The sequence below is a fragment of the Parabacteroides chinchillae genome, assembly GCF_900108035.1.
GTDB classification, from domain to species: domain Bacteria; phylum Bacteroidota; class Bacteroidia; order Bacteroidales; family Tannerellaceae; genus Parabacteroides; species Parabacteroides chinchillae.
In genome coordinates this window covers 1-115,343 of sequence record NZ_FNVS01000010.1, presented here as the reverse complement: position 1 = coordinate 115,343, position 115,343 = coordinate 1, and the positions used below count along the sequence as shown (strand labels likewise).

Below are 115,343 nucleotides of genomic sequence, written 5' to 3'. Positions count from 1 at the left end.
ACCTGACTGTTCGTGCATTGTGAGCAGTTTTGCCCATTCATCATCGTCAAAACGCAGCATGACGAGATGCGTCTTTGGTTTCAACTTGGGGGTTCGTCCCCCTTTTTTCTGTCCTTTACTCATATTACTTTGGATTTAGTGGTATCACGACATAAGCCACCGCTTTTGATATTTCCAACCGCAGGTTTCAGACAGGCTTCCCGACTTCGGAGAGGAAGCCAGCCCCCTGCAAGGGCAAGGCTTTCGGGAGTTACCCGAAAGGTTTTGAGTTACTCAAAACATACCTTGCTGTGTTCTGGTGAACACAAAAATCCGCCTTCGGACGGATTGGGAGCAAACTGTCTGTAACAGCCGATGAAACATCGGCGGCGTTCCTTGTCGCTTGGGCGCAAAATTACTGCTATTATACGCACGTAATCAAGAAATTACCTATTCCACTCGCTGCCACCTGTGCCACTTGCTTCCACTTGGTTCCGACATGGTGTCGGTATGCAAAAATGCTTGTTTATTTGCAGACGAAATGGCTGACAAACCTGTATTACGGTTATTCGGACAGCCGGCAGACAGATGTTCGTATCATACGGCTGACACACCGACAGACCTGCAAGTAAGATTGCCGGTGTGTCATACGGCAGACCGATATACATACAAATCATAATGCCTGCTGCCAGACACACGGATATATGTATTTGCCCACAGGTACACAAGCCATAACATATACAGGTCGTACAGCCGGAGGTCAGATAATCAGACCAATGGTTTGACAGGACGACAAAGAAACAGACAAACAGGCTGTATGCCTGAAATAATAACATAAGTATCAACCATTAAAAAAGAAAAGCGTATGAAGAAAGATCCGATTTTTATTGCCTTCTCTACCCAGAAAGGCGGTGCAGGAAAAACGACACTTACCGTACTGACGGCAAGTTTTCTCCACTATGTAAAAGGCTACAATGTAGCCGTGGTGGATTGTGATTATCCGCAGTTCAGCGTTACGGACATGAGGGAACGGGACCTGAGGAATGTTGAACGCAACCCCTACCTGAAAAAGCTCGCTTTCGAGCAGTTCAAGAAAATCTCCAAACGGGCGTACCCGATATTGGAGAGCCGTCCCGAAGATGCCATCGAAACCGTCAAGTGCCTCCTTGACACTGACACCCCGCCCGATGTCATCTTCTTTGACTTTCCCGGCACAGTGAATAATCACGGGGTCATCAACACCATCGCCACGATGGACTATATCTTTTGTCCGATAGCGGCTGACCGTGTGGTTATGGAAAGTTCCCTGACCTTCGCCGGGCTTGTGAATGACACGCTCGTCAGTACGGGACAATCCAACATCAAAGGTCTGTATCTGCTATGGAACATGGTGGACAAAAGGGAAAAGACCGACCTCTACGATATTTACGAGAAAATTGCAGGGGAAATGGGGCTTACCATACTGAAGAACTTTATCCCGGACAGCAAGCGTTTCCGTAAAGAGGGTCCGGAAGACGGGGACAAAGCCTTGTTCCGCTCGACACTCTTCCCTCCCGACAAACTGTTGTGCCGTGGCAGCAACATCGATGCCCTTGTGGAAGAAATCCTCTCGTTGGTAAAAGCAAAACCGTAAGCTATGGCAAAGAAACTTGATGTGAACATAGATGCAGGCAATTTCTTGGAAGCCTTCCGCCCGGAACTGCCCCCGTCCGCCACCCGCAGGGACAGTGGCAAGGAAACCGGCAACGGTGCAGCGGCAGAACCCACACGGGAATCCGGCGGAGAAAAACGGGCACGTCCCGTAAAGCAGACAGCCGTACCCATAGAGGAAGAATATCTGGAGCGTTTCATCAGGACATCCCGCACTCCCGCCCGTTCCGGCAAGATGGCTTATGTATGCAAGGAATACCACGACCGTATCATGCGTATCGTACAGGTTATCGGGAAAGGAGAACTGTCCTTGTCTGGCTACATCGACCACGTGCTGACACAGCACTTCATCGAATATGAGGAGGCTATCAAGAAACTGTACAAAAAGAATTATGAAGATGTTTATTAACAACCATTAAAACAGCAATAAAATGAAAGGTTTAAGAAAATTATTCAGAAATACGGGCAAGACAACCTCATCCCGTACAGAAAATGGCTATTCACGTTATCTGGAGGCAAAAGAAATCGAAGTACGCCAATGTGTATATATCAGCAAAGAGACACACGGCAAAATCAAACGGATTGTCCGCACACTCTCGGATGGCATGACAATAGGCTGTTACATTGACAATGTGCTTAAAGAGCATATCGAACTCCACCGTGATGAAATCAATGCAAGACTGCGCAACAGCAGTCCCGATTTGTTCTGATGCCCATGACGAATGTACTGATAGCCATCCTGCTCCTCTATAATATGTGGCTGGTCTTTTACCTGCTGCATGAAAAGAGACAGGAGCGACAAGATGAGAAACCGGAAAAGGCTTCAAGGCAGTCAGAGGCGGAAAGCGACACGAATATCGTGGGTAAAAGCCTGTTCAAGATGTCCAAAGGTAGGACGACCGGAGACACGGCAGTTCCACAAGCTACCGTTCCCGTTGAAGGTGAAGCGATTGAGAAAGACGATATTACCTTTGCAGACGAATCGGAGAAACAGCCGTCCATGCGCTTGCCTGATGAAGATCTGGACACTGCTTTCAGCGATACACGCCTTTCCGATGTACCTGTGGAATATGCGGGCGGAGAAGAGGACGAAGCCGGGGAATATGCCAGTGGAGCGACCATCGAAGACATGAACGAGGCAATCCGAACGGCTGGCAATACCGAAGCGACAGACTCCGAAAAGCGTAAAGCCGGAGAAGTGTTCCACGAAATGAAGAGCAATGAACTGTATGAGACAGTGACAGCAAAAAGACCTGCCATTGTCGGAAAGATAAGGGAACTGATCGACCTTTATGAGAATAAGCCTACTATCTCAAAAGGGGGGAATAAGAAGGTCAGGTCGGTCGGGTCCCAAACAATACCCGTCTTGTCGGATAACATTGACGACTTCGACATCCGGGATTTTGTCTGACAATTAAAAACGAAAAACGATGAAAGAAAGAGATTACGGGTAGTTGTACCCTTAAAACAGTACCACTAAATCCAAAAATAAAACAGTATCAACCCGTCGGAGGGACTATCCACCCCTCCGGCACAAAAAAACAGTTTATTATGACAAAAAAGATTTTCTTGTTCGCAGCCCTTATTCTGGCTGCAAGTTCAGCCTTTGCACAAGGTAACGGCATGGCAGGTATCACGGAGGCAACGAGTATGGTGACATCCTACTTCGACCCCGTAACGAAATTGATTTACGCTATCGGTGCAGTCGTGGGACTCATCGGCGGCGTGAAAGTGTACGGGAAGTTTTCTTCGGGCGACCCCGACACGAGCAAGACGGCTGCAAGCTGGTTCGGCGCGTGTATTTTCCTTATCGTGGCTGCGACCATCCTCCGTTCCTTCTTCCTTTAATCCCAAAACAGAGGAGACAATGGAATATACCATCAACAAGGGTATAGGACGCTCGGTTGAGTTCAAGGGTCTGAAGGCGCAGTACCTGTTTATATTCTGCGGCGGTCTGCTGGCGGTCTTCGTCCTGTTTGTCGTGATGTATATGGCAGGTGTCGGGCAAGCCGTCTGCATAGGCTTCGGGGCGGTATCCGCCTCCATCCTCGTGTGGCTCACGTTCCACCTGAACCGCAAGTACGGGGAATACGGTCTGATGAAGCTCGCTGCTTCCAAGAGCCGTCCCCGTTACATCATCAACCGGAAAGCCCTCTCCCGATTATTCACAACCAAAAGAAGAAAGGAGACAAAGCGATGAGAAACATTATGAAAGCCGCCACGCTGGAAAGCAAGTTTCCGCTCATGAGCGTGGAGAACGGCTGTATCGTGTCGAAAGATGCCGACATCACGGCCGCTTTCGAGGTTACGCTTCCGGAAATCTATACCGTCACGTCGGCGGAATACGAAGCCATACACGGGGCGTGGTGCAAGGCTATAAAGGTGTTGCCCGACTATTGTATCGTCCACAAGCAGGATTGGTTTGTCAAGGAGAACTACAAGCCGGAACTGCAAAAGGAGGACATGAGCTTTTTGAGCCGTTCTTTCGAGCGGCACTTCAACGAGCGACCTTTCCTGAACCATAAGTGCTACCTGTTCCTGACGAAGACGACGAAAGAGCGCAACCGCAGGCAAAGCAATTTCAGTACGCTGTGCAGGGGCTTCATCATTCCGAAAGAGGTTGGCGACAAGGACACGGCTTTGAAGTTCCTTGAAGCGACGGATCAGTTCGTGAGGATTATGAACGACTCCGGCTTTGTCCGCCTGCGTCGCCTTTCCGATGAAGAGATTACCGGTACGAAAGGGAAAGCGGGACTGATAGAGCAATACTTCTCCCTGTCCACTGAAGAGGCGACCTGTCTGCAAGACATCGCCCTTTCAGCCGGAGAGATGCGTATCGGGGACAAACGGCTTTGCCTGCATACCCTTTCGGATGTGGACGATATGCCGTCGAATGTAGCCACGGACAGCCGTTATGAGCGGCTGTCCACCGACCGGAGCGATTGTCGCCTGTCGTTTGCCAGCCCGCTCGGTCTGCTACTCCCGTGCAATCATCTGTATAACCAGTATATCTTTATCGACAACAGCGACGAGAACCTGAAACGCTTCGAGAAGTCCGCCCGCAATATGCAGTCGCTCTCCCGTTACAGCCGTTCTAACGCCATCAATCAGGAGTGGATCGAGGAATATCTGAACGAGGCGCACAGCTTCGGTCTGACCTCCGTCCGTGCCCATTTCAACGTGATGGCGTGGGGCGAGGACACGGACGAGATGAAACGGATAAAGAACGATACGGGCAGCCAGCTTGCCGCAATGGAGTGTACGCCCCGGTACAACACGGTGGACTGCCCGACCTTGTTCTGGGCAGGCATACCCGGCAACGAGGCGGATTTTCCGTCCGAAGAGAGTTTCTACACGTTCATCGAGCAGTCGGTCTGCCTGTTCACGGAGGAGACCAACTACCGGAGTTCGGTATCGCCTTTCGGGATGAAGATGGTGGACAGGCTGACGGGCAAGCCGTTACATCTGGACATCAGCGACCTCCCGATGAAACGGGGCGTGACGACCAACAGGAACAAGTTCGTCCTCGGACCTTCGGGCAGCGGCAAGTCGTTTTTCATGAACCATTTCGTGAGGCAGTACCACGAGCAAGGCTCCCATATCGTCATCGTGGACACGGGTAACAGTTATCAGGGATTGTGCGAGATTATAAACCGCAAGACGCACGGGGAAGACGGTATCTATTATACCTATACCGACACGAACCCCATATCGTTCAACCCCTTCTTCACGGAGGACAAGGTTTTCGACATCGAGAAAAGGGAAAGCATCAAGACCCTGCTGCTCACGCTGTGGAAGAAGGACAACGAACCCGCCACACGCGCGGAGGAGGTGGCACTCTCCAATGCGGTATCCCTCTACATCTCCCGTATCAGGGAGGATGACAGTATCGTACCCTCTTTCAATTCGTTCTACGAGTTTGTAAAGACGGAATACAGTGTCAGGCTGGAGGAAAAGAAAGTAAGGGAGAAAGACTTCGACCTTGCCGGATTCCTCAATGTGCTGGAGCCGTACTACAAGGGAGGCGAATATGACTACCTGCTCAATTCCGACAAGCAGCTGGACTTGCTGCACAAGCGGTTCATCGTCTTTGAAATAGATGCCATAAAGGATCATCCTATCCTGTTCCCTGTAACGACCATCATCATTATGGAACTGTTCATCAACAAGATGCGCAGGCTGAAAGGTATCAGGAAGGTCATTGCAATCGAAGAGGCTTGGAAGGCTATCGCTTCGGCAAACATGGCATCCTATATAAAGTACCTCTACAAGACGGTCAGAAAGTTCTACGGCGAGGCGATTATCGTGACGCAGGAGGTGGAAGACATCATTTCTTCCGAGATAGTCAAGGAGTCCATTATCAACAACTCCGACTGTAAAATCCTACTCGACCAACGCAAGTTCATGAACAAGTTCGACGCGATACAGTCGCTTTTGGGACTTACCGACAAGGAGAAGGCGCAGATACTCTCCATCAATCAGGCGAATGACCCTTCAAGGCTGTATAAGGAGGTCTGGATAGGCTTGGGAGGAACGCAGTCTGCCGTCTATGCCACAGAGGTCAGTACGCAGGAGTATCTGGCATACACGACCGAAGAGACGGAAAAGATGGAGGTGTATGCCCTTGCCGAAAAGTTGGGCGGGGACATAGAGGCGGCTATCCGCCAGATAGCCGAAAAGAGAAAGGAACAGAAACAATAACGGTTAAAACAAGGAAAGTATGAATATGACAAGAAGACAAGTGCTGCTGATGGGCAGCTATCTGATAGGAATGGCAAGCCTGCTGCTGCAAGGCTGTGCCGGAGGTGGCGAACAAGCCAGAGACCGCCTTTGCGGGAATTGGGAAAGCGTGGCGGGCAAGCCCGACATTCTGATTTACAAGGAAGGCGAAGCCTACAAGGTTACGATATTCAAGCGGTCGGGACTGAGCCGGCGGATGAAGCCCGAAACCTACCTGCTGCAAGAGGAAGATGGCGGAAACCTCTTTATCAACACCGGCTTCCGTATCGACGTGGCATATAACGAAGCCGCCGATGTGCTGACCTTCTCTCCCAACGGCGATTATGTACGCAAGAGCAGCGAACCGGCAGAAAAAGAAGGAGCGAGCCTATGAATACGGAACCCAACCACAAGGCAGGCTTGGCAGGCGAAGCGTTCCGCCGTATGGCTCACGAACCGGGTTACAGAAAATTGAACGCATTGTCGGAGCAAGCGGAAGATATGCTGCACAAGGAAAACTACCGTGGCGTATCAAGAATGTTACGGATTTACCATGAATCGGAAACCGTCGTGGCGGAGATAGCCCGTCTGATACAGAAGTCGGATTTGTGCCGCACACCCCGACAGGCTGCCGAAAGTGATGTCCGGGAACTTTACGGGAGATTGGCGGAGACACGCCTTGCGGAACAAGGGCGCAAAGGGCAGGCTGAAATGGTTCCGGAACAGGCTGACAGGGTAAATGTCCTGATTGCAATGCACACATTCATGTTGAGCCGCCATGTGCAACGCCATCCCGAATGTGGTATCGCCCCGCCGGACAATAACGATGTAAAGGATGCTGTCCGTGTCTTGGATGCGGATACCCGTACAAGCGAAAGGGCATTTTCGGTACTCTACCATTTCCTTATGGAAGGCAGTCAGCCGTCTATGTATGCCCTGTTGCGGTATGATATGGCGGACGATTACAGGCTGCACAATCTGATGGACAGCGGAACTGTTGATTCTGCGGCATTGGAAAGGGAATACGGAAAACTGCCGGACTTCCTTGAACTCGATGCCAGATTGACCCGTAAGGCGGAAAAGGCGTTGGAGAGTCTTTGCAAATGCCCTCCCGTGCCGTATCTGGAAAAAATGAACGAAGAATTGGAGAAGTTGGGGCGGTTGGCGTATAAGCCCGACAACATTGATGACCCGTCCATCAACCGTGGCTTCCTTGTAAAGTATGGCATAGACCGCCGTTCTCCCGTGGAAGAAAGGGCAAGGCAGGTGGAAACCGCCTATCGGGAACTTGACGCGAGGTTTGTCAGGATGACCGGGCGGCGACCGTATGCCGACGACCTCTTCGGGACTGTGAAACCGAAAGAGGAGATTAAGGAAGCCGTGACGGACAAACCGGAACGGCAGAAGCCCAAAGGCAGAAGAATGGGATTTTGAAAACAATTTTATAAACCATAAAAACGAAACGGATATGAAATCGAAAATTTTAATATTATGCGGCCTCTGCCTGTTGTGTGCAGGCAAGGCAAACGCCCAATGGGTCGTAACCGATCCCACCAATCTGGCGCAAGGTATCATCAATGCGGCGAGGAACATCACGCAGACCACCACGACCGCCAAGAACATGATAAGCAACTTCAAAGAGACGGTCAAGATTTACGAGCAGGGCAAGAAATACTACGATGCCCTGAAAAAAGTGAACGACCTTGTCAAAGACGGCATCAAGGTGAAGAACACCATCCTTATGGTGGGCGAAATTTCAGAAATCTATGTAACCAGCTTTCAGCTGATGTTGCAGGATGAGAATTTCACACCGGAGGAACTCTCGGCAATCGCCTTCGGCTATACGAAACTGCTGGAGGAGAGCAACAATCTGCTCAAGGAGATGAAGGACGTGGTGAACATAACCACCCTTCAGATGACCGACAAGGAGCGTATGGACGTGGTGGACAGGTGCTACAACTCCATGAAGCGTTACCGTAACATGGTGTCGTACTACACGAACAAGAACATCTCCGTCAGTTATCTGCGGGCAAGAAAGAAGAGCGACGTGAGCCGTGTCATGTCGCTGTATGGAAACGCTAACGAAAGGTATTGGTAATATGGGCGGAGAATTTGACAACCTGCACCAGATACTGCGTGTCCTCTACGATGAGATGATGCCGCTGTGCGGCGATATGACCTCCGTGGCAAAGGGGTTGGCAGGACTGGGAGCGTTGCTGTATGTGGCTGTCCGTGTGTGGCAGTCGCTCGCCAAAGCGGAGCCGATAGATGTCTATCCGATGCTGCGTCCCTTCGCCCTCGGTGTCTGTATCATGTTCTTTCCCACGCTGGTCTTGGGTTCTATGAACGCGATACTCAGCCCCATAGTGCAGGGGACGCACAGGATGCTCGAATCCCAGACCTTCGACATGAACAGCTATCAGGAGCAGAAGGACAAGCTGGAATATGAGGCTATGGTACGCAATCCCGAAACGGCTTTCCTCGTGTCCAACGAGGAGTTTGACAAGCAGCTGGAGGAATTGGGCTGGTCGCCTTCCGACATGGCGACAATGGCGGGTATGTACATAGAGCGTGGTGCTTATAACATGAAAAAGTCCATACGCGATTTTTTCCGTGAGGTGCTGGAACTCCTGTTTGCCGCTGCCGCACTCATCATAGATACGCTGCGTACCTTTTTCCTCGTGGTGCTGTCCATTTTGGGACCGATAGTCTTTGCCATCAGCGTGTGGGACGGCTTCCATTCCACGCTGTCGCAATGGTTCTGCCGCTACATACAGATATACCTGTGGCTGCCCGTTTCCGACCTGTTCAGCACGATACTCGCCAAGATACAGATACTGATGCTCCAGAATGACATCGAAGCCTTGCAGACAGACCCGAACTTCAGTATCGAGGCAAGCAACGGCGTGTACATCACATTCCTGATTATCGGTATCGTGGGATATTTCACCATCCCGACAGTGGCGGGCTGGATTATCAATGCCGGAGGCGGAGTAGGCAACTACGGTCGCAATATAGGTACAGCCGCAGCATTGGGCGGAAGTGCAGCCGGAGCGGTAGCCGGCAATGCGGCAGGACGTGCCGGGAAATTGGTCAAGGGAGCCGGAGGCATGGCGAAGTCCGCAGCCGGAAAACTGTTCAGAAGAAGTTAAACCTGTTAAAAGCAAATTATTATGGAATTTAAGTCATTGAAGAATATCGAGACCTCCTTCAAACAGATACGCCTGTTCGGGATAGTCTTCGTAGCAGCCTGCTCGCTCGTGGTCATCTGTTCCGTGTTCAGCGCGTTCCGCTTTGCGGAGGCGCAACGGCAGAAAATTTATGTGCTGGATAACGGCAAGTCGCTGATGCTCGCACTCTCGCAGGATATGTCGCAGAACCGCCCGGCAGAGGCGAGGGAACACGTCCGACGCTTTCACGAGCTGTTTTTCACATTGTCCCCCGAAAAGAGTGCCATCGAGCATAACCTCAAACGTGCCCTGCTCATGGCGGACAAGAGTGCCTATAACTACTATGCCGACTTTGCGGAGAAAGGTTATTACAACCGCATCATCGCAGGGAACATCAATCAGGTGTTGCAGGTGGACAGCGTGGTATGCAGCTTCGACAGTTACCCGTACTGTGCGACCACATACGCGCGGCAGATGATTATCCGTGAGAGCAACGTGACGGAGCGAAGCCTTGTAACCTCGTGCCGGCTGCTGAACGCCACGCGGAGCGACGACAACCCCAACGGGTTTACCATTGAAGGATTTACCATTTTAGAGAACAAGGATTTAAGAACGATAGAAAGATAGGAATATGAAGAAAATTATAAGACGAATCATCGAATGGCGCAACGCTTTTGACAAGCGGTTGTGCAGACATCTGGAGTCGCTTTCCCCGAAAGCACGGCTAATCACCGTCCTCGTGATGTTCTCCCTGTTTGCCGTCGGCTGCCTCGTGATGCTGGGTACGGCAATCCACGACTTCGGCAAAGGAAAAGTGCAGATGCAGATGGAACATATCGAGCGGTTGGAACTGCCGTCAGATAAACAGCCCGTCATCCATTATGACTATGGAACGGAACAACCGGATTGTGAAACCGAAGCCGGCATGATGCCGACAGAAAACCTCGCCGCCTATGAAGTTGAATGAACTGATAAGGAAAAAGCCTGACGGGGAGAAAGGGAACACCCCGAAAGAGCCTCTGACGGAGGCACAAAGGCAGAAGCGGAAGAAGATGCTGGTCTATCCGCTGATGGGGCTGATGTTTCTCGGCTCCCTATGGCTGATTTTCGCACCTTCGGCAGAGGAGAAGGCAGCGGAACAAGCCGGAACGGGCTTCAACACCGATATGCCGCTTCCGACGGATGCCGCCATTATCGGGGACAAGGAGAAAGCCTACGAGCAGGCGAAACTCGAAGAGCAGAGACGGGAGAGAAACCGTGCCGTCCAAGACCTTGCCTCTTTGTTTGAAAGCGAAGAAGGACAGGAAAATAAGGACAATGAGGAAGATTATGACCTGCTTAATCCGGGCGGCTCGTCTTCGGACAATACGGGTGGCGGAAACCGGACTCCGACAGCGATACACTCGTCGGCAAATGCCTACCGGGACATCAACACCACATTGGGCAACTTTTACGACAATCCCGAAGAAGACCCCGAAAAGGAGGAACTGCAAAAACGGGTGGAAGAATTGGAGGCGATGATGGAGCAACAGCAGGAGCAGCCCTCGTCTATGGACGAGCAGATAGCCCTGCTGGAAAAGTCCTACGAATTGGCGGCGAAGTACACCGGAAAGAACGGTCAGCAAGAGAATACGGTTACGGAGGAAAACGAAAAACCGACAGTCCGAAACGGGAAGGCGGTGGCTATGCCGGTCGGTCAGGTCAGGGAACGGGTCGTGTCCTCGCTGGCTCAACCGATGGGCGATGCGGAATTTGTTGCCGGATATACGGGCGAACGGAACTTCGGGTTCAATACTGCCATAGGCATGACAGGCGAAGAAAGCAAGAACACCATTGCCGCCTGTGTCCATGCCGACCAGACGATTACCGACGGACAGGCTGTACGCCTGCGGTTGCTGGAGCCTATGCGTTTGGCAGGCAGGATTATTCCCCGTAACACGGTCATCGTGGGCGGTGCAAGGGTACAGGGTGAACGGCTCGGTATCGAACTCACCTCGATTGAATACGGAGGGACGATTATTCCCGTGGAGCTGGCGGTATTCGACAGCGACGGTCAGGAGGGTATCTTCATCCCCGGTTCTATGGAGATTGATGCCGTCAAGGAGATTGCCGCCAACATGGGCAGTTCTCTCGGTTCAAGCATCAACATATCCACCAATGCCGGGGCACAGCTCGCTTCCGACTTGGGCAAGGGCGTGATACAGGGCACGAGCCAGTATATCGCCAAAAAAATGCGTACCGTGAAAGTCCATCTGAAGGCAGGCTACAAAGTCCTGCTCTACCAATACGAAAACTGATTTATCAACTTTTTTATAAACCACTAAATCCAAAGTAAAATGAAAAGAGTATTTTTAATGTTCGCCCTCTCGATGGGCATTGTATGTGCTGCAAACGCACAGGAAGTGAAAAACGGCAGCAGCGGTAACAGCACCTCGCAGGTTACGGAAGAGGTTACGGCAACCGCAGAAGAAACGGCGGCAGGGCAGCCGGAGAAACTGAACTTGGAAAAGGATGTCTATCCGCAACAGACGGAGGACGGGGACTTGTATCACGGACTTTCCCGCAAGCTGATGTTCGACCGCATGATACCTCCTCACGGATTGGAGGTTACTTATGACAAGACCGTCCATATTCTGTTCCCGGCATCTGTCCGCTATGTGGATCTGGGTTCGCCCAACCTCATTGCGGGTAAAGCGGACGGGGCGGAAAATGTCATCCGTGTGAAGGCTACCGTGAAGAACTTCCAAAACGAGACGAATATGTCCGTGATTACGGAGGACGGCTCATTTTATACCTTTAATGTGAAGTATGCCGATGAGCCGCTGTTGCTGAACGTGGAGATGTGCGACTTTATCCATGACGGTGAGGCGGTAAACCGTCCGAACAACGCGCAGGAAATCTATCTGAAAGAACTCGGAAGCGAGAGCCCCATGCTGGTACACCTGATTATGAAGTCGGTTCACAAGGAGGACAAGCGTATCGTAAAGCATATCGGCAGCAAGCGTTTCGGGATACAGTATGTACTCAAAGGCATCTATGTGCATAATGACCTGCTATATCTGCATACGGAAATCAAGAACTCGTCAAACGTGCCTTTCGATGTGGATTATGTCAGCTTCAAGGTCGTGGACAAGAAAGTGGCGAAACGCACTGCCATTCAGGAACAGGTACTGTTTCCTGTCAGAGCCTTCAATTATGCCGTCCGTGTAGCGGGCAGGCAGTCGGAACGCACGGTGTTCTGCCTGCCGAAGTTTACCATACCCGATGACAAGCAGCTTGTTATCGAACTGTGCGAGAAGAACGGAGGTCGCCATCAGTCTTTTGTCGTTGAAAACGAGGACTTGGTGCTGGCAAAGGTCATCAACGAACTGAAAGTACGCTGATATGAGAAAGGTTATCTTCTTGATGGTGTTGTCGCTTGCCCTGTTCACGGGGCAGGCACACGCCCAACGCTGCCTGCCCAAGATGAAGGGCATTGAACTCAGGGGCGGCATGGCAGACGGGTTCTACACGGGTGATTTGCAGAATGAAGCCGGATATTATTTCGGGGCTGCTCTCTCGTCCTATACCAAAGGAGGGAACAAATGGGTATATGGGGCGGAATACCTGCAACGCTACAAACCGTACAGGGAGATAAGGTTGCCGGTATCGCAGTTCACGGCGGAGGGCGGCTTCTATTACAACTTCCTTTCCGACCGCAGGAAAATCATGTTCCTCTACATAGGCGGTTCGGCTCTTGTCGGGTATGAGACCGTGAATTGGGGAGAGAAACTGCTTTACGACGGCTCCCGGCTGAATAACAAGGATGCGTTCATATACGGCTGTGCCGCCACCCTTGAAATGGAGGTCTATCTGGCAGACCGTATCGCGCTGACCGCTTCCGTGCGTGAGCGTTTCCTCTGGGGAGGCAGCACGGGGCATTTCCATACGCAGTATGGATTGGGAATTAAATTCATCATTAACTGATTAAAAACGAAATGACAATGAAAAGAATGATAATCAATATGTGTATGTACGGCTGTATGGTTGCCGCACTTGTCAGCCTGACCTCCTGCAATGACGAATTGGAGGTACAGCAGTCTTACGAGTTTACGGTGGAGACGATGCCCGTTCCGAAGGAGCTGGCGAAAGGAGAAACCGCCGAGATTAGGTGCGAACTCAAACGGTCGGGAGAGTTTGCGGATGCACTCTACACGATACGGTATTTTCAGTATGACGGGGAGGGTTCGCTCTCTTTGGACAACAACCTGACCTTGCTGCCCAATGACCGCTACCTGCTTGAAAACGAGAAGTTCCGCCTGTATTATACCTCACAGTGCGATGAGACCCAGAATTTCATCGTGGTCGTGGAGGACAATTTCGGCACGTCCTGCGAATTGGAATTTGACTTCAACCACGACAACGGGGATGAAGGCGAAGATGTGGACTCCGGCACCAATCCACCGGTTATACACAAGCCATTGGATTCGTTGGTTGTCGTAAAACCGTGGAGATAGCCTATGCCTATGATACAGATGAAAAGTACAAAGGAGAGCAATGAGAGGTACACGCCTCGTCATGCGGTATTGCCCATCATCAAATACCTGCCGTCAGAAGCGGTTATATGGTGTCCATTCGATACGGATAACAGCGAGTTCGTGTTGGCATTGAAGGAACACGGCTTCAAGGTCGTCCATTCGCATATCCTGACGGGAAAGGATTTCTTCGATTATGAGCCGGAATATTGGGACATCATCGTTTCAAATCCTCCGTTTGGCAACAAGAAGGAGATCTTTGAACGATGCCTGTCCTTCCGGAAACCCTTTGCCTTGCTGATGTCCAATATGTGGCTGAACGATGCAGCACCATGCCGGCTGTTCAAGGACAGGGAATTGCAGTTGCTTCTGTTTGACAGGCGGGTGCAATACAACAAGCTGGGTCGCATCCCTTTCGGTTCGGGTTATTATTGCCACAAGATACTGCCCAAACAGATTATTTTCGAGAATTTGCAGGTGGTAAAAGGTGAGATGAGCCGTATGCACATGGATATGGAAAGGCTGTTTGGAAAGACGGCGAATATGGAGTAGCCATATCTTAAAAACAAGACAGCCTGCCGGATTCTGTTCGGCAGGCTGCTTTTGATTTTGGGGTATTCCGATTACCGTATCGTTCCGCTTCTCACGGGAACACCATCCCGGAACATTTCCAACTTTCCTTTTTTCAGTCCCATTGGAAGCAGGACACAATCCAAATAGTTCCGATGCTCCAGACCTTTCAAGTTTACCCCCGTAAGGTTATTGAATATCATTCCGATGGATAAGCCGTCCTCGCTCTCCAATACCGTTTTACCGTTCTGTCTGATTTCCTCTTTCATAGAAATATACTTTTGTGCTTTAATCGCAGATTATGGACAATGGTTTCTTTGCTACTTTCTTTGTCCGCCCCTTGCTCACTGAAAGAAAGTAGCGGCGGCAAATGCCGCCACCGCTTAAAAAAGTCGGGTGTTTAATCCCGTTACCTCCGTAAAGATTTCCTCCAGCATATCGAAATATATCCCCTCGTATTTGGCGATGTCTTTCGTCTTGCTCTCGAAGGTCTTTTTGCTGAATGTCTTGCGGTAGAAACGCATATTATAGAGGTCTAATCCCTCGTCGTAAATGATTTCAAGGCGGTTGGCGGAAGTCTTGTTCCGTGAAAGGCTCATCAGTAAGCCGTTGCCCAAACCGATAAAATCCTTGCTGCCGGTCGTAAGGGCAAATCTGTGTCCTCCCATCTGCTGTAAAATCGTCTGTGCTATCATAATACTCTCTGTTTTATCTGTTCAATACTTGTTTTTGGGTAAGGGCGGTGTTTCCACCGCCTCACGCTGTTAATACTCTGTCAATTCTACTATCTCGCTATGCCTGTGCAACCACTCTTTCACACACTCCATATTGTATTCGCTCGTGATGACTGCCGTATGGCTGTCTGTCTGCGTGAAACGGGTGCTTTCGTAGTCGTCTATCCACTCTTTGAGGGTTGCCACTCCCCAAAACTGCACATCACTGAAAATGCCGTTCAATTCCGCTATCGTTTCCTTGAACTTGACGATTATCGTCTGATAGGTTGCGTTCATTGTCTTTCCTCCTTTCCTTGTTTCTTGTTCAGCCACTTGTCCCTTGCGGTTCGGCACTCGTCCAATGTCGGCTTTACGCAGGAGAACAATTCTCCGTCCTCGCTTCGGTAGTCGTATTGCACAAGTGTCCGCTTGCGTCTGCCGAAACCCGATTGGAAACTTTCGTATTTCTCCGTACCTGCTTCCGTGCAGGTACTTACTCCGTTGATGGTCATTCGTGTTGTCATAATCGTCTATTTTTGAATAAATCTTTCCAAATATCTCTCTTGTATGCCGAGTGCTTCGGCATAGGCACTTAATTGGGCGGCATAGCGGGTGCGGTAATAACTTTTTTCCATTTCGTTCTTGGATTGTCCGATATGTGCCCTTATATCGTTCAAATGCCTTTTGACGATATACTTGTAGTAATGAAGTTTTCTCTTTCTGTCCATATCCTTATGTGTCATTAGAAGTGTACTGACAAAATTCTGTTGCTCATCACCATTTCGGAATTGCTTGTATAGCGTTGGTGCAGGTAGAAGTGGTGGGAGCCGAAGCCGTAAAGGAAGAACCTGTCAAGTTCGTGCTTTTCGGCAAATTCCTTTACACCTTTTCTTAACCCCTCCTCACTTGTTGTCAATGTGAGGAGGTTTACAAATTCAAGGAACAAAGTGGGGATTTTATCGTCCCACAGACAAACCATGCTTTCAATTCTTACTTCCATATCATTATCGTTTTAGAGTTTATACTATGCTGCTTTTCTCATTCGCTTGCGGATTAGGCTCATATTGCTGTCCACAAGGTTTATAATGCGGTCGTGGTACTCGGTGTTTTGGTTGCACGCTCCACGGCTTTGCACCACTTTGAATGTCTTTAACGACACTTCTATCGTTTCAATGCGTACCCCGTCTATGGTTGCCGAAAGGATGAGGGAGTTCTTTTTGAGGTAGTAGGAGTTAGACCACACGCAATGGTGCATTACCGTTCCTTCTTCCGCAAACTCCGCCACGCTTTCCAATACACGGATGTTCAGTGTTCCATCCGTAAAGACGATACCGAAGAATTTGCCTTTGAGTTTGCGGTATTCCTTTTCGTACTTCTTCGCTTCCTGCTTCCGTTCCTTCAACTGCTCGCGTTCCCTCTGTCTGTCGCGTTTCCGTACCAACCTGTCGTGTTCGGCTTTGAGGTCGGTCGGGCAAACATACTTCGGGCTGTGCGTGTCCTTGCCGAAATGACGGAGCAAGTCTATCGTATCGCACCACATAGAGCCGTCGGATATGGTGTAGCCGTTACGGATGCAGATTTTAATGGATGCCCAATAGTCCCCGATATTGAAAGTGCGATGCAGATAATGGCGTAACATCGGATATTGTCCTGCTTTCATCAGTGTTTCCGCTTTCGGGTTGGTAAGCAAAGGCAAGAAAAGGTCATAAGGGAGTATGCTGTGATATTCACCCTTAAATCCGTTTCGCTTGATTTCAGGGATAACCCTCTGTCGTGGGTAAGTGCATTTCGGGTCTATGTCGTATGCTCTAAGTCCTTCGTTTTTGCGTATCTCCATATCGCTATATTCATTCCATAAGTCATAGTAGAACAAAGACATACAACGCAGTCTGGCAATGGTCGCTGTTTCGCCATCGGGAGCAATCCACCTCTGCACCACTTCAAAGATGGAATACTTGGCTGGTTCTCCTGCCTTGTATCGGAACTTGACGGAAAAGAAGCGTATTACTTGGTAGTGCTTGCAGGTGGTGATAATGGAAAAATACTCCATATCGTTGAATACGCTCTTTCGGGTACGCAGCACTTCCAACTCCATTCCGCAATGGGGGCAGGTGCATCCGCAAATGGTATCTGCAAGGTCGTGTTCGCTATTCCACGAATGTCCACACTCGGTACAGATGAGTATGCCGTTTGCCCTCTTGACTGCGTAGTGCTTGAAGCAATGGCGGAAAGCGTATGTCTTTTGTTCTTCGGACAATCTCGGAAGTCGCTTGCTCAAACGTGCGACTTCTTTCTGTATGGGTGTTCTCGGTATCATAAGCCTAAATCAAATAATGAGGGTTGGACATTGGTTTCTTGTTTGGCGGTCGGCTTCTTGTTGCGTTCCTGCATCTTACGGAGTTCGGCTTGCTGGTACTGCTCGACTGCTCTTTTTCGTGCTTCCGCCTTTTCCTCCTCCGTGAGTTCCACCGTGTGGTTTACCATCACTTGGCAAGAAAGGGGTTTGCCGACCTCTATATCATCCTCGTCATAGTAGTGGACTGCCATAGAGTACACTTCTCCGTCCGTGAAGCCGTTACAACCGCTCCGTTGCACCTCGTTGAGAATGTAGGTCACACAATCGTCTATGTTCTTGCCCTCCTTGCGGTATGCCACCGCAAAGAGTTTGTCCTCCGCTGCCCTTTGTTCCAAATAGGCTTGTATCGTTCTCTTGAAATGGTCTGTTGTCTTCATATCGTCAGTCGTTTTAATGGGTTACAGAATGGTCATTTTCAATATCTCTCGCCAATAGATTGGCTCTACCTCGCTTAACAGAAAGTCCACGAAGTCCTCCCTTGCGTCCTTGCGGAGTTCTCGGAATAACTGCTGAAAGGTGCTGAAATTGCCGTTGATATAGGTTTCCACCATATACTCGAAGATGTTGTCCACCTCGTAATATCTGCACTGCTGTGCTGCTGTCTTTGAATGTCTTTTCGTTTTCATATACTTGGATGTTAAATTGTTAATAACCACACGATAAAGCCGAAGAAGGCGATTATTGAAACAAGCGTAACAAACACGCCCAACACGATACGGAACACTCCGCAGATAACCTCGCCTGCAATGCCGATGGCGGAAGCACCTGCCCAAAGGATTGTGCCGATAATGGCTCTCAATAATGCGGTTGCCAATCTCCGCAATGTCTGCACTATGTATTGTCCTGCTTTCATATCCTTTTCGCTTTTTGATTTTTTATTTATGCGGATTTGAGAGCTGAGGGAGTTGAGTTTCGTTCTCTTTTTCGCCTCTCGTCATCCGACATTTTTTTTATGCGTCTTCCGGTCGCTTCGGTCGTTTTCGTTTCAGTTGCCCCATAAACGAAGCGGTTGGGGAAAACAAGGTTTTTTGAAAAAATACTACCCGACAACGGAGGCGTGGAGATTTTTTCAAAAACAGGAGGCTTGACCTTGTTTTACCGGCAAAACCCGAAGTTTCCTTTGCGACTGATAACGGAACGCCCTCGAAGCGATCCACTGAAGACGGATATGGAGGATGACGAAACAGAGGCGAAATTGAAAAGGAAAACCATTATGCTTTCGCCAGAATAAAAGAGAAGCGTATTGGGTTACGAAGTATGCCGTACAGAACCGACAATAAAGAATTGTCCCCCGTTACGGTACTTGCGAATTGAGTCGTAACGGGGGATATTTCTTTAGGTTATGTCCCTGTCGTAAAATGGTCGTTGAATTTATGAGGCGACGTTTTTACGATGAGAAGTTCTAATACATCCTATATAAATTATATGTTGCTAATAATTAAATAGATGACTATTATACTCCATAAAATCGTTCATGCATTTTTCACATCTGAAGAAATCCATTATTGTTTGCTGAAATATTGTGCTTACATAAATGCCAATTCGTTGAAAAAGTGTACCTTTGTAATATAATTCATTGGCTAATCATATTATCTATGGAAAAAGTTATTGACTTTGATATTCTCATTGATGACTCATTCATACAAATGTGCCAAAACGAAGCATTGTCTCCGATACATAACAAATATGTATTAAGTTTGGTAAATGATTTTGAAGATGGGAGTTGGCGTTATTCTAAATTTCAGAGTTTCATTTGGGATAATATCGCTGAAACATCTCTTTCACAAAAAGAAAGAGAAAAATTGGTTTCTAAAAGTCATTCAGAACTTGTAGCAGCAGCAAAAAATCTCCGTCTAACTGATGCTGATGAAGTAGGAAGTGGAAGTGAGCTAGCAGAGATAGTCCTGTATGGTATAATGAAACATTACTATAATGCATTACCTGTTGTACCTAAAATATTTTACAAGCAAAATGCACAAGATAATGCGAAGGGAGCTGATAGTGTACACATCGTTATTGAAAAAGACAATGATTTTTCACTATGGTTTGGAGAGGCTAAGTTTTACAATAGTATAGAAGATGCCAGACTAAATACAATTATAGACTCTATCAATAATTCACTACAAACTGAAAAATTAAAGAAAGAAAATAGTATCATAACTAATGTTTCTGACATAGATTCATTGGTTGATAATCATGAATTATGCAAAAAAATAAAAGATGCACTATCTCCGCAGGAGTCTATAGATTCTATAAAACCTAAGATACATATCCCTATACTTTTATTACATGAATGTTCTATTACACAAGGTGCAAATTGTATGTCTGATGAGTATAAAGAAAGTATAGTTAATTATCACAAAGACCGTGCAAACTCATACTTCAAAAAGCAAATAGAACACCTTGGGGCAATATTTAGATATGGAGAAATAAAATTCCACTTAATTCTATTTCCAGTTCCCTCGAAAAAGAATATTGTTGATAAGTTTATTTCAAATGTTAAATTCTATAAAGAGCAATAAATAATATGGATGTATTTAATACTTGCCAAGAAATAAATGACTTGTTAAGTGACCAACAAGAAACATCTGCTAGAAATTTGTTGATTAAGTTGTTGGATTATTTAAATTCGCACAATATTCCATATACACCTTTAATTAATCATTTTATTAGAGAAACAGGATTGTATCCATACTTGCAATCTGAAACTTCAAGTTGGCAAGATAAATTTGTTTATCAGGCATTTAAAGTTGATGCAGGAGATGTACATCAAGTTACTCTTCATAGGGAGCAATCAGCTCTGTTGAAAAGTCTGCTCGCAGGAGAAAATATTGCAGTTAGTGCTCCTACAAGTTTTGGTAAAAGTTTTGTCATAGATGCATTCATCTCCATAAAGAGGCCAAACAATGTAGTGTTAATTGTTCCTACGATAGCCTTAACAGATGAGACAAGGAGGAGGTTATATAAGAAATTCTCTAACGAGTATAAGATTATAACAACTCCTGATGTTGAACTTGTTTCTAAAAACATACTAATATTTCCACAAGAGCGAGCTATTAGCTATATAAATAAAATTGAGTCAATCGATATTTTGATAATTGATGAATTCTATAAAGCTGGAGTTTCGTTTGATAAAGACCGCGCACCTGTTTTGTTAAAGGCTATTTTGGAACTAGGAAAGAAAGCAAAACAAAGATATTTTTTAGCACCTAACATAGCAGATTTAAATGATAATCCTTTTACCGAAGGAATGAAATTTGAAAAAATAGACTTTAACACTGTGTTTTCTGAAATACATAAAGACTACCTAAATACAAGTCCAAACAACAAATCTTTCAAAAAGGATAGACTGTTGGCTATATTAAACCAGAAAAGGACGAAGACTCTAATATATGCAGGAACATATTCTAATATTGATAAAATTATTGGCATTTTACAAGATGCATTACCGAATAGGAAGAACGAACTGTTAGAATCATTTTCAAATTGGTTAAAAGACAACTACGGAGAAACTTATGTTTTATCTGATTTGGTATGTAAAGGTGTTGGTATTCATAATGGACGGTTACATCGTTCTTTAAGTCAATTACAAGTTCGATTATTTGAGGAACCTATGGGGTTATATAATATAGTGTCTACTTCTTCAATAATAGAAGGAGTTAATACGTCTGCCGAGAATGTGATTATTTGGGCCAACAAAAACGGGAAACCCAATCTAAATGATTTTACATATAAAAATATTGTAGGACGAGGCGGTAGAATGTTCAGACATTTTATTGGAAAAATATATTTATTCGAAGCCCCTCCAGAAGAAAAACCAGCTCAATTGAAGTTGGAATTTACAGATGAATTATTAAATTCGCTAGATACAAATAGGTTTAATGACGAATTAACAAGAGAACAGATTATTAAAATTATAGCTTTTAATGATGAAATGGACAGCATCTTGGGGGATGGGGTTTATAAAACTATAATAAATGATGCTGCGATACAGGCATGCAATAGCAGTTCTCTGCGAGAAATAGCGATTGATATGACTCAAAATCCTGCCCAATGGAATGGATTAGGATTTTTGAATTCAAATAATCCTCAACAGTGGGGAACTACTTTATTTAAAGTGCTAAAGTATTTAGGAGGATCGGCAGGTGCTACCCATACAGACTTAGTTGCCTATATAAAAGCTATTTCAAATAATTGGAATAAGACGATACCGGAAATTATAAATTCTCTAAGAAACAATGGAATTACAATCGAAAAATATTTCGAATTAGAGAGGGTTGTCTCATTTAATTTATCTGCCCTACTTGGAGATATTAATGCCATACAAAAGCATATCTTTAAAAATTATACAGATATATCTCCTTTCATATCTAAAATATCTCATGCTTTTTTACCTAAGTTAGTTTATGAATTAGAGGAATATGGCTTGCCTAGAATGATAAGTAAAAAAATTCATAAGGCAGGTCTTATTAACTTGGAGCAACAAGATATTTCTGTAAATGATATTATATCAAACTTTAATCATATCGGAATAAATGGACTAACAGATAGGCTTGAATTTCATCCTTTTGAGAGGTATATTTTGGATTATTTTTACGATGGCATATCTAATAATAGTATTACCAACTAAAATGGATAATCTAAATTTGGTTTTGGGATATTTGTTCTGAGTAACGAATATCCCAAAACTTTCGTCTTTCATCATTTGGTAATATAACAAATAAAATGTAACTTTGCTTTGTGAAAAGAGTTGTTTGAAAGAGTAAGCAAAGCACAGTAAATCAATGCAGTCTGAATGTCGCTAAATCATTACCCTTTTCCTACTACTTATTTGCTACTCTCTGCTTTTCAATCAGATACAACATTTTTTATTATCCAAAGTAAAGATAATTATGATTTCGGTTGAAGGGTTAACAGTTGAATTCGGCGGTTTTACGCTGTTTGATGATATATCATTTGTAGTAAATAAGAAAGACCGTATTGCGTTGGTGGGTAAAAACGGGGCCGGCAAATCTACGATGTTGAAAATATTTGCCGGATTACAATCTCCGACTGCCGGTAACGTAAGTATTCCTAAAGATATAACGATAGGCTATCTGCCGCAGCAAATGCAACTGACCGATTCCCGTACGGTTCGCGAAGAGGCCGAATTGGCTTTTGCCCATATACACGAGACTGAAAAAGAGATAGAACGTCTGAATATCGAATTGGGTGAGCGTACCGATTATGAGTCGGAGGCTTACCAAAAGTTAATTGACCGTGTTACTCATTTGTCTGAACATTTTCAAATGATGGGGGGAAACAATTATCATGCCGAATTGGAACGAACTCTGATGGGGTTGGGTTTTTTACGTACGGACTTCGATCGCCCTACCTCCGAATTTAGCGGCGGATGGCGTATGCGTATCGAACTGGCAAAACTGTTGTTGCGTCGTCCTGATGTTTTATTGTTGGACGAACCTACCAACCACTTGGATATCGAATCAATACAATGGCTTGAAAACTTTATTGCTACCCGTGCAAATGCTGTTATTCTGGTTTCGCACGACCGGGCATTTATAGATAATACAACTATCCGTACGCTTGAAATAGAACTGGGTAGTATTTATGATTATAAGGTAAAATATTCCGACTATGTAATTCTCCGTAAAGAACGTCGTGACCAACAATTACGGGCGTTTGAAAATCAACAGAAAAAATTAGCCGATACGGAAGCTTTTATAGAGCGTTTCCGCTATAAGGCAACGAAGTCGGTACAGGTTCAGTCACGTATAAAGCAACTTGAAAAGATAGAACGTATTGAGGTGGATGAAGTGGATACGGCTATGTTGAGCCTTAAATTCCCACCGGCTCCGCGCTCAGGTTCATACCCTGTCATTATGGAAAATGTGGCAAAACGGTATGGTGATCACTTGATTTTCCAAAATGTCACTTTCACAATTAACCGGGGTGATAAAGTAGCTTTTGTGGGAAAGAACGGCGAAGGTAAATCTACCCTTGTGAAGTGCATCATGGATGAAATAGATTATGAGGGCAAACTTCAATTGGGACACAATGTTAAAATTGGCTACTTTGCGCAGAACCAAGCCCAGCTTTTAGATGAAAATCTTACGGTTTTTGATACGGTAGACTACGTTGCACAAGGAGATATCCGTACTAAAATTCGGGATATATTAGGTGCGTTTATGTTTGGGGGCGAGGCTTCCGATAAGAAAGTAAAAGTTCTTTCGGGTGGAGAAAAGACGCGTCTGGCAATGATCCGCCTGTTGCTGGAACCTGTCAACTTATTGATATTAGACGAACCTACCAACCATTTGGATATGCGTTCTAAAGACGTATTGAAAGATGCTTTGAAGGAGTTTGACGGTACGGTTATTCTTGTTTCCCATGACCGCGAATTTCTGGACGGACTGGTTGATAAAGTTTATGAGTTCGGAAACCAGAAAGTGGTAGAACATTTAGGAGGAATTTATGACTTTCTGGAACGTAAAAAGATGGATAGCTTGCGCGAATTGGAACGTTCTAATTCATTGACAAGCCAGTCTGCCGAGAATCAGGACACTCAGCTAACGCAAAACAAGTTGTCGTATGAAGCCCGCAAGGAATTGAACCGTGCTGTCAAGAAGCTCGAGAAAGCTATCTCTGATGCTGAAGAGCGTATTTCCGTACTCGAAAATTCAATTGCTGAAACAGAAGCTAAATTGGCTACTCAGGAAGGAGCTTCGGATGCCTCCTTGTATACTCACTATTCAGAATTAAAGACTGAATTGTCTGAAATTATGGATAAATGGACAGAGTTGACAATAGAAAAGGAAGGATTAACAATGGAAAACGTTTAATCGGTAAATCTCCTTTTTATTGAAAAAAAAACTAATTTGAGTAACATACTTTTGTAAAAAGTAGCTAGCTTTGTATGCTAGAAAACAAACACACAACCTAATTCATCAATATGTTAACTCAAATTATTAATGGCAAGATCCTTACTCCGCAGGGCTGGCTAAAAGATGGCTCTGTGTTGATAAGGGACAACAAGATTTTGGAAGTAACCAACTGTGATTTAGCTGTTATAGGAGCAACTCTGATCGATGCCAAAGGAATGTATATAGTTCCCGGAGGTGTTGAAATCCATGTACACGGAGGTGGCGGCAGGGATTTTATGGAAGGAACCGAAGAGGCTTTCCGTGCTGCCGTGGCTACTCACATGCAACATGGTACTACCAGTATTTTTCCAACCCTTTCTTCTTCTACCATCCCGATGATTCGTGCAGCAGCAGCTACTACCGAAAAACTAATGGCCGAAAAAGATAGTCCTGTATTGGGATTGCACTTGGAAGGGCATTACTTCAATATGAAAATGGCAGGCGGCCAGATGCCTGAAAATATAAAAAATCCGGATCCGGAAGAATATATCCCGTTACTGGAAGAAACAAATTGTATTAAACGTTGGGATGCAGCTCCCGAACTACCGGGCGCTATGCAGTTCGGTAAGTATGTATCTTCAAAAGGCGTGTTGGTTTCCGTAGGTCATACGCAGGCGGAGTATGAAGATATCCGTACAGCTTATGAAGCAGGTTATACACATGCTACACACTTCTATAACGCAATGCCTGGTTTTCATAAACGTCGTGAGTATAAATACGAAGGTACGGTCGAAAGTATCTATCTGATAGACGATATGACAGTTGAAGTGGTGGCCGATGGCATTCACGTTCCGCCTACTATACTTCGGTTGGTGTATAAAGTAAAAGGTGTGGAAAGAACTTGCCTGATTACAGATGCTTTGGCTTGTGCGGCAAGCGATAGCCAGGACGCTTTTGATCCGCGTGTGATTATAGAAGACGGAGTTTGTAAATTGGCCGACCGGTCGGCTTTGGCTGGTAGTGTAGCGACAATGGACAGGCTTATCCGTACAATGGTGCAGAAAGCGGAGATACCGCTGGAAGATGCTGTACGTATGATCTCCGAAACGCCTGCCCGTATTATGGGTGTAGACGACCGTAAAGGTACGCTGCAACGCGGTAAAGATGCCGACCTTATGATTTTGGATAATGATCTGAATGTTCGTGCCGTATGGGCTATGGGCAAATTGGTGGAAGGCACGAATAAGTTATTTGCATAAAACACGGAAAGGAAATACAATGTTAACACAAATTATAAATGGCCGGATTCTTACACCCCAAGGATGGCTGGAAGAAGGATCTGTATTGATTCGGGATGGTAAAATCCTGGAAGTTACAAATAACGATTTGGCGTTGATAGATGCTACTGTGGTGGATGCTAAAGGAATGTATATTATTCCGGGCTTTGTTGCCATGAATGTGCATGGCGGGGCTGGCCGCGATTTCAGGGAATGTACCGAAGACGCATTTAAAGGCGCAGTTGCCGGTCATATGAAGCATGGCGCTACTTCTATCTTTCCAACTCTTTCTTCTTCTTCCGTTTCTGATATATACAAGGCTGCCTCCGTATGTGAGAAGTTGATGGCAGAAGCAGGCAGTCCGGTACTTGGACTTCATATAGAGGGGCCTTATCTGAATACTAAAATGGCCAGTCTTCTTTATGCAGACACGATTAAGGCTTTAGATAAAGAAGAGTATACCGCTTTGCTGGAAAAGACGGATTGTATCAAGCGTTGGGATATTAGCCCCGAACTGGAAGGCGCACATGAATTTGCCCGGTATATCAAATCCAAAGGTATATTGGCTGCCATTACGCATACCGAAGCAGAATTTGAAGATATAAAGAATGCCTATAAAGCAGGTTTTACCCATGCTGCCCAATTCTATAATGCAATGCCGGGTTTTCATAAACGCCGTGAATACAAGTACGAAGGAACCGTTGAGAGCGTATTTCTTATGGATGATATGACCGTGGAAGTGATTGCCGACGGTAAGCATCTTCCGTCTACTATATTACGCCTGGTTTATAAATTGAAAGGAGTGGAACGTATGTGCCTTGTTACAGATGCTCTTTCGTATGCTGCGGGAGGAGATCGTCCGGCTCCTGGTTCGCGCATCATTATAGAAGACAATGTTTGTAAACTTGCCGATCATTCGTCATTGGCAGGTAGTATTGCTACAATGGACACATTAGTGCGTGTTATGGTGCAAAAAGCAGAAATTCCGTTGGCTGATGCCGTACGGATGGCTTCCGAAACCCCGGCACGTTTGATGGGGGTTGATGATCGTAAAGGATCTTTACAGCGTGGAAAAGATGCCGATATTGTTATATTGGACCGTAAATATAATGTCCGTGCCGTATGGTCAATGGGTAAATTGGTACCGGAGACAAATACATTGGCTTAACTTTTTCCCGATAAATTTGTTTTATAAATAAATGCAATATGATGTTGGCGGAAATAGCTATATTTGTAATTCAAGTAAAGTAAATCGAATTTAATGTAAATAAGACATGAAAAAGGACCTTAGTTCTCAGATTACCTTGACGCGTATACCCCAGCGGTATTACCGTCCGGAAAATGCTTTTGAGCATTCAGTGTTAACTCGCTTGGAAAAAATCCCGACTAATATTTATGAGTCGGTAGATGAAGGGTCTCTCGCTATAGCTAATGAAATAGCAACTCAAATACGTATGAAACAAGAGATAGGCGAGTCATTCGTTATCGCTCTTCCCGGAGGACGTTCTCCACTGAATGTGTACAAAGAGTTGATACGCATGCATAAGGAAGAAAATCTGAGTTTCCGTAATGTGATCGTTTTTGTTGAATATGAGTTTTATCCGTTGGCATCAACTTTCGGTGGAAATGTCGCCCGTTTGCAGGAAGCCTTATTTGCGCACGTGGATATTCCTTCTGAAAATATTCATGCTCCGAATGGAAATATGCCGAAAGATGAGGTTCTGGATTTCTGCCGGAAATATGAAGAAGATATCAAACAAGCCGGAGGATTGGATTATATTTTATTGGGATTAGGACAGAGCAGTAACATCATGTTCAATGCAGCCGGTTCAACTATCAGTTCGCGTACCCGCCTGGTTGTGTTGGAAGGTGCTGCCCGTAAGGAAGCTGCCCGTACTTTTCCATCAATAGATAACGTACCTGCCGGCGTAATTACAATGGGTATCTCTACTATGATGAATGCCCGTAGCGTAGTATTAATGGCTTGGGGTGAAGATAAAGCAGGTATTATTGCTAAGACAGTGGAAGGCCCGGTGACAGACCTGATCCCTTCTTCTTATATACAGAATCATCCGAATTCAAAAGTAGTTGTTGATCTGTCTGCAGCTTATGATTTGACAAGAATAAGCCATCCATGGTTGGTGACCAACTGTGAATGGGATAATAAACTGATTCGTCGTGCTATTGTGTGGTTATGCCAGCTGACAGGAAAGCCTATTCTGAAATTGACGAATCGTGATTATAGCGAACATGGTTTGGGCGAATTGCTGGCTTTGTACGGTTCTGCATATAATGTAAATATCAAGATTTTTAATGATATTCAGCATACAATTACCGGCTGGCCGGGTGGAAAACCGAATGCAGACGATTCGAACCGTCCGGAACGTGCTACTCCATTCCCGAAGAAAGTGATTGTTTTCAGTCCGCATCCGGATGACGATGTTATCTCTATGGGAGGAACTTTGCGCCGTTTGTGCGACCAGCATCATGATGTGCATGTAGCTTACCAGACTTCCGGTAACATCGCAGTAGGTGACGAAGAGGTAATCCGTTATTGCGAATATCTTCGTGATGTATGCGATAAATATGCTGCCGGAGATAACTCCGTAAAGAAAAAAGCGGAAGAAATAATCAACTACCTCCGTTATGAAAAGGTAGAAAATGGAGAACCCGAACGTAAGGATGTACTATTTATGAAGGGTACGATTCGTCGTGAAGAAGCCCGTCATGGTTGCCGTTATTCGGGAGTGAAAGATGATCATGTTCATTTCCTTGACCTGCCCTTCTATGAAACAGGTATGGTGAAAAAGAATGAACTGAGTGAAGCTGATAAGGATATTGTAAAGAACTTACTGCTGAAAGTAAAACCGGATCAGATATTTGTTGCAGGCGACTTGGCAGACCCTCATGGAACCCACAAGGTTTGTCTGGATGCTGTTCTTGCAGCTATAGATGACGTAAAAGATGAAGAATGGATGAAGAACTGCCGCGTATGGATGTATCGTGGAGCATGGGCGGAATGGGAAATGGATCACGTAGAAATGGCGGTTCCTATTTCTCCTGAAGAATTACGCCATAAACGTAATGCAATCCTGAAACATCAGTCGCAGGCAGAGAGTGCTCCGTTCTTAGGAGATGATGAACGTTTGTTCTGGCAACGTGCAGAAGACCGCAACCGTGCAACGGCGGAGGTATACCATCAACTAGGTCTGGCTTCTTATGAAGCGATGGAGGCATTTGTACAATACATACCATTACGTTAATCCGAGTTGGAAAATGAATATAAAAGCTTTAGCTCATTACGGGCTAAAGCTTTTTTTATTCCTTTATATTTATGACTCTTGCTTAAAATGCTTGTGTTTTTCTTATAAAAAGCATCTGTGAATCTTGTCTATTCCTTTTATAAGCTGTTACTTTGCAGCCGAATATAAATGGGTGAGGTATTATGTTGAAATTCCTGAAAAACTGGACTCTGCCGGTTGCTATGCTGGCCGGAGCGTCGGGGTACTTTATTTTTGCCAACTTCTCTTTTCTGGAGCCGACAAAACCATTTGTTTTTTCTTTAATAGCTTTCCTTACGCCTACTTTGATCTTTGCCCAGTTGCTGCTTACTTTCTGCAAAGTGGACCCGCATGAACTAATGCCTCAACCTTGGCATGGGTGGTTGTTATTATTTCAGATAGTAACCTGTGCTTTAATGGCAACTTTCCTGATAGTTGTGAGGATGGATGAAGCTTACAAAGATGTATTTGAAGGAATTATGGTTTGTTTGATCTGTCCTACCGCTACTGCCGCCGCTGTAATTACCGGAAAATTGGGAGGCAGCGCTTCGAGTTTAACTACATATACATTACTTTCAAACTTACTGGCGGCAATAGTTGTGCCATTCGTTTTTCCATTGGTGGAACCTCATGCGGATATTACCTTTTTCTCTGCATTTTTGCTTATATTAAGCAAAGTATTTCCATTGCTGTTGTTTCCGTTCTTTTTGGCTTGGGTGTTGCGCCTGTTTTGTCCGCCGGTTCATCGCTTTTTATTAAGTTTACGTGATGCTGCTTTTTATCTTTGGGCGGTTGCACTTGCAATTGTAACGGGACAAACCGTCCGTTCGTTGGTGAATAGTGATGCCGACCTCTTGGTAGAGATACTTATTGCTTTGGGAGGACTCATTACCTGCTGTATTCAGTTTTATTTGGGTAGGCGTATTGGTAGTGTCTATAAAGACCGTATTAGTGCCGGTCAGGCTCTCGGACAGAAAAATACTGTCTTAGCTATCTGGATGGCCTATACCTACTTAAATCCCCTTTCGTCTGTAGGTCCCGGAAGCTATGTGCTGTGGCAGAATATTTTTAATAGCTGGCAGTTGTGGCAGAAAAGGAAAAAAGACTATAGATGGAATAATCAGGCTTGACAATGTTTGCCAAATTCTCGTATGGCCTTTGGTTGCTCTGTAATTTTCTGCAAAAAGTTGCATGTGATGATGACGGAATAATCTCTATCTTTGCAGTTGCAGCAGACAACTAATAATAAAGATAATATGAAACTGAGTAATGTATGGTTTACCGCGCTTTCGGAGAGCGAGGAGGGACAAATGATAACGGTGAGCGGCCGCGAAGAACTGACTGAGTTTGTACAGTCAGGCAAGTTTAAGGAGCGTGCAGAGATAACCTGGAAGTATGAAGCGGATAAACTTGGCATGCCTTTGGAAGAAGTTGCAGGACGTATGGAAGAGGTACAGGCCGTGCTGCAAAAAGCGATGGAGAAGGATAAACTTTCTATCCTTACCGGCGTTTATACAGGAGGCGGTGAGAAGGTGTGGGTGTTCTATACCCGTACGGTGCGTGTTTTTGGCGAACGTTTGAACGAGGCTTTGGCTTCCTTCGAACTTCTACCTATTTCTATCTATACCGAAGTAGACCCGGAATGGGAAGAATATCTGGATATGTTGGAGATGAAAGAATGGGCGGTGGAATAACCGCCCGTTCTTATTACTATTGGTATTTTATAGTAACCGGAAGTAACTGTACTCTGCCGGTTCGGTTGGCGAACCACAATGGATCAGTCCCGGGCGTGCAACGCGGTCCCAGCGTACTTGTTTGCTATAATCGCGTTTCGGGGCAATGTTGTTTAGGGCTTGCCACGTTTTTCCGTCTTTGCTCCAGAAGAAAGTACATTGAGTTCCGTTGTTTACTTCTATTTTCAGATAAAGAGAAGTAGCGGGGAGCGGTTCGTTGCAGACGATCTGCTCTTTACCGTCTATCACCTCTTTCAGTATCAGTTTGTCTCCTTGGGCGCCAAAGGCTACCAATGTTTTGTCATCGCCGTAGAGGGTAAGACCTTTCAGGCTGCTATTATGGTTGATTACCTGTGTGGCAAAAGCATAATCGGGTTTTACCGGGCGGAGACAAAGTGCCGAGCCGTTATGGTTGCCTTCCTTCATGGTTCCGCTTAGCGATAGTTTACCTTTGCCTGCGTGGATATTAACGGTAGTATAAGGATAGTTCCATGTCCATCCGGCTTTCAGCTTGTTGTTTTTGAAGTTGTCGAAGAAACCAAGCGTTGCTTTCTGCTCTTTTCCTTTGAATGGAAGCGGCTGTTCTAATTGCGCCGTATCGCCTGTGGGGAAGTGTATCCAGCCGTCATCGCCTATTACCATTTCCTGGAGCATGGGTTGGCGTCCGGCAAAGAAACGGCCTCCGGTCAGATAGGCGTGGAAGAAATAGAACATACGTCCGTCCGGGGTAGTGGTCACTGTACCGTGTCCGCATGACTGAACTTTGTCGCTACCGCCGTGCAGGACCGGATTACCATCATATATTTCATACGGGCCTTTCAGCGTTTTGGAACGGGCAACGCGTACCTGATAATCGCTTTTAGGTCCGCAGCAGCTATGCGTAGAGTAGAGCATATAATAATAATCTCCTTTCTTGAAGTGGCATTGGCCTTCCATTCCGATCCGGTCGTTGTCGCGCATCAGGGTGAATGTTTCTCCTACAAGGCTCAGGCCGTCGTCCGAAAGTTGGCTGCAAAGAAGTTCGATAGGCCGGTTATCCAGTCCGTAGGCTTTCCATGAGATGTATTGCTTGCCGTTGTCTTCCAGAATAAAGGCATCGATGGCTTCGGTTCCGTATTCAACAACCGGGCCATGGTCGGTAAATTCCTTTGTCGGGTTGTCTGCCGTGGCTACACCTATATAGGACACGCCCTTTTTGTTGCGTGCCGTATAGTAGGCGTAGACCTTATTGTTCATATAATACAACTCCGGAGCCCAGAACGATGAAACTGTCCACTCCGGCTGTTTGTCGAAGATATGCCCGGTCTGTTTCCAGTTTACCAGGTCTGTAGATGTAAACACTGGATAATAAGGCGCCCACTCCGAAGAGGTTCCGGTAGCATACCAGGTGTTGCCTATACGAATGATGGAGGGATCGGCCACATCACCGGGAATAACCGGATTGTTGAAGTGTCCTTTTGTTTGCCCGTACATATTAGCTGCACACAAAGCAGCGCAGGCAATGGCGATAAATGTCTTTTTCATGGTCTGAATTGTAAATAAAGAATTAAAAACAGGGCAAATATAAAGAAATACATTGATATTATGCACGCTGATAAGGCGTATTTGTGTTGATGGCAACCTTCTGCTGATTTGTATGGGTTAATAGCAGGTCGAAAATTGAGAAATCCGGTCTGTGAAGCCTCTGTAGCTCTACGGAGGTATCACCGGAGCTCCGTCAATGGTTTTGTAGGGGTACGAAATGGCTGCCGGCGCGTCTGTAATGGTTTTGTAGGCCTACAAAATGGCTGCAGCTACTCCGGTAATGGTTTTGTAGGGGTACGGAGACTCCGCCGGTGCGCCGGTGATACTTTTGTAGGGGTACGGAGGTTTTCCGTATGGTGCGGGCACTCCAGCCTCCCTCTTTTCCCCTCCCCATAGGGGAAGGGTTACTCCTGATACAACGGACTTTGAACTGTCTTTTTTTCTATTATTGTGCCATCAGGTAGGCTTTGAAGCCGGCAAAGTCTTTGTTGAGTTCTATGCTTTGTTTCTTACCTTTCATAAAGGCTTGCAACTTGGCGGGGATTTCGATGTCCGAAGCCAGGATACTGTCTACCGTGCCTTTGAACTTGGCAGGATGGGCTGTCTCCAGGAATACACCGGTTTCGTTCGCATCAAGTGCATTTTGTACCAACGCCTGGAAGCCACATGCCCCGTGGGGATCCAGCAAATAGCCGCAGTCGTTGTAAACGCGTTTCATAGTGGAAGCAATTTCTTCATCTGTAAAGCGGTAGCCGGAGATCAATCCGCAGATTGCTTTGTGCGGATCGCCATAGATACCGAACAAGTCCAAAATGCGTGCAAAGTTGCTAGGATCGCCTACGTCCATCGCGTTGGCAATGGTGGCTACGGACGGACGTGGATTGTACTTGCCGGTGTTGAGATATTCGAGGAATACATCATTGCGGTTGTTGGCCGCTATAAAGCGTTTGACAGGAAGTCCCATCCGGTGTGCAAACAGCCCGGCTGTGATGTTGCCGAAGTTCCCGCTGGGAACACTTACTACCAGTTCGTTTGCTTTTCCTGCTCTGTCCAGTTGTGCATACGCATTGAAGTAATAGAATGATTGCGGAAGGAAGCGGGCTACGTTGATAGAATTGGCCGAAGTGAGTTTCATGTGTCCATTCAGTTCGCTATCCATAAAGGCGGATTTTACCAAGGCCTGGCAATCGTCGAAGGTACCGTCTATTTCGAGCGCCGTGATGTTTTGTCCCAGCGTTGTGAACTGGCATTCCTGTATAGGGCTTACCTTTCCTTTGGGGTAGAGCACATACACGTGGATACCTTCAACGCCCAGAAAACCGTTGGCTACGGCACTACCTGTGTCTCCCGAAGTAGCAACAAGTACGTTTACCTCTTTCAATCCTTGTTTCTTAATGAAGTAACCCAGCAAACGGGCCATGAAGCGGGCGCCTACGTCTTTAAATGCCAGCGTGGGGCCGTGAAAGAGTTCCAGGCTGTAGATGTTGTCTTCCACATGTACTACCGGTGTGTCGAACGAAAGTGTATCTTTTACGATCTTGTCCAATACGTCCGGTTCGATGTCTTCGCCGAAGAAAGCTTGTGCCACTGTGCACGCTATCTCATGGAAAGACATATGTTTCATTTTACTAATAATATCCTTACTTAAGGAAGGAATCCTTTCGGGCATATATAGTCCCTTATCGCCGGCCAAACCTTTTATGACGGTTTCCTCTAGCGTAGCAAGAGGGGCTTGTTTGTTTGTACTGTAATATTTCATGTGATTTATTCTTTAAGAAACTCTTTAATGAACAGGTCTTTTTCCAATACTCCGTATTTTCCGTCCAGTACCGAAAACTCGTCGAAGCGGGTTACGCTGTCCGGTTGTATGCCTGGTTTATATATAAGGAAAGGCACAGGTGTATTAGTATGCGTACGGATGGCACACGGAGTAGGATGGTCGGGCAGAATAGCAATACCAACAGGCTCGTCCCATTTCTGTAATTCTTCATAAATAATCCGTATTGCACGGTTATCCAGATATTCGATTGTTTTTACTTTCAGGTCTACATCGCCTTCGTGCCCGGCTTCGTCACTGGCTTCTACATGCAGGTAGACAAAGTCGTTTGTCTTCAGGGCTTCAAGGGCGGCATGGGCTTTTCCTTCGTAGTTCGTATTCCATAAACCGGTAGCGCCTTCTACGTTGATAACTTCAAGCCCTGCATATACTCCGATACCGCGGATCAGGTCGACAGCCGATATTACGGCTCCTTTCTTGAAACCGTACATTTCCTGCATAGTTTGCATGGCTGGCCTGTATCCCGGCGACCACGGCCAGATACTGTTGGCCGGATCTTTACCGGCTGCAATACGTTTCTTGTTTATCGGATGGTCGGCCAGGATTTCCTGGGATTTCAATATAAGTTCATTTAATAAACCGGCTGTTTCTCCGGCCTCCGGAACTTCAGCTTTTATCATCAACGGTTTGAAAGGATGAAGCGGTACGTCATGCGGAGGTGTACAGTCCAATCTTTTGTCTCCGCCTTTTATAACCAGCAGGTGGCGGTAGGAGACACCGGTGTGGAACTTTACCCGGTCGGAACCCAGTTTCTCGTTAAGGAACCGGATCAGTTCGTTGGCTTCTTCGGTGGATATATGTCCGGATGAATGGTTTTTCAGAATGTCGCCTTCTACACAGATAAGGTTGCAACGCATGGCCATTTCTCCCGGTTGCAGGGTAACGCCGATGCTTGCAGCTTCCAGTACGCCTCGGCCTTCGTATACTTTGGGCAGGTCATAGCCCAGAACAGCCATATTGGCAACTTCACTACCGGGATGGAAACCGTTGGCAACGGTCTTCATCTGTCCGGTAACACCTAGTTCTGCTAATTTATCCATATAGGGAGTATTGGCATACTGCATAGGTGTTTTACCACCGAGTGCTTCGATAGGTTCGTCTGCCATGCCATCTCCCAGAATGATGATGTGCTTCATAATAAAATTCAGTTTTATCGGATGTTCGCTATTGAGATGATATCAGCAAACACGCCGGCCGCTGTCACGTCTGCCCCAGCACCGTAGCCTTTTATGATCATGGGATATTCGTGATAACGTTCGGTTGAAATCATGATGATATTGTTGCTGCCTTCCAATTCATAAAAAGGATGATGGGCATCGACTTCCTGTAAACCTACTTCGCAGACACCGCGATCCATCTTGGCTACAAAGCGGATGCGTTTGTGTTCGGCTTCCAGTTGCTGGCGCTTGGCTTCGAATGCAGCATCCAGTTCTTTTATCTTTCCGCAAAAATCATCGACAGATCCTTCGAAGTATTCGTCGGGAATAAATAAGTTTCGCTTTACGTCTGCCTGTTCTACTCTGTAACCGGCTTCACGCGCCAGAATAACAAGTTTACGAACAACATCTTTTCCGCTTAAGTCGATACGTGGATCGGGTTCGGCATAGCCTGCCTCCTTTGCTAACTGGATGGCTTTGCTGAAGGGTATATCGGCACTGATTGTATTGAATATATAGTTCAGAGTGCCGGATAATACAGCTTCCAGTTTCAGTATATGATCTCCACTGTTTATAAGGTCGTTCATTGTATTGATTATAGGAAGGCCTGCTCCGACATTTGTTTCAAACAGAAATTTGATATCACGATGGCGGGCTGTCTCTTTCAGGGTCGTATAAGTCTCGAAAGAAGAAGATGCTGCTTCTTTATTAGCAGCTACTACGGACACGTTATTATTCAACAGTGTTTCGTATAATGCCGAAACCTTCGGGCTGGCAGTACAGTCTACGAATACGGAGTTGAAAATATTCATATTAAGTATTTCTTCGCAGAGGTGCTCAGGATTACTGGCTTCACCTTTTTCTTTCAGATCATCGATACAGTTTTCAAGATTCAACCCTTCGCGGCAGAAAAGTGCGTATCTGGAGTTGGATACACCTACTACATTTAGTTTAAGCCCGTTTTGATCCATTAATTTGGGTTGTTGGATGCGGATTTGTTCGAGCAGGTTACCGCCTACCGTTCCAACTCCCGCTATGAAAAGGTTTAGCACTTTATATTCCGACAGGAAAAAAGAATCATGAATAGAATTTAATGCTTTACGTAGATATTTTAGCTTGATGACAAACGATATGTTTGTTTCAGAAGCACCTTGGGCACAGGCTATCACACTGATACCTGCACGGCCGAGCGTACCGAATAATTTTCCGGCAATACCGGGAGTACGCTTCATATTTTCACCTACGATAGCTACGGTTGCCAGGTCTTTTTCGGCAACAGTGTCGCTCATGTCTCCCTGCGCACGTTCAAGGGCAAATTCTTCGTTCAAAACGTTAACGGCTAAATCGGCATCCGCATTACGTACTGCAAACGTAGTATTGTTTTCGGAACTGGCCTGCGATACCATAAATACACTGATACCGTTTTTTGCCAAGGTTTTGAATATTCGATAATTTACGCCGATAACCCCCACCATGCCTAGGCCCTGAACGGTGATCAGGCAGGTATCGTTAATAGATGAAATTCCTTTAATGATAGCCTTACTGCTATCTTTTATCCGTTCTTTGGAAATATAAGTTCCCGGGGCTGTCGGATTAAACGTATTCAATATCCGGATCGGTATATTTTTATGGTAGACAGGATAGATTGTCGGAGGGTAAATTACCTTGGCACCAAAGTTACACAACTCCATTGCTTCGGTAAACGTCAAGCGGTCTATTACATAAGCAGAACTGATTACACGCGGGTCGGCAGTCATGAAACCGTCTACGTCTGTCCATATTTCCAGTACGTTTGCGTCCAGAACCGTTGCCAGGATAGAGGCTGTGTAGTCTGATCCGCCACGTCCTAAATTCGTTACTTCGCCTTCCGTGCTGGTAGAGATGAAGCCGGGAACCAATGATACTTTGGGTAGCGGGCTGAACGCCTCTTTAACCAGTTTATTCGTTAATTCGAAGTCGACGATATGTTTGTTGAATTGCTTTACCGTTTTAATGAATTTGCGCGAATCGAATAATTGGGCTTCTTTTATGACATTAGATACGATTTGGGATGAAAGACGCTCACCATAGCTGACGATCGTGTCCGAAGTTTTGGCCGAAAGATCATTGATCAGGTAAACACCCTTAAATATATTTGCCAGTTCGTCAAGTAAAGTCATTACTTTCTTTTGAACGTCATTCCGTAAAGCCGGATCGGGAATTACACCTTCTATTACATCCAGGTGCCTGGCGATAATCTCAGACATTTCACGCTCATAAGCCACGTCTCCTTTTGAAGCCAGTGCTGCCGTATTTAATAATTTGTCTGTGATACCGCCAAGAGCAGATACAACTACTATTACCGGTTCGTCTATAGCTTCTACAATCTTCTTTACACTTAAAATACTATCTACGGAACCTACGGACGTTCCGCCGAATTTTAATACTTTCATCTTTTTATCATTGATAGCTGACTGTTGACAATTACGGTTATCATAAAGATAAATACCATATATGTAAACCGGCAACCATGGTTATTAATAAGAATTTCTTAATAAGGAAATAATGAGATACTGAATGTTGACTTGTATGTGAAAGGACAATGCAGATAATTAACTGTCCACTGTCAACTCTCAATTTGATCGAAGTGAATAGATTCTAACCCCCCAAGGGGTCATCAATGCCCATGTATAATATGCAAATTCTGCACTCATTGATTTGTTCTCTATTTTGTATTGCAGGGGCAATATTACGCATTATTTTTCAAATGCAAGCATTTTTACCAAAATAAGTGTCTAAAAAGAAGGTGATTTATGGCAAATCCTTACTTTTTTGCAGTTTCTAAGGCTCTTTCCTTTTCTATATCTGCCCGGCTCTTACTCTGCGTAACCATATAGACGCCTACAAAAACAAATGCTGCAGAAAGTAATTTGTAAAAACTGAAAGAATCTTGTCCTATTAAAACTGCAATAAACGATGCTATGATAGGTTGTGCATAATTGTACATGCTGACGGTAGTTGGACGGATGCGCTTTAAAGACATCGGTATTAATAGGTAAGGTACAAACGTTGCTCCGAACAGAACAAAGAAAATAGCTCCTAATTCCCGGAAATCAAGAACTGACCTTTGGAAAGCGGGAGAATCTGCTATGTGCCCGATTGTAAACGGTAATACACTTAATGTTGAAAATAGAAACATCCACTTCATCATTGTTACGGATGAATATTTTAATGTCAGCGGTTTCGATAATACTAAATAGATGGAATAGATGAACCCACTGAATGTAATCATTAAATTTCCGGCTAAACTGCTGGCCTGGTTTGAACTGTGTGCGGATTGCAGGATGAGGGAAACAGCCCCGGTTACTCCCAGTAAAACACCTAATGCCTTTTTTCTTGTGATAGGCTCTTTTAGTATAATAGCAGCAAGTATCATAACGAAAATAGGTACGGCAGTGGCTATGATAGAAGCATCAACCGGAGATGTAATGTTGAGTCCCCAAATAAATAAGCCTTGGTTAAAGCCTACTCCGCATAAGGCGCATATAAATAAAGTGCCCATATCTTTTAACGAAACTTTCTCGAAAGGGACAAACAGTGAAGTAATCCAGAACATTACGCAGGCAAAAGACATACGCATGATTGTTAAAGCTTCAGGCGCTAGATGGGTAGGCAATAAATACTTGGAAACAGGCATATTTATTGCGAACAAGATGTTTGCCACCAATATAAGTAGGTGTCCTTTTTGTTTTTCTGAATTCATGTTCTTGCTGCTTTATCTCAAAGTACAAATGTACGGCATTGTTTGTAAATAATGATATAGGTAAAAGCGTAAACCTGTCTGAAATGTTATTAGGAATATCAATATTATGTTTGAAAACGAAAAAGTTTAACAAAACAAAACGTTTGATGTATAATCTGTGATCAAAAAGGTTGAAAACAGGATGTAGTTCATTTTACAGCATTTGCAAATCAATTCGACTTTTAGGTTTGGTTCATTTCAGAAATAGATTGTTCCATTTAAAAATATAAGCTAAATAGTCAAATGTTTAACTAAATGCAAAAAAGGCGAAAAAGTCATATTTCCCAACTTGCGATTTTCTGAATTCGTAATATTGCAAATGAAATAGGTTAAGTTAAAGCAGAGATTGATGAAGGAGATTAAAGGGTATATTTCGCAGGTTATCGGTCCCGTTGTAGATATTCATTTTGACGGAGACCCGGAAGAGAAGATTGTACTTCCGCATATCCATGATGCTATGGAGGTAATGTGCCTTAATGGGAAAAAATTGATAGTTGAGGTACAACAACATATAGGAGAGAACACTGTCCGTACTGTGGCCATGGATACTACAGACGGATTAAGACGAGGTATGAAAGCTGTATCTTATGGTTCGCCTATTACAATGCCTGTTGGCGATCAGGTGAAAGGTCGTTTGATGAATGTAACAGGTAACCCGATAGACGGGATGGAAGAGCTGGATAAAAAGGGTGCATTTCCAATACACCGGGAACCTCCCCGGTTTGAGGATCTGACTACAACGCAGGAAGTTCTTTACACCGGTATTAAGGTGATTGATTTGTTGGAGCCATATGCTAAGGGCGGTAAAATAGGACTGTTTGGAGGTGCCGGTGTAGGTAAAACGGTTCTTATTATGGAATTAATTAATAATATAGCGAAGAAGAATAACGGCTTTTCTGTCTTTGCCGGTGTGGGGGAACGTACGCGCGAAGGAAATGATTTGTTGCGAGAGATGATTCAGTCCGGCGTAATCCGTTACGGCGAAGCGTTTAAGGAAAGTATGGAACAAGGAAATTGGGATCTGTCTAAGATAGACCGCGAGGAACTTTCCAAGTCGCAGGCTACATTGGTATTCGGACAGATGAACGAACCGCCGGGAGCACGTTCGTCGGTAGCCTTGTCCGGATTGACGATTGCCGAATCGTTTCGTGACCTGGCAGCCGAAGGCGAAACAAAAGATATTTTGTTCTTTATTGATAATATATTCCGTTTTACACAAGCAGGATCGGAAGTTTCCGCCTTGCTGGGACGTATGCCTTCTGCCGTAGGCTATCAACCTACGCTGGCTACGGAGATGGGAGCGATGCAAGAACGGATCACGTCTACAAAGAAAGGTTCCATTACTTCTGTTCAGGCTGTTTATGTGCCGGCTGACGATTTAACAGACCCGGCTCCGGCTACCACCTTCTCCCATCTGGATGCCACTACGGTATTGAGCCGTAAGATTACGGAACTTGGAATATATCCGGCAGTCGATCCGCTGGAATCCACTTCCCGTATTCTTGATCCGCTCATTGTAGGCAAAGAGCATTATGAAACCGCCCAACGGGTGAAGCAGATTCTCCAGCGGAATAAGGAATTGCAGGACATTATCTCCATATTGGGAATGGAAGAACTTTCCGAAGAAGATCGCCAGACAGTAAACCGGGCTCGGCGTGTACAACGTTTCTTGTCGCAACCTTTTGCCGTTGCGGAACAGTTTACAGGAATCCCCGGCGTAATGGTCTCCATTGAAGATACGGTTCGTGGCTTCAAGATGATTCTTGACGGCGAAACAGATACAATTCCGGAACAGGCTTTCCTGAATGTGGGAACGATAGAACAAGTTATTGAAAAGGGGCGACGATTAGCCGAACAAGCAAAAGAGTAATTATGAGACTGGAAATAGTATCACCTAACGGAATGCTTTTCAATGGAGAGATAGAGGATGCCTCTTTTCCGGGACTGGCCGGTTCTTTCGATGTATTGCCCAATCATGCTCCAATGATAGCTGCGTTGGGAGAAGGAGTGATCCGGTATGAAGACGGAATCAAACGATATGAACAAAAGATACGGAACGGATTCATTGAGATAAGCAACAATATCTTATCCGTTTGTGTCGAATAACAGACAGGTGTATGAAAGGCAGGTTGAAATTAAAGTTAATGGCATTATTCACCTTCATAGATGTTGCTATTGGAGTTACGCTGGGAGGTTTGTTATACACTATTTGGCCGGAACACTATTTCTCGTGGTATCCTTCCATTCCTGTCTTTTATTGGGTGACAGGAATAGTTTTGACTTATTTCCTTGACCGGGTAAAGAAAAAGAAGGGGGATGTTACCGTCACTACCTATATGCTGGTGCGTTTCTGTAAGTTTACATTTGTGCTGGTGTTTCTTTGGTTGTATGCAAATCTGGTAGGAGAGCAGTTAAAAACTTTCGGTTTTACACTGATGTTGTTCTATTTTATCTATCTGGGGCTTGAGACCTATACGATCTATTTGTTTGAGAAGAAAAGGATGAAAAGAGAGAAAAAAGAAAATGATGAACGATATTAGCAATAGCAGGCTTTGGTGGATGATAGGGATGATATGGCTTTGCTTTACGACGTCGGTGAAAGCAGAATCATCCCCGGTAGATGTGCAGGAAATCGTATTCTCGCATATTCAGGATGCTTATACCTGGCATATTACCAAATGGAACGGAAAAGAAATTACAATTTCATTGCCTGTCCTGGTAAAGAGTGAGGAACGGGGTTGGAGTTTCTTTTTCTCTCATAATTTGCATGACGGAAATGCATATGACAATTATTATCTCGCAACCGAAGGTGATCACGCAGGCAAAGTGGTAGAGAAGAACAGCCGTGGAGAAGTGGTGCGCCCGCTGGATTTGTCGTTGACGAAAAATGTGTGCGGCCTGTTTATAAGTTGCACTATAATTCTTTTTATCATTCTTTGGACGGCTCGCTGGTATAAGAAACATCCGAATGAAGTTCCGGGCGGGTTTATCGGACTGATAGAAACAGCCATTTGCTACATGCAGGATAATGTCATTAAAGGAGCGATCGGGAAAGATTATAAACGATATAATTCATACTTGCTTACCGTATTTTTCTTTATTCTGATTAATAACTTGATTGGAATTATTCCGGTTTTCCCGGGAGGTGCGAATGTAACAGGTAATATTGCTGTAACTGGTGTGTTGGCAGCTTGTACGTTTATTGTTGTCAATTTGTTTGCCACCAAAAACTATTGGAAAGAAATTTTCTGGCCAAAGGCCCCGATTTACCTGAAGTTGCCTTTGCCAATTATGCCGTTAGTGGAGTTTTTCGGCGTTTTTACTAAGCCGTTTGCACTAATGATTCGTTTGTTTGCCAACATTATGGCCGGACATACTATTATTCTGGCTCTTACTTGTCTGATTTTTATTACAACTTCGATGGGCTTGCTGGTGAACTTTGGAATGACAATTGTATCTGTCTTCTTCAGTGCTTTTATGAATTGTCTGGAGTTATTGGTTGCCTGTTTACAGGCGTATATATTTACCTTACTTTCTGCCAACTATATAGGGTTGGCAAAAGTAGAAGATTAAAATTTGGAATATTCACTTAATGTTAAATGTTATGTTATCGACTATTTTATTACAAGCGGCTGCAGGAATGGGAGTGGCCAAGATGGGTGCAACAATAGGAGCAGGTATTGCCGCTGTCGGCGCCGGAATTGGTATCGGACTGATCGGGAAAGGAGCTGTCGAAGCCATTGGCCGCCAGCCGTCAGCCGCCGGAGAGATACGTACATCGATGTTGATTATGGGTGCTTTGGTTGAAGGTGTTGCTCTGTTTGCAATAGTTGTTTGCTTCCTTGCATTGTTTCAGTAAACTTTAGTTTGTTATGTCATTATTAACACCGGATTTGGGCCTTCTATTCTGGATGATTGTTTCTTTTGGAATGGTTCTGGTTATTCTTTCCAAGTACGGCTTTCCTGTTATTATTAAAGCGATAGAGCAACGGAAAGCATATATCGATAATTCCTTGGAGCAAGCGCGTCTGGTAAAAGAGCAACTGGCCGATGTGCAAATGGAAGCGGATAAGATTCTTATGGATGCGAAAGAAAAACAGCATGCAATCCTCCAGGAAGCAATCACAGAAAAAGAGAAGATCATCTATGAAGCGCGTACGAAAGCTGAGGCTGAAGCCCGGCAACAGATTACTGAAGCAACCCAGCGCATCCAGGAAGAAAAAGAAAGGGCAATCCGCGATATCCGTTCGGAAATAACCGGTTTGTCTATCACAATTGCAGAGAAAGTGATAAAAGAAAAGATAGACAGTAGCGGCAAGCAGCAGCAAATTATTAATCGGTTGCTTGATGAGGTGTCTTTCAGTAAATCGTAGATAATGTTATGGATATAGGACGAATATCTCCACGGTATGCAAGTGCCCTTTTTTCCTTAGCTAAAGAAAAGGGAGAAGAGGTGCGCGTGTATCAGGATATGAAAATGCTGGCCGATAGCTTTTCATTGGAACCGGCACTGAAAGAAGCTATTGCCAATCCGGTTGTAACCGCAACGGAAAAAGAGCAATTGCTGATAGCGGCAGGTGGTATAGAAGTATGTGATTTGTATAAACGTTTTATTCGACTGGTTTTACAACACAGACGGGAAAACCAGTTGCTCTTCATTACTTATATCTATATCCATTTATACCGGAAAGACAAGAAAATTGCCCGTGTGTATTTTAGTACTGCGGTGCCGGTTGGCGACGAAGTGAAACATCATCTGGTAGATAAGCTGGAGAGAGAGACGAAAAACAAGATCGAGTTTGTTGGCTATGTGAAACCTGAATTACTGGGCGGTTTTTGCCTGCAAATAGGGAATTGCCGGATAGATGCCAGTTATGCAACAGGACTGAACGACATTCGTAGCCGGTTATTCGAAAACAGATAAAAAGAAACAAAAAGTATGACAGAACAAATAAAAGTAAGCGAAGTTACTGCCGTTTTGCGTCAGCAACTGGAAGGAATCAGCACCAGTGTCCATATGGAAGAGGTTGGCACAGTACTGCAGGTAAGTGATGGCGTGGTGCGTATTTACGGTCTTGATAATGCCGAAGCGAACGAGCTGTTGCAATTTGATAACGGTATCGAAGCGGTGGTAATGAATCTGGAAGAAGACAATGTCGGAGCTGTTTTACTTGGCTTGACCGATATGGTAAAAGAAGGCGACATTGTAAAACGTACCGGACGCATTGCATCTATACAGGTGAGCGAAGGAATGATCGGTCGTGTGATCGACCCTTTGGGCAATCCGCTTGACGGAAAAGGCGAAATTATAGGTGAAACCTGTGAAATGCCGCTCGAACGCAAAGCACCGGGTGTTATTTTCCGACAACCGGTGAATGAGCCTTTGCAAACAGGGATTAAGGCTGTCGATGCGATGATTCCGATCGGACGTGGACAACGGGAACTCATCATTGGCGACCGCCAGACGGGAAAAACATCCATTGCTATCGATACGATCATCAACCAACGCAGCAATTATGAGGCCGGCCATCCTGTTTATTGTATATATGTAGCGATTGGCCAAAAAGGATCTACGGTTGCCGCTTTAGTTAAGACGTTACAGGAGAAAGGCGCCATGGATTATACCATCGTGGTAAGTGCCACGGCTTCTGATCCTGCTGCCATGCAGTATTTTGCTCCTTTCGCCGGTGCTTCCATCGGAGAGTATTTCCGCGATACTGGGCGGCATGCCTTGGTGGTATATGACGACCTTTCCAAACAGGCGGTTGCCTATCGTGAAGTATCGTTGATCCTTCGTCGTCCCTCGGGGCGCGAGGCCTATCCGGGTGATATCTTTTATTTGCATTCCCGCTTGCTGGAACGGGCGGCAAAGATCATTAACCAGCCTGAAGTGGCGAGAGAGATGAACGATTTGCCCGAAAGTATGAAAAGCAAGGTGAAAGGTGGCGGCTCTCTTACAGCTCTGCCTATTATTGAGACACAGGCAGGCGATGTTTCCGCCTATATTCCTACGAACGTGATATCTATTACTGATGGACAGATATTTTTGGAGACTGATCTGTTTAACCAGGGAAACCGGCCGGCTATCAATGTTGGGATCTCTGTTTCGCGTGTCGGAGGTAATGCCCAATTGAAAGCGATGAAGAAAGTAGCGGGTACGTTAAAAATAGATCAGGCTCAGTACCGTGAACTGGAGTCGTTTTCCAAGTTTGGCGACGATATGGATGCCGTTACAGCTTTTACGATAGATAAAGGGCGGAAGAATACCCAGTTGTTGATACAACCACAATATAATCCAATGCCTGTTGAAGATCAGATTGCTATTCTTTATTGCGGAACGAAAGGATTATTGAAAGAGGTTCCACTGGAGAAGGTGCATGCCTTTGAGAATGCTTTCCTTCAGGAGTTGCATGCTGCTCACCGGCACGATGTGCTGGATGTATTGAAAGCCGGAACAATCAGCGATGAAGTGATGAAAATTCTGGAAAATACGGCAATGCGTTTGTCTGAATCATATAAATAGGAATATGGCGTCATTGAAAGAAATAAAAGTCAGGATTGCATCTATACGGAGCACACAGAAGATAGCCTCTGCTATGAAGATGGTTTCTTCTGCAAAGCTACACCATACACAGGCATTGGCGGAACATACTCAATTATATGCCGGTAAATTGTCCGCTATCCTGAATGCTCTTCTGGCTTCGGCATGTGAATGGGATTCTCCGTTTGTGAGACAACGGGATGTAAAACGGGTCGCTATTGTTGTCTTTTCTTCCAGTAGCGGTCTTTGCGGTACATTTAATGTGAATGTCTGGAAAGAACTGTCGGCATGCCTTATCGATTATAACAATAGGAATATTGCTGTATCTCTTTATCCGATAGGGAAGAAGATTGCCGACGAACTGCATAAGGCCGGTTATGCAACGACCGATGATTTCATTCATATGGGAGAAAAACCTTCTTTCGAAGGAGCTGTTTCTTTGGCCACTGAGTTGATGGAATTGTATGCATCCGGGAAAGCGGATCAGGTAGAGTTGCTTTATCACCACTTCAAAAGTATGGCTTCGCAAATATTGGTGAAGAAGATTTTCCTGCCTGTTTCTATACAGGCACTGGAAGAAGAAGGAGCAAGCGGTTCTGTCAGGGCGGACTACATACTGGAACCGTCAGCAGAGGATGTACAGACTTTGCTCCTTCCCAAATTACTCAACCTGACGGTTTATACAACAATGCTTGATACGGCAACCGCCGAACATGCCGCCCGGATGATGGCCATGCAGACCGCAAATGATAACGCAAACGATCTCATACGGCGACTTACCTTGCAATATAATAAAACCCGCCAGCAAGCTATTACGAACGAATTGCTGGATATCGCGGGAGGAATCGGATAACTTGTAACTCCTTCGCAAAAATAGTTCTATCTTTGTGTTTGCTTAAACGAATATAGAGATAAATGCTTATGAAACCGATTCGTATTATTGAAATATGTGCCAATTCGGCGCAGAGCTGTGTAGAGGCCGAAATGGGAGGCGCTAAACGTGTAGAGTTGTGTGCCGGTATTCCCGAAGGAGGAACAACGCCCAGCTATGGTGAGATCATGACCGCCCGGGAGTTAACGTCTGCTATCGACATTAATGTGATAATACGTCCTCGCGGTGGCGATTTCCTGTATACGCCTGCCGAGGTTCAGTCGATGTTGCATGATATAGAAATGTGTAAACAATTGGGAGTGCATGGCGTAGTGTTTGGTTGCCTTACGAAAGAGGGAGATATCGATGTTACGCTGATGCGCCGGCTGATGGATGCAGCCAAGCCTTTATCGGTAACTTGTCATCGGGCGTTCGATGTGTGCCGGGATCCTTTTGTTGCTTTAGAGCAGCTGATAGAATTGGGATGCGACCGTATTCTGACTTCCGGACAACAGTCGGATGCTGTGAAAGGTATCTCTTTGATTGCAGAACTGGTGAAGCGTGCGGCCAACCGCATCATTATTATGCCTGGTTGCGGAGTGCGCGAAGAGAATATAGTAAAAATAGAGCAGGAAACCGGTGCTAAAGAGTTTCACACGTCAGCCCGCAGAATCGTTTACAGTAAAATGGTGTATCGCAATGAAAATGTTCCGATGGGTAGTAATGTGGTATCTTCCGAATTTGAAACCGTAGAGACAGATCGTAAAAAAGTAGCTGCTTTTGTGAGTTAAAAAGCAAAAAAACTGAAACCTTTTAAAGTATTCTTCTGTTGATTGGAGACGTAGAGCTCATTTTAAATTAGCATATATATGGAGAATAACAAAGACGCTTTAAAAGGTCGCATTATTGTCGCAATGCGTAATATTTTTGTTAGTGAATATCGTAAGATTGTAAATAAGTACGCCGACCAGCAGATTTGGACTGATATCGATCTTTCTTCTGATGCTGTTTTTAGTTCTTCAACTACAAACAGTTATTCTATGCAGGATGTATCAAAAGCGCTTCGTAGTATCAGTAATGAATTGAAAGTTCCGTTTAGCTTGTTTATAAGCGGTTATAAGTATGAAGAAATAGCAAAGCATTTGAATATTCCTGTCGGTACTGTAAAAAGTCGTATTTATTTTGCACGGCAAGCTTTACATAAGGTTTTGAGCAACGATAAAGATGATAGCAAATAAGATATAAATAACTTTACCGGCAGTAAGAAAAAAGCAGAGCGTAACGAACACATTCGGCGAATTCGTTCGTTACGCTCTGCTTTTATAGTTAAATATCCATGAATCAATGCACGCAGTGAGGCAAAGGCAAGAAAGATTTGTGATTTGTGATTTATGAATTATGTGGCAAACAAGATTTGGGGTAGAAGTTATATACTAAAAAACATCCCGATCATTTTTTCGAAACATCGAGATGATTTGGAGAAATGATCGGGATGTTTTTAGTATATTGTTGTATCTTTGTATCATTGTATATTGAATAGATGAATGACCATGAAATACCTGTATTTTTTTGTTGCCTTATTTATATCTATGTTATGTTTTGCACAGCAAGATTCGATTGTACCTTTTGACAAGGCATATAAGCGAGTGTACAATATTACGAAGGTTTCCGGCCAGAAGCCTGTGATAGATGGGAAACTTGATGAAGGTTTCTGGACTGAACAGGGTGAGTGGTCTGATCGTTTTGTGCAAATTATTCCTTATGAACGGGTAATTTCTCCTTCTCCTACAAAAGTGAAACTTTTTTATGACAATAAGTATATTTATGTGGGGGTTATGTGCAAGGACGCAGTACCCGAAAAGATGAATAGGTTTATAGGAAACCGTGATGATAATAGTTTGGGCGATTTGATTAGTGTCGCTTTTGATACGTATCATGATTATAGGGCTGCCCCTGAGTTTAATATAAATCTGGGAGGCAATAAAACAGATTTGGTTGTTACTGACAAATTAAGTGTCAATTTAAGTTGGAATGCCGTATGGGAAGGAAAAACCCATATTGACCAAAAAGATTCTTTATGGACTGCAGAACTGCGTATTCCGTTTAGCCAACTTCGTTATAATCAGAAATCGGATGATGGTGTCTGGGGGCTTCATGTACGGCGTATAATCCGGCGTAACAACGAAGTTCAGAACTGGAGCATGATACCATTGAAAAATAATGGCCATGTTTTCTCTTTCGGAGAGATGCACGGTATGACAGATTTGCCCAAGCCGCGCGGAATAGAGTTTTTGCCTTATGTAATGGGTAAGTTTCGCAATTCACCTCAGATACCGGGTAGTCCGTATCAAAAAGGGCATAGTTGGGGAGGTAATGTTGGACTGGATGCAAAATTTGCATTGTCTGACTTTACGTTGGATATGACTATTAATCCGGACTTTGGGCAAGTGGAATTAGACCCTTCGGTAATGAATCTGACAGCTTATGAAACTTTTTATGATGAAAAACGCCCCTTCTTTCTGGAAGGAAAACATATCTTAGATTTTGCAAATGGTAATGATATGATGTTTTATACCCGCCGTATCGGTGCAGCCCCGTCTTATACTCCGCAAAATATTGATAATGTAAGCAGCTTTGCCGGAACAAAAGATAATGTTCCTATTATCGGTGCGTTGAAACTTACAGGTACCAATCGGAAAGGGGTTACAATCGGTGTAGTACAAAGTGTTACAGCCCGTTCTTCTGTTAAAGTCAGTAGAAATGGTAATGAAACGACGGAAGTAGTGGAACCTCTTACAAATTATACGGTGGGACGTGTGCAAAAGAACTGGAGAGGAAATACGTTACTAGGGGGCATGCTGACTTCTGTAAACAGAGATTTGAGCGAACCTTATCTGGAAAAATTTCTGGTACGGAATGCGTTTACTGCAGGTATTGATTTTACACAGTATTTTAACAATAGGCTGTATTATATTGACGTTAAAGGAATGTTGAGTTCCTTGAATGGAACAAAAGAAGCTATAACTCTTTTACAACGGAATGCTGTACATTATTATCAACGCGAATCATCTAAAGGCTATTTAGGAGTCGATCCGGACAGGACTTCATTAAATGGAACGGGTGGTTATGTAAAAGTAGGAAGGAAAGGTAATGCTAAGTGGGCTTTTTCTGAATCGTTTGGTTGGTCTTCTCCCGGTTTTGATTTGAATGATATGGGGTATATGAAGGAGACCGATTATCTAAAAAATGAAACGGAGATAGCTTATCGCCAGACAGATATATGGAAGATGTTCCGCTATAACGCATTTACTCTTACACAAACGAATTGGTGGAATTATGGTGGGTATGCAATTAATAATGATGTTGCTTTGCGTTGGCAGAGTATGACTATGAATCGTTATGAAATGGATATGAAAGAAACATTCGGATGGAATAAACTGGATACACGCATGCTCAGAGGTGGTCCTGATGTGCGCTATAATCCTTTTTTTCTGACATCTGTAAAGTTTAACACGGATAAAGCAAAGCGGGTTATGTTTATGCTGAAATATGAAGGTAACCATAATCTGGACGGATATAATCGTTTTAATACGATGATGCCGAGCCTGACATTCCGTCTGGGAAACCATGTATATCTGTCCGGTGAGTTGAACTATGCGTGGAATACGGACAATATGCAATATGTAAATACATTACTTCCTGCTAATGTAGAGTTGCCGAATACGCAAAAAACATTTACTCCTGTTTATTTGGCGGGACACATGGATCAGAAAACGTATGGCCTTACCATGAAAGTACAGGTGAACGTAACTCCTGATATTTCTATCCAATTTTATGGTTCTCCTTTTACGTCTACAGCGAAGTTCAGTGACTTTAAACTGGCTGATGATACAAAGTCTCATTCGTATGATAATCGTTTTTATTCAATACATTCCGATGCTTTGAATTATAATGAAGGACTTTATAGCTTTACCCATGAAGGAAAAGTCTATGAATTTCCGAACCCGAATTTCAGCTTTAATGAATTCCGTTCTAATCTGGTGGCCCGTTGGGAATATTTACCGGGTTCTACTCTCTATTTTGTATGGGAACACCAAATGTCTAACCGCGACAGTAAACAAATTGGCGGTTGGGGATCGAATCTGGATCGTATGTTTGGGCTTCCTTCCACAAATACTTTTATGATTAAAGTAAATTACTGGTTTAATATATAGTATAATCGGTTTTTCTGATTATTTTTGTTTTTAACTCGTATACGGAATATTTTGCTTGAAATAAAAACATAAAACTAGAATATTATGGAAGAGAAAAAAAGAAGACTTACTCGTTTAAACGATAAAATGATTGCAGGTGTATGTGGCGGTATTGCCGAGTATTTTGACTGGGACCCTACATTGGTTCGTGTCGGTTATGTATTGCTGAGTATATTTACTGTTTTTTCCGGGGTTATAGCTTATTTTGTGCTCTGGTTAATTATGCCTAAAGAAAAAGGGTATTAAGAATGAATTTTGAATTATCGTCGCCTTTTAGTCCGACCGGAGATCAACCGGAGGCTATTGCTGCGCTTACCGAAGGCATACAGAGCGGTGTACCTTTTCAAACCTTGTTGGGGGTGACAGGCTCCGGTAAGACTTTTACAATTGCAAACGTGATTAAGGAGGTGAAAAGACCAACCTTGATTTTGAGCCATAACAAGACTTTGGCAGCTCAGTTGTATAGTGAGTTTAAAGCCTTTTTCCCAAATAATGCTGTAGAGTATTTTGTGTCATATTACGATTATTATCAACCGGAAGCTTATCTTCCGTCTACAGATACCTATATAGAAAAAGATTTGGCAATCAATGAAGAAATTGATAAACTGCGCTTGCGTGCTACCGCCTCTCTTTTGTCCGGCAGGCAAGATGTTATTGTGGTTTCATCTGTGTCTTGTTTGTATGGTATGGCCGATCCTCGTGCTTTTGCAGAAAAAGTAACACATTTGGAACGGGGAATGAAGATTGACCGGGATGTTTTATTAAGACGTTTTGTCGATGCTTTGTATGTTAATAACAAATTGGATTTTAATAGTGGCTGTTTTCGGGTAAACGGTGATACGGTGGATATTTTTCCTGCTATTGAGACTTTTGACGGTGTGGCTTACCGTATTGAGTTTTGGGATGATGAGATAGACCGTTTATCTTCTTTTGATCCTAAGACCGGTCAGGAAATAGATGAACAGGATGAACTGAATATTTACCCGACGAATTTATTTGTCACTACACAAGACAGGATTAATTCCGCTATTGGTCAGATTGATGTGGATTTGGGTACGCAAGTGAATTTCCTGAAAGAAATAGGGAAGCCATTTGAAGCGAAACGCTTATACGAACGTGTAACTTTTGATCTGGAAATGATACGGGAATTAGGACATTGTTCGGGTATAGAGAATTATTCCCGTTATTTTGACGGGCGAGCTCCAGGTGAACGCCCTTTTTGTTTGTTGGATTATTTTCCGAAAGATTTCATGCTGGTGATAGATGAAAGCCACGTAACCATACCGCAGATACGTGCTATGTACGGAGGCGATTTTGCCAGAAAGAAGAATCTGGTTGAATATGGTTTCCGCCTTCCGTCTGCCATAGATAACCGTCCGCTTACTTTTGATGAATTCGAATCTCTTACTCCTTTGGCTATTTATGTGAGTGCAACACCTGCCGATTATGAATTGGAAAAAAGCGAAGGAATTGTTGTAGACCAGGTAATTCGTCCTACCGGCTTATTGGATCCGGTAATAGAGGTGCGTCCGACATTGAATCAGATAGATGATTTAATGGAAGAAATAGAGCAACGTGCTGCTAAAGATGAACGGGTGTTGGTGACAACACTTACTAAACGTATGGCTGAAGAGCTTACTACTTATATGACTCGTATGGGAGTGAGGTGCAATTATATTCATAGTGATGTGGACACGTTAGAACGTATCCAGATAATGGATGATCTTCGTAAAGGGCTGTTTGATGTTTTGATTGGTGTGAACTTATTACGTGAAGGATTGGATTTGCCTGAGGTGTCTTTGGTTGCAATTCTGGATGCGGATAAAGAAGGCTTTTTGCGTTCTCACCGTTCGCTGACGCAGACAGCCGGACGCGCGGCGCGTAACATAAATGGAAAGGTGATTTTTTATGCTGATAAGATAACTGATAGTATGAAGTTGACAATGGATGAAACAACCCGCCGCCGCGAAAAACAGTTAGCTTATAATGAAAAACATGGTATCACTCCGAAACAGGTTATTAAGAATAGTGTTTCTTTGGTTGCGGAGAAACAACAAACGGTTACATCTGAGCCATATGCTTATATAGAATCAGAACCTAGTCTGGTGGCCGACCCGGTTGTTCAGTATATGAGTCGTCAGCAATTGGAAAAAACGATTGAACGTACAAAGAAACAAATGGCTGAAGCTGCCAAAAAGCTGGATTTTATAGAAGCTGCGCAATTTCGTGATGAACTGGTTAAACTTCAGGATTTGTTGGCTACAAAATAATTGAAATATGATTCTGAGATATTTTTGTATGACTATTTTCCTGCTTCTTCCTTTGTGTGGAAAAGCACAGGTCTTACCTGTTGTCGACTCTGTATATTATACGGGCGAAGACCGTGCTGTTTTTGACCGTTTTATAAAAGAAGTGGAGTCGGAGAAATCTTTACCTACAGGGGAATTGACGGTGAAAGCTGCTTTGTTCTTTTTGGGTGTACCTTATGTAGCCGCTACATTGGAACGAGTTCCGGAAAAGCTGGTTGTCAATTTCAGTGGATTGGACTGTATGACTTTAGTGGAGAATACGGTTGCTTTGGTGCGTACATTGCAGATGCCGTCTGTTTCATTCGATAATTTCTGCCATGTTTTATCTCTTTTCCGTTATCGTGATAATATGTCAGAGAATCTTTCTGCCGGTTTGGATTATACGGATCGTTTGCATTATACGACTGATTGGATTTATGAAAACCAGAAGCAGGGCAGGATAAAAGATATTACAAAAGAGATAGGCGGAAAGCCATTAGCCGTAAATTTATCATTTATGTCGACGCATCCGGATAGTTATGTTCAGTTGAAAGATTCTCCGGAACGTGTTGCAAAGATAACAGCAAAAGAAAAGGAGATAAATACCCGTTCTTATTTTTATTTACCTAAAGAAGATATAGGGGCCTGTGCCCGTGGTATTAAAGATGGAGATATAATTTGCTTTGTGACAAATATCAAAGGATTGGATATTTCTCACGTAGGTATTGCTTATTGGGTTGGGGATAAGCTTACTTTTATACATGCCTCTTCTGTTGCAAAAAAGGTTATTGTCAATGAAGAGTCTTTGGAAGCATATACAAAACGGATAAAGAGCAATGCCGGAATAATGGTTGTCCGTCAGTTAAGTCCGTCATTGAAATAATTCAAATGCAAATTTGAATCCTATACTTTGATATTCCCATTTATTAAATCCGAGGAAAATGGCAATATTGAATATGTTGTTTCCGACACCATATCCGGCTTCGGTATAGCTTGGCAGTATTGGAGTCCATAATTGGCTTAAGTAGAATCGTTCGGAAAATATATGTTTGGAAGCTCTTTTATTTTTTAGTAGTTGGAAAAGGATAAAAGGGCTTTGATACATAAAATGCGCTTGTATATACTTATCGGAAGCATTATACCATTCGCTTTTTAGCAAATTGAAGACCCCACCTATTTTATCATCCCACGAATCCGGGAAATTGTGCCGTGTAAAATATTCAAAGTCTGCAAAATAGGTTCCTTTTTGTTTTGTGTAAAGTCCTCCGCTGATATGATAATTCAGTTTACGTAATAAGCCCAGAGAGATACTTTGATGTATATCGGTTTCAATGCGCCCGTAGTTTCCTATGCTTTTCCCTACATTAGGAATTGCTCTGGCTATTTCCAATGAAATGGTCGGGTAGTAGGAACGGACATATTCTTTGCGATGCCCGTCCATCCGATAGTATTGCCGGGGGGTATATGAAAAACCAACGGTTGTGAGGAAATCATGATAGTTTTCATTTAAAATATTATCAACACCCTCTCCCGGGTCAATATCTGTACTTGTTTTTACCGGTATACGACGGTGGTAAGATATTCCCGTCATTAACTGGAAACCATTGAATAATTCAATAGTATTACGCAGGTCAACATAATAGTGTTTGAAGTATTTGAGATTGAGATCATCAAAATTGAAGACGGAGTCTTTTAACTCTGCATTGATCTTTTTGGTTATTTCGGATGAATAACCTTGATTACCATTTGCTATCATGAGACTTAATGCTCCTAACTTTTCAGGTTTGTATTCCCAGTCGCCGGCAATTTTGAAGAAAAATTCTTTTCTTTTGGATGTAAAACCTATTTCGGGACGGAAACGGATTTGCCTGTCTTTTTCAAATGTTTTGCTTATGCGTATTTTTTGTTTGTAGCTTATACCGTTTCGTGCGGAATAACCTAATTGAAAAGGGTTAAGTATTCCTGAATATTTGATGCGGGTAGTGCGATAGTCTAGGTTTACGGTATTTGTTAATTGCTGAGTGAGTTTTATATACTTTACCATGTTGGTAGTATCTAATTTATCTTCGTTTTTTTTGACTTGGGTGAGAATTTTATTTTCTTCATAGGTGAGAGGAATATCCCGTTTTTTATTCCAATAAGTTGAATCCCTGATAATAGGGATCGTATCGGAAGACAGACGGTAATAGCTGGTTAAATCGAGTGATTTTTGTCGCTTGCTTTGATGATTTTCTTCAATCCATTCAACTTTCTTGTATTTGAAAGTCGCATGATAAGTACTGGCAATGACGTTCCCCAGTACGTTGTATCTAAGAAACAGATCGGCTTTATCGGGTAAAAGAAAACGGCGGAAATCTCTATTAAACGTCATGACCAGATTAAATTCGGCGAAAGAAAAACGTCCATTCATGTCTATTTTGTCAATCACCCAGGAATTGTTGGTAATATATAAATCTCCGCATACCAGTTTTTGGCTCCACATTTTAGGCATAAAGCGGATTTTGTAGATTTTGAGTCCGAGTGTATCTTGTATGTCTTCCAATGTGAAATTATAGAAACTGAATGCATTGCTTGCTACCGGCATTAATATTTCTTCATTATAAGCGGTGGGAGAATATACATTGAGATTTAGAAAACTTACTACTTCTTGCTGTTTGCTACGGTTGGGTATACTGTTTCCGTTGACAGCCTTAAAACTATGGAAATAATTGTTGGGTGCGCTGAATTTAGATTGGCTGAACATTTCAAAGAGCATATCTTTATTTTTCCGGTCAACAGGAAAGAGATTATTGGCGAAACGGATTAAGAAGTTGTGTTTTAGTATTTCAGTACGTCCTTTAATATATATTTCAGCATCATACTTAGATACGACATCTGCATAACCGCAAGCACTTTCTATAACAATATTCATGATAGAATCGGCTAGCTGAGTTTTTGCTGTATGATTGTGTGTGTGCAAAAATAAATCCCCATAAGTATTTTTGGCATTTAGCATTGTACTTACAGTTGTTGCAAGAAGGGCAAGTATCAAATATAGGTATTTCAATGGTAGATTAATCTTTATATACAAATATAATGAATAAATTTCAGATTATAGATGAAAGAAGATAAAATGTTATGATTACCTGCAATTAATCATACAAAATGTTTTATTGTTTCAAAAGAAAAGCCGTATATTTGTGCTTCATAAGTATGTTATATAGCAGTCGTGGTTAAACAACTAAAAGAAGAGGTCGATTTATCGGCCAGTTTATCAGAAGTGTGGAGGGTTTTGACCGATAAAGAACGGGAAATCCTTCGTAATAATTCGTCCATTCAGCATTTTAAACGGAACGAATTGGTTTACTATGAGGGAGACGAACCGAAAGACATGATGTGCTTATTAAAAGGCAAGGTGAAAATCTTTAAAGAAGGTGTTGGCGGAAGAAGCCAGATTATTCGAATGATTAAACCTGTTCAGTACTTCGGATATCGTGCAAACTTTGCTCAGGAAAATTATCTGACGAATGCTTCTGCTTTTGAAGCATCCACCGTCTGTCTGATCCCAATGGCCGTTGTTACAGAATTGTTGATGGGTAATCCTCATTTGGCAATGTTTTTTATTCGCCAGCTTTCAATTGATTTGGGAGTTGCGGATGAGCGTACCGTTAATCTGACACAAAAACATATTCGCGGACGTTTGGCTGAATCTCTGTTGTTCTTGAAAGACAGTTATGGTTTGGAAGAGGATGGTGCCACATTAAGTATTTATCTGGCACGTGAAGATTTGGCGAATCTGTCTAATATGACTACTTCGAATGCAATCCGTACCTTATCTACATTTGTATCTGAGCGTATTATTGCGTTGGATGGTAGAAAGATTAAACTTATTGATGAGGAGAAGCTGAGGAAAATCAGCAAGATGGGATAACAGTTAGTAGGGTGACAGCCGACAGTTATATGTGTATTTGCCGGCTGTCATTTGTTTTTAGAATTTATATCCTATGGTCAGAACAGATGATATATTCTTGGGAGAGAAACTTTCGTAACCTAAATATTTAGCTACATCACCTAAATCGCCATCCATACTAACTAGTCCGAGCTGATTATCCAATGCAAAAATAAACTTATGGTATTCGATTCCTATGCCTAGACAGGCGCCTGCATCAAAACGGTTACAACCTAAATTTCCGTCACTGATTTTACCAAAAGTATTGACATCGAATTTACCACCTATTGTTATGTATCCCGTAGTAGTTGGAATGTTCTTTTCAATTAGGTCTAGTTTAGTTTTACCACCTACTCCGCATGCTATATACGGACCTGCATTAATTACAAATCTGGTGTTCGTTCCAATATTAAAACGAGTTGCTGCTAAAATTGGCAATTCAAGATATAGTTCGTTCATTGTGATTGTTCCGGTCTGACCATCTTTATCTTTACCACCTTTAGAGGCAAAGTTTAACGATGTCTGTAAGGCCCATGTCTTATTAAAGACATATTCCGCTCCAATTCCGAGTTTGTACGCAAATTTGGCATTGCTATCTGCATTTTTTCCCCAGAAACTCGAAACTCCAACGCCCGCCTTTGCTTGGAATGAAACAGATGATTGAGCTATTGTTCCAAATGCGAATAGAACAAAGCCAAGTATTAATGTTAATTTCTTCATCTTTTAAATAAGATATTATTTTATTGCTTCCCGGATTCGAATTAGTTTTGTAAGCAATTCTTCTAATAAATCCAATTGTAACATATTTGCTCCATCAGATTTTGCTTTGGAAGGTTCCGGATGTGTTTCTATAAACAGGCCGTCTGCACCAACTGCAATAGCAGCTTTTGCTATTGTTTCTATAAGGGCAGGCATTCCTCCTGTAACACCGGACGTTTGGTTCGGTTGTTGTAATGAATGGGTGACATCCATGATTACAGGAAAACCAAACTCCTGCATTTGTGGAATCCCTCTGTAATCAACAACTAGATCGGTATAACCGAATGTTGTTCCGCGTTCGGTCAGCATTACGTTATTATTACCAGCGTCTACTACTTTTTGTGCAGCAAATTGCATAGCTCCGGGAGAGAGAAACTGTCCTTTCTTTATATTGACAATTTTACCGGTTTCTGCGGCGGCAACAAGCAGATCGGTTTGTCTGCATAGAAAAGCCGGAATTTGCAATACATCTACATATTCGGCAGCCATGGCAGCTTCGGATGTCTCATGGATATCGGTAACAGTCGGTATATGAAAGGTTTCACTGACTTTGCGTAAAATCTTCAATGCCTTTTCGTCGCCAATACCTGTAAATGAATCCAGACGCGAACGGTTGGCCTTGCGATATGAACCTTTAAATATATATGGAATATTTAGCTTAGTTGTTATACCTGCTATCTTTTCGGCTATGCGTAAAGCCATATCCTCGCCCTCAATTACACATGGGCCTGCCATCAGGAAGAAGTTGTCGCTTTTGCTTAAGTCTTTTATTGTAATCATATTATTCTTTGTTACGAAGTAAATTTTCTGTGATTTCTATTTTATCTTCTGTCGGTAGAGTAGCATCGATCCAGTGTATCATGCAGCCACGGCGTTCCATTCCGCGGAACCAGGTCATTTGCCTTTTAGCAAATTGATGAATGGCAATCTCTAATTGCGAAACCATCTCTTCATACGACAGTTTCCCTATAATATATAATGTTAGGAATTTATATTCCAGACCATAATAAATCAGGTCGTCCGGCTTTACACCGCCGGCTATGATATTGCGAACTTCATCTACCATGCCTTCGTTTAACCGGTCACGTAAACGTTTGGATATCTTCCCGCGACGTAGCTCGCGGTCTATGTCAATGCCAATAATCAGGCTATGGATAGGATCGTATTCGTTTGCATCCGGTGCTTCCGTTTTATAATACTCTTCAATCTCGATGGCACGGATAGCACGTTGGGCAGAATCTACATCTGTTTTATTGTGTAATCTCTTGTACGAAGCTAATATATTCTCCAGTTCCTGCAAAGATTTATCTTTCAACGATTCCCGTAGAGCCGGATTCTGTGGAACATCCAGTAGCTTATATCCCTTCAGTACAGCTTCTATATACATTCCGGTTCCTCCACAAAGTACGGGCAGTTTGCCTTTCTCTTTGATAGATTGGTAAGCGCGGAAAAAATCGTGTTGGTATTCGAATACATTATATTTATATCCGGGCTCGCAAATATCAATCAGATGATAAGGAACTGCTTTGCCGTTTACCACATAGTCTTTCAGGTCTTTTCCTGTTCCTATATCCATCGAACGGTATATTTGCCTGGAATCTGCACTGATAATCTCCGTGTCCAGACGCTCGGCCAAGGCAGCAGCAAAAGATGTTTTGCCGGATGCTGTAGGCCCCAAAACGGTAATTAGTTCATACTTTTTCATTATGCAGACAAAGATAGGTAAAAATGCTCCAAATAGCTATCTTACTTAATATTTCCAAAAGAATACCTCAGTCAAATAAATAATTGCTTCTTTTGCTTTGCAAGTTCTGATTTTACACTTTATAAAAACCATACCACACAACATTACCGGGAGAAGATGGCAGGAAAAGAAAATATCTTTAATGCTCAGTCCAAACAGGATATTCGTCGTTTTTTATTTTATGCGGATCAAAATCATCAATTAGGAAAAGGGTGGGAGCTTCATTATGGTACAAAGTTTAGCTTTGCTTCGGATAAAAGTTCTCAAATCTACCATTCATTAGATGGGCATGATTGGTCGGGCTCTAATAGCAGCAGTAGCTTGAATGAATATGTGTACGATTTATATGCGGGCTTTTCTAAAAGTTTTTCTGATAAATTATCTGTAAATGCTTCTTTGTCCGGAGAATATTATAAACATAAAGAGATTGATTATTGGAGTTTGTTCCCAATCTTTCAAAGCCGGCTCAGTTCTTGATTCCAGATTAACTTTAAACGGTTATTATGATAAAATGAAGAGTAGACATTATCACGATATAAGTTTTGATAAAGACAATTTCGCCTTTTATGCAAATATGGATAATACGTTCCATATTTCATCCGAACCTAATCTGAAGGCAGAATTTAAAAAGCCGCCCCTTGTGAGGACGGCTTTCTTTATTATTTTGTGATAAATTACTTACCAGCGATAACACGGGCCATTTCACAAACTTTGTTTGAATAACCCCATTCGTTGTCATACCAAGAAACGATCTTAGCAAAGTTGGAATCCAAAGAGATACCAGCTTTAGCATCAAAGATTGAAGTGTTGGCGCAACCACGGAAGTCAGTTGAAACAACAGCATCTTCAGTATAGCCAAGTACACCTTTCAATTCGCCTTCAGAAGCAGCCTTCATAGCAGCACAGATATCTTCCATTGTAGCAGCCTTTTCAAGAACTACTGTCAAGTCAACAACTGAAACGTCAGAAGTCGGTACGCGGAATGCCATACCTGTTAATTTGCCGTTCAATACAGGTAATACTTTACCTACAGCCTTAGCAGCACCAGTTGAAGAAGGGATGATGTTTTCAAGGATACCACGACCACCTCTCCAGTCTTTCTTAGAAGGACCGTCAACAGTCTTCTGAGTAGCTGTAGCAGCGTGAACTGTAGTCATCAAACCTTTAACGATACCGAACTTGTCGTTCAATACTTTAGCGATAGGAGCCAAACAGTTAGTTGTACAAGAAGCGTTAGAGATGATGTCCTGGCCTGCGTAAGTTTTGTCGTTAACGCCATAAACGAACATAGGAGTAGCATCCTTTGAAGGAGCAGACATGATCACTTTCTTTGCACCAGCCTGGATGTGTTTGCGAGCTGTTTCGTCAGTCAGGAAGAAACCAGTTGATTCAACAACTACGTCTGCATCAACTTCGTTCCACTTCAAGTTAGCAGGATCCATTTCTGCAGTAAGACGGATTTTGTTACCGTTTACAACCAAATTGTTACCTTCTACAGCAACTGTTCCGTCGAAACGACCGTGTACTGAGTCATATTTCAACATGTATGCCAAATAATCAGCATCCAACAAGTCATTGATACCTACGATTTGAATATCATTGCCGAAGTTCTTAACTGCAGCACGGAACACCATACGTCCGATACGGCCGAAACCGTTTATACCTACTTTAATCATTGTAATAAAACTTTTATGGTTTATTAAAAATATTGATTGTCCAAAACTTATCTAACAGCCACAAGGGGTTGCACATGAAACCAACATTGCAAGCATTAATGCAATTACTATTATTAAATAGATACAGTGTTTCATTTTATCCTTGCTTTTAACGACTGCAAATGTAACTATGTTTTTTGTATTGAGCTTTATAATAAGGTCAGAAAAGTATGTTTTCTAACATAAATTAATTGTTGGGCTTATTTCTTTTTCTTCGAAAATACGCTCCTGAGTAAATTCTTTGCTTTTTTTATGCCCCAGGTCATGATAAACGGTTGGGCTATGTCCCAAACAAGGGGTAACATACTCTTGGTAATAGACAGATAGTCAGAGAAACCTAATGAGACAGCAGGCAGATCTCCCTTGTTATTTTGTGTTGTTGTGTTTTCGCCGGATTTAGCTGTCGATTTTGTTTTTGGAAACAATAAAGACGATATGCCTGAAAGCAATAAACTCCCTGCATTCTCTTGGATATAAGAGAAGTCTTCGTTGAGTTTCTGCTCATGTTCGCGGCATTGTTTCCGAATGCGCTCTTTATCAGAAATCAGCTTCTCCAGTGGTGTCTGTTTGTTGTTTATTTTCTGTTGCATTGTTTTTATCGTCATTTGCTGTCATTGCTATGATGACTTCGTTCAGTATGGCATTACTAATCTTGTTCTTGTTTATTACAATGATACCTATTAGCAGTATATACAGAATTGCTACACTGACAAAGCCCAAGCCGGATGAATTGAACAAATCTCCCAAGAAAAATCCCAGGGCAAGAAAGATAAATAAGATAGCAAAGAAGGCCAGAAACAATAACACCAAGTTGTACGAAAGAACCGCAATTACCTTTCCGGTCCTTTCGTATGTGCTTAATTTCAGGAGCTCAAGCTTTAACTCCACATAAGCTGAGATATCATTTTTTAGTTTACCGAAGAATTTTTCTGAGTCGTTCTCCATTATATCAGTTTTATTCTGCGCTTTCAGCTACTTTTTCTTTTACACTTTTCAAAGCTCCGCTTTCCTTTGCTTTAGCCAAAGCAGAGTTGAAGCCGTCTTTTACCTTGCCTGCTACTTCTTTCAGATCTTCCAATAGCTGTTCTCTTTTATCCGAAGCGGCTAAATAACCTACAGCAGCACCTACAGCAGCGCCTACTACGAGGCCTAGCAATAATTTAGAATCTACATTTTTCATAACTCTTCCTTTTTTAAAGTTTCTACTAAGATAACGTTTTTATTTAGACTATAGTTTATTATTGTATTAACTTTTGAGGTTAATTAATGTTATCGTTTTTTATTGTTTTTACGGCTGCCCAATTGTTTTTTTCTGCATGGGATAGTAGTGTAAGCCCGTTCTTAATACACTCTGCCTCAATTACTGGTATATCTTCTGTATAAAATCCGCTCATAAATAAAAGAGCTCCCGGCTTCATACATTGCGTATAACGTTGTATATCATTGAGCAGGATATTTCGGTTTATATTGGCAAATACAATATCAAAGAGACCGAAATTCGGGATTTGTTCTGCACCTCCTAATGCAATTTCTATTTTTCGTGCATTATTCAGTCTGATGTTTTCGAGCGCGTTGTTGTAAGCCCATTCGTCAATATCTATACCTATTACTCGTTTGGCTCTTTTCATACAGGCTAGAATGGCAAGGACGGCTGTTCCGCAACCCATATCCAGTATTTCTTTATCTTCGAGATCTAATTTTAGCATCTCATTTATCATCAGGTAAGTCGTTTCATGGTTGCCCGTGCCGAAAGCCATTTTCGGATCAATAATAATGTTATAGGCATAACCTGGTTCGGGCTTGTGGAATGAGGCACGTATTATACATTCGTTTCCGATACGGATAGGTTTAAAATAGTTTTTTTCCCATTCTTCGTTCCAATCTTTGCTTTCAATCAACTTTGCCGTATAATGGATGTCAACGTTTTCCAGCGGAAAGTTTTTCAGTTTATCCGTTAATATTATCTCATTATATGAAGTATCTGGGATGTAGCCAAGCAATCCATATTCGTTTTCTGTAAAACTTTCAAAACCTATTTCGCCTAATTCGGCGGCAAGCACGTCGTTCAGTATGGATGCTTCTATGGGTGAAGTATATGTGAAATCGAGTTCGTAGTAATTCATCTTTTTCGTTTTTTGTATAAGACGTTTTATTTACAAACATACGAAATATCTTTGATTTTCGGCGCATGGAAAAATAGAAATAATAGTATATGTTTTGTAATTAATATCCCTGGCAAAATGAATGTTGACAATTGTCGGCCAAGCGGCCGACAATTGTCAACCGTATGGCTGATAATTATCAACCGAGCGGTTGATAATTATCAACTTATTTCAGGACAGGACAGATCTAGGGCAAACGCATTAGGATTTTTGATATAGTACCATTGCCTTTTTCATTATCTCTTTCTTTATATTGGGCTTTAATGCTGCTGCTAACATTTTCTTTTTCAAGGATGCTCCTTTTTTGTATGTAAAGGCTTTCAGTACCGGCATTGCCATTTTTCTTAATATAGCCAGGTTTAACACTTGGTTCTTTTTCATTTTGGTCTCATCTTCATTAAAAGAAACATCTAGTTGCCAATGCAAATTGTTCTCTATTTTCCAGTGATTTCGTATGATATTCAATTGCATGGGTGCATCTTTCTCCAAGGAAGATATGAAACATCTTGTTTCTGTGGTCGTTTCTCCTGTAGACAGTATCGTTCTTTGGGAAGTAATTGTACCAAAGCTTTTGATTCCTTCCCATTCTTTTCCACACTCAGGTATCCATCCCAAATGAGGTTGCGAATTGTAAAGTATGGATTTCCGTTACACCAGGCATATATTATAATGTATATGACGTGACGGAGCTTTTGTCAAAAGATTAGAATGCAACAGGCGTTATTTTTTGATGCGTGTGCCGGGTATGGTAACAAAAATATTCATGAAACATTTGCATAATAAATTCGGATGCAGTACTTTTGCAGTCTGAAAATCTGCAGAGGGTAAACAAGAGGAGTCGGAGACGATGCCCACCCCCGGGACCTAACCTGTTTAAATTAAAAGACAGATGTACGTAATCGTAGAAATTAACGGACAACAGTTCAAGGCTGAACAAGGAAAGAAATTATTTGTTCACCACATTCAGAATGCAGAAAGCGGTGCTGTTGTTGAGTTTGACAAAGTATTGTTGGTTGACAACGATGGTGATGTAAAAGTAGGTGTTCCTACAGTTGAAGGTGCAAAGGTAGTATGTGAAGTACTGTCTCCGCTGGTAAAAGGTGACAAGGTTCTTATTTTCCATAAGAAAAGAAGAAAAGGTTACCGCAAGTTGAACGGTCACCGTCAGCAGTTCACCGAAGTGAGTATTAAAGAGATTGTTGCTTAACGTTTAAAGGAGAAAAAAAGAAATGGCACATAAGAAAGGTGTGGGTAGTTCTAAGAACGGCCGTGAATCACATAGCAAAAGATTAGGTGTAAAGCTTTTTGGTGGAGAAATTGCTAAAGCTGGTAACATTTTAGTTCGCCAGAGAGGTACAGTTCATCACCCGGGTGAAAACGTAGGTATCGGTAAAGATCATACATTGTATGCTTTGGTAGACGGTGTTGTTACTTTCCGTAGAACAAAAGAAGACAGATCTTTCGTTTCAATCCAACCGGTTGCAGAAGCGTAAGCTTTTCTTGATAGAAAAGTATAAAAAGAGGACATCTTCATTGAAGAATGTCCTCTTTTTGTTTTCTTAATATATAACAGAAATAAGAAAACCATTACCTTTGTAAAAAAGACGTATCTGTGAATAAACAACAATTTCTATATATTCTTTTGGCTTTGCTTCTATTATCTTCGTGCGGAAGCAGGAGAGCAACAGTTATTTTACCTTCTGATTTTAAAGGTCCGAAAGAGTTGTCCCGTCTTTACGGTATTCGGATTACACCGGATGATAATATCTACTTATATAACGAAGGAGCTAAATGGCTGGGTGTTCCGCATCGAATGGGAGGCTTGACAAAGCGGGGCGTAGACTGTTCCGCTTTTGTAGCGATTGTCTTTCGGGAGGTATATGGAAAGCAGCTTTCTCGTTCGTCGGCCGATATGCTAAAGTATGATTGCCGCAAGGTAAGCCGGGCAAAGCTGCAGGAAGGTGATCTTGTCTTTTTTCGAACAGGAGGAAGAGGGAAGAAAAATGTGCCTAACCATGTAGGTATATACCTGAAGAATGGACGGTTTATCCATACCAGTACTTCAAGCGGTGTGATGGTGAGCAGTCTGAGCGAACCATATTATCTGCGAACCTGGTTGAGTGGCGGACGCGTGAAATAGTTTTTTTAGATAGCTTGCTCTATTTTGTTTAATTCTACGTACATTTGCATTTCATTTAAAAAACATAGACTGAAAGTATGTTGACGCTTAAAGTAATTACGGAAAATCCGGATGAAGTAATCCGCAGATTGGCCAAAAAGCATTTTGATGCGAAAGAGATTATCGGTAAGATTATCGAGTTAGATAAGACAAGACGTAATAGCCAGACCGCTCTGGATGCTAATCTGGCAGAACTGAACCGTATATCGAAGTCGATCGGTCAGTTAATGAAGGAAGGAAAGAAAGAAGAGGCTGAAGCTGCACGTGCAAAAGTTGCCGAGATGAAAGAAGGCAATAAAGATTTGCAGGAAGCTATGGACAATGCCCAGGAAGAGATAACAAATCTGCTATATACGGTTCCTAATATGCCTCACGAAAGTGTGCCTGAAGGAAATGGCGCAGATGATAATGTCGTAGAGAAAATGGGAGGTATGGAAACAGAGCTTCCTAAGGATGCACTTCCCCATTGGGAATTGGCAAAGAAATATGATTTGATTGATTTTGATCTGGGGGTTAAGATAACCGGTGCCGGCTTTCCTGTTTATAAAGGCCAGGGAGCCAGATTGCAACGTGCTTTAATTAACTTTTTCCTGGATGAAGCCCGTAATTCCGGTTATATGGAAATTATGCCTCCTACGGTAGTGAATGCTGCTTCCGGCTACGGAACAGGGCAGTTGCCTGATAAAGAAGGGCAGATGTATCATTGTGGGTTGGATGATTTGTATTTGATCCCAACGGCGGAGGTTCCGGTGACAAACATCTATCGCGATGTTATTTTAGATGAAAATTCATTGCCGATAAAGAATTGCGCTTATACTCAATGCTTCCGTCGTGAAGCAGGTTCTTATGGTAAGGATGTTCGCGGATTGAACCGTTTGCATGAATTTTCAAAGATAGAAATTGTACGGATCGATACACCGGAACATTCCTATGAATCTTTGAAAGAAATGTTGGCTCACGTAGAAGGTTTGGTTCAAAAGTTGGAATTGCCTTATCGTATTCTTCGTCTTTGCGGAGGGGATATGAGTTTTACTTCTGCTCTGTGTTTTGACTTTGAAGTCTATTCGGAAGCTCAAAAACGTTGGTTGGAGGTTAGTTCGGTTTCAAACTTTGAAAGCTATCAGGCAAATCGCCTGAAATGTCGTTATCGTGACGCAAATAAGAAAACCCAACTTTGCCACACATTGAATGGTAGCGCATTAGCTTTGCCCCGTATCGTGGCTGCTTTATTGGAGAATAATCAGACTCCGGAAGGTATCCGTATTCCAAAGGCTTTGATTCCTTATACAGGTTTTGATATGATTAAGTAATAAGAATGACATATCGTAAGGATTTTGATCCTGTTGTTTTATGAAAAGATCCCGATGCTTTTAGTAGTGTCGGGATCTTTTTGGGTTATGTTACCGGGTGAACATTTAATATTTACGGTTTGTTCGTATTCACATAATACTAATTAGTAAAGAATGGTATCAAGCCGGCAATGTGAGTTTAATAAAAAAGTCTTGAATTATATCAAGACTTTTTATTAGGAATTTAATTTGTTGACATAATATGGTTATATGAACAAATTCACATTAGCTTCTTCGGCACGTTCAAGGTAGGAGGCAACTCCACCTAAAGTAACAGTGTCTAGAAGTTCTTCTTTTTTGACACCCATAACATCCATACTCATTGTACAGGCAATCATTTCCACTCCGTTTTCTGTAGCTTGGGTGATTAAGCTTTCCAAACTGTCGATATGTTTGCGTTTCATAATAAGACGCATCATCCAACTGCCGGCTCCTGCCATATTCATCTTTGAAAGTTTTAGTTTTCCACTGTGTGAAGGCATCATCCAACCGAACATTTTTCCGAATATATCTTTTGATACGGCCGGTTTCTTTCGTTTCTTTATGACATTCAGTCCCCAAAATGTGAAAAACATAGTTACTTTTTTACCCGTAGAAGCTGCTCCGTTTGCAATAACAAACGAGGCTAGAGCCTTGTCCAGATCATCACTGAAAACAATTAATGTTTTATTGTCTCCGTTAGTAATCATTTTGCAAGCATTTTTAGCTTCTCCTTTTTCTATGGTTGCATGAATGATGCCGGCTTTATTTTCTACTTCAACTAAACGGGCTCCAGTCATATTACACCAAGAAGAAACGTCTTTGGCAAATCCCTGATCGGTAGCTGTAATACGTAAACGTTCGCCTGTTTGGAGGTCGCTATAATGCTTTTTGAGTTGAAGGACAGGTCCCGGACATTGTAGTCCGCATGCATCTATTTTGATTAATTTGCCTGAGGTTCTTTCTGGCTCATCATCAATTATGGGTTTGTTGGGAACAGAATTATTGTGTTGGGCTATTTTCGCCGTTGCTGTGTGCCATGTTTTGTATCCACCCGATAGGTTGCGGATGTTAGTATAACCATTTTGTTCTAATATACGATAAGCCAAATAGCCACGGAGACCTATAGCGCAACTTACTATTATGGGTTTATCCTTTGGTAGCTCGGAAAGACGTTCACGCAATTCATCTACCGGAATATTTATCGCTCCTGGTAAAGAACCAAGATTGTATTCATCACGGGTACGGACATCTACCAAAAGCGTATCTTTGTCTAAATTGGCGATGTCTCTCCATTGTACTACTTTGACTTTTCCTGTCAGGATATTTTCGGCGACATATCCGGCCATGTTTACCGGATCTTTTGCAGAAGAATATGGAGGAGCATAGGCTTGTTCCAAAGAAATTAAATCGTAGATCGTTCCTTTTCGTTGTATTACCTGTGCCATCATTTCAATGCGTTTATCAACGCCGCCAAAGCCTACAACTTGAGCTCCAAATAATTGACCGCTTTCCGGTGAAAACAGTACTTTAATAGATAGAGGTACGGCTCCCGGATAATAACCTGCATGGGAAGCAGAGTGTGTATAAGAAGAACAATAAATAATCTGTTCACGTTTCAATAATTTTGCATTGGCTCCGGCAGTCGCGACTGTCAGATCAAATACCTTGGCAATGGAATTTCCAATAGTTCCCTGATAAGTTTCTTTATTACCGAAAACGATATTGTCTGCCACGATACGGCCTTGTTTATTTGCCGGACCTGCCAATGGTATTAATGCCGGTTTGCCGGTTACCAGATGTTTTACTTCTATGGCATCGCCTAAAGCATAAATATCCGGATCGGAAGTCTGCATATATTTATTGACTTCAATACCTCCCAGTTTACCAAGAGTTAAGTTGGCTTCTTTTGCCAGTTTCGTTTCGGGACGTACTCCAATGCTTAGTAGAACCATGTCCGAAATTACTTGCTTCCCACTTTTGAGGTGCACAATTATGTTGTTCCCTTTTTCTTCAAAGCGATCAACACCATCTTCCAAGAGCAGGTTTACTTTTTTTTCTTTCAAATGCTGGTGAACAATAGCTGCCATGGAATAATCCAATGGTGCCATCACCTGGTTAGCCATTTCAATAATTGTAACATGAATGCCTAATTCGTGGAGATTTTCTGCCATTTCCAGGCCAATGAAACCTCCGCCAACTACAACGGCTTGCTGGGGCTTTTCTTTATTTACATAGTTTTTTATAGTATCTGTATCGGGAACGTTTCGTAATGTAAATATTTTTTTACTTTGGATTCCTTCGATACCTGGGCGCAATGGTTCTGCTCCTGGTGAGAGAACCAGTTTATTGTATGTTTCGGTATATATTTCTCCGGTGGATAAATTTTTTACTTCAACTTGTTTTTTGTCGGGATAGATAGCTGTTACTTCTTGTTCTGTACGAATATCGATACGAAACCTGTCGGTAAAACCTTTTACCGTTTGTACGAAAAGTTTGTTTCTGTCATTAATAGTGTCTCCTATATAATAAGGAAGTCCACAGTTGGCATACGAAACATACTTACCGCGTTCAAACAAGATAATATCAGCTTTCTCGTCCATTCTACGCAAACGGGCTGCTACGGTTGCTCCACCGGCTACGCCTCCAATAATCAAATACTTCATAATTTATTTATTTTGTTTATACTATACATAGTTGTTAGTAGAAAATAATTTGATAAAAAAAGGGATTATTCCTTTTGTATGCAATTTTGTAATTGATTGAAAAGAAAATCAAAGTTTAATTCCTTTTCCATCATTTGTTGTATTTTCTCTTTTCCTTTTGATGTAAGAGAGAAAAACATTTGTCGTTTATCGTTTTTGTTGATATTCCTGCGAATAAATCCTTTGTTTTCCACTGCTGTAATTACTTTGGAAACTCTGGAGTTGGAAAGTCCGATAAATTCACAAATCGTTCCGGCAGACTTTGATTCTCCCTCTTTCAAACAACAAAGTAGCATTGCTTCATTGATTGTTATATCGTTGTTTTCTGTGAATGTCTTTTCAAATGCATACAGCGTTTTATATATGTCTTTTATAATGCAAATAGGCTCCATTTTCTTATAAATTGAATTATAGCTGCAAATATATAAATAATTTCTTATAAAAATATTGTCTGGTGGAAAATATTTTATTTGCCTTATTTACAAACAAAAGGAACCCGTCTGAAAAGTAATATTTGCATTTTACTTTTCAGACGGGTTCCTTTTGTTGTTGTGAGATATTTGCTAGTCTCTGTTAGAAAAATATTTCATAAATTGTGAACGTTCATATACTGCAGGATTGGAGATGTTTGCATAATTCAGCTTTCCGCAAAATTGAGAAATCGAATGGTAATGTGTCTGATGCATCCATTCTTCTATGCAGGTAAGTACTTGCGAAATAATTTCCGATCCATGTGTGTAAACTGCACTGCACATTTGTACTGCAGATGCTCCAGCCAAAAGACATTTGATAACGTCTTCCCAATCATGAATTCCTGTTGATGACGCAATGCTGATCCCCGGAATTTTTCCGGATATAATAGCTGTCCATCGAATTGTATCACTCAGATCCGAGTGGCTGCTAAATACGTTACCCGAAACTAACTGCATGTTATTAATATCAATATCCGGTTGATAGAACCGGTTGAATAAGACAACTCCATCGGCTCCGTTTACCTTTAACGTATTAACTAAATCCGGAATATTACTGAAATTTTTTCCTATTTTTAAGATGACCGGAATCGATACTGTCTCTTTAACTTTACGGATAATATTTACGTAAAGATCCCGTATTTCATTAAAGTCTTGCCCTATTTCAGTTTCAAGGAAAAATACATTTAATTCCAGGGCATCGGCGCCGGCCAGTTCTATTTGTTTGGCAAAATCAATCCAAGCATCGGCTTTATAGCAATTGATACTTGCTATAATAGGTATTGTACAAAGTTCCTTTGATTTTTTGATAAGTTCAATATAATCGTTTACCTGGTTGGCTTTTACATAACCTCGAATGTAGTCAGCAGCTTCTGGGTAATCGGAATCTTGCATAAGTATTTCGCTTTGCATTTCAATTTGTTCTTCGAAAAGAGACTTCAATACAATAGCACCAGCACCGGCTTTTTCAAATTCCTTGTTGCGTTCTGCTTTATTGGTTAACCCAGAACTGCCAACAATAAGCGGATTACGAAGTGTAAGTCCCGCATATTGGGTTTTAATGTCAATCATGTCGATTTAATTTCGTTTAACTTTACAAATATAGATATTTATTTTGTCAAGCCTTTATCTCCGTTATTTAAAATGGTTAAAAGACTAATACTCACGTTCGCCGAAGATGCTGGTTCCCACACGAATAATTGTACAACCTTCTTGAATGGCAGTTGGGTAATCATGGCTCATACCCATAGATAACTCTGTAAAATATTCGTTATTTTTGAAGTATGCCTCTTTGATTTCCAAAAACAAATTGTGTAACAAGTGGAACTCTTTACGGACTTGTTCTGTATCGTCCGTGTTTGTTGCCATTCCCATGATTCCGCATATACAAATGTTTTTCAATTCAAAAGGGGCTTTGCTTTCCAGTAGTTCTTTGCATTCTTCCGGTGTATAACCATGTTTTGTTTCTTCTTCTGCAACATGTATTTCCAATAATACGCGGACGATCCGGTTTTGTTTTGCAGCCTGTTTATTTACTTCCTGTAATAGCTTTAAAGAATCTATACTGTGGATCATATAAATAAACGGAGCAATGTCTTTTACTTTATTACTTTGTAATGGTCCGATAAAATGCCATTCAATATCTCCTGGCAGTACTTTCTGTTTGGCAGTCAATTCCTGTGCTCTACTTTCTCCAAACACGCGTTGTCCGGCATTATACGCTTCCTGTATAGCTTCTGCCGGATGAAACTTTGATACTGCAACAAGCTTTATGCCTTCCGGTAATGAAGCTTTCAGTCGTACTAAATTCTGGGTGATACTCATATTTGTTGCTTTTCTTCTGCCTGCTTCTTTTGTTCGGCTATCAGTTCTTCTCCCGTTTTTGGAGCAGAAGGGATGCTGTTTGCATCAAACGGGAATACGTCCATTAATTGGGTTTCAGTAACAGAGGCAATTGTATAATCGGCCATAGTTCCTTTCATTCCGTCTTCCAATACGGCAATAGCTTCTTTTAGTGTACAAGCTTGTGCAAGCATTTGTGCGGCAGTTTTCTTTTCTGCTCCGCTTTTTTCATCCAATGTGATAAAATAGACTTTTATTTTGTAAAAACGATCTCCATTTTCATTGAAGAATAGTTCGGAAAGGCGAGCCCGTTTAATGTCTGTTACAGTAAATTCGCCAGTTATGAAAGGGCGTATTTCTTCAATAATGCGAGCTTCTGCTTCTGTGAAAGACAGGGCGTCTACCAAGTAAGGTTCGGTAACCTTTTTCTGCATTCCGTTTTCAAGTATCTTTTCGTAAGATACTTTGCATTCAAACCAATTATGCATATCTAATACATTTTAATTTTGTCTGTACTCTTGTTGATAATAAAAGTACAAATATAGACGCAATTGGGGAAAAATACAATAAAGTCAACTTTTATTCCATTCGAATGAAATGGAAAAAGAGATCGTTTCCGGAACTTTTTTGAATCTGCTTTTGTTATTAAGTTGTAGTGTGTTTTTCATGGTATTAGATTTTTAGATTAGTAATTAGGTTGTTCATCCGGTTCGAGAGGATAGGATGTAAGTTTCTAAATAAAATAGCCGGAATTGAAAAGGTTTTTTACCTTGCAATTCCGGCTATTTTATGATTAAAATTCATCATTGGCATACAGACTCAACAGATTGTTTAACTTATAATCGTAGATTTCTGTATCATTGAAAAATCTTTTTAATTCCATAGCTGCTGTTTCCGGCGAATCGGATGCATGTACAATATTTTCTTGTACACTCATGCTATAATCTCCCCGGATAGTTCCGGGAGCTGCATTCCTTCCGTTTGTAGCACCGGCTAAAGTGCGTACAACCTGTATAGCGCCAACACCTTCCCAACAACATACAATTACAGGACATACGCTCATTGCATCTTTAATTCTCTGAAAGAAAGGTTTTTCTTTCAGATGTGCATAATGTTCGCTTAAAATTTCGTCAGTCAACCAGGTCATTTTCATACCTGCCAGACGAAGCCCCTTTTTCTCAAAACGAGAAACAATTTCACCGATCAAACCGCGCTGAACAGTGCATGGTTTTAAAATTACGAGTGTTTTTTCCATTTAGAATTGTATTAAGAGATTAAACTAAAGTATACAAATCGAAATATGTGTAAATAATCCTATCTTTGTCTATAGTAAAAAACAGAGGAAAAAGTATCTTTTTAAATATTTCAAACATATTTTCTTTATATAATTCTGCAAGTTAATACGAATAAACAAATAAATGCAGAAAAGGATGGAGGAACTTGCTTAATTTAACACAAGTTAAAAAATTGCTAAGTTGTTAAAAGTTCTAATTTCCATTCTGGTTTTATTTCTGAGGCGATTCCAGATGATTTTTCATAAAATCACGTAGAGTCTGTCTGTTGACACCCAGTTTTTTACTGATATATAACTTCGTTTTTTTCTCCTTTAAAAATTTCAGGATTATTTCTTCTTTACCTGCTAGTTTACATTGATCCAGACTGAGACCTTTCGGGCGCCCCAATTTAGTACCTTCTGTCTTCTTTCTGGCCAAAGCTTCGCGGGTTCGTTGAGATATGAGGTTGCGTTCAATTTCAGCACTTAAACTAAATGCAAATGCTAAAATTTTACTGTTAATATTATTACCGAGTTCGTATCCCTCTTTTACTGTAAAAACAATAATATCCCTTTCCATACATTGATGCAAAAAACTCATAACTTGCATCAGATTACGCCCAAGGCGGGAAAGTTCAGTTGTAATAAGAATATCGCCTTTGCGTATTTGCTTCAGCAATTTGCCCAATTGACGTTCGGATATACCTTTCGTCCCACTGATTGTTTCATCTACCCAGCTATCAATACGCATATTTCTAGCTTTGATGAATTTTTCAATTTCAAATCTTTGATTGTCAGTGCTTTGTTTGTCTGTACTGACTCTTACATAACCGTATACCATACTATTATATATTAAGTAAATACAAAGTAAGATACGTTTTATGTATTAATCCAAAGAGTCGATTAGTAAAAACAAACTTTTTTTATCGGACTCTAAATTTTTGCAGGGTATTTAATGCCTTTCTTAAAATGATAATTTAAATGAATACGTATGGAGAATGAAAAAATTAAATAAAACTTGTACCTTTACAGGTCTAATTTATAGACCATTTACTTAGTGTAGTGAGTTCTTTTAGTATAAAAACGTCATGAAAAAATTATTATCCTTGCCTCCTAATTTGGTGGATTGCTTTCATAAAATAGAAAAAGTTGATGCGAATGAATGGTTTTGCACTTCCGATCCTGTCGGTGCACGTTTAGGTTCAGGGGGAGGAACAACTTGGTTATTAGAGTCGTGCCATAAAAGCGAAGCAAAGGAGATGCCTTTTTCCGAATGGTTATCTGCAGATAAAAGAATATTACTTCATGCCGGAGGACAAAGCCGGCGTTTACCCGGTTATGCTCCATCGGGAAAAGTGTTAACTCCGATTCCTGTTTTTCGTTGGGCACGGGGGCAAAAATTATCTCAAAATTTGCTGTCGTTGCAATTGCCTTTATATGAGAAAATTATGCAAAAGGCTCCGGAGTCTTTGCATACATTAATAGCAAGCGGTGATGTTTATATCCGGAATAGTCAGCCTTTACAGGAAATACCTGATGCAGACGTAGTTTGTTACGGATTATGGGTTGAACCTGCATTAGCGACAAACCATGGTGTTTTTGTGTCCAGCCGGAAATCCCCGGATGAATTGGACTTTATGTTGCAAAAACCTTCTTTGGAAGAATTAGGAAGGTTGGCTGCAACGCATCTGTTTTTGATGGATATTGGTATTTGGCTGTTAAGCGACCGTGCTGTTGAATTGCTGATGGAACGTTCTTATGAGCAGAGTGACGGCATGATGAAAACCTATGATCTTTATTCTGAATTTGGTTTAGCTCTTGGTGAAAATCCTAAAATAAAAGATTCCGGACTGAATAAATTGAGAGTTGCCATATTGCCTTTACCCGGAGGTGAGTTTTATCATTATGGAACCAGCCGTGAATTGATTTCTTCTACTTTGGCTGTGCAGAACTTGGTACGTGACCAACGGGCTATTATGCAACGTAAAGTGAAACCGCATCCAGCTATGTTTGTTCAGAATGCAGAAATTCATCAGAAATTGACGGTTGGTAATTCTGAATTATGGGTGGAAAATAGTTGTATAGGTCAATATTGGACGTTGAATAGTAAACACATAATTACGGGTGTGCCTGTAAACAATTGGGCATTAAATCTGCCGGAGAGTGCATGTGTGGATGTGGTTCCTGTAAATGATAAAGATTTTGTTGCCCGTCCTTATGGCTTTAATGATGCGTTCAAAGGCGGTTTACTAGATAGTACTACTTCGTTTATGGGGCAATCTGTCATTGAATGGGCTTTGAAACGTGCAATACAATTGCCTGTTTGTAATGATATTCAGAATGCCCGTATATTTCCTATATGTAAATCGGTCGATGATTTAGGTATTCTTTTGAGATGGATGATATCTGAACCTGAATTGGCAGAGGGAAAAGAACTTTGGAAGTCTGCACTAAAAATGTCGGCCAATGAGTTATCCGATAAAGCAAATTTGCTTCGTTTGGTAGAGCAACGCGAATTTTTCAGAAAAAAAGATTGGCCAATGCTTGCGGCTAATCATGAGAAAAGTGTTTTTTATCAATTAGATCTGGCAGATGCCGCAGCGGAGTTCGTAAATAACAATATAGATCTTCCGGAACAACTTCCGGAAGATGCTTCATTGATGAAAAGAATACACAATCGGATGTTTAGAGCGCGTGTATTACAATTGCAGGGAAAATACTTTGCAAGCGAACAACAATATGCTTTTTCTTTATTACGTGATGGTTTGATTGGATCTATTGCGGATGATAAACAATATCCTCATCTTAATGTATATCGCGATCAGATTGTTTGGGGTAGAAGCCCTGTGCGGATAGACTTGGCCGGAGGTTGGACAGATACGCCTCCTTTTTGTATGTACTCGGGTGGTAACGTGGTAAATGTGGCGATCGAATTAAATGGCCAACCTCCTTTACAGGTTTATATAAAACCATCGAATGAATATAAAATTATTTTACGGTCGATAGACCTGGGGGCAATGGAATGTATAACTTCCTGGGATGAACTCAGAAACTATAATAAGGTAGGTTCTCCATTTTCCATACCTAAAGCAGCTTTGGCTTTGGCTGGATTCGTACCTGAATTTGCCTTGGAAAATTATTCTTCGCTAGAAGAACAATTGAAAAACTTTGGTTGTGGCTTGGAAGTTACATTATTGGCGGCTATTCCTGCCGGTTCGGGTTTAGGAACCAGTTCTATTCTTGCAGCTACGGTATTGGGGGCAATATCCGACTTTTGTGGCTTGGCCTGGGATAAAAATGAAATAGGCAACCGTACACTTATTCTGGAACAGTTATTGACTACCGGCGGCGGATGGCAAGATCAGTATGGAGGCATACTTCATGGCCTAAAAATACTCCAGACCGGCGAAGGATTTAGTCAGGCTCCTCTGGTTAGGTGGTTGCCGGAATATTTGTTTACCGATCCTGAATATCAAGCCTGCCATTTGTTGTATTATACAGGTATAACTCGTACGGCGAAGGATATATTAGCCGAAATTGTAAGGGGAATGTTCCTGAATAGCAATTCACATCTGACTTTGCTTTCGGAGATGAAGGAACATGCTCTTGATATGTATGAGGCAATACAGTGTGGCGATTTTGAAACTTATGGAACATTAGTGGGTAAAACCTGGGAACAAAATAAAGCATTAGATTCAGGAACTAATCCTCAGGCTGTGGAGCAGATTATTAACCGGATTAAAGACTTTACGTGGGGGTATAAGTTGCCGGGTGCAGGGGGAGGAGGCTATTTATATATGGTAGCAAAGAGCCCGGAAGCTGCTTTTCAGATTCGTAAAATATTAACAGCTTCCCCTCAGAATCCGAATGCCCGGTTTGTGGAAATGAATTTATCGGATAAAGGATTGCAAATAAGCCGTTCTTAAGGTTTTAGACTTGTTTGTAGCTAATTGGAATATTATCTACGTAATTTGGAACATTTTGGATTCCGAAAGGTGTTATACTTTTGCGGAGTTTTTAATGTGGTATATTGGTTGTGATGGTGAAAAGGTTTATTTGTTGGATATTTTTTATGCTGATTGCCTGGACGGCTAATGGGCAAAACACTGTAATAAGAGGAGTTGTTACCGATTCTATTACGGGGGAGGCTTTACCGTATGTTTCGGTATTGCTTGAAGGTACTACTATTGGGACAACGACGAATCTGGATGGACAGTTTTCATTTTCTACGTCATCCAAACCCCGGAATCTTCAGGTTTCATATTTGGGTTATGCGGAAAAGACATTAAAAGTAATTCCGGGAAAAACAAATACGTTTAAAGTACAATTAGTCCCTGTTTCTATTGCGCTTTCCGAGGTTGTAATAAAGCCTAAGAAAGAAAAGTATAGCAAGAAAGAAAACCCTGCTGTTACTTTCGTCAAAAATGCGATAGAAAGGCGCGAAAGCAATGATCCCCGTAATCATGATTATTTCCAGTATGACCAATACGAAAAGATGGTATTTGCCATGAACGACTTCCAGCCCAAACCCAAAAGGCAGGATGGCAAAGTCCGTAAATTTGATTTCCTGGTAGATTATATCGATACATTAGACATTGGAACGACAATTTTGCCGGTTTCGGAAAAAGAAAAAGTGTCAACGGTTTATTTCAGGAAAGATCCGAAAAGTGAGAAGCGGTTGATTAAAGGTTCAAAATCTGCGGGTGTTGATGAAATATTTTCACGTGACGGTATTCAACAGTTTTTGGATGAGGTTTTTCGTGAAGTAAATATTTTTCAGAATGATATCCCTTTATTTTTGAATCGTTTTGTAAGCCCGTTGTCTACAATGGGGCCTAATTTTTATAAGTATTATCTGCTCGATACGTTGGAAATAGACAATCGTAAATGTGTTGATCTGGGTTTTGTCCCTTTTACTTCGGAAACGTTCGGTTTTACGGGACATTTGTATATTACTCTTGATTCCACCTATTTTGTCAAGAGGGTGAAGCTGAATGTACCGAAAGATATAAATCTGAACTTTGTCGGTGGTATGACTATCGAACAAACTTTTGAAAGGGCGGAGGATGGTACCCGCATTATCACGAAAGATGATATAAATGTAGATTTCAAATTGTCCCAAAAGTCAAAAGGTATGTATGCCCGCAGGCTCAATATATATTCTAATCAGTCTTTTGCCCCTCCGGAAGATCAATCTGTTTTTCAACAAAGTGCTCCTGTTATTACAGTGAAAGAAGCATTCAGCCAACCAGAGGATTTTTGGGATAATAACAGGCCGTTGGAGGCTGGTCGTCGCAAACAAAATACGGTGGAAGCTTTAATGGCTAAATTACGTTCCGTCCCTATTTTCTATATAACGGAGAAGGTTGTTTCCATATTGGTATCGGGGTATATTGCAACAAATAAAGATCCCCTGAAGAGCAAGTTCGAGTTCGGACCTATGAATACTACTATCAGTGGTAATGCAATTGAAGGAGCACGTTTTCGTGTGGGAGGAACAACTACTACAGCTTTTAGCAAAAGGCTTTTCCTTGATGGTTACGTGGCTTACGGAACAAAGGATGAAAAAATCAAATATGATGCCATTGCAGAATATTCTTTTATTGATAAGAAAGAATATCGAAAGGAATTTCCGGTACATTCCATACGAGCTGAGTATAGTTATGATATCAATCAGTTGGGGCAGCAGTATATGTACACGAATCAGGATAATATCTTTTTGGCATGGAAGCGTCAGAAAGATACCCGCGCTACGTATTTGCGTAAGGCGGAACTGACTTATTATCGTGAACATTACAACGGTTTGGCATATGGTGCAGTGTTAAGAAACAGGAAAGAATATGCTACGGAGTATGCCGTGTTTGATCGTATTGGGGCAAATCAGGAGATTTCGCCGGTGAAGTCGTATTCTATGACAGAATTAGAGTTTAAGTTCAGATTTGCACCGAACGAAAAGTTTTATCAAACCCGGAATTATCGTTATCCTATAACGTTGGATGCTCCGGTGTTTACTGTAAATCATATAACAGCACTTAAAGGTGCTTTGGGATCTTCATATACTTATAACCGTACGGATGTGGGAATTCAAAAACGTTTCTGGTTCTCTGCATTCGGATATACGGACATTATTTGTAAGGCCGGTAAAGTCTGGAATAAGGTTCCTTACCCTTTGTTGATAATTCCGAATGCCAACCTTTCGTATACGGTACAACCCGAATCGTACACTTGTATGAATGCGATGGAGTTTTTGAATGATGAATATGCATCATGGGATGTGACTTACTTCATGAACGGGGCTCTGTTAAACCGTTTGCCTTTGATAAAAAAATTGAAGTGGCGTGAAGTATTTTCGTTTCGCGGATTATATGGTAACCTGACTGAAAAGAATAATCCGGCAAATGGAGGTGAAGGGCTTTATTTATTCCCGGCTGGTTCTTATGCGATGGGTAAGGCTCCTTATATGGAAGTAGGAGTAGGGGTGGAGAATATTTTTAAATTTTTGCGCCTGGATTATGTCTGGCGTCTGAATTATAAAGATCATCCCGGCATTCAAACACGTGGCGTCCGGTTCAGTATGCATTTAACATTCTGATGTCAATTGTGTATATCCCGATTTGCAAAAAAACGAACTCATAGTTATGACTTTTCAAAATCATAACTATGAGTTATAAAAATCATTACGATGAAATCTTTCGATACATGTAAATTCAAACACGGTGTTTAGTCGTCTTCCCTGAAGAACAGGTCATAGTCTGTATCAATCTGGTAGTCGACTACTCCCCATTTTTGTAACCATTCAATGTCTTTTTTTGCATCCAGCAGATTGTCGTTATTCATTGCTACCCTGTATGGACGATTAACGCAAGCCATTATTTTAATGTTGTTCTTTTTGCACCATTGTATGATTCGCGAATTCAGTTCGTCAATGCCTGCAAACAGAAAGTAATAATCTTTTGTTTTTTCGCCGTTGGCTTTAAAGAATTCGTCTTTTTCCCTGATCAGCATTGTTATGTAACTTTTCCCTTTGAAATAGTTGCCATGGCCAATAAAGTAAGAAGACTTCAGGTAACCGGTCTGACTGAGTATCCGTTCTAATTCCTGATAAAATTCGAGACTGGGATTGTCTATTTTTATATCGATCATCAGTTCTTCTATTTTGCCTTTACAATGATTGCAATAATCTTCCATTGAAACAATTGTATTGGTTTTCCTTTTTAGTGGACGAAGTGCTTGTATTTCAGCCCAGGTAAGTTCCGAACCGGTTGCTTTCGAGTCGTAATCTTGTTCGAATGTCCGGTTGTGATAAAGGAATAGTTTACCGTCTTTGCTTTGTCTTACATCAATTTCTACTCCGGTATAGCCTCGTTTTATGGCTTCATCAAGAGCGCTAATACTGTTTTCAGGATAGAGACCGTTTTCTGTAACACCGCCGCGATGGGCAATCAACCGGTATTTCCGGTCAATGTTGGAACCGTTTACTTCTGAAATAAAAACAGAGAGTAAACCGATGATTAGAATTAAGTAAGTCTTCATAATTTATAGATTTGTGTAATTACTGTTTTGAATCAAAATACCGGAGCTTTTATCTATTTCTTCCTGTGGTAACGGAAAAAAGTAATTCTTAGGTCTTTTGAAATTCTTACGGCCTATATCTGTGGTGTTGGATGACGACGGATCGGCATAAAGTTTCTCTAAATCTATCCAATTGATACGATCCCAGCGAACCAGGTCAAAATGTCTTCGGTTTTCTCCCGCCAGTTCCAGACGCCGTTCTTTTATTAATTCGTCTTTTCCTGCGTTCTTGATAGCAGGCAAGCCGACACGTGCTCTCACGGTATTTATTTCTGTGTCGCCGGCCCCTGTGCCCGATTTTCTAATTTTGGCTTCTGCCACTAATAGGTAAATATCGGATGTACGCATTAAAGGGATCAGCAAGTCGAAATTGAGCTTACCGTCGTTTGTAAAGGTAGTATATTTATTGAAATGGTACCCTGTTTCGGATTTGCTTGCATCATAATCCTGCAATTTACTGCCTATTTGAATCTTGTCTCCGGCAGCCCACATGGTCATGATTCTTCGCGGGTCGTTGCCGAAAGCTTCATATAAGTTGGGAAGTGGGTGGAAAAAATTCCAGCCTCCCAAATCACGGGGAGAAAAATAATAAATAGTGGATGTGTTACGCCAGGTAGATGAAGAGGCTACGTATAATAACATCTCTGTAGTAGGTGTGGATTTTTGCCTGAAATTGGCCTGATAATCTGTTGCTAATTTATAGTTGGCATTATTTATTACCTTTTCTCCGGCAGAGATTGCCTCATTTAGCAGGTTCTCTTTGCCGCTATAGCTAGACCAATGCATGTATAACTGGGTCAGGTAAGCATAAGCTGTCCCTTTGCTGATCCTTCCGGGAGAAGCCGTTTCATCTAACAATTCGGCTGCTTTTTTCAGGTCTTTTTCTATTTGCGAAAGCACTTCGTCGATATTTGCTTTTGGCTTGTTGTAATTAGCCGTTTTGACGTCATCCTCCAGTATTAAAGGTATTTCTCCATACGGAAGATAAAGCCACCAATAAGCGAAAGCCCTGAAGAAATATGTTTCGCCCAGACTGCGGTTTTTTATGGATTCCGAAATATTATTCATAGACGGAACATGAATTAATATATTGTTGGCTCTCGAGATCAATTCATATTTCCATTTCCAACCTGCTTTTAGCTGGGCATTTCCCGTATCGAATGTAAATGTTTCTATAGCTTCGTCTTCGGCATGGTCGCCTGCCCGGAACATATCGTCAGAACAGATATCCCATGTATAGTCTCCATGCGCAACAAAGTCTTCTACTATTAAAATACCATATAATCCGGTAACTGCATCCACTACAGCTTGTTCGTTTTTGAAGTAATTTCCCTCTGTATAGATACCTTTGGGGTCGGAAGACAGGAAATTCTCACAGGATGTTAGCATATACCCTGTAAGAAGGCATGCTATTATATATAAATTTATTCGTTTCATATCTGTAATTGTTTTAAATTAGAAATTAACTTTCAATCCCAGGATGAATTTTCGGCTGGCAGGGTATTGAGCATAGTCAACACCTCTTTGCTTGTTGCCATCCGTGTAGCCGATTTCGGGAGAATAACCTGTGTATGGAGTGATTGTGAACAGGTTTTCTGCCGTTACGTATAAACGAAGGGCGTTGATTCTGAGATGTTGGGTCAACCGTTTAGGAATATTGTATCCTAATGTGGCTGTTTTTAGTTTCAGATAATCTCCTTTTTCAATGAACAAATCTGAAGTACGATGATTCAGGTTAGTCCGTTGTGTTGACATCTTAGGAATGGAATTGCTGGTTCCTTCTCCGTGCCATCTGCCCAATGCTTCTGCATACATATTGTAAGAATAACTCGGATCCAGACCTTGCATCCGGTCTGCATTATACAGTTCGGCTCCGAAGCTGCCTATGAAGTTTAATGATAAATCAAATCCTTTATATCCGAACTTGGCCTGGAATCCTAGGATTGTATTCGGATTCGGATCTCCCAGATATGTACGGTCTTTTTCATCAATGACACCATCGTTGTTGATATCAACAAACCGGACATCACCCGGAGTGATATTACCTTTCTGAGGATCGTTCTGTATGTTTGGGTCGTTTTGTATCTCTTGCATGTTTTGATAAAGACCATCTGTTTTCCAACCATAAAAAGATGCGATGGGTTTACCTTCATAGCTGCGTGATATTTCCTGAGCCTGGCGTCCGTAAGAAACGGAACCGATATAGTTGTTGTTGCCGTATAACTTTAAAATCTTGTTTTTTACAAAAGAAAGATTCATACTTAAGTCGTACATAAAACCATTAGAAAGCTCTTGTCTAAAACCTGCTTCAATTTCCCAGCCCCTGTTTCTCATTTCTCCGATGTTACTGTCAGGTATGGTGGCGCGTCCCAGTGTCCCGATAGCTACGGTCGGGACCAGCATATCTACTGTTTTCTTATCAAACCATGTCACGGAAGCCGTTAATTTCTGATCGAAAAAGGTTCCGTCTATTCCTATATTTGTCATACCTGTCTTTTCCCAGGTTATTAAAGGATTGGATAAGCTGTTGATTTTGGCACCGCCTACTTGTTCTGCACCGAAGGTGTATTTGTTGCCGTAGTCAATGTTTTTTTTCATGATGGTAAGATACTGCAAGTCTGCTACGTCTTGATTTCCCAGTAGTCCCCAACCCCCGATTAATTTCAGGTTATCAATAAAGTTGACATCTTTCAGGAAAGATTCTTCAGAAAGTCTCCAACCCAATGAAAATGCAGGGAAGTAACCCCATTGCTGTCCCGGCGCAAATTTGGATGATCCGTCGGCGCGGAATGTCAATGTCAATAAATATCTGTTGTTGAATGAATAAAAACCGCGTCCGAAGAAAGAGGCCAGGGAGGACTCCGGATAATAATTTCCGTTTATGGCTCCCATTACGGAACCGTTATCCATAACCAGTTGATCATCGCTTTCGTCTGCAAAACTTTTCTTTGTTGCGTTAAAAAAATCACCTTTGTTTTTTTGGGCAGAGAAACCGGCCATAATATTCATATTATGTTTTTCTTGTATCTTCTTTTGGTAAGAAAGATATACTTCGCCCAGAAATGAATACCTGTTTTGATATCCTTGCTGCAATTCGGCATCATTTCTTTTACGCATCTGTTCGGTGACTTGTGGAAAAAAATCTTTGTAATTATATATGGTACCATCGAAAGCTGCATTTCCTTTTAAAACAAGATCATCTATGATTTTGAAATCCAGAGTTAAGGCTGCCAGTAAACCGTGGTTGGTTTTTTCATGCCTTTCTGTAGATATCTCATATACGGGATTGTTTATATCTCCTAATTCATTATTCTCTACAGCAGATCCCCAGTGTTCGTCGTCAATACGGCATGGAATTGCCGGGTTGAACCGGAGAGCTTGCCATACTACTCCATTATAGACAGAAGCCGTACTGGGATTATACCATTTACGGTAGGTATATTGCACACTTTGTCCTACTTTAAACCGGTCTGTAATCTGGTGGTCTGAGTTCAAGCGGAAAGATATACGTTCAAAATCTGAGTTCGTGATAATACCTTTTTCTTTGTAGTATCCGATACTGGACATGAAGTTTGATTTTTGATTGCCTCCGGTTAAACGTACATCCGCATTATAAACACTTCCCTGGTCAAATAACTCATCTTGCCAATTTGTGCGTTGAACTCCGTAGTAAGGATTTTCCCAAAATGTATTTACTGGAATGTTATCGTTGGCATAGCGTTCTTTTTTTAACATCACCAAATCAGGAGCAGTCAACAGGTCTAATGTTTTGCTAACATTGGCTATACCTGCAAAAGCATTGATTTCTACGTTTGTTTTTGTTTCTTTGTTTCCCCTCTTTGTTGTGATGATAACTACACCGTTTGCTGCACGCGTTCCGTAGATTGCAGAGGAAGAGGCATCTTTCAAGACTTCTATTGTTTCGATGTCATTCGGATTTATATCCGATATTTTACCCGAAGGAACTCCGTCTACTACTACAAGAGGATTAGAGGCATTCATACTTCCTGTTCCGCGTACGCGTATGGTCGGTTCCGCACCGGGAGAGCCACCGTCAGATACAATATCTATACCTGATGCCAATCCTTGCAATGCATTTGTCAATTGTGCTACGGGTAAATTTTTAAGGTCATCTCCTTTGATGGCTGCAATAGAGCCTGTAACATCACGTTTTTGTTGAACTCCATAACCGACAACAACAACTTCCTCTAATTTTTTCAAATCATCTTGCATAATGATTTGGATAGTTTTCTGGTTGTTGACTTTGATTTCCTGGTTTATATATCCAATATATGAAGCTATAATAGTACAACCTTGAGGAACTTCAAGTTCGAAATTTCCGTCGATGTCACTGATAGCTCCTATACTCGTTCCTTTCACCAGAATATTGACTCCGATAAGCGGATCTCCTGCAATATCTTTTATATTTCCTTTGATAATGATATTTTTCTGCTGAGGTGAAGTTGTGGGAGTGCTTTTTAAAGAAAACTGAGTCTCTTTTTCTTTACGGAGAACAATTTGTCTGTTATTAATAATATAGGTAATACCTGTGTTTTTGAGTGCTTCTTCCACTATTTTTTCTACAGGTTTGTTTTCCAGATCAACATGAACTTTTTGGTTCATGTTGATTTTGTCGCTGTGGTAGAGAACTACATATCCGCTTTCTTGTTCAATATAAGAAAAAACATCTTTCAGAGACATGTTTTGCAGGTTCTCTGTTAACTCAAATTTCTCCTGTGATACAGAGTATCCGTGTAGCGGCAATATAGAAAACGATGCCACCGTCGTACATAAACAGATACATTTTAGATAATTAGTCTTTTTTAGACTAACCTGTTTTCTTTTTTTCATACCTTTGTTTTCTAATTCTTTTATGTGTAACTTTTTAGGGAATTCATAGGATCGGATAATACGACCAATATTATCCGGTCTTTTTTTGTTTTTCTTTTTTCTTCAATAGGCATTTGTTTTTAGTAATTAATATGTTATTTCCCGATGAATAAATAAAAACCAGTTTCTTTATTCCCTTTACATTCTAATGAAAGAGATTCTTCTATGTTTTTCAGTACACCTTCTATGTCTTTTCGTAAATCGAGTTTTCCCGAAATAGGAATATCGGCTACTTCTGTAGCATAATTTATGTTGACACCATAAAAACGGGATAATTGATTTAAGACATCGCTTGTTTTGTCAGAGTCCAGAAACAGTAAATTGTCTTTCCAACTTGTATATTTAAGTACATTGACATTTTGTGTAGTCGTTTTTTCTGGTGTGATATATGCCAATTGATCCGGTTGAAGTACTATTTTTTCTTTCTGGGTGGTTTCTATTTCCACTTTACCATGTACCAGTACGACAGATCCGGCTTTATCCTCTTTGTAGGCAGATACATTAAAAGCTGTTCCCAGTACTTTTATGTCGAAATTGGATGATTTGACAATAAACGGAGATTTGGGATTGGGCGCTACCTCTAAATAGACTTCTCCTTCTATCACTATTTCCCGTTTGTTTTTGTCGAATATCCGGGGGTATATAACTCGGCTTCCTGCGTTTATATAAGCTTTGGTTCCATCGGAAAATATGATTTCCGTACGTTTTCCTTTAGGGACTATTATTTGGTTTAATTGTATTTTACTATGGTGAATATCATCATGTATTGAGTCTTTGATTTGTTCCCGGGGAATTGTTAAAGAACCATCCGTACTATAATGAAGTATGGATTTGTCTTTTAGCTTTATGTGCGTTTGAGGAGTCATCAGACAAATATCGTCTATGCGTTCGATAGTTGTCATGTTATCCAGTAGTTGGGTCGATAAAGTATGATTGTTTTTGAAGTGGTTATTGTAAATATTCAGAGAAAGAAAGATACATACGATTGCTGTGGCTGAGTATGATATCCAAAAGATTGTGCGTGTAAATGTACTTTTTTTCTGGGAAGAGGTTTTTGCATAAAGTTGTTTTTCTACCTCCTTCCAGGAGTTGTCTATTTCCTTTTTATTTATCTTTTCAGTCTGTTTAATAAGTGACAGAAACTGTTGTGATTTATGGATAAATAAATTGTTATATGTGCTCTTTTTCTTGTTCACTCGTCAATCTTTTTCATTAATACGAGGTGTTTTGAAAAAGGTACTCGTTAAAAGCGGATGGTTAACATTCTTTTGCAAATTCAGGGTTTAGCCAGTTTACAATATCTTTGATTTTAGGTGTATGGATGATGGAAATTACTTTACTTCCATGTATCTGCGCCTCTTTCCATTTCAGAAAATATAATTCGCGAAATTTAATGAGGGAGCGATATAGTAGATTTTTACTGGATTGGTAATTGATATCGAAAGCGGAAGATATATCAGCATGACTAACTTCTGCAACATAAAAGAGATAAAGTATTTCCTGTTGACGTAATGGAAGCTCCATGAAAGCGAGTTTCATAATCGCGTATTTGAGTGAAGCAGATTTATCTGTGGCTGATAGAACCGATTCGCTTTCAAATGTGAGTATTTCATCAATACAAGGGAACATTTCCTTTTGCTCACTTTGAGCTTTAAGCATGTCATAGAGATGATTTCTGAATGCTTTTAATAAGTAACCTTTAACTAATGCTGTTTTCGATAATGTACGGTGGTTTTGAATCAGACGGACAAAAAGATTCTGTATGCAATCACGTATCAAATCTTTGTCTGCAGAAAATTTACAGCCATAATTATATAAAAGAGGATAAAATCGCTTATATAATTCTTCGAAAGCTCTTTTATCTCCTTTGAGGCACAACTCCCATATTGCTTCATCGGAAGATCTTTTCATTTTGCTACAATTAATGAGGACAAAAGTATAATGTTGTTTTTTCAAATATATTTCAAAATAATTACAAATGGAATATGTGGTTTTTAATCATATATTTTGATTTGTACCTCTTTCATTTTAATAGCGGCGACAAGATAGGCAATTTTATTAAAAAAGAAAAAGGATTAGAAATTTTCTTTCTAATCCTTTTTTGAGGAAGAGGTTCCTGGCGGATTCGAACCGCCGTGAACGGTTTTGCAGACCGCTGACTAAGCCACTCATCCAAGGAACCGGATGTTTTGTTTAAATTTTAAAGTCTTGTGAGGTTCCTGGCGGATTCGAACCGCCGTACATGGTTTTGCAGACCACTGACTAAGCCACTCATCCAAGGAACCGATATATGTATGCAAAAATCCTCATTTTGCGAGTGCAAAGAAATAGAATATATTTGGAATAACCAAATGTTTTATTCTTTTTGTTGCTTTCTCGAAAATCCTTTATACGTGGTCTGGCTATCTATTTCATTGGGTAACTGTAATCTTTTCAACGTAATATTGTAGAAGTAGGAAAAATGCAGTTACTTTGCTATCTCGTTTAGATAAAAACAAAAATATGACATATATTGAAACAGAAATACCCGGTGTTTGGATTATTGAACCAAAAGTGTTTAATGATGCGCGGGGATATTTTATGGAAGCGTTCAAACAATCTGATTTTGAGTCGCATATCGGGCAGGTTAATTTTATACAGGATAATGAATCTTGTTCTACTAAAGGAGTGTTAAGAGGGTTGCATTATCAGTTGGCTCCTTATTCTCAAGCAAAGTTGGTACGCGTGATAAAAGGAAGTGTTTTGGACGTTGCTGTCGATGTACGTGCAGGTTCTCCTTCATATGGAAAATATGTAGCGGTTGAGTTGTCCGGAGAGAATAAACGTCAGTTTTTTATTCCTCAGGGATTTGCCCATGGTTTTCATGTTTTAAGTGATGAAGCCATATTTACATATAAGGTTGATAATCAGTATATGCCTTCGCATGAAAGGGGGATTCGTTTTGATGATCCGGCTATTCATGTGGATTGGAGCATTGAAGATCTTGAATGTGTTAATCTCTCTGAGAAAGATAAAAATGCACCTTGTCTGAAAGATGCCGAACTAAACTTTACATTTTAAACGATATACTAAAGGGAATACAAATATGAAAACTTATTTGGTTACCGGTGCAGCCGGTTTTATTGGAGCCAACTTTATTAAATATATGTTGGCAAAGTATCAGGATATAAAAGTGGTAATACTTGATTCGCTGACATATGCCGGTAATCTGGGTACAATTGCAACAGATATAGACAATAATCGTTGTGTGTTTGTAAAAGGTGATATTTGTGACAGGACATTAGCAGATGAACTGTTTGCCAAATATCAGTTTAATTATGTAGTTAATTTTGCTGCCGAAAGCCATGTGGACCGTAGTATAGAGAACCCTCAATTATTCCTTATCACTAATATACTTGGTACGCAAAACTTGCTGGATGCAGCCCGTCAGGCATGGGTGACGGGAAGAGACGATCAAGGTTATCCTACCTGGCGTAAAGATGTTCGTTTCCATCAGGTTTCTACAGACGAAGTATATGGGAGTTTGGGTACCGAGGGCTATTTCCACGAGACAACCCCTTTGGATCCGCGTAGCCCTTATAGTGCTTCAAAGACTAGTGCGGATCTGTTTGTAAAGGCTTATTTTGAGACGTATAAAATGCCTGTAAGCATAACGCGTTGTTCTAATAATTATGGTCCGTATCATTTCCCGGAAAAATTGATACCTCTTATCATTAAGAATATACTGGAAGGTAAAAAACTACCTGTGTATGGTGATGGAACAAATGTTCGTGATTGGTTATATGTGGAAGATCACTGTAAGGCAATTGATGCCGTTATTCATAATGGACGTGAAGGAGAAGTTTATAATGTAGGCGGACATAATGAAAAGCAAAATATTGAAATTGTGAAATTAACAATTCGTACAATCCGTCAATTGATGACCGATCAGCCGGAGTATCGCCAGATACTAAAAAAGAGAGAAATAGATGCTGATGGCCGAATCTCTGTCGAATGGATTAACGACGATCTGATAACATTTGTAAAAGACCGTTTAGGACATGACCAGCGTTATGCTATCGATCCTTCTAAAATTACCAAAGAATTAGGCTGGATTCCCGAAACATGTTTCGAAGCAGGTATCGAAAAGACAATCCGTTGGTATTTGGAAAACCAGAAATGGGTAGAAGATATTACAGGTGGTGATTATATGAAATATTATGAACAAATGTATGCCGGAAGAGAATTGAAGTAAACTCCCGGCTATTCGGCCAATTCTTCTGCTTTTGCATGTATATGTGTCGAAACGTGTTCTGCTACAAGGCTGCCCGCTAATTCCGGTGCAGCCTCTTTTATTTGTTTCCGTATAGCTTCACGTATATTATGCCGTATATTAGTTCTTGTACTATCCAGTTCTGCTTGTTTTGCTGGTTTTAAGAAGTCTTTATATTTGCATTTTACGATTTTGTATTTGAAATCATCCAGGTTTCCTTTGATATCGATACCCAGCTTGAATGGTACGGGGGATTTTAGTACTGAGATATGATAATCGAATGTCATATCCAGATTGTGTGTTCCGCCAACAGCCACTTTGTAACGGTCCATTTCTACTAAAAAAGGGAATACTTCTATTTTATCATCATGTATGGCGAGATCTACGGAAATACTATCTATCATATTACGCTTTTTGTTCTTAAACATAAGTGTTTTTGATATTTCGGTAAATGTCTCACCATCTAGTAATACCATGTTTTTTCCATGCAAATAACAGGCCGAATTCAAAGAAGGCAAAATAACAGACATTGTAGAGTCTATTTTGCAGGTAGCCGTAACTTGGCAATCCACAACGCCTTCAAACGAGCGGAGCATTGGAACTAATGTATCAATGGCAGGGTAGAGACTTATTAGTTTTTCCACCTGGATTTGTTCCAGATCAAGATCAAAGCCTGCGGTGGCACCTTGTTTGTTTTTTGCTGTATATACCATGGTCAGTGTTCCACATCCCATGTTTGAGTGCATATTTAAATTGCTCAAATTAACGCTTTGATCTCGCAAAATAACTTCTCCTTGTACATTTTCCAATGCCAGGTCTTTGAAATCGATGCGCTTTGCGTTGGTATGAAGTGTAACATCTATATTTGCCGGAAGTATGAATAACTGATCGGTTGAATCGGTTTCTGCATCGGTTACGGTCGCTTGTATATCTTGTGTGTTCATATTGGTTATAGTACCGTTGCTAAGTGCTGTTAACTCGGAAGATACAGGGTGTTGCTCGGCATATTGCATGCCATTGTTCAGAGCTTTCATTAACTGGTTGCAATCTATATAGTCTGATGTGAGATTGAAATTCCCTGTTAATTTTCTACCACGGAGCATTGCCTGGCGAATATGATTTATTTCTCCGCTTAATTTCAAATCGCTTTTTCCCAGATGCAGACGGGCATCTGTAAGAGTAGCTGTATTTGTGTCGAATTTTACACTTGTTTGTTCCATATGCATCGGAACAGGAAAAAGGTGGCTGAATGCCCGTAATTGCTTGAAGCTGACGTTTCCGCGTGCTTCCCATTTTCGTAATAGTTTATTTGTATAGTCCAGAGAATCTTGTTTTGCTTGTGAAGTGGTTTTGGTGCGTTTACGTACAACTTGTTGAGAGTTGCCAGACCGTAACCTTCTCTGCTGAGCCGCTTCACGATAAGGTAAAGCTTCAATATTGAATTGACTGCCAGTTAGAATTGCTCCGGTTCGTATAGGTGACATGAAGTATTTTAATGTATCGACATTAATTGTTGCAGCTATTGTTGGAATCCGTTTGTTTGTTGCAGATGCTTTCATACCCCCTTGCAAAGATGTGTGTCCTGCAATAACCCATACGGAGTCAGGTAAACGACTGCTTAAGTGATCGAATTTTATACCGGCAACTAAAGGTATTACAGCAGTGGTATCAATAACCGGAGTCGTGTTTGCCTGCATTTCTAATTGCCTGATCTTTGTATTTATATCGTCTTTATATGTTATATTCATTGTATCGATTGCCAAAGTGGCATTCAACAATCCTTTTTTATTCAGATATTTGCTTTCATTTTTTGTCGAACCTATAAAGAAACGGGTACCGACAATATACATATCCATGTCTAAAGGTTTGCTGAATGCTTTAAAATGGTCAATGTTTAAAATACCGGCGGCTTGTACTTTCCCATACCGGCTGTTTAATATATCGTTTACAGTAAATATTGCTTTCAGATCAGCTTCCAGTTTTCCCTCAAGTAATAAGGTGTCAGGATTTAGAAATTCTTTTGCCAAATGTGTAAAATCAACCTGCCCTTTTATTTGGGTATTGATTGCCGGGTTTTTGAACACATTGGTTACTTTTCCATTCATATTGAAAGACGTGTTCTGACCTTTTACGGTTAATTCTTCCAGAGATATGTAAGAGGAATCCGGATATTGTCCGTTCAAATGAATATCCAGATCCATTTGTATAGAGTCTATTCCCTGTTTTATTCCGCTTATGTGATAAGAGCCGTCATTTATTTTGCAACATAAATTGACTGAGGGAGTTATGCTGTCTCCAAATTCTCCATGAATATTTCCATCCAGAATAATACTTCCTTTTGCCTGCATTTTTTCCCTATTTTGGAAATAAGCATCGGGTATGAATTTAAGCAGGTCGTTCATGTCAGAGATTTTTAATCCCATATCCATATCGATACGCATACGTTTGCTATCCGGTATTGTGATAATTGATCCATCAGCGGTAAAAGGAAGAGAGTTGATTAATAATTCAGCATTTTTCAGTGTAATAGTATTGTAGTTGTTGCCGAGTTGTAATCTGCTTTTCAGTTTCAACGCAAGTTTATTTTGTAGTGTATAAGCCTGGCTGCGGAATAAAATAGAAGATGTTCCTGTTTCTATGTCCAGTGTGTTTTCTCCTTTGGTTAGTGAACCATCTATATTAAGGAAGAATCCTTTTATTTCCGTAAATACGTCTTGTTGTCGGTCATCGTATGTGAAATGTCCGTTTGATATGCGTACTTTTTGTAAATCTATAGGAGGCAAAGACTTTTTGTTGTCGTTGTCTGTAGATGTGCTATCATTTTCGTTATGATATATATCCCAGTTTGTTCTACCAGCTTTATTAACAAATCCGTAAAAACGCGGATTGTCTATGATTACTTCACCTATTGTTATTTTTCCACCAAATAAATAATCGGTCGGACGCAATGATATGGTTGCGTTGTGGAAACTTAATAATGAATCCGATGGTATATGCAGACTCTCTTTGTGCATAGTGGAGTCTTCACCTAGATGAGAAATTAGCCGTCCATTGGTGAGTCGGATGCCCAAATGAGGATAGGTCTCAAAATAAGTAAGTTCTACTTTTTCGCATTCCAGATGTGCGTCGAGGAATTCATTTGTTTTTTGTATTACCAGAGGTGTTAGTTTTTCGGGAGGGAGAACCCCCCATTTTAGTACGCCGAATCCGATGGTGGGTAATATAAAAAAGAGAGTAATTAAAACTACTGCAGATACTATAAATATTTTTTTCTTGCTCTTTGCCATAATCTTTCTTTGTTTTGCCTTACAAATGTATATAAATAAACGCATATCTTTGTATTAATAAGTTTATTTAAAACGAAACAAGTCATGGATTTTCGCCTTAAAGTTTTTCATAGCGTAGCATGTAATTTGAGTTTTACTAAAGCATCACGCGAGTTGTATATAAGTCAGCCTGCCATAAGCAAACATATCCATGAGTTGGAAGTACAATATAAGACGCCGTTATTTGAACGTGTAGGGAGCCGTATCAAATTGACGAGGGCAGGAGAGTTATTGCTGTCGCATACAAATCTTCTTTTATCAGCTTACCGTCAACTGGATTTTGAAATGAATCTGCTTACCAATAATTTTTCAGGAGAACTTCGCTTAGGTGCTAGCACTACTATCTCGCAATATGTATTGCCTCCTATATTATCTTCTTTTATAAAGAAGTTTCCTGATATTCGTGTATCTCTTCTGAACGGAAATAGCCGCAATATAGAGCAAGCTCTTTGGGAAGGTAAAATCACATTGGGGATGGTAGAGGGAAGCACACGCCAGAATACATTGCATTATAGTCCTTTTATGAAAGACGAATTGGTTGTTGTTACCCATACGGGTAGTAAATTTGCTCATTTTGATGAACTTACTCTTGAACAACTGCGTTCGTTGCCGCTTGTGTTGCGTGAAAACGGATCAGGTACTTTAGAAGTGTTGGAAACGGCCTTGACTACTCATCAAATCAAGCTTTCACAACTGAATGTATTAATGCAATTAGGAAGTACGGAAAGTATCAAATTATTTCTTGAAAATTCTGATGCATTAGGTATTTTATCTGTTCGTGCAGTTACACGCGAGTTAATGTCCGGCTCTCTTAAAGTAATAGACATAGATGGTTTTAAAGCAGAACGGATGTTTTCTTTTGTAGAACCTTTGGGACAGAATAGCGGATTGGAGGAAAGTTTTATACGTTACGTGGAACGTTATTGCTAGTTTGTCGGAAATGATCTCGATCTTTTTATAAAATGATCCCGATGATTTGGAAAAAAGATACTGATCATTTTTGTTCTTCGTGTCCGGGCCTTTATAATATTTTTTTTATAACCTCGCATGATTTTCCCACAGCGATACAATTAGCAGGGATAGATTTTGTAACAACACTCCCGGCTCCGATTGTCGTACCGTCTCCTATGCTTACACCTGGCAAAATAATGCTTCCTCCACCAATCCAAACGTTTTTTCCGATGTGGACGGGTGCGGTGAGTGATTTCCAAAAACTACTGTTTTCTCCAATTCGTTCATGCGGTGCGGTGGGATGAAAGACCGTGTAAATATGCACTCCTGGACCAATCCCGGAAAAGTCTCCGATAGTTATGGTGTTGCAGTCTAAAAATACGCAGTTCATATTTATTTCCACGTTGTTCCCTATGTGTATGTTTTCCCCGTAATCTACAAAGAAAGGAGCTGCAATCCATACGTTTCTCCCTCTAGAACCGATTAGTTCATCTAATAAAGCAGAGAGTCTTTCCGTATTGTCGGACGGAGTGTTATTATATTCTTTCTGTAACTGTTTAGCCAAATGCCATCTGTTGATTAATTCTGTATCACCACAGTCATAAGGTTCTCCAGCCAACATCTTTTCTTTTTCTGTCATATCTTATAAGTATCAAGTTTATAATTCTGTATTAACGTATATTTTTCCGAAAGTCTTTTGTGATTGCAAATTTAGGAATTCAAGTTGGTAAACAGAAATGGCTTGATTTCAATTTGTTGTAAACCTGCTAAAAAACACATCTGTCCTTTTTGCGATTTATACATCCCTTTGTTTTATAAACCGGAAAATCAGACTTAAAAATAATTGTTATAACTTCAGGTTATTTTCTATTCATTATTGTTATTTGGTAGAGTGTGCTCATTTGTAATACCTTTGTGCCACAATTGAAAGTAATAATTAATAAGAAAATGATGAATACTCTCAAGTATCTACCTGGCAAGTATAATAAGCCGTTTTTTATCCTTCTTTTTATTTTATGTTTAATGCCGTTTATATCTCCTGCAATCGCCTTGTTTATGGGATTGGCTTTTGGAATGACGGCAGGGCAGCCATTTCCGGTATTCAGTAAGAAAACATCTAAATATTTATTACAGTTTTCCGTTGTTGGCTTAGGGTTTGGAATGAATCTGCATGAGTCATTGCAAACGGGTAAAGAAGGTATGGTATTTACGATTGTATCTGTTGCATCGGTTCTGATATTGGGCATGTATCTGGGTAAACGTTTGATGATGGACAGAAAAACGGCTTACTTGGTTTCTGCCGGAACAGCTATTTGCGGAGGTAGTGCTATTGCTGCTGTTGCTCCGGTTATAAAGGCGAATGATAATGAAATGAGTATGTCGCTTGGTACTATTTTTATCTTAAATGCGATAGCATTGTTTATATTTCCTCCAATCGGCCATTTGTTGGGAATGACACAAGAGCAATTTGGTATGTGGGCTGCTATTGCAATACATGATACCAGCTCTGTTGTTGGGGCTGGTGCTGCTTATGGTGAAAAAGCCTTGGAAATAGCTACGATGGTTAAGCTAACTCGTGCTTTATGGATTATTCCGATGACAATTGTTACCATGTTTCTGTTTAAACAAAAAGGTGCAAAAATCACGATCCCTTGGTTTATCTTTTTCTTTATTCTGGCAATGATTGCCAATACTTATTTGTCGATTCCCCAGGAAGTGAGCGGAGCTTTGGTTTGGCTGGCCAAGAAAGGATTGACGGTTACATTATTCTTGATCGGTGCAGGATTATCCCGGAGAGTAATTAAGAATGTCGGTATCCGTCCGATGGTGCAAGGAGTAATACTCTGGATATTTATTGGTCTTATCAGTCTCGGCGTTATCATGTTGTTGTAATAGTTTTTTATTACCTTTGCGAACTAAATAATTGATGATAGCGGATTGATAATAATGAATTTTGTGCAAACAGTATTCTGATTATCAATTCTCAATTAATCCAAGGTTTATGGCTTCGAAAATAACAAAACGTATAATTATTTCATTCTGGGTCCTGTATCTAATTGCACTAGGTGCGGTTGCATTGGTGTTTGTTGCAATATCGAACGGTTCAATAGGTTATATGCCTCCTGTTGAGCAACTGGAGAATCCGATTGACAAATATGCTTCACAAATTATCTCTTCCGACGGAAAAACTTTAGGTAGTTATGCCCATAGCAAAGACAACCGTATATATGTGAACTATGAAGACCTTTCACCGGACTTAGTAAGAGCATTGATAGCTACCGAAGATATACGTTTTACAGAACATAGCGGTATTGATGCCCAAGGCTTGTTCCGCGCTATTGTAAAACGCGGTTTGTTGATGCAAAAAAGTGGTGGAGGCGGTAGCACCATTACACAACAATTGGCAAAGCAGTTGTTTTCTCCGAGTGCCGACAATATTATGGAACGTCTTTTTCAGAAACCGATTGAATGGGTAATTGCTGTTCAGTTGGAGAAAAATTATACGAAGGAAGAGATCATAAATATGTATCTGAATAAATTTGACTTTCTGTATAATGCAGTTGGCATCCAATCTGCGGCACGCGTTTATTTTGGAAAGACACCAAAAACGCTGAAAATAGAGGAAGCTGCCACTTTGGTAGGTATGTGCAAAAATCCGTCTTATTTTAACCCCGTACGCCACAATAAACGTACATTGGGACGTCGGAATACGGTATTAGAACAGATGGTAAAGGCCGGATATATTACGAAAGCGGAATGCGACTCTCTAAAACAATTACCCCTTACTGTTCATTTTACCCGTATGGACCATAAGGATGGTCTGGCTCCTTACTTCCGCGAATATCTTCGTCTGACATTGACTGCTAAAAAACCGGACAGGAGTGATTATGCTTCATGGCAAATGCAAAAATATGCAGAAGATTCTTTGTCATGGGCTACTAATCCGTTATATGGCTGGTGTAATAAGAATAAGAAGACTGACGGCAGTCATTATAATATTTATACCGACGGATTAAAGATCTATACAACAATCGATTCGCGTATGCAGCAATATGCGGAGGATGCTGTGCGTGAACATGTAGGACAAACATTACAACCCAGCTTCTTTAAAGAAAAAAAGGGGCGTAGTTATGCCCCGTTTTCTCGTGATGTATCTACGGGGCAGGTCGATACAATGTTGATGCGTGCAATGCATCAGACAGACCGTTACAGGGCGATGAAGAAAAGTGGTATGAACGAGACAGAGATGCGGAAAGAATTTAAAAAACCGGTTGAAATGCGTGTGTTTAGCTGGAATGGTCCTATTGATACGATTATGTCACCTTGGGATTCAATCCGTTATCACAAGAGCTTTCTTCGTTCTGCTTTTATGTCTATGGACCCGCGTACCGGTCAGGTTAAGGCTTATGTGGGCGGAATAGATTACAATGATTTCCAGTATGATATGGTAAATGGCGGACGCCGTCAGGTAGGATCAACAATTAAACCGTTCCTTTATTCATTAGCTATGATAGAAGGTTTCAGCCCTTGCGACGAAATGTTACATGTGCAACAACAACTGATGGATGAAAACGGACGTTTATGGATTCCGCGCAATGCCAGTGCTAAACGAATTGGCGAAATGGTATCTATTCAATGGGGCTTGCAAAACTCGGATAACTGGGTAACGGCTTATCTGATGAGTCAGCTTTCTCCTTATACATTTGTCCGTTTGTTGCATTCGTTCGGTTTGAAGAACTATATAGATCCGGTAATTTCGGTATGTCTGGGTACGCCGGATGTGTCGGTAGGAGAAATGGTCAGTGCTTATACGGCATTTGCTAATAAAGGAATTCGTGTGGAACCGTTGTATGTGACTCGTATAGAAGATCCGTACGGTAATACGATCGCTAATTTTGCCCCTCAAATGAGTGAGGTGCTGACTGAAGATGCTTCTTATAAGATGTTGTATATGTTGAGAAGTGTGATAGATGGAGGTACCGGTGGCCGTGTTCGTTTCCGCTACGGTATTACTGCTCCAATGGGAGGAAAGACAGGTACAACACAAAATAATTCTGATGGTTGGTTCCTTGGATTCACACCAAGTTTGGTTTCGGGCTGTTGGGTTGGGGGCGAAGATCGTTCCATTCATTTCGACCGTTTGGCAGAAGGACAAGGTGCTAGTATGGCTTTGCCTATATACGGTTTATATATGCAGAAAGTATATGCAGACAAAACATTAGGTTATACGCAGGATGACTCATTTGAAGTACCTGAACAATTTTCTAATCCGTGTAATTCGTCCGGTTCGGAGGAATCCAAACATACACCGACAGACGTAGGAGGTATTGATAAAATGTTTGAATAAAATAATTATTCGGTTGCTAGGCAGATAGATATAAAAATGGTCCTGTTTCTTTTTGAATTTTTGGTATCATTGGCATCTCTTTAATAAAACCTTTTAAAATACTCCCTGTAAATGAAACTATTTCCGGAAATTATTGTTAGATTTGGGAGGTTAATCTTAAAAACAGGGAGGACACATGAAGCGGGAATCTGTAATATCGCAATTAGCGGACAAAGAAAAAGTATTTGACTTTGTAGTTATTGGTGGTGGCGCTACCGGATTAGGTATAGCTGTGGATGCAGTTACGCGTGGATATAGTGTTGCTTTGTTTGAACAGAACGATTTTACAAAAGGGACATCCAGCCGGAGTACCAAATTGGTTCATGGCGGTGTAAGATATCTTGCCCAGGGAGATGTATCTTTAGTGCTTGAAGCCTTACGCGAAAGGGGCTTGCTTCGTAATAATGCTCCCCATTTGGTTAAAGACCAGACATTCCTTATTCCTTGTTATCATTGGTGGGAAGGACCGTTTTATACGATCGGCCTGATTCTTTATGACCTTATGGCCGGCAAACTAAGTTTGGGACGTTCCATATGTATAGGCCCGAAACGTGCTTTGCAGACTATTCCCAGATTAGTTTCTAAAGGAATGACAGCCGGAGTGATCTATCATGACGGACAGTTTGATGATTCCCGTTTGGCAATGAACCTGGTTCGTTCGGCTGTAGACGGCGGGGGGTGTGTACTTAATTATATGAAGGTGACTGATCTGTTGAAAGAAGGCAATAAAGTCTCGGGAGTTGTTGTACGCGACCTTGAATGTGATACTGTATATAATGTAAAAGCACATAGCGTAATTAATGCAACCGGTGTGTTTGCTGATGATATTTTGCAGATGAATGAACCGGGAAAACGCCGCACGGTTCGTCCCAGCCAGGGCGTACATTTGGTTCTGGATTCTTCCTTCCTGGAAAGCGACTGTGCGGTAATGATACCTAAAACTTCCGACGGCCGTGTGCTTTTTGCCGTCCCCTGGCATAACAAAGTGGTGGTAGGGACAACCGACACGTTAATGGATTGTCCGGTAGATGAACCGGTTGCTTTGGAACAAGAAGTACAATTCATTTTAGAAACAGCAGGGAAATATTTGACGAAAGCTCCGAAACGGAGCGACGTTTTATCTGTCTTTGCAGGCCTTCGCCCGTTGGCCGCACCCCGTAGTGAGGGTACCAAGACAAAAGAAATATCTCGCAGCCATAAATTGATACGTGAAAAGTCGGGCCTGATAACAATAATCGGCGGGAAATGGACTACTTACCGGAAAATGGCTCAGGATACATTAGATTTGGCAATCCGGTATATGCACGTGCCTACGCGTGACTGCAAGACGGAAACATTTGCCATTCACGGTTCCAAACCTTCACCCGATTTTACCGATCCTCTCTACGTATATGGCTCTGATGCCGAAGAAATAAAACAATTAAGCCAATCTTCCCCGGAGATGGGAGAGAAGCTGCATCCTGATTATGATTATACAGTGGGAGAAGTGGTTTGGCTTATTCGTAATGAAATGCCACGTACGCTGGAAGATGTGTTGGCGCGCCGTTTGCGCATCCTTTTTATGGATGCACGTGCTGCTATGGCAATGGCACCACAGGTAGCTTCCATTTTAGCCAGAGAACGCGGAAAAGATATAAATTGGCAGGAAAAGCAATTGGAAGCTTTCAATAAAGTGGCTTCTAATTATATACTGAATTAGTAAAAGACAAACAGAACAATCTTATAGAATATAAAGATATGAATTTCAAAAACAAATATGTACTGGCTTTAGATCAGGGGACTACAACTTCACGTGCCATACTGTTCAACCATCAGGGATCAATTATTACTTTAGCTCAGAAGGCGTTTCAGCAATATTTTCCGAAGCCCGGTTGGGTGGAACATGATCCGAATGAAATATGGTATACACAATCGTCTGTTATTAAGGAAGTAATGGCTAAAGCGGACGTGACGGATACACATATCGCTTGCATAGGTATTGCAAACCAACGCGAGACCACAATCATATGGGACAGGGAAACAGGTTTCCCCGTATATAATGCTATTGTCTGGCAAGACAGGCGTACGGCCGATTATTGTGAAGAGTTGAAATCGCAAGGCTACGCCGAACGTATTCAGCAGAAAACGGGCTTGGTTATAGATGCCTATTTCTCGGCAACTAAAATAAAGTGGGTTTTAGATAATGTGAAAGGTGTCCGCGAACGCGCCGAACGCGGGGAACTATGCTTCGGGACAGTAGATACCTGGTTGGTATGGAAGCTGACCCGTGGCGAAAAATTTATTACGGATATTACGAATGCATCCAGAACCATGTTGTTTAATATCCGTACCCAGGAATGGGACAAAGAACTATTAGACCTGTTTACTATACCGGCTTCCATGCTGCCTCGTGTGGTGGGATGCAGCGAAGTGTACTGTGAGGCTTCTTTGCCTTTATTCAAGAAGGGCATCCCTGTTTCGGGCATGGCCGGCGATCAGCAGGCTGCACTTTTCGGACAGCTTTGTGTGGAAGAAGGCATGATAAAGACGACTTACGGTACAGGTTGTTTTATGATTGTCAATACAGGAGACAAGCCCGTTTTGTCGCAGAATAACCTATTGACTACCATTGCGTGGAAATTGGGGGACAAAGTAACGTATGCCCTGGAAGGAAGCGTGTTTGTCGGCGGTGCAGTCGTACAGTGGCTGCGTGATGGAATAGGGCTGATACCAAACGCTTCTATTACGGAGCAAATGGCTAAATCGGTGTCTGATAACGGAGGTGTTTACTTTGTTCCGGCACTTACTGGATTAGGTGCTCCCTATTGGGACCAGTATGCCCGGGGCGCTATTATCGGAATAACGCGCGGAACGACGGCTGCACATCTTACCCGTGCAGCTCTTGAAGGTATCTGCTACCAGGTGTATGACGTGCTTACTGCAATGGAAAACGATATACATGCAAAACCAAAAGAGATCCGTGTCGATGGCGGAGCTATAGCAAATAACTTCCTGATGCAGTTTCAGGCCGATATATCCCGTTGTCCGGTAGTGCGTCCGCAAGTATTGGAAACAACAGCTCTCGGCGCTGCTTATCTGGCGGGATTAGCTGTGAACTATTGGAAAGATGTAGACGAACTGAAAGAACAATGGTGCCTGGACAAAGTATTCAGCGCTCAAATGAAAGAGGAAGTTGCCAGGCAACAACTGGCCGAATGGCATAAGGCCGTTGGCCGCTCGCAGCAATGGGCTGTTGACTAATCTGCAATATTAATACTTAAATTAGAATACCATGTCTCCATTTATAGCCGAATTTATCGGAACGATGCTTCTTATCCTGATGGGAGGAGGTGTTGTGGCAAATGTTGTATTGTCTAAGACGAAAGGCCACGGAGCCGGTTGGATGGCTATTACCACAGCCTGGGCTTTGGGAGTGTTTATCGGAGTTGTTGTAGCCGGCCCGTATAGTGGGGCGCATTTGAACCCGGCGGTGTCTATCGGGTTAGCCATTGGCGGTACGTTCCCGTGGTGTGATGTCTGCTCTTATATTATTGCACAGATGCTGGGAGCTGCAGCTGGTGCTCTGCTAGTCTGGTTAGTCTATAAAGATCATTTTGATGCAACGGAAGACCAGGATGCCAAATTGGGAGTATTCTGTACGAATGCCGAGATCAACCATCCGGCTATTAATTTCTTCACCGAAGCTGTGGGCACATTCGCCCTGATGTTTGTTGTCTTCTATATTACGGATGGCCAGTTGACTTACGATAGCAATAGCACGCTTCCCATCGGGCTGGGTTCTGTCGGTGCCATACCTGTAGCATTTACCGTATGGGTGATAGGTCTTTCTTTAGGAGGGCCTACAGGCTATGCCATCAATCCGGCACGAGACTTGGCGCCACGTATCATGCATGCAATTCTTCCTGTCAAGGGCAAAGGCAGCAGCCATTGGGGCTATGCCTGGATTCCGGTGTTGGCTCCTATCGCGGGGGCTGCCGTTGCGGCTATGCTATACTATGTCTTGAAATAATGCCTGTTTTACCTTTCCGTACGAACATATGGGAGGCTCTAGCCTTCTCCTGTTTGATATGTCTCCCTACCTAGGGGGTAAAGTCCTCCCTATCTAGGGAGAAGTTTTCTCCTTACCTAGGGAGAAATAACCTCCCTACCTAGGGAGATGGATGTGGGAGCCTGCTGTGGCACACTAACCCCTTCACTGTCTGCACCACGTAGGGTATGGCTGCCTCCACCTCCGGTGTTAGTTCCATGTTTACTTCGTTGATGCTTCCTACGGAGATGACGATAAGATGTATTTCAGGTAATTTGCCTGTCAGTATCATCGCCTCAATCATATCGCGCAGGCCTATTTCGTGGGCACTCATTAGCGGAGGGAAGTCGGTGGCAAAGCGCGGACGTATCAGCCGTACGGTACCCGGCGGATTATTGTCCAGGGTAGCATCTATCATGATAATAGGGTCGTAGCCGTCCAGCCACGAAAGCAAATGCAGTCCGCCTGTTCCTCCGTCCATTAAACGGACGTGAGATGGAAGTGTCTCTTTTTCCAAGGCCCGGATAGTATGGATGCCGACACCTTCGTCTTTGAGAAGCAGGTTGCCGACACCCAGTATAAGTGTATTTCTCTGGTGGTGATTCGTTTCGTTCATTCCTTACGCGCAATTTCGGTCAGTTTTTCTGCCGTTTCGGTTACTTCTTCCTTGTTGGCAATATCTTCTTCTATGAATTTCCAGCCTCCGATAATAGAAGAGGCCTCGCCACGCCGTTCGATATAATCATGGTAAAATACCAGATAGATATGTACGATGGCGAAGAGGATGAAGAACCACATCAGGAAGTGGTGTATCTGTCGCGCCATCAGGTCGCCGCCCATCAAAGGAATAGTCCATGCAAACAGTTGCGGAAATACGGACTGGCTCATCTTTGCATATAATCCGAACCCGGTGATGCTTTGTAACAAGAACGCCCAAAAGGTACCGAAGTAGATGACACTGGCCAGTGTGTTATGGCCAATACTGTCTACCGGTTTATTCTTTACCATCAGGATATCTACTTTGATGACTTCCACTAATTCTTTCCATTGGGATTTGCGTAGCGGGATAAAGTTGTTCCAGCGCGCATAGCGGTTTCCTGCAAATCCCCAGTAAAGGCGGAAGACGAAGTTGAAGAAGAAAACAAATGCCGTTACGAAATGGATAAACCTGACCACTCCGAACCAATAGCTGAAATAAGCCTCCGAAGGGTTCAATATGGCTGGGGGATCGGCGATGATAAAGCCGGTGATGCAGAGTATCACGATACATAGCGCATTTACCCAATGGTATATACGTACGGGAAGTTCCCATACATATACCTCTCTCAATCGTCTCTTTCTGCTTTTCATAAATCTTCGGTTTAGAAAGTATCTATTTGATGTACGTATTTTCCTTCTTCATCGTATAAATGCACGGCGCAAGCCAGGCACGGATCGAAGGAATGTATGGTACGGAGGATTTCCAGCGGTTGGTTCGGATTGTGCATCGGCGTTCCCAGTAGCGACGATTCATAAGCAGAAAGTACGCCGTTCTCATCTCGCGGAGAAGCATTCCAGGTGGTTGGTACCACCATCTGGTAGTTCTTTACCCGATTGTTTTCTATGACAACAAAGTGGGCCAGCGCGCCACGTGGAGCTTCGGTAAGGCCTACGCCTTTTGCCTGCTTCGGCCAGTTTTCATTCTCCCACATGATGGGGTTCGCCATACGGGAGTCTCCATTTTCAAGGTTCTTCATCAGTTGATCGAAAAACTTGAGTGCCCAGTTGGCAACCAATTGGGTTTCCAAACCGCGTGCTGCAGTTCTTCCCAGTGTGGAGAAAAGGGCTTCCGGAGGCAGGCCTAATTGTTGCAGGGCATTGTCGATAGCCGTTTTCTGCGGTTCTTTACCCGCCGCGTAAGCAACGATCATGCGGGCTAACGGACCTACTTCCATCGGCTGGCCTTTCCAACGTGGAGTTTTAATCCAACTGTATTTATCTTCTACATCCAGCAACTTATATGGAGGTTTAGGACCTGTGTAGTTCAGGTTTGTTTCGCCTTCGTAGGGATGCAAACCGGCTTTGTTGCCTTGTGTATAATTGTACCATGAATGGTAAATGAACTCTTGTATCTCTTCGGATGAATTGGCGTCGATAGGATGAACCTTGCTGAGGTCGCGATCCAATACAACTCCACGAGGCAGGAAATAATGGTCTACACTGTCGTAACCATGTAAGGGGAAATCACCGTATGACAGATAATTTCGCACTCCTCCGCCTATCTTCGTCCATTCGTCTTTATATACGTTGGCAATCATCATCAGGTCTGGGATATACACCTGGTCTATGAACTCTTTTGCCTGTTGCAGCTTTTGCTTTACAAGAGAAAGACGGTCTGAGTTAATAGAATTGGCTTCATTCATATCGATGCTGCAGGGCATTCCGCCTACCAGGAAGTTGGGGTGCGGATTCTTACCTCCGAATACGGCATGTACTTTCACAACCTCTTTTTGCCATTCCAGTGCGTCCAGATAATGAACGGTGGCAATCAGGTTTTGTTCCGGTGTCAGCTTATAGGCCGGATGTCCCCAATAACCATTGGCAAAGATGCCCAGTTGTCCGCTGGCAACAAACTTCTTCAGCTTGTTTTGGGTCTCGGTAAAATAGCCTTCCGTATTCTTAGCCCAGGGAGAGAGCTGTTGTGCCATGAGTGCCGCCGCCTTGGGATCTGCTTTTAAAGCCGAAACCACATCCACCCAGTCCAGTGCATGAAGCTGGTAGAAGTGCACCGTGTGGTCGTGCATGAATAATACGGCTTGCATTATATTGCGAACCATTTCGGCATTGGGCGGAACGGATATGTTTAGTGCATTTTCTACAGCTCTTACTGAACATAACGAGTGAATGGATGTACAAACACCGCATACGCGTCCTACAAATACCCAGGCATCGCGGGGATCGCGGTCGCGTACAATATTTTCTATTCCACGCACCATCGTGCCGGAACTGAAGGCGTCTTTAATTTTGCCGCCTTCTATTTCTACTTCTACCCGCAGGTGTCCTTCTATACGGGTAATAGGGTCTATAACTACTCTTTCTGACATGGTATTTCGGATTTAGATGGTGGATTTGCTTTCCGGCTCGTCGTTGTCGATAAGCTTTTTCTTTCGGATATTAGTTGCTACGGCATGAACTGCAATACCGGCGGCGGTTGCCGCCCCCAGGGCAAGACCAATCTGGTCGGCAGTTGCTTCTATGCCGAAACCATGTATGTCTGGCATACGTTTGTAGAACGGGCTGTTGTCCCAGAAGTTCTCTTCACTGCAGCCTATACATGGATGTCCGCTTTGTATCGGATAGCTGGTGCCTTCGTTCCATTTGATAATACCGCAGGAGTTATAGGTGCTTGGCCCTTTGCATCCTACTTTATACAGGCAGTAACCGTGTTTGGCATTCTCGTCGTCGAAACTTTCAACAAACAAGCCTGCATCGAAATTGGCACGGCGATAACACGTGTCGTGTACGCGTCTGGAGTAAAACATCTTCGGACGTCCCAGGCCGTCCAGCTGAGGCATACGTTCGAAAGTGAGCATGTAAACGATTACACCTGCCATAACATCGGCGATAGGAGGGCAACCCTGTACATTAATAATAGGTTTGCCTTTGATCACACGGTGAATGCCTTTTGCCCCTGTCGGGTTCGGGTTGGCTGCTTGTACACAACCTGCCGAAGCGCAGTTGCCCCAGGCAATAATGGCTTTGGCTCCTTCTGCGGCTTCTTGTGTGATTTGCATGGCACTCTTACCGCCTACACAGCAATAGGCTTCGTTTTTGGTAGGAATGGATCCTTCCACCATAAGAAGATATTGTCCGTGATATTTTTTCATTGTTTCCTCTTTTGCTGCTTCTGCCTGTTCGCCGGCTGCAGCCATGAGGGTTTCTGTATAGTCAAGTGATATCTTGTCGAGTAGCAAAGTGGCAACAATCGGATGTGCCGCCCGGATGAATGATTCGGTACAACAGGTGCATTCCTGCAAATGAAGCCAGATGATAGGAAGCCGCGGTTTGGTTTCCAAAGCATGTACTACCTGTGCAACGCCTGTGGATTCGAGTCCCATAAGTGCAGCCATTGTGGTGCAGAACTTTAGAAAATCCCTCCGGGAAATCCCTTTCTGGCGGCATTCCTCATAAACGGTAGGTCGTTTCTTTTCCATAACTTATTCTTGTTAATAGTTTATGCTTTCATCATCAACAAATCCGGGGAAGCTGTTCGCCGCTCAGCATATCAACAATACGGTAATTACCGTAAATGGTTTTCATCCTGACGAGCGCTTTTCCTTTTGAAGATATGCGCCCTATGACAGTTGCTTTTCTTCCTTCGTCAAAACGATGCATGACGGATAATGCTGTTTGGGCATCCTTCTCCGGTAAAATAATTAATACGAGCCCTTCATTGGCTATATAAAGCGGGTCTAGCCCCAAAATGTCGGAAGCGGCGCGTACTTCTTCGGGAATAGGCAGGGATGTTTCGTCAAGGATAATCTCTGCGTTGGCAGCCTGGGCAATTTCATTTAAAGTTCCGCTTACGCCTCCTCGTGTAGGGTCGCGTAAAACATGTACTTCCTCTATAGATGTTAACAATTCTGAAAGCATATTGTTTAGAGAAACGGTATCGCTTTTCAGGTTTGTTTCGAAGCCAAGGCTTTCGCGGGCGGAAAGAATCGTTATGCCGTGTACTCCTATGGCCCCGCTGCATATAACCACATCGCCTTCTTGTACCTGTGAAGGTGCAATGTGTATGCCTGCCGGCACAATCCCTATGCCGCTGGTATTGATAAATAGTTTGTCGCATTTGCCTCGTTCTACTACTTTGGTATCGCCGGCAACGATTTGTATTCCGGCACGGTCGGCCGCTTTTTTCATAGATTGTACGATGCGTTCCAGGTCATTCAGTTTTAATCCTTCTTCCAGTATGAATCCGGCCGTGAGATAAAGCGGCTTGGCGCCACAGCAAGCCAGATCGTTTACCGTACCGTTCACAGCCAGGTCGCCGATGTTTCCTCCGGGAAAAAAGATCGGATCAACCACGAATGAGTCGGTAGAATAAGCCATCCTTCCGGCTGAAACAGGAAAGACACAACCGTCGTGATCTTGCTCCAGCAACGGATTGCGAAAAGCCGGATAGAAAATACGGCTGATAAGCTGGTGCGTCATTCTTCCTCCACCTCCGTGTGCCAGTAGAACACAGTCTGAATCGGTAAAGGGAATCGGGCAATTTAGTTCCATATTCTTTTCTTTTATTTAAGTAGTCAGAATGACTACTTCTTATTCATGTAGTAAGCGGCACAAACGCCTTCCGACGAAACCATCGGTGCACCTATAGGGTGTTCCGGATGACAGGCCGTTCCGAAATGGGGGCAGTCGCCCGGTTGTTTCTTTCCTCTCATAATCTCTCCGGCAATGCATGCGGACGGAAACCGGATTTCCTTCGGATGAAATCTGAATTTCTCCCGGGAGGAATACTTTTTCAGCTCTTGCCTGAGTTGCCTCCCACTATTCGGGATAATCCCTATTCCGCGCCATTCCTGATCACATGGTTTGAGCATTTCGTCCATCAGGGCACGAGCCTGGAGGTTTCCTTCTTCGGGAACGGCTCGTTTATAAGCGTTCTCCGACTTATAGATACCTGCCTCCAGCTGACAGAGGCACCGGTAGATGCCGTATAGAAGATCGACAGGCTCGAAGCCTGTCACAACCATTGGCGTTTTATATTGTTCGGATAGCCGATGGTAGGTGCTGTTTCCTGTAATGGCGCATACATGGCCGGCTGTAAGGAATCCGTCTACCTTGCAATCTTTGTCTGAAAGAATTGTTTCAATTGCCGGCGGTACGGTAAACAGGGAGGTGAGCAGGGAGAAATTGTCCAATTTCCGTCTGATAGCCTCCTTCAGAGCCATCAGGTGTATGGGTGTTGTTGTTTCGAAACCGATAGCGAAGAATACGACTTCTTTGTCCGGGTTCTCTGCGGCTAACGTGACTGCATCCAACGGAGAGTAGAGCATGCGAATGTCTGCTCCTTTGGCCTTTATTTGTAATAAATCTTCTTTACTTCCGGGAACGCGCATCATATCTCCGAAGGAAGCCAGAATGACATTGGGTTGGCTGGCTATATATAATGCCCGGTCTATCGTTTCGACAGGTGTGACGCATACGGGGCAGCCTGGTCCGTGAAGCAGCCGTATTTCCGGCGGCAGCATTTCTTCCAGACGATAGCGGGCTATGGCGTACGTTTGTCCGCCGCATATTTCCATGATGTGCCAAGGACGTGTCACTGTTTTGCGGATGGCATGAACCAGGGCTTGTACTTGTTGTTTGTCTTTATATTCGTCGGCGTATTTCATACTATACTGTATTACTCAGCAGTCGATGGTAAGTTGTTTCAGGTCGGCCAGCGTTTGTTCCGCTTCTTGGGAGTCTACTACGGAAATAGCCATTCCGGCATGTGCCAGGATATAATCGCCTTCGGCTACATCGACCCATTGAATGCAGATATTTTTGATTATTCCTCCGAAATCTACCTTTGCCATGGCCAAATCTTCAATACGCTGGTCAATGCTTATTATTTTGCCTGGTACTGCTAAACACATATTGAAATGATTTTTGTTAACTTTCTTCGCGCTTTCAAATGTAACAAATATATCGGTAAGTAGGTTGCGTATGTTGATCGATAATAGGCAAACGTTTTAAGTTTCCGGTGGGAGAGGTGTAAAGCTGGTGATATTAATACGAAAATAGGTTATCTTTGTGTTTATGAAGAAAGCAAAGATAACTGGTTTGGTTGTCCGCGGACAGGTGCAAGGGGTCGGCTTCCGTCCGTTTATCTATCACCTGGCTACGGAGATGGGGATAAAGGGCGAGGTAGACAACCGTACGGACGGTGTTTATATCCGCGCTTGTTTTCCTTCTGGCCGGAAGGCTGTTTTTATTGAGCGTATTTGGAAAGAGCATCCACCAGTTGCTTTCATTCATCAGATTATAGAAAGTGAAGAACCGGAAGAAGATACTGTTTTTACGGATTTCCGTATTTTGCCAAGCCGTTCAGATTCCGACAGGGTTACGCAAGTTTCTCCGGATATTGCTGTTTGCTCCGACTGTTTGAAAGACCGCGGGTTGCAGGCTGCGCGCATTCGGTATCCGTTTGTTAACTGTACACATTGCGGCCCTCGCTTTTCTATCATTCGCGATTTGCCTTATGACAGGCAACAGACTACGATGTCTGTCTTTCCTATGTGCCCTGTTTGCCGGACGGAGTATGAAGATGTAGCCGACCGTCGTTTTCATGCGCAGCCGATAGCTTGCAATCATTGCGGACCATCTTATTATGCAATTTACAAAGGACAAAGGTATGCGGATTATTCTTTTTTGCTGAAACTGACTGCCCGTTTAATTGCCGGTGGCGAAGTGATTGCCGTGAAGGGTATAGGCGGTTATCATCTGGTATGTGATGCCTTGAACGAACGAGCCGTGCAACACCTTCGGGTGATAAAGCAGCGTGACAGCAAACCGTTTGCTGTGATGTTCCGGGACATGAAAGCAGTACATGGGTATGCCGAAGTAAATGCGGCAGAAGAAGACTGCCTGGCGTCGTGGCGTCGGCCTATTGTTTTGCTGAAACAAAAGCTGCAACAACCGTCTTTGCCGGCAGCTCTGAATCCAGGTATGCGCACGTTGGGCTGCATGCTTCCATATATGCCTGTGCATTATGACTGGTTCGACTGCCTGCAAACTCCGGTATTAGTGATGACGAGTGGCAACCTGAGTGAAGTCCCCATCCTTATTACTCCCGAAGAGGCCGAAAGGCAATTGCAGTCTGAAGTGTCCCTTATACTCCATCATAACCGGGATATACATAATCGGGTAGACGATTCTGTAGTGCAGGTTTGTGGCACGCAGCCTTGCCTGATACGCCGTTCGCGCGGATATGTACCGGAGCCTTTCTTTGCGGATATGCCGGTGGAGGGGATTTTGGCATTCGGTGCCGAGAAGGTGAATACGTTTGCTTTGGGAAAAGGCGATACCGTTTTGCAGAGCCAGTATATCGGCGATTTGAAGAACTGGGAGACGTATGCTTTTTATTGCGAATCGCTGAATCGTTTCCGGCATCTGTTCCGCTTTATACCCGACTATCTGGTTTGCGACCTTCATCCCGATTATCTTTCTTCACGCGAAGCTGCCCGCCTGGCTCAGGAGGAACAACTTCCTTTGCTGAAGGTGCAACATCACCATGCACATGCTGTTGCTTGTATGCTGGAACATGGTTTGCACGAGCCTGTTATAGCCATCGTAATGGATGGTACCGGGCTGGGTGATGATGGTACGGTTTGGGGCGGTGAGTTTTTTCTCTGCGACCGTATGGAATATACGCGTTTGTCATACTTTGAGCCCGTTCCTCTACCGGGCGGAGATAAGGCTTCTGTGGAGCCGTGGCGCATGGCGGTTGCTTATCTATGGCATTATGGACTGCCGGTTCCGGCTGCATTTGAAGAACGGATCGGAAAAGAGAAGATCGGAATGTTGCAGAAGATGATGGAAAAGAAGGTGAATACGCCTTATACCTCCAGTGCTGGCCGGTTGTTTGATGCTGTGGCTTCTTTGTTGGGAGTCTGTGATGTGGCAACACGGCAGGCCGAAGCACCCATTCTGTTGGAGCAAACCATTATGGATGCAAGGCAGATACTCTATCCTGTTGACGGGAAGAGAGGTGAAACTGTCTCTTTTCGCTCTGTTTTGGAATCGGTTATAAAGGATAAGGCAGACGGTGTTTCTGTCGGAGTGATTTCTGCCCGTTTCCATCTTACACTGGCTGCTGTGATCAGACAGAAGGCCGAACAACTATTAAACCTCACGGGTGCACGGAAAGTGGTAATATCCGGCGGATGTTTTCAGAATAAATTTCTTACGGAGACGTTGCAACGCATGTTTGCCGATGTGGATATACCTTTATATATACCTTCGCGTATTCCGTGTAACGATAGTGGCGTGGCGGCAGGACAATTAACGGTTGCGGCAGCAAAGCGCCTTAACAATCCTTGAACAATATTTGTTATATAAATAGAGTTTAATACGGATATTCCGTTTACATTTGTATATGCATGAATTATCAATAGCGCAGAGTATTGTAGAACTTGCAGAAGAAAAGGCCCGCGAGAGGCAGGCTTCGGCGATAGAAGAGCTGGAGTTGGAGATTGGGTGTCTTGCTGGTGTAGAATTGCAAACGCTGGAATTTGCTCTTGAAAGTGCTGTGAAAGGCACTATGCTTGACAAAGCCCGTATAGTGCGCCATTATATAGATGGCGAGGCTTGTTGCGGCGAGTGTGGAACACGATTTCCTACTAGTGCTCTATATGCTTCTTGCCCCCATTGCGGTTCGTGGCTGATAAATATCCTGCACGGAAAAGAGCTTCGTATAAAGTCGATTGTTATTAAATAGAAAAGGAATTCAAACTATAAAAAACAAAGCGTATGTGTGGAACTTGCGGATGCGGAGAGCATCATCATTCACATGAACATGGACACCACCATGAAGAAGTAGCTGTTATAAATCTGGAACAGGATATTCTTCAGCGCAATAATCTTCTGGCGGAACGAAACAGAGGCTATTTTGAAGCCAAAAGACTTTTTGTACTGAACTTGATGAGTTCGCCCGGTTCTGGTAAAACAACCCTGCTGGAAGAAACGATCCGACGGCTTAAAGGTAAGCAATCTATATATGTAATAGAAGGAGACCAGCAGACTTCTAATGATGCCGACCGGATATCGGCGTTGGATGTTCCCGTTTTCCAGGTAAATACAGGAACGGGTTGTCATTTGGAAGCGTCTATGGTAAATCATGCGGTAAAACATCTTAATCCGGTGGAAGGATCGGTCTTGTTCGTTGAGAATGTCGGCAATTTGGTTTGTCCTGCGATGTTTGATCTGGGAGAAGCCAGAAAAGTGGTGATTGTCAGTACAACCGAAGGTGACGATAAACCGCTGAAATATCCGCATATATTTGCCGAGGCGGAAGTTTGTGTTATTAATAAGATAGATCTGGCTCCTTATCTGAATACAAGTGTAGCCGAATTAAAAGAAAATGCCTTGAAGGTAAATCATCATTTACAGATATTCGAAGTTTCTGCTCTGCAAGGAGACGGAATGGATAACTGGTGTAACTGGTTGCTTGCTGAATGTGCAAAGTGTAAATAAATTATCCGAATTTGGCGAAAAAGTCGATAAAAAAACTATATTTGTTCCCGTTCGCTGAATCTATTTTAATCAAAATGTTATGATTAACCGAGAGCTAATTAATCCTCAAAGCATCGTAGTGGTGGGAGGTTCCAACAATGTACATAAGCCGGGTGGCCGTTTAGTACGTAATTTGTTGGATGGTAAATATAAAGGAGACTTGTACGTTGTAAATGCAAAAGAGACCGATGTACAGGGAGTGAAGTCATATCCGTCTGTACATGATATACCGGATACAGAGTTGGCTATTATTTCCATACCAGGTAAATCGTGCCCGGACGTAATGGAAGTATTGACCAGGGAGAAAGGCGTAAAAGCCTTTATTGTAATATCGGCCGGTTTTGGGGAGGAAACGCATGAAGGTGCAATTCTGGAACAACGTATGCTGGATATTGTAGAAGAAGCGAATGCAGCTTTGATCGGACCCAATTGTATCGGATTGATGAATATGAATTATCATGGTGTATTCACTCAGCCGATACCGGAGTTTCATCAGGATGGTGTAGATTTTATTTCCAGTTCGGGTGGTACGGCTTTGTTTATTATTGAATCTGCATTGACAAAAGGACTTCGTTTTTCTTCCGTTTGGTCGGTTGGCAATTCCAAACAGAACGGAGTAGAGGAGATACTGGAATATATGGATCGTAATTTTGATCCGGTGTTCGATTCTAAAATAAAAATGCTTTACATAGAACAGATCAAGCAACCCGATAAATTGTTGTACCACGCATCTTCTTTGATACGTAAAGGTTGTAAGATTGCTGCTATTAAAGCTGGTAGTACCGAATCCGGTAAGCGTGCGGCTTCTTCTCATACAGGAGCAATTGCCAGTTCAGATTCGGCTGTTGAGGCTTTATTCCGTAAGGCAGGTATTGTTCGTTGTTTCAGTCGTGAAGAATTGACTACAGTGGCTAGTATCTTTACCTTAAAGGATGTAAAAGGCAAAAATTGTGCTATTGTAACTCATGCCGGTGGTCCGGCAGTAATGCTTGCGGATGCTTTATCTAAAGGCCGTTTGAATGTTCCGAATCTGGAAGGCCCTGTAGCTAATGAGTTGAAATCAAAACTATATCCGGGTGCAGCAGTTGGCAATCCGATCGATATAATAGGAACCGGAACGCCTGAGCATTTGGCGACAGCTATCGACTATTGCGAAAATAAGTTTGAGAATATTGATTTGATAATGGTTATTTTCGGTAGTCCCGGTTTGGTTAAATTATATGATACATATGAAGTGTTGCATAAGAAAATGGAGGAATGCAAGAAGCCTATTTTCCCTGTTTTGCCCTCAATTGTAACAGCAGGTCCCGAGGTAAAGAGTTTTGTTAAGAAAGGACATGTTAATTTCTCGGATGAAGTAACATTGGGAACAGCTCTTTCACGCGTGATAAATACGCCGAAGCCTGCTAGTACGGACATTCAGTTATATGGTGTTGATGTTCCCGAAGTCCGCCGTATTATAGACCGGTTGCCGGGGAGTGGGTATCTCAAACCTGAAGAGGTTCGTATGTTGCTATGTGCTGCAAATATTCCTTTGGTAGAAGAGTTTACATCTACTGATAAAGACGAATTGATCGCTTTTGCCAAGAAAGTCAAGTATCCGGTGGTGGCAAAAGTAGTTGGACCTGTCCATAAAAGCGACATTGGAGGAGTGGCGTTGAACGTTCGTTGTGAGGAGCATTTATTGTTTGAATATGAACGTATGATGCGCTTGCCGGGGGTAGAAGCAATAATGATTCAACCGATGCTGAAAGGGCAGGAGTTATTTCTGGGTGCGAAATATGAAGATCGTTTCGGGCACGTTGTCTTATGTGGTTTAGGAGGTATTTTTGTTGAAGTCCTTCAGGATGTTTCTTATGGTTTGTCTCCGTTATCGTACGACGAAACATTCTCAATGATCCGTTCTTTGCGGGGTTATCCTATTATTAAAGGTACACGCGGACAGAAAGGTATAGATGAACAATTGTATGCTGATATAATAGTACGTCTTTCCACCCTTCTTCGTTTTGCCAGTGAGATTAAAGAAATGGATATAAATCCGCTGCTTGCAACAGATAGGGGTTTGTTTGCAGTAGATGCCCGCATACGTATAGAAAAGTGATTCTAAAATCAGTTTGGTTATAAATAGCAATAAAAGGGACTTTCAGGCAAGTTTTATAAAACTTGCCTGAAAGTCCCTTTTATTGTTGCCTACCCTTTTCTTACAGGTTGCTTACCTTATTCAATTTGGTTGTCTGCCTAAATACTGTCATATATGGCATGCTACTACATAGAATATTACAACACAAAACCACTATTTTAAAAACTTAAAAACAAACCGGACCGAATTTTATTTTAACACTTCCGCGAACACTTTTCTCCAATGTCTTTAGCCCAATTGGAGAAGATAGCTAAAAAGAGCTTTCCAAGAAGAAATTTGGCTAAAGCCAATAAAAATAAATCTCCCTTTAGTCTGTCAGCTGAAGCAGACGGCAATTGAAACCAGGCTAAAGCCAT

The 115,343-nt window shown here is 42.3% G+C and carries 108 protein-coding genes and 2 tRNA genes (1 of these 110 running past the window's edge); 61 read left to right on the top strand and 49 right to left on the bottom strand.

Annotation, left to right across the window (positions count from 1 at the left end; genetic code table 11):
- On the bottom strand, positions 1–123 hold the start of the coding sequence (mobA, locus tag C4S38_RS09660; RefSeq protein WP_103983561.1) for a conjugal transfer protein MobA. It extends 303 nt beyond the left edge of the window; 123 of the gene's 426 nt are visible here — the first part of the coding sequence; it begins with the start codon at positions 121–123; its stop codon lies beyond the left edge, outside the window.
- A gap of 721 nt (positions 124–844) precedes the next feature.
- Here mobA and C4S38_RS09655 point away from each other — a divergent pair.
- From C4S38_RS09655 to C4S38_RS09570, 18 genes are all read left to right on the top strand, one after another.
- Entirely contained in the window at positions 845–1,612 is a 768-nt protein-coding gene (locus C4S38_RS09655) for a ParA family protein (RefSeq protein WP_103983560.1), read from the top strand.
- Between the two features lie 3 nt (positions 1,613–1,615).
- Positions 1,616–2,038, top strand: coding sequence for a DUF3408 domain-containing protein (locus C4S38_RS09650; protein WP_103983559.1), 423 nt, complete (start codon positions 1,616–1,618; stop codon positions 2,036–2,038).
- 22 nt (positions 2,039–2,060) lie between these two features.
- Complete coding sequence (locus C4S38_RS09645; protein ID WP_103983558.1) at positions 2,061–2,339, top strand: DUF3408 domain-containing protein; 279 nt, start codon at positions 2,061–2,063, stop codon at positions 2,337–2,339.
- Between the two features lie 5 nt (positions 2,340–2,344).
- Complete coding sequence (locus C4S38_RS09640) at positions 2,345–3,040, top strand: hypothetical protein (RefSeq protein WP_234999338.1); 696 nt, start codon at positions 2,345–2,347, stop codon at positions 3,038–3,040.
- Between the two features lie 140 nt (positions 3,041–3,180).
- Positions 3,181–3,477, top strand: coding sequence for a DUF4134 domain-containing protein (locus tag C4S38_RS09635; protein ID WP_008617875.1), 297 nt, complete (start codon positions 3,181–3,183; stop codon positions 3,475–3,477).
- 19 nt (positions 3,478–3,496) lie between these two features.
- Positions 3,497–3,829 carry a DUF4133 domain-containing protein gene (locus C4S38_RS09630; protein WP_103983556.1) on the top strand — a complete coding sequence of 111 codons (333 nt, stop codon included), beginning with the start codon at positions 3,497–3,499 and terminating at the stop codon, positions 3,827–3,829.
- Positions 3,826–6,330 (top strand): TraG family conjugative transposon ATPase, encoded by a 2,505-nt coding sequence (locus C4S38_RS09625; RefSeq protein WP_103983555.1) that lies wholly within the window; start codon positions 3,826–3,828, stop codon positions 6,328–6,330. Before C4S38_RS09630 ends, C4S38_RS09625 begins: the two co-directional genes overlap by 4 nt.
- Positions 6,331–6,349: 19 nt before the next feature.
- Positions 6,350–6,742 (top strand): DUF3876 domain-containing protein, encoded by a 393-nt coding sequence (locus tag C4S38_RS09620; protein WP_103983554.1) that lies wholly within the window; start codon positions 6,350–6,352, stop codon positions 6,740–6,742.
- Complete coding sequence (locus C4S38_RS09615; protein ID WP_103983553.1) at positions 6,739–7,782, top strand: hypothetical protein; 1,044 nt, start codon at positions 6,739–6,741, stop codon at positions 7,780–7,782. The genes C4S38_RS09620 and C4S38_RS09615 overlap by 4 nt, the downstream gene beginning before the upstream one ends.
- A gap of 34 nt (positions 7,783–7,816) precedes the next feature.
- Entirely contained in the window at positions 7,817–8,446 is a 630-nt protein-coding gene (locus C4S38_RS09610) for a DUF4141 domain-containing protein (RefSeq protein WP_103983552.1), read from the top strand.
- 1 nt (position 8,447) lies between these two features.
- Positions 8,448–9,500, top strand: coding sequence for a conjugative transposon protein TraJ (gene traJ, locus C4S38_RS09605; RefSeq protein WP_200817960.1), 1,053 nt, complete (start codon positions 8,448–8,450; stop codon positions 9,498–9,500).
- A 21-nt stretch (positions 9,501–9,521) separates the two neighbouring features.
- Complete coding sequence (traK, locus tag C4S38_RS09600; RefSeq protein ID WP_103983550.1) at positions 9,522–10,145, top strand: conjugative transposon protein TraK; 624 nt, start codon at positions 9,522–9,524, stop codon at positions 10,143–10,145.
- Positions 10,146–10,149: 4 nt separating this feature from the next.
- Positions 10,150–10,485 (top strand): TraL conjugative transposon family protein, encoded by a 336-nt coding sequence (locus tag C4S38_RS09595; RefSeq protein WP_103983549.1) that lies wholly within the window; start codon positions 10,150–10,152, stop codon positions 10,483–10,485.
- The gene (gene traM / locus C4S38_RS09590; protein ID WP_103983548.1) at positions 10,472–11,815 is read left to right on the top strand and encodes a conjugative transposon protein TraM; all 1,344 of its coding nucleotides are present in this window, start codon (positions 10,472–10,474) and stop codon (positions 11,813–11,815) included. Before C4S38_RS09595 ends, traM begins: the two co-directional genes overlap by 14 nt.
- A 39-nt stretch (positions 11,816–11,854) precedes the next feature.
- On the top strand, positions 11,855–12,901 hold the full coding sequence (traN, locus tag C4S38_RS09585) for a conjugative transposon protein TraN (protein ID WP_103983547.1): 1,047 nt from the start codon (positions 11,855–11,857) through the stop codon (positions 12,899–12,901).
- Position 12,902: 1 nt separating this feature from the next.
- Positions 12,903–13,484, top strand: a complete 582-nt coding sequence (locus C4S38_RS09580; RefSeq protein WP_103983546.1) for a conjugal transfer protein TraO — start codon at positions 12,903–12,905, stop codon at positions 13,482–13,484.
- Between the two features lie 11 nt (positions 13,485–13,495).
- Positions 13,496–14,014: a DUF3872 domain-containing protein gene (locus tag C4S38_RS09575; RefSeq protein WP_103983545.1), complete on the top strand. Its 519-nt coding sequence runs from the start codon at positions 13,496–13,498 to the stop codon at positions 14,012–14,014.
- 18 nt (positions 14,015–14,032) lie between these two features.
- Entirely contained in the window at positions 14,033–14,584 is a 552-nt protein-coding gene (locus C4S38_RS09570; RefSeq protein ID WP_394340847.1) for a tRNA (adenine-N(6)-)-methyltransferase, read from the top strand.
- A gap of 71 nt (positions 14,585–14,655) precedes the next feature.
- On the opposite strand, the gene C4S38_RS09565 is transcribed toward C4S38_RS09570, so the two are convergent.
- From C4S38_RS09565 to C4S38_RS09520, 10 genes are all read right to left on the bottom strand, one after another.
- Positions 14,656–14,871: a DUF7688 family protein gene (locus tag C4S38_RS09565; RefSeq protein WP_103983544.1), complete on the bottom strand. Its 216-nt coding sequence runs from the start codon at positions 14,869–14,871 to the stop codon at positions 14,656–14,658.
- Positions 14,872–14,985: 114 nt separating this feature from the next.
- Entirely contained in the window at positions 14,986–15,297 is a 312-nt protein-coding gene (locus tag C4S38_RS09560) for a hypothetical protein (RefSeq protein WP_008617841.1), read from the bottom strand.
- A 69-nt stretch (positions 15,298–15,366) separates the two neighbouring features.
- Positions 15,367–15,612 (bottom strand): DUF6956 domain-containing protein, encoded by a 246-nt coding sequence (locus tag C4S38_RS09555; protein ID WP_103983543.1) that lies wholly within the window; start codon positions 15,610–15,612, stop codon positions 15,367–15,369.
- The gene (locus C4S38_RS09550) at positions 15,609–15,839 is read right to left on the bottom strand and encodes a DUF3873 family protein (protein WP_200817957.1); all 231 of its coding nucleotides are present in this window, start codon (positions 15,837–15,839) and stop codon (positions 15,609–15,611) included. The genes C4S38_RS09555 and C4S38_RS09550 overlap by 4 nt, the downstream gene beginning before the upstream one ends.
- Before the next feature lie 6 nt (positions 15,840–15,845).
- Complete coding sequence (locus tag C4S38_RS09545) at positions 15,846–16,043, bottom strand: hypothetical protein (RefSeq protein WP_103983593.1); 198 nt, start codon at positions 16,041–16,043, stop codon at positions 15,846–15,848.
- A gap of 14 nt (positions 16,044–16,057) precedes the next feature.
- Positions 16,058–16,315 (bottom strand): hypothetical protein, encoded by a 258-nt coding sequence (locus C4S38_RS09540; RefSeq protein ID WP_103983542.1) that lies wholly within the window; start codon positions 16,313–16,315, stop codon positions 16,058–16,060.
- 24 nt (positions 16,316–16,339) lie between these two features.
- Positions 16,340–17,632: a PcfJ domain-containing protein gene (locus C4S38_RS09535; RefSeq protein ID WP_103983541.1), complete on the bottom strand. Its 1,293-nt coding sequence runs from the start codon at positions 17,630–17,632 to the stop codon at positions 16,340–16,342.
- Entirely contained in the window at positions 17,629–18,048 is a 420-nt protein-coding gene (locus C4S38_RS09530) for a PcfK-like family protein (protein WP_103983540.1), read from the bottom strand. Before C4S38_RS09530 ends, C4S38_RS09535 begins: the two co-directional genes overlap by 4 nt.
- 21 nt (positions 18,049–18,069) lie before the next feature.
- Positions 18,070–18,297 carry a hypothetical protein gene (locus C4S38_RS09525; RefSeq protein ID WP_200817956.1) on the bottom strand — a complete coding sequence of 76 codons (228 nt, stop codon included), beginning with the start codon at positions 18,295–18,297 and terminating at the stop codon, positions 18,070–18,072.
- Positions 18,298–18,308: 11 nt separating this feature from the next.
- Positions 18,309–18,524 carry a hypothetical protein gene (locus C4S38_RS09520; RefSeq protein ID WP_103983538.1) on the bottom strand — a complete coding sequence of 72 codons (216 nt, stop codon included), beginning with the start codon at positions 18,522–18,524 and terminating at the stop codon, positions 18,309–18,311.
- Positions 18,525–19,266: 742 nt separating this feature from the next.
- Here C4S38_RS09520 and C4S38_RS09510 point away from each other — a divergent pair.
- The 8 genes from C4S38_RS09510 (at position 19,267) to C4S38_RS09475 (ending at position 30,783) form a co-directional block, all read left to right on the top strand.
- Complete coding sequence (locus tag C4S38_RS09510) at positions 19,267–20,193, top strand: HamA C-terminal domain-containing protein (protein ID WP_103983537.1); 927 nt, start codon at positions 19,267–19,269, stop codon at positions 20,191–20,193.
- 5 nt (positions 20,194–20,198) lie between these two features.
- Positions 20,199–22,301, top strand: a complete 2,103-nt coding sequence (locus tag C4S38_RS09505; protein ID WP_103983536.1) for a DEAD/DEAH box helicase — start codon at positions 20,199–20,201, stop codon at positions 22,299–22,301.
- Between the two features lie 262 nt (positions 22,302–22,563).
- Positions 22,564–24,510, top strand: a complete 1,947-nt coding sequence (locus C4S38_RS09500; RefSeq protein WP_103983535.1) for an ABC-F family ATP-binding cassette domain-containing protein — start codon at positions 22,564–22,566, stop codon at positions 24,508–24,510.
- A 110-nt stretch (positions 24,511–24,620) separates the two neighbouring features.
- On the top strand, positions 24,621–25,790 hold the full coding sequence (nagA, locus tag C4S38_RS09495) for an N-acetylglucosamine-6-phosphate deacetylase (protein ID WP_103983534.1): 1,170 nt from the start codon (positions 24,621–24,623) through the stop codon (positions 25,788–25,790).
- A gap of 19 nt (positions 25,791–25,809) precedes the next feature.
- Positions 25,810–26,976: an N-acetylglucosamine-6-phosphate deacetylase gene (gene nagA, locus C4S38_RS09490; RefSeq protein WP_103983591.1), complete on the top strand. Its 1,167-nt coding sequence runs from the start codon at positions 25,810–25,812 to the stop codon at positions 26,974–26,976.
- Between the two features lie 106 nt (positions 26,977–27,082).
- Positions 27,083–29,071, top strand: coding sequence for a glucosamine-6-phosphate deaminase (locus C4S38_RS09485; RefSeq protein ID WP_099463216.1), 1,989 nt, complete (start codon positions 27,083–27,085; stop codon positions 29,069–29,071).
- 182 nt (positions 29,072–29,253) lie between these two features.
- Positions 29,254–30,219, top strand: coding sequence for a transporter (locus C4S38_RS09480; protein WP_103983533.1), 966 nt, complete (start codon positions 29,254–29,256; stop codon positions 30,217–30,219).
- A gap of 126 nt (positions 30,220–30,345) precedes the next feature.
- Entirely contained in the window at positions 30,346–30,783 is a 438-nt protein-coding gene (locus C4S38_RS09475) for a DUF695 domain-containing protein (RefSeq protein ID WP_103983532.1), read from the top strand.
- Positions 30,784–30,810: 27 nt separating this feature from the next.
- Here C4S38_RS09475 and C4S38_RS09470 read toward each other — a convergent pair whose 3' ends face one another.
- From C4S38_RS09470 to C4S38_RS09450, 5 genes are all read right to left on the bottom strand, one after another.
- The gene (locus C4S38_RS09470) at positions 30,811–32,346 is read right to left on the bottom strand and encodes a family 43 glycosylhydrolase (protein WP_103983531.1); all 1,536 of its coding nucleotides are present in this window, start codon (positions 32,344–32,346) and stop codon (positions 30,811–30,813) included.
- 445 nt (positions 32,347–32,791) lie between these two features.
- Positions 32,792–34,105, bottom strand: a complete 1,314-nt coding sequence (gene thrC, locus C4S38_RS09465; RefSeq protein WP_103983530.1) for a threonine synthase — start codon at positions 34,103–34,105, stop codon at positions 32,792–32,794.
- Between the two features lie 5 nt (positions 34,106–34,110).
- Complete coding sequence (locus tag C4S38_RS09460) at positions 34,111–35,319, bottom strand: cofactor-independent phosphoglycerate mutase (protein WP_103983529.1); 1,209 nt, start codon at positions 35,317–35,319, stop codon at positions 34,111–34,113.
- A 14-nt stretch (positions 35,320–35,333) separates the two neighbouring features.
- Positions 35,334–37,772, bottom strand: a complete 2,439-nt coding sequence (gene thrA, locus C4S38_RS09455; protein ID WP_103983590.1) for a bifunctional aspartate kinase/homoserine dehydrogenase I — start codon at positions 37,770–37,772, stop codon at positions 35,334–35,336.
- 371 nt (positions 37,773–38,143) lie between these two features.
- Positions 38,144–39,082, bottom strand: a complete 939-nt coding sequence (locus C4S38_RS09450; RefSeq protein ID WP_103983528.1) for a DMT family transporter — start codon at positions 39,080–39,082, stop codon at positions 38,144–38,146.
- 388 nt (positions 39,083–39,470) lie between these two features.
- On the opposite strand from C4S38_RS09450, the gene atpD reads away from it, so the two are divergent.
- The 15 genes from atpD (at position 39,471) to C4S38_RS09375 (ending at position 53,957) form a co-directional block, all read left to right on the top strand.
- Positions 39,471–40,991: a F0F1 ATP synthase subunit beta gene (gene atpD, locus C4S38_RS09445; RefSeq protein WP_103983527.1), complete on the top strand. Its 1,521-nt coding sequence runs from the start codon at positions 39,471–39,473 to the stop codon at positions 40,989–40,991.
- Positions 40,992–40,993: 2 nt separating this feature from the next.
- Complete coding sequence (locus tag C4S38_RS09440; RefSeq protein ID WP_103983526.1) at positions 40,994–41,227, top strand: F0F1 ATP synthase subunit epsilon; 234 nt, start codon at positions 40,994–40,996, stop codon at positions 41,225–41,227.
- Positions 41,228–41,238: 11 nt separating this feature from the next.
- Positions 41,239–41,661, top strand: coding sequence for a hypothetical protein (locus C4S38_RS09435; protein ID WP_103983525.1), 423 nt, complete (start codon positions 41,239–41,241; stop codon positions 41,659–41,661).
- On the top strand, positions 41,645–42,694 hold the full coding sequence (atpB, locus tag C4S38_RS09430; protein WP_103983524.1) for a F0F1 ATP synthase subunit A: 1,050 nt from the start codon (positions 41,645–41,647) through the stop codon (positions 42,692–42,694). The genes C4S38_RS09435 and atpB overlap by 17 nt, the downstream gene beginning before the upstream one ends.
- A gap of 31 nt (positions 42,695–42,725) precedes the next feature.
- Positions 42,726–42,980 carry an ATP synthase F0 subunit C gene (gene atpE / locus C4S38_RS09425; protein WP_103983589.1) on the top strand — a complete coding sequence of 85 codons (255 nt, stop codon included), beginning with the start codon at positions 42,726–42,728 and terminating at the stop codon, positions 42,978–42,980.
- A gap of 13 nt (positions 42,981–42,993) precedes the next feature.
- Positions 42,994–43,494: a F0F1 ATP synthase subunit B gene (gene atpF / locus C4S38_RS09420; protein WP_103983523.1), complete on the top strand. Its 501-nt coding sequence runs from the start codon at positions 42,994–42,996 to the stop codon at positions 43,492–43,494.
- Positions 43,495–43,502: 8 nt separating this feature from the next.
- Positions 43,503–44,045 carry a F0F1 ATP synthase subunit delta gene (locus C4S38_RS09415; RefSeq protein ID WP_103983522.1) on the top strand — a complete coding sequence of 181 codons (543 nt, stop codon included), beginning with the start codon at positions 43,503–43,505 and terminating at the stop codon, positions 44,043–44,045.
- 15 nt (positions 44,046–44,060) lie between these two features.
- On the top strand, positions 44,061–45,644 hold the full coding sequence (gene atpA, locus C4S38_RS09410) for a F0F1 ATP synthase subunit alpha (protein WP_103983521.1): 1,584 nt from the start codon (positions 44,061–44,063) through the stop codon (positions 45,642–45,644).
- 4 nt (positions 45,645–45,648) lie between these two features.
- Positions 45,649–46,515: a F0F1 ATP synthase subunit gamma gene (locus tag C4S38_RS09405; RefSeq protein WP_103983520.1), complete on the top strand. Its 867-nt coding sequence runs from the start codon at positions 45,649–45,651 to the stop codon at positions 46,513–46,515.
- A 68-nt stretch (positions 46,516–46,583) separates the two neighbouring features.
- Complete coding sequence (locus C4S38_RS09400; RefSeq protein ID WP_103983588.1) at positions 46,584–47,324, top strand: copper homeostasis protein CutC; 741 nt, start codon at positions 46,584–46,586, stop codon at positions 47,322–47,324.
- A 78-nt stretch (positions 47,325–47,402) separates the two neighbouring features.
- Positions 47,403–47,771 carry an RNA polymerase sigma factor gene (locus C4S38_RS09395; protein WP_099463208.1) on the top strand — a complete coding sequence of 123 codons (369 nt, stop codon included), beginning with the start codon at positions 47,403–47,405 and terminating at the stop codon, positions 47,769–47,771.
- A 312-nt stretch (positions 47,772–48,083) separates the two neighbouring features.
- A complete protein-coding gene (locus tag C4S38_RS09390; protein ID WP_103983519.1) occupies positions 48,084–50,747 on the top strand; it encodes a DUF5916 domain-containing protein in 2,664 nt (887 codons plus the stop codon).
- Between the two features lie 84 nt (positions 50,748–50,831).
- Positions 50,832–51,032 carry a PspC domain-containing protein gene (locus C4S38_RS09385; protein WP_103983518.1) on the top strand — a complete coding sequence of 67 codons (201 nt, stop codon included), beginning with the start codon at positions 50,832–50,834 and terminating at the stop codon, positions 51,030–51,032.
- A 2-nt stretch (positions 51,033–51,034) separates the two neighbouring features.
- Positions 51,035–53,056 (top strand): excinuclease ABC subunit UvrB, encoded by a 2,022-nt coding sequence (gene uvrB, locus C4S38_RS09380; RefSeq protein ID WP_103983517.1) that lies wholly within the window; start codon positions 51,035–51,037, stop codon positions 53,054–53,056.
- Positions 53,057–53,063: 7 nt separating this feature from the next.
- Positions 53,064–53,957, top strand: coding sequence for an N-acetylmuramoyl-L-alanine amidase-like domain-containing protein (locus C4S38_RS09375; RefSeq protein WP_103983516.1), 894 nt, complete (start codon positions 53,064–53,066; stop codon positions 53,955–53,957).
- Here the strand turns inward: C4S38_RS09375 and C4S38_RS09370 are convergent.
- A complete protein-coding gene (locus C4S38_RS09370; RefSeq protein WP_394340846.1) occupies positions 53,946–55,985 on the bottom strand; it encodes a DUF5686 family protein in 2,040 nt (679 codons plus the stop codon). The genes C4S38_RS09375 and C4S38_RS09370 overlap by 12 nt on opposite strands.
- A 297-nt stretch (positions 55,986–56,282) precedes the next feature.
- Here C4S38_RS09370 and C4S38_RS09365 point away from each other — a divergent pair, with 297 nt between their 5' ends.
- Positions 56,283–56,984, top strand: coding sequence for a Crp/Fnr family transcriptional regulator (locus tag C4S38_RS09365; protein ID WP_099463202.1), 702 nt, complete (start codon positions 56,283–56,285; stop codon positions 56,982–56,984).
- 57 nt (positions 56,985–57,041) lie between these two features.
- Here C4S38_RS09365 and C4S38_RS09360 read toward each other — a convergent pair whose 3' ends face one another.
- From C4S38_RS09360 to miaA, 3 genes are read right to left on the bottom strand one after another with little or no spacing between them, the layout of a single operon-like run.
- Complete coding sequence (locus tag C4S38_RS09360) at positions 57,042–57,722, bottom strand: porin family protein (protein ID WP_103983514.1); 681 nt, start codon at positions 57,720–57,722, stop codon at positions 57,042–57,044.
- 15 nt (positions 57,723–57,737) lie between these two features.
- Positions 57,738–58,541 carry a 3-deoxy-8-phosphooctulonate synthase gene (gene kdsA, locus C4S38_RS09355; RefSeq protein WP_103983513.1) on the bottom strand — a complete coding sequence of 268 codons (804 nt, stop codon included), beginning with the start codon at positions 58,539–58,541 and terminating at the stop codon, positions 57,738–57,740.
- Between the two features lies 1 nt (position 58,542).
- Positions 58,543–59,466 (bottom strand): tRNA (adenosine(37)-N6)-dimethylallyltransferase MiaA, encoded by a 924-nt coding sequence (miaA, locus tag C4S38_RS09350; RefSeq protein ID WP_099463200.1) that lies wholly within the window; start codon positions 59,464–59,466, stop codon positions 58,543–58,545.
- A gap of 156 nt (positions 59,467–59,622) precedes the next feature.
- Between miaA and C4S38_RS16055 the strand changes: the two genes are divergently transcribed.
- Positions 59,623–59,982, top strand: a complete 360-nt coding sequence (locus tag C4S38_RS16055) for an outer membrane beta-barrel protein (RefSeq protein ID WP_234999337.1) — start codon at positions 59,623–59,625, stop codon at positions 59,980–59,982.
- 197 nt (positions 59,983–60,179) lie between these two features.
- Here the strand turns inward: C4S38_RS16055 and gap are convergent, their stop codons facing one another.
- From gap to C4S38_RS09315, 6 genes are all read right to left on the bottom strand, one after another.
- Positions 60,180–61,181, bottom strand: coding sequence for a type I glyceraldehyde-3-phosphate dehydrogenase (gap, locus tag C4S38_RS09340; protein ID WP_099463199.1), 1,002 nt, complete (start codon positions 61,179–61,181; stop codon positions 60,180–60,182).
- Positions 61,182–61,420: 239 nt separating this feature from the next.
- Positions 61,421–61,810: a hypothetical protein gene (locus C4S38_RS09335; protein ID WP_234999336.1), complete on the bottom strand. Its 390-nt coding sequence runs from the start codon at positions 61,808–61,810 to the stop codon at positions 61,421–61,423.
- On the bottom strand, positions 61,758–62,165 hold the full coding sequence (locus C4S38_RS09330; protein WP_099463198.1) for a phage holin family protein: 408 nt from the start codon (positions 62,163–62,165) through the stop codon (positions 61,758–61,760). The genes C4S38_RS09335 and C4S38_RS09330 overlap by 53 nt, the downstream gene beginning before the upstream one ends.
- Positions 62,166–62,175: 10 nt before the next feature.
- Positions 62,176–62,400, bottom strand: coding sequence for a YtxH domain-containing protein (locus C4S38_RS09325; protein ID WP_099463197.1), 225 nt, complete (start codon positions 62,398–62,400; stop codon positions 62,176–62,178).
- A gap of 79 nt (positions 62,401–62,479) precedes the next feature.
- The gene (gene prmA / locus C4S38_RS09320; protein WP_103983512.1) at positions 62,480–63,343 is read right to left on the bottom strand and encodes a 50S ribosomal protein L11 methyltransferase; all 864 of its coding nucleotides are present in this window, start codon (positions 63,341–63,343) and stop codon (positions 62,480–62,482) included.
- Between the two features lie 240 nt (positions 63,344–63,583).
- Positions 63,584–63,997 carry an ISAs1 family transposase gene (locus C4S38_RS09315; RefSeq protein ID WP_103983511.1) on the bottom strand — a complete coding sequence of 138 codons (414 nt, stop codon included), beginning with the start codon at positions 63,995–63,997 and terminating at the stop codon, positions 63,584–63,586.
- 274 nt (positions 63,998–64,271) lie between these two features.
- Here C4S38_RS09315 and rplU point away from each other — a divergent pair, with 274 nt between their 5' ends.
- The 4 genes from rplU (at position 64,272) to serS (ending at position 66,871) form a co-directional block, all read left to right on the top strand.
- The gene (rplU, locus tag C4S38_RS09310; protein WP_099463193.1) at positions 64,272–64,589 is read left to right on the top strand and encodes a 50S ribosomal protein L21; all 318 of its coding nucleotides are present in this window, start codon (positions 64,272–64,274) and stop codon (positions 64,587–64,589) included.
- A gap of 22 nt (positions 64,590–64,611) precedes the next feature.
- Positions 64,612–64,875 carry a 50S ribosomal protein L27 gene (rpmA, locus tag C4S38_RS09305; RefSeq protein ID WP_099463192.1) on the top strand — a complete coding sequence of 88 codons (264 nt, stop codon included), beginning with the start codon at positions 64,612–64,614 and terminating at the stop codon, positions 64,873–64,875.
- Between the two features lie 119 nt (positions 64,876–64,994).
- A complete protein-coding gene (locus tag C4S38_RS09300) occupies positions 64,995–65,522 on the top strand; it encodes an NlpC/P60 family protein (protein WP_103983510.1) in 528 nt (175 codons plus the stop codon).
- Between the two features lie 77 nt (positions 65,523–65,599).
- On the top strand, positions 65,600–66,871 hold the full coding sequence (gene serS / locus C4S38_RS09295; protein ID WP_099463190.1) for a serine--tRNA ligase: 1,272 nt from the start codon (positions 65,600–65,602) through the stop codon (positions 66,869–66,871).
- 245 nt (positions 66,872–67,116) lie between these two features.
- Here the strand turns inward: serS and C4S38_RS09290 are convergent, their stop codons facing one another.
- The 7 genes from C4S38_RS09290 to C4S38_RS09260 form a co-directional block, all read right to left on the bottom strand.
- Positions 67,117–69,555 carry a CoA-disulfide reductase gene (locus C4S38_RS09290; RefSeq protein WP_103983509.1) on the bottom strand — a complete coding sequence of 813 codons (2,439 nt, stop codon included), beginning with the start codon at positions 69,553–69,555 and terminating at the stop codon, positions 67,117–67,119.
- 65 nt (positions 69,556–69,620) lie between these two features.
- Positions 69,621–69,986, bottom strand: a complete 366-nt coding sequence (locus C4S38_RS09285; RefSeq protein ID WP_103983508.1) for a winged helix DNA-binding protein — start codon at positions 69,984–69,986, stop codon at positions 69,621–69,623.
- A gap of 171 nt (positions 69,987–70,157) precedes the next feature.
- Positions 70,158–71,135 (bottom strand): dihydroorotate dehydrogenase-like protein, encoded by a 978-nt coding sequence (locus tag C4S38_RS09280; RefSeq protein WP_103983507.1) that lies wholly within the window; start codon positions 71,133–71,135, stop codon positions 70,158–70,160.
- 84 nt (positions 71,136–71,219) lie between these two features.
- Positions 71,220–71,888 carry a YggS family pyridoxal phosphate-dependent enzyme gene (locus tag C4S38_RS09275; RefSeq protein WP_103983506.1) on the bottom strand — a complete coding sequence of 223 codons (669 nt, stop codon included), beginning with the start codon at positions 71,886–71,888 and terminating at the stop codon, positions 71,220–71,222.
- A complete protein-coding gene (locus C4S38_RS09270) occupies positions 71,885–72,394 on the bottom strand; it encodes a DUF4494 domain-containing protein (protein WP_103983505.1) in 510 nt (169 codons plus the stop codon). The genes C4S38_RS09275 and C4S38_RS09270 overlap by 4 nt, the downstream gene beginning before the upstream one ends.
- A 305-nt stretch (positions 72,395–72,699) precedes the next feature.
- On the bottom strand, positions 72,700–73,161 hold the full coding sequence (gene ndk / locus C4S38_RS09265; protein ID WP_103983504.1) for a nucleoside-diphosphate kinase: 462 nt from the start codon (positions 73,159–73,161) through the stop codon (positions 72,700–72,702).
- 250 nt (positions 73,162–73,411) lie between these two features.
- A complete protein-coding gene (locus tag C4S38_RS09260) occupies positions 73,412–74,020 on the bottom strand; it encodes a master DNA invertase Mpi family serine-type recombinase (protein ID WP_103983503.1) in 609 nt (202 codons plus the stop codon).
- Positions 74,021–74,267: 247 nt separating this feature from the next.
- Here C4S38_RS09260 and C4S38_RS09255 point away from each other — a divergent pair, with 247 nt between their 5' ends.
- Together C4S38_RS09255 and C4S38_RS09250 are read left to right on the top strand one after the other, a co-directional pair.
- A complete protein-coding gene (locus C4S38_RS09255) occupies positions 74,268–77,105 on the top strand; it encodes a bifunctional fucokinase/fucose-1-phosphate guanylyltransferase (protein ID WP_103983502.1) in 2,838 nt (945 codons plus the stop codon).
- A 113-nt stretch (positions 77,106–77,218) separates the two neighbouring features.
- On the top strand, positions 77,219–79,771 hold the full coding sequence (locus C4S38_RS09250) for a DUF5686 and carboxypeptidase-like regulatory domain-containing protein (RefSeq protein ID WP_103983501.1): 2,553 nt from the start codon (positions 77,219–77,221) through the stop codon (positions 79,769–79,771).
- A gap of 128 nt (positions 79,772–79,899) precedes the next feature.
- Here the strand turns inward: C4S38_RS09250 and C4S38_RS09245 are convergent, their stop codons facing one another.
- The 7 genes from C4S38_RS09245 to C4S38_RS09215 all read right to left on the bottom strand — a co-directional run bounded on the left by C4S38_RS09245 (position 79,900) and on the right by C4S38_RS09215 (position 87,926).
- Positions 79,900–80,712 carry a glycerophosphodiester phosphodiesterase gene (locus tag C4S38_RS09245; RefSeq protein WP_103983500.1) on the bottom strand — a complete coding sequence of 271 codons (813 nt, stop codon included), beginning with the start codon at positions 80,710–80,712 and terminating at the stop codon, positions 79,900–79,902.
- A 3-nt stretch (positions 80,713–80,715) separates the two neighbouring features.
- The gene (locus tag C4S38_RS09240) at positions 80,716–82,188 is read right to left on the bottom strand and encodes a RagB/SusD family nutrient uptake outer membrane protein (RefSeq protein WP_103983499.1); all 1,473 of its coding nucleotides are present in this window, start codon (positions 82,186–82,188) and stop codon (positions 80,716–80,718) included.
- A gap of 18 nt (positions 82,189–82,206) precedes the next feature.
- Entirely contained in the window at positions 82,207–85,602 is a 3,396-nt protein-coding gene (locus tag C4S38_RS09235; protein ID WP_103983498.1) for a TonB-dependent receptor, read from the bottom strand.
- A 134-nt stretch (positions 85,603–85,736) separates the two neighbouring features.
- Positions 85,737–86,837 (bottom strand): FecR family protein, encoded by a 1,101-nt coding sequence (locus C4S38_RS09230; RefSeq protein WP_103983497.1) that lies wholly within the window; start codon positions 86,835–86,837, stop codon positions 85,737–85,739.
- Between the two features lie 61 nt (positions 86,838–86,898).
- Entirely contained in the window at positions 86,899–87,552 is a 654-nt protein-coding gene (locus tag C4S38_RS09225; RefSeq protein WP_103983496.1) for an RNA polymerase sigma factor, read from the bottom strand.
- 199 nt (positions 87,553–87,751) lie between these two features.
- Positions 87,752–87,823 (bottom strand) — tRNA-Cys (locus C4S38_RS09220).
- Positions 87,824–87,854: 31 nt separating this feature from the next.
- Positions 87,855–87,926 (bottom strand) — tRNA-Cys (locus tag C4S38_RS09215).
- Positions 87,927–88,143: 217 nt separating this feature from the next.
- On the opposite strand from C4S38_RS09215, the gene rfbC reads away from it, so the two are divergent.
- Positions 88,144–88,701 (top strand): dTDP-4-dehydrorhamnose 3,5-epimerase, encoded by a 558-nt coding sequence (rfbC, locus tag C4S38_RS09210; protein ID WP_103983495.1) that lies wholly within the window; start codon positions 88,144–88,146, stop codon positions 88,699–88,701.
- Between the two features lie 25 nt (positions 88,702–88,726).
- The gene (rfbB, locus tag C4S38_RS09205; protein ID WP_103983494.1) at positions 88,727–89,875 is read left to right on the top strand and encodes a dTDP-glucose 4,6-dehydratase; all 1,149 of its coding nucleotides are present in this window, start codon (positions 88,727–88,729) and stop codon (positions 89,873–89,875) included.
- Positions 89,876–89,883: 8 nt separating this feature from the next.
- On the opposite strand, the gene C4S38_RS09200 is transcribed toward rfbB, so the two are convergent.
- Positions 89,884–93,180 carry an AsmA-like C-terminal region-containing protein gene (locus C4S38_RS09200; RefSeq protein ID WP_103983493.1) on the bottom strand — a complete coding sequence of 1,099 codons (3,297 nt, stop codon included), beginning with the start codon at positions 93,178–93,180 and terminating at the stop codon, positions 89,884–89,886.
- An 84-nt stretch (positions 93,181–93,264) separates the two neighbouring features.
- Between C4S38_RS09200 and C4S38_RS09195 the strand changes: the two genes are divergently transcribed.
- Positions 93,265–94,149, top strand: a complete 885-nt coding sequence (locus tag C4S38_RS09195; protein WP_103983492.1) for a LysR family transcriptional regulator — start codon at positions 93,265–93,267, stop codon at positions 94,147–94,149.
- Between the two features lie 91 nt (positions 94,150–94,240).
- Here the strand turns inward: C4S38_RS09195 and C4S38_RS09190 are convergent, their stop codons facing one another.
- Positions 94,241–94,810, bottom strand: coding sequence for a sugar O-acetyltransferase (locus C4S38_RS09190; protein ID WP_234999334.1), 570 nt, complete (start codon positions 94,808–94,810; stop codon positions 94,241–94,243).
- A 308-nt stretch (positions 94,811–95,118) separates the two neighbouring features.
- Between C4S38_RS09190 and C4S38_RS09185 the strand changes: the two genes are divergently transcribed.
- From C4S38_RS09185 to C4S38_RS09165, 5 genes are all read left to right on the top strand, one after another.
- On the top strand, positions 95,119–96,063 hold the full coding sequence (locus tag C4S38_RS09185; protein WP_394340845.1) for a YeiH family protein: 945 nt from the start codon (positions 95,119–95,121) through the stop codon (positions 96,061–96,063).
- A 109-nt stretch (positions 96,064–96,172) separates the two neighbouring features.
- A complete protein-coding gene (locus C4S38_RS09180) occupies positions 96,173–98,518 on the top strand; it encodes a transglycosylase domain-containing protein (protein ID WP_103983491.1) in 2,346 nt (781 codons plus the stop codon).
- A gap of 175 nt (positions 98,519–98,693) precedes the next feature.
- Complete coding sequence (locus C4S38_RS09175) at positions 98,694–100,256, top strand: glycerol-3-phosphate dehydrogenase/oxidase (protein WP_103983490.1); 1,563 nt, start codon at positions 98,694–98,696, stop codon at positions 100,254–100,256.
- A 38-nt stretch (positions 100,257–100,294) separates the two neighbouring features.
- Entirely contained in the window at positions 100,295–101,797 is a 1,503-nt protein-coding gene (gene glpK, locus C4S38_RS09170) for a glycerol kinase GlpK (RefSeq protein ID WP_103983489.1), read from the top strand.
- Positions 101,798–101,828: 31 nt separating this feature from the next.
- Entirely contained in the window at positions 101,829–102,566 is a 738-nt protein-coding gene (locus C4S38_RS09165; protein WP_099463155.1) for an MIP/aquaporin family protein, read from the top strand.
- A 139-nt stretch (positions 102,567–102,705) separates the two neighbouring features.
- On the opposite strand, the gene C4S38_RS09160 is transcribed toward C4S38_RS09165, so the two are convergent.
- From C4S38_RS09160 to C4S38_RS09130, 7 genes are read right to left on the bottom strand one after another with little or no spacing between them, the layout of a single operon-like run.
- Positions 102,706–103,200 carry a HyaD/HybD family hydrogenase maturation endopeptidase gene (locus C4S38_RS09160; RefSeq protein ID WP_103983488.1) on the bottom strand — a complete coding sequence of 165 codons (495 nt, stop codon included), beginning with the start codon at positions 103,198–103,200 and terminating at the stop codon, positions 102,706–102,708.
- Positions 103,197–103,934, bottom strand: coding sequence for a Ni/Fe-hydrogenase, b-type cytochrome subunit (gene cybH, locus C4S38_RS09155; RefSeq protein WP_099463153.1), 738 nt, complete (start codon positions 103,932–103,934; stop codon positions 103,197–103,199). The genes C4S38_RS09160 and cybH overlap by 4 nt, the downstream gene beginning before the upstream one ends.
- Before the next feature lie 11 nt (positions 103,935–103,945).
- Positions 103,946–105,667: a nickel-dependent hydrogenase large subunit gene (locus C4S38_RS09150; protein ID WP_103983487.1), complete on the bottom strand. Its 1,722-nt coding sequence runs from the start codon at positions 105,665–105,667 to the stop codon at positions 103,946–103,948.
- A gap of 12 nt (positions 105,668–105,679) precedes the next feature.
- Positions 105,680–106,777 (bottom strand): hydrogenase small subunit, encoded by a 1,098-nt coding sequence (locus C4S38_RS09145; RefSeq protein WP_099463151.1) that lies wholly within the window; start codon positions 106,775–106,777, stop codon positions 105,680–105,682.
- A 34-nt stretch (positions 106,778–106,811) separates the two neighbouring features.
- Positions 106,812–107,849 (bottom strand): hydrogenase expression/formation protein HypE, encoded by a 1,038-nt coding sequence (gene hypE / locus C4S38_RS09140; protein WP_103983486.1) that lies wholly within the window; start codon positions 107,847–107,849, stop codon positions 106,812–106,814.
- Between the two features lie 32 nt (positions 107,850–107,881).
- On the bottom strand, positions 107,882–108,964 hold the full coding sequence (gene hypD, locus C4S38_RS09135) for a hydrogenase formation protein HypD (protein ID WP_103983485.1): 1,083 nt from the start codon (positions 108,962–108,964) through the stop codon (positions 107,882–107,884).
- Between the two features lie 15 nt (positions 108,965–108,979).
- Positions 108,980–109,210: a HypC/HybG/HupF family hydrogenase formation chaperone gene (locus C4S38_RS09130; RefSeq protein ID WP_099463148.1), complete on the bottom strand. Its 231-nt coding sequence runs from the start codon at positions 109,208–109,210 to the stop codon at positions 108,980–108,982.
- Positions 109,211–109,373: 163 nt separating this feature from the next.
- Between C4S38_RS09130 and hypF the strand changes: the two genes are divergently transcribed.
- The 4 genes from hypF (at position 109,374) to C4S38_RS09110 (ending at position 114,948) form a co-directional block, all read left to right on the top strand.
- Entirely contained in the window at positions 109,374–111,656 is a 2,283-nt protein-coding gene (gene hypF, locus C4S38_RS09125; RefSeq protein ID WP_103983484.1) for a carbamoyltransferase HypF, read from the top strand.
- Positions 111,657–111,711: 55 nt separating this feature from the next.
- The gene (hypA, locus tag C4S38_RS09120; protein WP_099463146.1) at positions 111,712–112,053 is read left to right on the top strand and encodes a hydrogenase maturation nickel metallochaperone HypA; all 342 of its coding nucleotides are present in this window, start codon (positions 111,712–111,714) and stop codon (positions 112,051–112,053) included.
- A 32-nt stretch (positions 112,054–112,085) separates the two neighbouring features.
- Positions 112,086–112,808, top strand: a complete 723-nt coding sequence (hypB, locus tag C4S38_RS09115) for a hydrogenase nickel incorporation protein HypB (RefSeq protein ID WP_103983483.1) — start codon at positions 112,086–112,088, stop codon at positions 112,806–112,808.
- A gap of 79 nt (positions 112,809–112,887) precedes the next feature.
- Positions 112,888–114,948 (top strand): acetate--CoA ligase family protein, encoded by a 2,061-nt coding sequence (locus C4S38_RS09110; RefSeq protein WP_103983482.1) that lies wholly within the window; start codon positions 112,888–112,890, stop codon positions 114,946–114,948.
- Positions 114,949–115,343 lie beyond the last annotated feature (395 nt).

Excerpts from the sequence above, each read along its gene's own strand:
- traN (WP_103983547.1), top strand. The coding sequence starts at position 11,855 with ATGAAAAGAGTATTTTTAATGTTCGCCCTCTCGATGGGCATTGTATGT.
- C4S38_RS09405 (WP_103983520.1), top strand. The coding sequence starts at position 45,649 with ATGGCGTCATTGAAAGAAATAAAAGTCAGGATTGCATCTATACGGAGC.
- C4S38_RS09400 (WP_103983588.1), top strand. The coding sequence starts at position 46,584 with ATGAAACCGATTCGTATTATTGAAATATGTGCCAATTCGGCGCAGAGC.
- C4S38_RS09525 (WP_200817956.1), bottom strand. The coding sequence starts at position 18,297 with ATGAAAACGAAAAGACATTCAAAGACAGCAGCACAGCAGTGCAGATAT.
- C4S38_RS09565 (WP_103983544.1), bottom strand. The coding sequence starts at position 14,871 with ATGAAAGAGGAAATCAGACAGAACGGTAAAACGGTATTGGAGAGCGAG.
- C4S38_RS09150 (WP_103983487.1), bottom strand. The coding sequence starts at position 105,667 with ATGTCAGAAAGAGTAGTTATAGACCCTATTACCCGTATAGAAGGACAC.
- C4S38_RS09245 (WP_103983500.1), bottom strand. The coding sequence starts at position 80,712 with ATGAAGACTTACTTAATTCTAATCATCGGTTTACTCTCTGTTTTTATT.
- uvrB (WP_103983517.1), top strand. The coding sequence starts at position 51,035 with ATGAATTTTGAATTATCGTCGCCTTTTAGTCCGACCGGAGATCAACCG.
- C4S38_RS09280 (WP_103983507.1), bottom strand. The coding sequence starts at position 71,135 with ATGATTGACATTAAAACCCAATATGCGGGACTTACACTTCGTAATCCG.
- C4S38_RS09620 (WP_103983554.1), top strand. The coding sequence starts at position 6,350 with ATGAATATGACAAGAAGACAAGTGCTGCTGATGGGCAGCTATCTGATA.
- C4S38_RS09240 (WP_103983499.1), bottom strand. The coding sequence starts at position 82,188 with ATGAAACGAATAAATTTATATATAATAGCATGCCTTCTTACAGGGTAT.
- C4S38_RS09390 (WP_103983519.1), top strand. The coding sequence starts at position 48,084 with ATGAAATACCTGTATTTTTTTGTTGCCTTATTTATATCTATGTTATGT.
- C4S38_RS09615 (WP_103983553.1), top strand. The coding sequence starts at position 6,739 with ATGAATACGGAACCCAACCACAAGGCAGGCTTGGCAGGCGAAGCGTTC.
- C4S38_RS09435 (WP_103983525.1), top strand. The coding sequence starts at position 41,239 with ATGAAAGGCAGGTTGAAATTAAAGTTAATGGCATTATTCACCTTCATA.
- C4S38_RS09595 (WP_103983549.1), top strand. The coding sequence starts at position 10,150 with ATGAAGAAAATTATAAGACGAATCATCGAATGGCGCAACGCTTTTGAC.
- C4S38_RS16055 (WP_234999337.1), top strand. The coding sequence starts at position 59,623 with ATGGCAGGAAAAGAAAATATCTTTAATGCTCAGTCCAAACAGGATATT.
- cybH (WP_099463153.1), bottom strand. The coding sequence starts at position 103,934 with ATGAAAAGCAGAAAGAGACGATTGAGAGAGGTATATGTATGGGAACTT.
- C4S38_RS09200 (WP_103983493.1), bottom strand. The coding sequence starts at position 93,180 with ATGGCAAAGAGCAAGAAAAAAATATTTATAGTATCTGCAGTAGTTTTA.
- C4S38_RS09570 (WP_394340847.1), top strand. The coding sequence starts at position 14,033 with ATGAAAAGTACAAAGGAGAGCAATGAGAGGTACACGCCTCGTCATGCG.
- traK (WP_103983550.1), top strand. The coding sequence starts at position 9,522 with ATGGAATTTAAGTCATTGAAGAATATCGAGACCTCCTTCAAACAGATA.
- C4S38_RS09130 (WP_099463148.1), bottom strand. The coding sequence starts at position 109,210 with ATGTGTTTAGCAGTACCAGGCAAAATAATAAGCATTGACCAGCGTATT.
- C4S38_RS09260 (WP_103983503.1), bottom strand. The coding sequence starts at position 74,020 with ATGGTATACGGTTATGTAAGAGTCAGTACAGACAAACAAAGCACTGAC.
- hypD (WP_103983485.1), bottom strand. The coding sequence starts at position 108,964 with ATGAAATACGCCGACGAATATAAAGACAAACAACAAGTACAAGCCCTG.
- C4S38_RS09655 (WP_103983560.1), top strand. The coding sequence starts at position 845 with ATGAAGAAAGATCCGATTTTTATTGCCTTCTCTACCCAGAAAGGCGGT.
- traJ (WP_200817960.1), top strand. The coding sequence starts at position 8,448 with ATGGGCGGAGAATTTGACAACCTGCACCAGATACTGCGTGTCCTCTAC.
- C4S38_RS09370 (WP_394340846.1), bottom strand. The coding sequence starts at position 55,985 with ATGAATATTGTTATAGAAAGTGCTTGCGGTTATGCAGATGTCGTATCT.
- hypB (WP_103983483.1), top strand. The coding sequence starts at position 112,086 with ATGTGTGGAACTTGCGGATGCGGAGAGCATCATCATTCACATGAACAT.
- C4S38_RS09180 (WP_103983491.1), top strand. The coding sequence starts at position 96,173 with ATGGCTTCGAAAATAACAAAACGTATAATTATTTCATTCTGGGTCCTG.
- thrA (WP_103983590.1), bottom strand. The coding sequence starts at position 37,772 with ATGAAAGTATTAAAATTCGGCGGAACGTCCGTAGGTTCCGTAGATAGT.
- C4S38_RS09630 (WP_103983556.1), top strand. The coding sequence starts at position 3,497 with ATGGAATATACCATCAACAAGGGTATAGGACGCTCGGTTGAGTTCAAG.
- C4S38_RS09450 (WP_103983528.1), bottom strand. The coding sequence starts at position 39,082 with ATGAATTCAGAAAAACAAAAAGGACACCTACTTATATTGGTGGCAAAC.
- traM (WP_103983548.1), top strand. The coding sequence starts at position 10,472 with ATGAAGTTGAATGAACTGATAAGGAAAAAGCCTGACGGGGAGAAAGGG.
- C4S38_RS09610 (WP_103983552.1), top strand. The coding sequence starts at position 7,817 with ATGAAATCGAAAATTTTAATATTATGCGGCCTCTGCCTGTTGTGTGCA.
- C4S38_RS09415 (WP_103983522.1), top strand. The coding sequence starts at position 43,503 with ATGGATATAGGACGAATATCTCCACGGTATGCAAGTGCCCTTTTTTCC.
- C4S38_RS09110 (WP_103983482.1), top strand. The coding sequence starts at position 112,888 with ATGATTAACCGAGAGCTAATTAATCCTCAAAGCATCGTAGTGGTGGGA.
- C4S38_RS09145 (WP_099463151.1), bottom strand. The coding sequence starts at position 106,777 with ATGGAAAAGAAACGACCTACCGTTTATGAGGAATGCCGCCAGAAAGGG.
- atpB (WP_103983524.1), top strand. The coding sequence starts at position 41,645 with ATGATGAACGATATTAGCAATAGCAGGCTTTGGTGGATGATAGGGATG.
- C4S38_RS09290 (WP_103983509.1), bottom strand. The coding sequence starts at position 69,555 with ATGAAGTATTTGATTATTGGAGGCGTAGCCGGTGGAGCAACCGTAGCA.
- C4S38_RS09510 (WP_103983537.1), top strand. The coding sequence starts at position 19,267 with ATGGAAAAAGTTATTGACTTTGATATTCTCATTGATGACTCATTCATA.
- C4S38_RS09270 (WP_103983505.1), bottom strand. The coding sequence starts at position 72,394 with ATGCATAATTGGTTTGAATGCAAAGTATCTTACGAAAAGATACTTGAA.
- C4S38_RS09185 (WP_394340845.1), top strand. The coding sequence starts at position 95,119 with ATGATGAATACTCTCAAGTATCTACCTGGCAAGTATAATAAGCCGTTT.
- C4S38_RS09175 (WP_103983490.1), top strand. The coding sequence starts at position 98,694 with ATGAAGCGGGAATCTGTAATATCGCAATTAGCGGACAAAGAAAAAGTA.
- C4S38_RS09275 (WP_103983506.1), bottom strand. The coding sequence starts at position 71,888 with ATGAGTATCACCCAGAATTTAGTACGACTGAAAGCTTCATTACCGGAA.
- C4S38_RS09325 (WP_099463197.1), bottom strand. The coding sequence starts at position 62,400 with ATGAAAAATGTAGATTCTAAATTATTGCTAGGCCTCGTAGTAGGCGCT.
- C4S38_RS09375 (WP_103983516.1), top strand. The coding sequence starts at position 53,064 with ATGATTCTGAGATATTTTTGTATGACTATTTTCCTGCTTCTTCCTTTG.
- rfbB (WP_103983494.1), top strand. The coding sequence starts at position 88,727 with ATGAAAACTTATTTGGTTACCGGTGCAGCCGGTTTTATTGGAGCCAAC.
- C4S38_RS09520 (WP_103983538.1), bottom strand. The coding sequence starts at position 18,524 with ATGAAAGCAGGACAATACATAGTGCAGACATTGCGGAGATTGGCAACC.
- kdsA (WP_103983513.1), bottom strand. The coding sequence starts at position 58,541 with ATGATTACAATAAAAGACTTAAGCAAAAGCGACAACTTCTTCCTGATG.
- atpE (WP_103983589.1), top strand. The coding sequence starts at position 42,726 with ATGTTATCGACTATTTTATTACAAGCGGCTGCAGGAATGGGAGTGGCC.
- C4S38_RS09485 (WP_099463216.1), top strand. The coding sequence starts at position 27,083 with ATGAAAAAGGACCTTAGTTCTCAGATTACCTTGACGCGTATACCCCAG.
- C4S38_RS09470 (WP_103983531.1), bottom strand. The coding sequence starts at position 32,346 with ATGAAAAAGACATTTATCGCCATTGCCTGCGCTGCTTTGTGTGCAGCT.
- C4S38_RS09480 (WP_103983533.1), top strand. The coding sequence starts at position 29,254 with ATGTTGAAATTCCTGAAAAACTGGACTCTGCCGGTTGCTATGCTGGCC.
- C4S38_RS09580 (WP_103983546.1), top strand. The coding sequence starts at position 12,903 with ATGAGAAAGGTTATCTTCTTGATGGTGTTGTCGCTTGCCCTGTTCACG.
- C4S38_RS09625 (WP_103983555.1), top strand. The coding sequence starts at position 3,826 with ATGAGAAACATTATGAAAGCCGCCACGCTGGAAAGCAAGTTTCCGCTC.
- C4S38_RS09535 (WP_103983541.1), bottom strand. The coding sequence starts at position 17,632 with ATGATACCGAGAACACCCATACAGAAAGAAGTCGCACGTTTGAGCAAG.
- C4S38_RS09225 (WP_103983496.1), bottom strand. The coding sequence starts at position 87,552 with ATGAAAAGATCTTCCGATGAAGCAATATGGGAGTTGTGCCTCAAAGGA.
- thrC (WP_103983530.1), bottom strand. The coding sequence starts at position 34,105 with ATGAAATATTACAGTACAAACAAACAAGCCCCTCTTGCTACGCTAGAG.
- C4S38_RS09360 (WP_103983514.1), bottom strand. The coding sequence starts at position 57,722 with ATGAAGAAATTAACATTAATACTTGGCTTTGTTCTATTCGCATTTGGA.
- C4S38_RS09550 (WP_200817957.1), bottom strand. The coding sequence starts at position 15,839 with ATGACAACACGAATGACCATCAACGGAGTAAGTACCTGCACGGAAGCA.
- hypF (WP_103983484.1), top strand. The coding sequence starts at position 109,374 with ATGAAGAAAGCAAAGATAACTGGTTTGGTTGTCCGCGGACAGGTGCAA.
- C4S38_RS09330 (WP_099463198.1), bottom strand. The coding sequence starts at position 62,165 with ATGGAGAACGACTCAGAAAAATTCTTCGGTAAACTAAAAAATGATATC.
- C4S38_RS09160 (WP_103983488.1), bottom strand. The coding sequence starts at position 103,200 with ATGAACGAAACGAATCACCACCAGAGAAATACACTTATACTGGGTGTC.
- C4S38_RS09645 (WP_103983558.1), top strand. The coding sequence starts at position 2,061 with ATGAAAGGTTTAAGAAAATTATTCAGAAATACGGGCAAGACAACCTCA.
- C4S38_RS09560 (WP_008617841.1), bottom strand. The coding sequence starts at position 15,297 with ATGATAGCACAGACGATTTTACAGCAGATGGGAGGACACAGATTTGCC.
- C4S38_RS09385 (WP_103983518.1), top strand. The coding sequence starts at position 50,832 with ATGGAAGAGAAAAAAAGAAGACTTACTCGTTTAAACGATAAAATGATT.
- C4S38_RS09635 (WP_008617875.1), top strand. The coding sequence starts at position 3,181 with ATGACAAAAAAGATTTTCTTGTTCGCAGCCCTTATTCTGGCTGCAAGT.
- rpmA (WP_099463192.1), top strand. The coding sequence starts at position 64,612 with ATGGCACATAAGAAAGGTGTGGGTAGTTCTAAGAACGGCCGTGAATCA.
- gap (WP_099463199.1), bottom strand. The coding sequence starts at position 61,181 with ATGATTAAAGTAGGTATAAACGGTTTCGGCCGTATCGGACGTATGGTG.
- atpA (WP_103983521.1), top strand. The coding sequence starts at position 44,061 with ATGACAGAACAAATAAAAGTAAGCGAAGTTACTGCCGTTTTGCGTCAG.
- atpF (WP_103983523.1), top strand. The coding sequence starts at position 42,994 with ATGTCATTATTAACACCGGATTTGGGCCTTCTATTCTGGATGATTGTT.
- C4S38_RS09545 (WP_103983593.1), bottom strand. The coding sequence starts at position 16,043 with ATGGACAGAAAGAGAAAACTTCATTACTACAAGTATATCGTCAAAAGG.
- C4S38_RS09475 (WP_103983532.1), top strand. The coding sequence starts at position 30,346 with ATGAAACTGAGTAATGTATGGTTTACCGCGCTTTCGGAGAGCGAGGAG.
- C4S38_RS09250 (WP_103983501.1), top strand. The coding sequence starts at position 77,219 with ATGGTGAAAAGGTTTATTTGTTGGATATTTTTTATGCTGATTGCCTGG.
- glpK (WP_103983489.1), top strand. The coding sequence starts at position 100,295 with ATGAATTTCAAAAACAAATATGTACTGGCTTTAGATCAGGGGACTACA.
- C4S38_RS09540 (WP_103983542.1), bottom strand. The coding sequence starts at position 16,315 with ATGGAAGTAAGAATTGAAAGCATGGTTTGTCTGTGGGACGATAAAATC.
- miaA (WP_099463200.1), bottom strand. The coding sequence starts at position 59,466 with ATGAAAAAGTATGAACTAATTACCGTTTTGGGGCCTACAGCATCCGGC.
- C4S38_RS09195 (WP_103983492.1), top strand. The coding sequence starts at position 93,265 with ATGGATTTTCGCCTTAAAGTTTTTCATAGCGTAGCATGTAATTTGAGT.
- C4S38_RS09255 (WP_103983502.1), top strand. The coding sequence starts at position 74,268 with ATGAAAAAATTATTATCCTTGCCTCCTAATTTGGTGGATTGCTTTCAT.
- serS (WP_099463190.1), top strand. The coding sequence starts at position 65,600 with ATGTTGACGCTTAAAGTAATTACGGAAAATCCGGATGAAGTAATCCGC.
- C4S38_RS09190 (WP_234999334.1), bottom strand. The coding sequence starts at position 94,810 with ATGACAGAAAAAGAAAAGATGTTGGCTGGAGAACCTTATGACTGTGGT.
- C4S38_RS09505 (WP_103983536.1), top strand. The coding sequence starts at position 20,199 with ATGGATGTATTTAATACTTGCCAAGAAATAAATGACTTGTTAAGTGAC.
- C4S38_RS09555 (WP_103983543.1), bottom strand. The coding sequence starts at position 15,612 with ATGAACGCAACCTATCAGACGATAATCGTCAAGTTCAAGGAAACGATA.
- rfbC (WP_103983495.1), top strand. The coding sequence starts at position 88,144 with ATGACATATATTGAAACAGAAATACCCGGTGTTTGGATTATTGAACCA.
- C4S38_RS09640 (WP_234999338.1), top strand. The coding sequence starts at position 2,345 with ATGACGAATGTACTGATAGCCATCCTGCTCCTCTATAATATGTGGCTG.
- C4S38_RS09235 (WP_103983498.1), bottom strand. The coding sequence starts at position 85,602 with ATGAAAAAAAGAAAACAGGTTAGTCTAAAAAAGACTAATTATCTAAAA.
- hypA (WP_099463146.1), top strand. The coding sequence starts at position 111,712 with ATGCATGAATTATCAATAGCGCAGAGTATTGTAGAACTTGCAGAAGAA.
- nagA (WP_103983591.1), top strand. The coding sequence starts at position 25,810 with ATGTTAACACAAATTATAAATGGCCGGATTCTTACACCCCAAGGATGG.
- nagA (WP_103983534.1), top strand. The coding sequence starts at position 24,621 with ATGTTAACTCAAATTATTAATGGCAAGATCCTTACTCCGCAGGGCTGG.
- atpD (WP_103983527.1), top strand. The coding sequence starts at position 39,471 with ATGAAGGAGATTAAAGGGTATATTTCGCAGGTTATCGGTCCCGTTGTA.
- hypE (WP_103983486.1), bottom strand. The coding sequence starts at position 107,849 with ATGGAACTAAATTGCCCGATTCCCTTTACCGATTCAGACTGTGTTCTA.
- C4S38_RS09335 (WP_234999336.1), bottom strand. The coding sequence starts at position 61,810 with ATGCAACAGAAAATAAACAACAAACAGACACCACTGGAGAAGCTGATT.
- rplU (WP_099463193.1), top strand. The coding sequence starts at position 64,272 with ATGTACGTAATCGTAGAAATTAACGGACAACAGTTCAAGGCTGAACAA.
- ndk (WP_103983504.1), bottom strand. The coding sequence starts at position 73,161 with ATGGAAAAAACACTCGTAATTTTAAAACCATGCACTGTTCAGCGCGGT.
- C4S38_RS09165 (WP_099463155.1), top strand. The coding sequence starts at position 101,829 with ATGTCTCCATTTATAGCCGAATTTATCGGAACGATGCTTCTTATCCTG.
- C4S38_RS09460 (WP_103983529.1), bottom strand. The coding sequence starts at position 35,319 with ATGAAGCACATCATCATTCTGGGAGATGGCATGGCAGACGAACCTATC.
- C4S38_RS09285 (WP_103983508.1), bottom strand. The coding sequence starts at position 69,986 with ATGGAGCCTATTTGCATTATAAAAGACATATATAAAACGCTGTATGCA.
- C4S38_RS09530 (WP_103983540.1), bottom strand. The coding sequence starts at position 18,048 with ATGAAGACAACAGACCATTTCAAGAGAACGATACAAGCCTATTTGGAA.
- C4S38_RS09575 (WP_103983545.1), top strand. The coding sequence starts at position 13,496 with ATGACAATGAAAAGAATGATAATCAATATGTGTATGTACGGCTGTATG.
- C4S38_RS09500 (WP_103983535.1), top strand. The coding sequence starts at position 22,564 with ATGATTTCGGTTGAAGGGTTAACAGTTGAATTCGGCGGTTTTACGCTG.
- C4S38_RS09440 (WP_103983526.1), top strand. The coding sequence starts at position 40,994 with ATGAGACTGGAAATAGTATCACCTAACGGAATGCTTTTCAATGGAGAG.
- C4S38_RS09395 (WP_099463208.1), top strand. The coding sequence starts at position 47,403 with ATGGAGAATAACAAAGACGCTTTAAAAGGTCGCATTATTGTCGCAATG.
- C4S38_RS09650 (WP_103983559.1), top strand. The coding sequence starts at position 1,616 with ATGGCAAAGAAACTTGATGTGAACATAGATGCAGGCAATTTCTTGGAA.
- prmA (WP_103983512.1), bottom strand. The coding sequence starts at position 63,343 with ATGAATTACTACGAACTCGATTTCACATATACTTCACCCATAGAAGCA.